Origin of the sequence: Trichococcus pasteurii (genome assembly GCF_900112935.1) — a bacterium.
Taxonomy (GTDB): domain Bacteria; phylum Bacillota; class Bacilli; order Lactobacillales; family Aerococcaceae; genus Trichococcus; species Trichococcus pasteurii.
Genome location: NZ_FONM01000011.1, coordinates 1 through 90,813, shown reverse-complemented (window position 1 = coordinate 90,813; position 90,813 = coordinate 1). Strand labels below are relative to the sequence as shown.

77 protein-coding genes, 1 tRNA gene, 1 rRNA gene, 1 pseudogene, 1 riboswitch and 1 other annotated feature are annotated in these 90,813 nt (G+C 48.3%); of the genes and pseudogenes, 52 read left to right on the top strand and 28 right to left on the bottom strand.

The genetic code is table 11. From position 1 onward, the window contains the following. The 6 genes from carB to argF all read right to left on the bottom strand — a co-directional run. On the bottom strand, nucleotides 1-2,297 hold a 2,297-nt coding region (carB, locus tag BM184_RS10235; RefSeq protein ID WP_093365089.1), incomplete at its 3' end, for a carbamoyl-phosphate synthase large subunit. 17 nt (nucleotides 2,298-2,314) lie between these two features. Then, nucleotides 2,315-3,508 (bottom strand): acetylornithine transaminase, encoded by a 1,194-nt coding sequence (locus BM184_RS10230; RefSeq protein WP_086942832.1) that lies wholly within the window; start codon nucleotides 3,506-3,508, stop codon nucleotides 2,315-2,317. Continuing rightward, nucleotides 3,508-4,410 carry an acetylglutamate kinase gene (gene argB, locus BM184_RS10225; RefSeq protein ID WP_218151020.1) on the bottom strand — a complete coding sequence of 301 codons (903 nt, stop codon included), beginning with the start codon at nucleotides 4,408-4,410 and terminating at the stop codon, nucleotides 3,508-3,510. The genes BM184_RS10230 and argB overlap by 1 nt, the downstream gene beginning before the upstream one ends. A 7-nt stretch (nucleotides 4,411-4,417) precedes the next feature. After that, nucleotides 4,418-5,644: a bifunctional glutamate N-acetyltransferase/amino-acid acetyltransferase ArgJ gene (argJ, locus tag BM184_RS10220; protein ID WP_086942833.1), complete on the bottom strand. Its 1,227-nt coding sequence runs from the start codon at nucleotides 5,642-5,644 to the stop codon at nucleotides 4,418-4,420. Nucleotides 5,645-5,675: 31 nt separating this feature from the next. After that, nucleotides 5,676-6,716, bottom strand: coding sequence for an N-acetyl-gamma-glutamyl-phosphate reductase (gene argC / locus BM184_RS10215; protein ID WP_086942834.1), 1,041 nt, complete (start codon nucleotides 6,714-6,716; stop codon nucleotides 5,676-5,678). A 112-nt stretch (nucleotides 6,717-6,828) separates the two neighbouring features. Further along, nucleotides 6,829-7,055 (bottom strand) — a binding site (T-box leader). A gap of 60 nt (nucleotides 7,056-7,115) precedes the next feature. Further along, complete coding sequence (gene argF, locus BM184_RS10210) at nucleotides 7,116-8,132, bottom strand: ornithine carbamoyltransferase (RefSeq protein ID WP_177208624.1); 1,017 nt, start codon at nucleotides 8,130-8,132, stop codon at nucleotides 7,116-7,118. A 271-nt stretch (nucleotides 8,133-8,403) separates the two neighbouring features. Beyond that, nucleotides 8,404-8,519: riboswitch (FMN riboswitch) on the top strand. A 198-nt stretch (nucleotides 8,520-8,717) separates the two neighbouring features. Between argF and ribD the strand changes: the two genes are divergently transcribed. Genes ribD through BM184_RS10185 form a run of 5 tightly spaced genes read left to right on the top strand, consistent with a single transcriptional unit; the run spans nucleotide 8,718 to nucleotide 12,879 of the window. Beyond that, the gene (gene ribD, locus BM184_RS10205; protein WP_086942836.1) at nucleotides 8,718-9,821 is read left to right on the top strand and encodes a bifunctional diaminohydroxyphosphoribosylaminopyrimidine deaminase/5-amino-6-(5-phosphoribosylamino)uracil reductase RibD; all 1,104 of its coding nucleotides are present in this window, start codon (nucleotides 8,718-8,720) and stop codon (nucleotides 9,819-9,821) included. 23 nt (nucleotides 9,822-9,844) lie between these two features. Continuing rightward, on the top strand, nucleotides 9,845-10,498 hold the full coding sequence (locus BM184_RS10200; protein WP_086942837.1) for a riboflavin synthase: 654 nt from the start codon (nucleotides 9,845-9,847) through the stop codon (nucleotides 10,496-10,498). A 22-nt stretch (nucleotides 10,499-10,520) separates the two neighbouring features. Continuing rightward, nucleotides 10,521-11,717, top strand: a complete 1,197-nt coding sequence (locus tag BM184_RS10195; RefSeq protein WP_086942838.1) for a bifunctional 3,4-dihydroxy-2-butanone-4-phosphate synthase/GTP cyclohydrolase II — start codon at nucleotides 10,521-10,523, stop codon at nucleotides 11,715-11,717. 28 nt (nucleotides 11,718-11,745) lie between these two features. Then, the gene (gene ribH, locus BM184_RS10190) at nucleotides 11,746-12,207 is read left to right on the top strand and encodes a 6,7-dimethyl-8-ribityllumazine synthase (RefSeq protein ID WP_086942839.1); all 462 of its coding nucleotides are present in this window, start codon (nucleotides 11,746-11,748) and stop codon (nucleotides 12,205-12,207) included. A gap of 6 nt (nucleotides 12,208-12,213) precedes the next feature. After that, nucleotides 12,214-12,879 (top strand): HAD family hydrolase, encoded by a 666-nt coding sequence (locus BM184_RS10185; protein WP_086942840.1) that lies wholly within the window; start codon nucleotides 12,214-12,216, stop codon nucleotides 12,877-12,879. A gap of 240 nt (nucleotides 12,880-13,119) precedes the next feature. Here the strand turns inward: BM184_RS10185 and BM184_RS10180 are convergent, their stop codons facing one another. Then, a complete protein-coding gene (locus tag BM184_RS10180) occupies nucleotides 13,120-13,809 on the bottom strand; it encodes a type 1 glutamine amidotransferase (protein ID WP_086942841.1) in 690 nt (229 codons plus the stop codon). Nucleotides 13,810-13,967: 158 nt separating this feature from the next. Between BM184_RS10180 and BM184_RS10175 the strand changes: the two genes are divergently transcribed. After that, entirely contained in the window at nucleotides 13,968-14,276 is a 309-nt protein-coding gene (locus BM184_RS10175; protein WP_086942842.1) for a hypothetical protein, read from the top strand. 6 nt (nucleotides 14,277-14,282) lie between these two features. Here the strand turns inward: BM184_RS10175 and BM184_RS10170 are convergent, their stop codons facing one another. Then, a complete protein-coding gene (locus tag BM184_RS10170; RefSeq protein WP_086942843.1) occupies nucleotides 14,283-14,462 on the bottom strand; it encodes a hypothetical protein in 180 nt (59 codons plus the stop codon). A gap of 166 nt (nucleotides 14,463-14,628) precedes the next feature. Between BM184_RS10170 and BM184_RS10165 the strand changes: the two genes are divergently transcribed. Next, on the top strand, nucleotides 14,629-15,030 hold the full coding sequence (locus tag BM184_RS10165) for a nuclear transport factor 2-like protein (protein WP_086942844.1): 402 nt from the start codon (nucleotides 14,629-14,631) through the stop codon (nucleotides 15,028-15,030). 132 nt (nucleotides 15,031-15,162) lie between these two features. Here the strand turns inward: BM184_RS10165 and BM184_RS15185 are convergent. Beyond that, a pseudogene (locus BM184_RS15185) lies at nucleotides 15,163-15,315 on the bottom strand (6-phospho-beta-glucosidase); the annotation flags it as partial. A gap of 140 nt (nucleotides 15,316-15,455) precedes the next feature. Between BM184_RS15185 and tnpB the strand changes: the two are divergent. Then, nucleotides 15,456-16,556, top strand: coding sequence for an IS200/IS605 family element RNA-guided endonuclease TnpB (gene tnpB / locus BM184_RS10160; RefSeq protein ID WP_086942845.1), 1,101 nt, complete (start codon nucleotides 15,456-15,458; stop codon nucleotides 16,554-16,556). A gap of 35 nt (nucleotides 16,557-16,591) precedes the next feature. Here the strand turns inward: tnpB and BM184_RS10155 are convergent, their stop codons facing one another. Then, complete coding sequence (locus BM184_RS10155) at nucleotides 16,592-16,840, bottom strand: PTS sugar transporter subunit IIB (protein WP_086942846.1); 249 nt, start codon at nucleotides 16,838-16,840, stop codon at nucleotides 16,592-16,594. A gap of 124 nt (nucleotides 16,841-16,964) precedes the next feature. Continuing rightward, nucleotides 16,965-19,727, bottom strand: coding sequence for a sigma-54-dependent transcriptional regulator (locus BM184_RS10150; RefSeq protein ID WP_086942847.1), 2,763 nt, complete (start codon nucleotides 19,725-19,727; stop codon nucleotides 16,965-16,967). A 242-nt stretch (nucleotides 19,728-19,969) separates the two neighbouring features. Between BM184_RS10150 and BM184_RS10145 the strand changes: the two genes are divergently transcribed. Then, nucleotides 19,970-20,893 carry an AEC family transporter gene (locus tag BM184_RS10145; protein ID WP_086942848.1) on the top strand — a complete coding sequence of 308 codons (924 nt, stop codon included), beginning with the start codon at nucleotides 19,970-19,972 and terminating at the stop codon, nucleotides 20,891-20,893. Between the two features lie 69 nt (nucleotides 20,894-20,962). Here BM184_RS10145 and BM184_RS10140 read toward each other — a convergent pair. The 14 genes from BM184_RS10140 to dnaA form a co-directional block, all read right to left on the bottom strand. Further along, nucleotides 20,963-21,035 (bottom strand) — tRNA-Lys (locus tag BM184_RS10140). A 134-nt stretch (nucleotides 21,036-21,169) separates the two neighbouring features. Further along, nucleotides 21,170-22,465 (bottom strand): adenylosuccinate synthase, encoded by a 1,296-nt coding sequence (locus tag BM184_RS10135; protein ID WP_086942849.1) that lies wholly within the window; start codon nucleotides 22,463-22,465, stop codon nucleotides 21,170-21,172. 119 nt (nucleotides 22,466-22,584) lie between these two features. Then, entirely contained in the window at nucleotides 22,585-23,952 is a 1,368-nt protein-coding gene (dnaB, locus tag BM184_RS10130) for a replicative DNA helicase (protein ID WP_086942850.1), read from the bottom strand. Nucleotides 23,953-24,234: 282 nt separating this feature from the next. Next, nucleotides 24,235-24,684: a 50S ribosomal protein L9 gene (gene rplI / locus BM184_RS10125; protein ID WP_086942851.1), complete on the bottom strand. Its 450-nt coding sequence runs from the start codon at nucleotides 24,682-24,684 to the stop codon at nucleotides 24,235-24,237. A gap of 3 nt (nucleotides 24,685-24,687) precedes the next feature. Further along, nucleotides 24,688-26,706, bottom strand: coding sequence for a DHH family phosphoesterase (locus tag BM184_RS10120; protein WP_086942852.1), 2,019 nt, complete (start codon nucleotides 26,704-26,706; stop codon nucleotides 24,688-24,690). Nucleotides 26,707-29,554: 2,848 nt separating this feature from the next. After that, complete coding sequence (rpsR, locus tag BM184_RS10115; protein WP_086942853.1) at nucleotides 29,555-29,797, bottom strand: 30S ribosomal protein S18; 243 nt, start codon at nucleotides 29,795-29,797, stop codon at nucleotides 29,555-29,557. Between the two features lie 43 nt (nucleotides 29,798-29,840). Next, nucleotides 29,841-30,392 (bottom strand): single-stranded DNA-binding protein, encoded by a 552-nt coding sequence (ssb, locus tag BM184_RS10110; RefSeq protein WP_086942854.1) that lies wholly within the window; start codon nucleotides 30,390-30,392, stop codon nucleotides 29,841-29,843. 38 nt (nucleotides 30,393-30,430) lie between these two features. After that, complete coding sequence (rpsF, locus tag BM184_RS10105; RefSeq protein ID WP_086942855.1) at nucleotides 30,431-30,724, bottom strand: 30S ribosomal protein S6; 294 nt, start codon at nucleotides 30,722-30,724, stop codon at nucleotides 30,431-30,433. A gap of 464 nt (nucleotides 30,725-31,188) precedes the next feature. Continuing rightward, complete coding sequence (gene gyrA / locus BM184_RS10095) at nucleotides 31,189-33,816, bottom strand: DNA gyrase subunit A (protein WP_086942857.1); 2,628 nt, start codon at nucleotides 33,814-33,816, stop codon at nucleotides 31,189-31,191. A gap of 18 nt (nucleotides 33,817-33,834) precedes the next feature. Beyond that, a complete protein-coding gene (gene gyrB, locus BM184_RS10090) occupies nucleotides 33,835-35,772 on the bottom strand; it encodes a DNA topoisomerase (ATP-hydrolyzing) subunit B (RefSeq protein ID WP_086942858.1) in 1,938 nt (645 codons plus the stop codon). A 4-nt stretch (nucleotides 35,773-35,776) separates the two neighbouring features. Then, nucleotides 35,777-36,898: a DNA replication/repair protein RecF gene (gene recF, locus BM184_RS10085; RefSeq protein WP_086942859.1), complete on the bottom strand. Its 1,122-nt coding sequence runs from the start codon at nucleotides 36,896-36,898 to the stop codon at nucleotides 35,777-35,779. Beyond that, on the bottom strand, nucleotides 36,895-37,161 hold the full coding sequence (gene yaaA, locus BM184_RS10080) for a S4 domain-containing protein YaaA (RefSeq protein WP_068562139.1): 267 nt from the start codon (nucleotides 37,159-37,161) through the stop codon (nucleotides 36,895-36,897). Before yaaA ends, recF begins: the two co-directional genes overlap by 4 nt. 363 nt (nucleotides 37,162-37,524) lie before the next feature. Further along, a complete protein-coding gene (gene dnaN, locus BM184_RS10075; RefSeq protein ID WP_086942860.1) occupies nucleotides 37,525-38,676 on the bottom strand; it encodes a DNA polymerase III subunit beta in 1,152 nt (383 codons plus the stop codon). A gap of 177 nt (nucleotides 38,677-38,853) precedes the next feature. Next, a complete protein-coding gene (gene dnaA / locus BM184_RS10070) occupies nucleotides 38,854-40,185 on the bottom strand; it encodes a chromosomal replication initiator protein DnaA (protein WP_086942861.1) in 1,332 nt (443 codons plus the stop codon). A 570-nt stretch (nucleotides 40,186-40,755) separates the two neighbouring features. Between dnaA and rpmH the strand changes: the two genes are divergently transcribed. The 7 genes from rpmH to treC all read left to right on the top strand — a co-directional run bounded on the left by rpmH (nucleotide 40,756) and on the right by treC (nucleotide 47,755). After that, complete coding sequence (gene rpmH / locus BM184_RS10065; RefSeq protein ID WP_072763781.1) at nucleotides 40,756-40,890, top strand: 50S ribosomal protein L34; 135 nt, start codon at nucleotides 40,756-40,758, stop codon at nucleotides 40,888-40,890. A 226-nt stretch (nucleotides 40,891-41,116) separates the two neighbouring features. Further along, entirely contained in the window at nucleotides 41,117-41,461 is a 345-nt protein-coding gene (gene rnpA / locus BM184_RS10060) for a ribonuclease P protein component (protein ID WP_086942862.1), read from the top strand. 31 nt (nucleotides 41,462-41,492) lie between these two features. Further along, nucleotides 41,493-42,323 carry a membrane protein insertase YidC gene (yidC, locus tag BM184_RS10055; RefSeq protein WP_218151019.1) on the top strand — a complete coding sequence of 277 codons (831 nt, stop codon included), beginning with the start codon at nucleotides 41,493-41,495 and terminating at the stop codon, nucleotides 42,321-42,323. Nucleotides 42,324-42,358: 35 nt separating this feature from the next. Next, nucleotides 42,359-43,180 carry an RNA-binding cell elongation regulator Jag/EloR gene (gene jag / locus BM184_RS10050; RefSeq protein ID WP_086942863.1) on the top strand — a complete coding sequence of 274 codons (822 nt, stop codon included), beginning with the start codon at nucleotides 42,359-42,361 and terminating at the stop codon, nucleotides 43,178-43,180. Nucleotides 43,181-43,335: 155 nt separating this feature from the next. Then, nucleotides 43,336-44,343, top strand: a complete 1,008-nt coding sequence (locus BM184_RS10045; RefSeq protein ID WP_086942864.1) for an oxidoreductase — start codon at nucleotides 43,336-43,338, stop codon at nucleotides 44,341-44,343. Between the two features lie 231 nt (nucleotides 44,344-44,574). Beyond that, on the top strand, nucleotides 44,575-46,020 hold the full coding sequence (gene treP / locus BM184_RS10040; protein WP_086942865.1) for a PTS system trehalose-specific EIIBC component: 1,446 nt from the start codon (nucleotides 44,575-44,577) through the stop codon (nucleotides 46,018-46,020). A gap of 79 nt (nucleotides 46,021-46,099) precedes the next feature. Continuing rightward, entirely contained in the window at nucleotides 46,100-47,755 is a 1,656-nt protein-coding gene (gene treC / locus BM184_RS10035) for an alpha,alpha-phosphotrehalase (protein WP_086942866.1), read from the top strand. Nucleotides 47,756-47,851: 96 nt separating this feature from the next. Here treC and BM184_RS10030 read toward each other — a convergent pair whose 3' ends face one another. Next, on the bottom strand, nucleotides 47,852-49,369 hold the full coding sequence (locus BM184_RS10030; protein WP_086942867.1) for a DUF438 domain-containing protein: 1,518 nt from the start codon (nucleotides 49,367-49,369) through the stop codon (nucleotides 47,852-47,854). A gap of 182 nt (nucleotides 49,370-49,551) precedes the next feature. On the opposite strand from BM184_RS10030, the gene BM184_RS10025 reads away from it, so the two are divergent. After that, nucleotides 49,552-50,682, top strand: a complete 1,131-nt coding sequence (locus tag BM184_RS10025; protein ID WP_086942868.1) for a GerMN domain-containing protein — start codon at nucleotides 49,552-49,554, stop codon at nucleotides 50,680-50,682. Between the two features lie 55 nt (nucleotides 50,683-50,737). Here BM184_RS10025 and treR read toward each other — a convergent pair whose 3' ends face one another. Continuing rightward, complete coding sequence (gene treR, locus BM184_RS10020) at nucleotides 50,738-51,454, bottom strand: trehalose operon repressor (protein ID WP_086942869.1); 717 nt, start codon at nucleotides 51,452-51,454, stop codon at nucleotides 50,738-50,740. 379 nt (nucleotides 51,455-51,833) lie between these two features. Between treR and purE the strand changes: the two genes are divergently transcribed. The 21 genes from purE to thiD all read left to right on the top strand — a co-directional run bounded on the left by purE (nucleotide 51,834) and on the right by thiD (nucleotide 75,938). Continuing rightward, nucleotides 51,834-52,322 (top strand): 5-(carboxyamino)imidazole ribonucleotide mutase, encoded by a 489-nt coding sequence (purE, locus tag BM184_RS10015; RefSeq protein WP_086942870.1) that lies wholly within the window; start codon nucleotides 51,834-51,836, stop codon nucleotides 52,320-52,322. Continuing rightward, nucleotides 52,306-53,448, top strand: a complete 1,143-nt coding sequence (purK, locus tag BM184_RS10010) for a 5-(carboxyamino)imidazole ribonucleotide synthase (RefSeq protein ID WP_375152984.1) — start codon at nucleotides 52,306-52,308, stop codon at nucleotides 53,446-53,448. The genes purE and purK overlap by 17 nt, the downstream gene beginning before the upstream one ends. Nucleotide 53,449: 1 nt before the next feature. Next, nucleotides 53,450-54,748: an adenylosuccinate lyase gene (purB, locus tag BM184_RS10005; RefSeq protein WP_086942872.1), complete on the top strand. Its 1,299-nt coding sequence runs from the start codon at nucleotides 53,450-53,452 to the stop codon at nucleotides 54,746-54,748. 192 nt (nucleotides 54,749-54,940) lie between these two features. Beyond that, nucleotides 54,941-55,651, top strand: a complete 711-nt coding sequence (purC, locus tag BM184_RS10000; RefSeq protein ID WP_086942873.1) for a phosphoribosylaminoimidazolesuccinocarboxamide synthase — start codon at nucleotides 54,941-54,943, stop codon at nucleotides 55,649-55,651. Nucleotides 55,652-55,726: 75 nt separating this feature from the next. Beyond that, a complete protein-coding gene (purS, locus tag BM184_RS09995) occupies nucleotides 55,727-55,978 on the top strand; it encodes a phosphoribosylformylglycinamidine synthase subunit PurS (RefSeq protein WP_068562113.1) in 252 nt (83 codons plus the stop codon). After that, nucleotides 55,978-56,658, top strand: coding sequence for a phosphoribosylformylglycinamidine synthase subunit PurQ (gene purQ / locus BM184_RS09990; RefSeq protein ID WP_086628702.1), 681 nt, complete (start codon nucleotides 55,978-55,980; stop codon nucleotides 56,656-56,658). The genes purS and purQ overlap by 1 nt, the downstream gene beginning before the upstream one ends. After that, the gene (gene purL, locus BM184_RS09985) at nucleotides 56,658-58,886 is read left to right on the top strand and encodes a phosphoribosylformylglycinamidine synthase subunit PurL (RefSeq protein WP_086942874.1); all 2,229 of its coding nucleotides are present in this window, start codon (nucleotides 56,658-56,660) and stop codon (nucleotides 58,884-58,886) included. The genes purQ and purL overlap by 1 nt, the downstream gene beginning before the upstream one ends. Next, complete coding sequence (gene purF / locus BM184_RS09980; protein WP_086942875.1) at nucleotides 58,862-60,322, top strand: amidophosphoribosyltransferase; 1,461 nt, start codon at nucleotides 58,862-58,864, stop codon at nucleotides 60,320-60,322. Before purL ends, purF begins: the two co-directional genes overlap by 25 nt. Then, a complete protein-coding gene (purM, locus tag BM184_RS09975) occupies nucleotides 60,322-61,371 on the top strand; it encodes a phosphoribosylformylglycinamidine cyclo-ligase (RefSeq protein WP_086942876.1) in 1,050 nt (349 codons plus the stop codon). The genes purF and purM overlap by 1 nt, the downstream gene beginning before the upstream one ends. Beyond that, a complete protein-coding gene (purN, locus tag BM184_RS09970; protein WP_086628698.1) occupies nucleotides 61,368-61,940 on the top strand; it encodes a phosphoribosylglycinamide formyltransferase in 573 nt (190 codons plus the stop codon). The genes purM and purN overlap by 4 nt, the downstream gene beginning before the upstream one ends. Before the next feature lie 88 nt (nucleotides 61,941-62,028). Further along, a complete protein-coding gene (gene purH / locus BM184_RS09965) occupies nucleotides 62,029-63,570 on the top strand; it encodes a bifunctional phosphoribosylaminoimidazolecarboxamide formyltransferase/IMP cyclohydrolase (RefSeq protein WP_086942877.1) in 1,542 nt (513 codons plus the stop codon). 231 nt (nucleotides 63,571-63,801) lie between these two features. After that, the gene (gene purD, locus BM184_RS09960; protein WP_086942878.1) at nucleotides 63,802-65,076 is read left to right on the top strand and encodes a phosphoribosylamine--glycine ligase; all 1,275 of its coding nucleotides are present in this window, start codon (nucleotides 63,802-63,804) and stop codon (nucleotides 65,074-65,076) included. A gap of 97 nt (nucleotides 65,077-65,173) precedes the next feature. Next, a complete protein-coding gene (locus BM184_RS09955) occupies nucleotides 65,174-66,163 on the top strand; it encodes a zinc-binding dehydrogenase (RefSeq protein WP_245830690.1) in 990 nt (329 codons plus the stop codon). Nucleotides 66,164-66,408: 245 nt separating this feature from the next. Next, nucleotides 66,409-67,800: a tRNA uridine-5-carboxymethylaminomethyl(34) synthesis GTPase MnmE gene (gene mnmE / locus BM184_RS09950; protein ID WP_086942879.1), complete on the top strand. Its 1,392-nt coding sequence runs from the start codon at nucleotides 66,409-66,411 to the stop codon at nucleotides 67,798-67,800. A 321-nt stretch (nucleotides 67,801-68,121) separates the two neighbouring features. Beyond that, complete coding sequence (gene mnmG, locus BM184_RS09945; RefSeq protein ID WP_086942880.1) at nucleotides 68,122-70,017, top strand: tRNA uridine-5-carboxymethylaminomethyl(34) synthesis enzyme MnmG; 1,896 nt, start codon at nucleotides 68,122-68,124, stop codon at nucleotides 70,015-70,017. A gap of 212 nt (nucleotides 70,018-70,229) precedes the next feature. After that, nucleotides 70,230-71,078 (top strand): helix-turn-helix domain-containing protein, encoded by an 849-nt coding sequence (locus tag BM184_RS09940; RefSeq protein WP_177208622.1) that lies wholly within the window; start codon nucleotides 70,230-70,232, stop codon nucleotides 71,076-71,078. A 180-nt stretch (nucleotides 71,079-71,258) separates the two neighbouring features. Continuing rightward, the gene (locus BM184_RS09935; protein WP_086942882.1) at nucleotides 71,259-72,806 is read left to right on the top strand and encodes a prolyl oligopeptidase family serine peptidase; all 1,548 of its coding nucleotides are present in this window, start codon (nucleotides 71,259-71,261) and stop codon (nucleotides 72,804-72,806) included. Between the two features lie 250 nt (nucleotides 72,807-73,056). Further along, nucleotides 73,057-73,881 carry a hydroxyethylthiazole kinase gene (gene thiM / locus BM184_RS09930; protein ID WP_086942883.1) on the top strand — a complete coding sequence of 275 codons (825 nt, stop codon included), beginning with the start codon at nucleotides 73,057-73,059 and terminating at the stop codon, nucleotides 73,879-73,881. Then, the gene (gene thiE, locus BM184_RS09925) at nucleotides 73,868-74,509 is read left to right on the top strand and encodes a thiamine phosphate synthase (protein WP_086942884.1); all 642 of its coding nucleotides are present in this window, start codon (nucleotides 73,868-73,870) and stop codon (nucleotides 74,507-74,509) included. Before thiM ends, thiE begins: the two co-directional genes overlap by 14 nt. Continuing rightward, complete coding sequence (locus tag BM184_RS09920) at nucleotides 74,506-75,147, top strand: HAD family hydrolase (RefSeq protein ID WP_086942885.1); 642 nt, start codon at nucleotides 74,506-74,508, stop codon at nucleotides 75,145-75,147. Before thiE ends, BM184_RS09920 begins: the two co-directional genes overlap by 4 nt. A gap of 8 nt (nucleotides 75,148-75,155) precedes the next feature. Continuing rightward, a complete protein-coding gene (gene thiD / locus BM184_RS09915; protein WP_086942886.1) occupies nucleotides 75,156-75,938 on the top strand; it encodes a bifunctional hydroxymethylpyrimidine kinase/phosphomethylpyrimidine kinase in 783 nt (260 codons plus the stop codon). Between the two features lie 36 nt (nucleotides 75,939-75,974). Here the strand turns inward: thiD and BM184_RS09910 are convergent, their stop codons facing one another. Beyond that, a complete protein-coding gene (locus tag BM184_RS09910; RefSeq protein WP_086942887.1) occupies nucleotides 75,975-76,331 on the bottom strand; it encodes a GIY-YIG nuclease family protein in 357 nt (118 codons plus the stop codon). Nucleotides 76,332-76,681: 350 nt separating this feature from the next. On the opposite strand from BM184_RS09910, the gene BM184_RS09905 reads away from it, so the two are divergent. The 14 genes from BM184_RS09905 to BM184_RS09840 form a co-directional block, all read left to right on the top strand. Beyond that, a complete protein-coding gene (locus BM184_RS09905) occupies nucleotides 76,682-77,344 on the top strand; it encodes an HAD family hydrolase (protein ID WP_086942888.1) in 663 nt (220 codons plus the stop codon). A gap of 134 nt (nucleotides 77,345-77,478) precedes the next feature. Beyond that, complete coding sequence (rsmG, locus tag BM184_RS09900; protein WP_086942910.1) at nucleotides 77,479-78,195, top strand: 16S rRNA (guanine(527)-N(7))-methyltransferase RsmG; 717 nt, start codon at nucleotides 77,479-77,481, stop codon at nucleotides 78,193-78,195. A 315-nt stretch (nucleotides 78,196-78,510) separates the two neighbouring features. After that, nucleotides 78,511-79,275: a ParA family protein gene (locus BM184_RS09895; RefSeq protein ID WP_086942889.1), complete on the top strand. Its 765-nt coding sequence runs from the start codon at nucleotides 78,511-78,513 to the stop codon at nucleotides 79,273-79,275. Next, entirely contained in the window at nucleotides 79,265-80,158 is an 894-nt protein-coding gene (locus tag BM184_RS09890) for a ParB/RepB/Spo0J family partition protein (RefSeq protein WP_086942890.1), read from the top strand. The genes BM184_RS09895 and BM184_RS09890 overlap by 11 nt, the downstream gene beginning before the upstream one ends. Before the next feature lie 37 nt (nucleotides 80,159-80,195). Continuing rightward, nucleotides 80,196-80,402: a DUF951 domain-containing protein gene (locus tag BM184_RS09885; RefSeq protein ID WP_086628836.1), complete on the top strand. Its 207-nt coding sequence runs from the start codon at nucleotides 80,196-80,198 to the stop codon at nucleotides 80,400-80,402. Nucleotides 80,403-80,452: 50 nt separating this feature from the next. Then, nucleotides 80,453-81,553 carry a redox-regulated ATPase YchF gene (gene ychF / locus BM184_RS09880; protein ID WP_086942891.1) on the top strand — a complete coding sequence of 367 codons (1,101 nt, stop codon included), beginning with the start codon at nucleotides 80,453-80,455 and terminating at the stop codon, nucleotides 81,551-81,553. A gap of 276 nt (nucleotides 81,554-81,829) precedes the next feature. Further along, complete coding sequence (locus BM184_RS09875) at nucleotides 81,830-82,516, top strand: DUF1129 domain-containing protein (protein WP_086942892.1); 687 nt, start codon at nucleotides 81,830-81,832, stop codon at nucleotides 82,514-82,516. Nucleotides 82,517-82,788: 272 nt separating this feature from the next. After that, on the top strand, nucleotides 82,789-84,273 hold the full coding sequence (gene guaB / locus BM184_RS09870; protein ID WP_086942893.1) for an IMP dehydrogenase: 1,485 nt from the start codon (nucleotides 82,789-82,791) through the stop codon (nucleotides 84,271-84,273). A 179-nt stretch (nucleotides 84,274-84,452) separates the two neighbouring features. Continuing rightward, nucleotides 84,453-85,145 (top strand): response regulator transcription factor, encoded by a 693-nt coding sequence (locus BM184_RS09865; RefSeq protein ID WP_086942894.1) that lies wholly within the window; start codon nucleotides 84,453-84,455, stop codon nucleotides 85,143-85,145. 83 nt (nucleotides 85,146-85,228) lie between these two features. Further along, the gene (locus BM184_RS09860; RefSeq protein WP_086942911.1) at nucleotides 85,229-86,341 is read left to right on the top strand and encodes a sensor histidine kinase; all 1,113 of its coding nucleotides are present in this window, start codon (nucleotides 85,229-85,231) and stop codon (nucleotides 86,339-86,341) included. A gap of 116 nt (nucleotides 86,342-86,457) precedes the next feature. Continuing rightward, nucleotides 86,458-87,801 carry a serine hydrolase gene (locus BM184_RS09855; protein WP_086942895.1) on the top strand — a complete coding sequence of 448 codons (1,344 nt, stop codon included), beginning with the start codon at nucleotides 86,458-86,460 and terminating at the stop codon, nucleotides 87,799-87,801. Nucleotides 87,802-88,187: 386 nt separating this feature from the next. After that, nucleotides 88,188-89,489: a serine--tRNA ligase gene (gene serS, locus BM184_RS09850; protein ID WP_086942896.1), complete on the top strand. Its 1,302-nt coding sequence runs from the start codon at nucleotides 88,188-88,190 to the stop codon at nucleotides 89,487-89,489. Nucleotides 89,490-89,572: 83 nt separating this feature from the next. Next, nucleotides 89,573-90,106 carry a peptide-methionine (S)-S-oxide reductase MsrA gene (gene msrA, locus BM184_RS09845; protein ID WP_086942897.1) on the top strand — a complete coding sequence of 178 codons (534 nt, stop codon included), beginning with the start codon at nucleotides 89,573-89,575 and terminating at the stop codon, nucleotides 90,104-90,106. A 516-nt stretch (nucleotides 90,107-90,622) separates the two neighbouring features. After that, nucleotides 90,623-90,813, top strand: a 16S ribosomal RNA gene (locus BM184_RS09840); the annotation flags it as partial.

Genomic DNA, 90,813 nt, shown 5'->3' with positions numbered 1-90,813 from the left:
GTTTCACCATCGCAGATCGCATCGACTTCCAGCTCTTGTCCGATCAGGTAATGATCGACCAGGACCGGACGTTCAGGACTGGCCACGACCGCTTCACGCATATATTTCTCCAGATCGGCTTGATTGTAGACGATCTGCATCGCCCGGCCGCCCAATACGTAGGACGGACGCACCAAGACCGGATAACCGATTTCGTCGGCAACTGCGACCGCTTCTTCAACGGTCACGGCTGTTTTGCCGGGTGCTTGCGGGATATCCAAGTCGCGCAACAACTGTTCGAACAATTTGCGGTCTTCAGCGCGGTCCAGATCTTCCAAGCTTGTGCCCAGGATCTTCACGCCGTGTTTGACCAATTTGTCGGCTAGGTTGATGGCCGTTTGGCCACCGAACTGCACCACGACGCCCAGCGGTTGTTCCAGATCGATGATCGCCATCACGTCCTCTTCGGTCAGAGGTTCGAAATACAGCTTGTCGGAGATCGAGAAGTCCGTCGAAACGGTTTCCGGGTTGTTGTTGACGACGATCGCTTCATAGCCGGCTTCCTGGATTGCCCAGACCGCATGCACCGTCGCGTAGTCGAACTCGACCCCTTGGCCGATGCGGATCGGGCCGGAGCCCAGGACGATGACTTTTTCGCGGTAGCTCGGGAACGATTCCTGTTCCATCTCATACGTGCTGTAGAAGTACGGTGTGAAGGATTCGAATTCACCCGCACACGTATCCACCATCTTGAAGACAGGAACGATGCCGTTGGCTTTGCGCAACGCGTAGATGTCTTCCGAAGCCATGCCCCACAATTCCGCGATGATTTCATCGCTGAAGCCGTATTTTTTCGCTTCGCGCAGGATCTCAAGGTCTTTCGGTTCGGCTGCCGCCACTTCCTTCTCCAAATCGATGATGTGCTTGAATTTGTACAGGAAGAAGTAGTCGATTTCGCTCCATTCGTGGATCGTTTCCGGTGTCACGCCGCGGCGCAGCGCTTCGCCCAGATAGAAAAGACGTTCGTCGCAAGCAACGCGGATATTCTGTTCGATTTCTGCCATCGTCACGGTCTGGCCTTGGTCTTTCGGCAATGCCAGATGGTTGACGCCGTATTCCAAAGAACGGACGGCTTTCAGCATCGATTCCTCGAACGTATGGCCCATGGCCATAACTTCGCCTGTCGCTTTCATCTGTGTGCCGAGGGTACGGTCGCCCTTTTCGAATTTATCGAACGGGAAACGCGGGATTTTGGATACGATGTAGTCCAAAGCCGGCTCGAAAGCCGCATAAGAAGTGCCGGTAACCGGGTTCTTCATTTCATCCAAGGTCAGGCCGACCGCGATCTTCGCCGCCATCTTCGCGATCGGGTAACCGGTCGCTTTACTCGCCAAAGCCGAAGAACGGCTGACGCGCGGATTCACTTCAATGATGTAGTAGTCGAACGAGTACGGATCCAATGCCAACTGGACATTGCAGCCGCCTTCGATTTTCAGGGCGCGGATAATCTGCAGCGAGACATCGCGCAACATTTGGTATTCTTTGTCGGACAACGTCTGGGAAGGCGCCACGACGACGGAATCGCCTGTATGGACGCCGACCGGGTCGATGTTTTCCATGTTGCAGACAACGATGGCGTTGTCGTTGCTGTCGCGCATCACTTCGTATTCGATTTCCTTGAAGCCGGCGATCGATTTTTCCAGCAGACATTGCGTCACCGGTGAGTAGCGCAAGCCGTTGGCTACGATTTCGCGCAGGTCGGCTTCATTATGGCAGATGCCGCCGCCGGTGCCGCCCATCGTGAAGGCCGGACGGACGATCAACGGATAACCGACTTCCGCCGCGAAGCTCAATGCTTCCCCAACGGTGTGGATGATGTCGCTCTCAGGGACCGGCTGATTCAATTCCGCCATCAATTGGCGGAACAGGTCGCGGTCTTCGGCTTGTTGGATGGAAGTCAGTTTCGTGCCAAGCAACTCGACCTTGTACTCCTCCAGAATGCCGGCTTCATCCAGTTCCACCGCCATGTTCAAACCGGTCTGGCCGCCCAATGTCGGCAATAAGGCGTCCGGACGCTCTTTGCGGATGATGTTCGCGATGAACTCCAATGTCAGTGGTTCCATATAGACTTTATCGGCGATTTCAACGTCCGTCATGATCGTAGCAGGATTGGAGTTGACCAGGATGACCTTGTACCCTTCTTCCCTTAAGGCTAAACATGCTTGCGTTCCAGCATAGTCAAATTCCGCGGCTTGGCCGATGATGATAGGTCCCGAGCCGATCACTAGGATCGACTTGATGTCTGTTCGTTTAGGCATGCTTTGCCATCCTTTCTTTAAGCTTCAATTGTTTGAAAAACCTCGTCCATCACTGCAACAGCCTTGTCGATTTCCGCGCTGGTCACGTTCAGCGGCGGAAGGAAACGCAATACCGTATCATGCGTGCAGTTGATGATGACGCCCTTTTCCAGGCACTTCGCGACGATGTCGGCTCCCTTCATCGCCAGTTCCATCCCGAGCAGCAAGCCTTTGCCGCGCACATCGAGGATGAAGTCGTATTTTTCCTTGAATGCCACTAATTTCCCTTCGAAATAGTTGCCCATCTCATTTACATTCGTCAAAATATTCTCGTCTTCAATCGCTTGAATTGTTGCGAAAGCTGCCGCACAGACCAGCGGGTTGCCGCCGAAAGTCGAACCATGGTCACCCGGTTTGAAATGGGAAGCGACAGCATCTTTTGCCAACAGCGCGCCGATCGGAACGCCATTGCCCAAAGCTTTCGCCAAAGTCATCACATCCGGTTCCACACCGTAGCCTTCATAGGCAAACAGCTTGCCGGTGCGGCCCATGCCAGTTTGGACTTCATCAAAGATCAACAGGATATCCTTCTCGTCGCAGAGTGCGCGCACTTGCTGCAGGTAAGCTTGATCGCCCACATAGACGCCGCCTTCGCCTTGGATTGGCTCCAAAAGGATTGCGCATGTCTTTTCTGTAACTTTGGCGGCCAAAGCCTCAAAGTCATTGAACGGAACGTAATGGAAACCTTCCAGGAATGGATCGTAGTCTTTATGGAATTGTTTTTGGCCGGTCGCCGTCAACGTCGCCAACGTGCGTCCGTGGAAGGAATTATCTGCAGTAATGATCTCGTAGCAGCCTTCGCCGTGGACCTCACGTCCGTATTTGCGCGCCAATTTGATGGCTCCTTCATTGGCTTCCGCGCCACTGTTGCCGAAAAAGACCTTATCCAGAACAGAATTCGTGATCAGTTTTTCCGCCAACTGCACTTGCGGCTCGATCCAATAAAAGTTAGAGCAGTGGACCAGTTTGGCCGCCTGTTCCGCTATCGCAGCCGTCACTTTCGGGTGATTGTGTCCTAACGCGTTCACGGCGATGCCTGCCAAGAAGTCCAAATATTGCTTGCCGTCCGCATCCTTCAGGTAGCTGCCTTGTCCTTCGACCATGCAGATGGCTCCGCGGTTGAATGTATTCATCAAGTAGGCTTGCCCTTTTGTTTTTATATCTTCATTCATTATTCGAGTACCCCTTCCTTATCGCGATCGATCATCGTGCCGATCCCTTCGTCGAAAAAAACTTCCAATAAAATCGAGTGGCGCAGACGGCCGTCAATGATGTGCGCTCCGGCAACGCCGCCCTTCAAGGCGTCGATGCAGCAGTCCACTTTCGGAACCATTCCGCCTGAGATGATGCCGTCCGCTTCCAATGCTTCGATTTCCTCGAGCGTGATCCTCGAAATGAGCGAATCCTTATCATGATAGTCGCGGAAAATCCCTTCCACATCTGTCAACAGGATGAATTTGTTTGCCTGAACGGCTTTCGCCACAGCACCGGCTACATAATCAGCGTTGATGTTGTAGCTCATCCCGTCCTTGCCCATCCCGATGGAGGAAATGACCGGGATGTAGCCGCTGTAGATGAGCGACTCCAGCATTTCCTTGTTGACTGCTTCCACTTCGCCGACATAGCCGATGTCGATTTTTTCGCCGTTCTTTTCCAGATATTTTTTGCGCGCTTGAATCAGATTGCCGTCTTTCCCTGACAAGCCGATGCCTTTGCCGCCGATCTGATTCAGAGTGCCGACGATATCCTTGTTGACTTTGCCCGCCAACACCATTTCGACGATTTCCATCGTCTCTTTGTCTGTCACACGCAGCCCCTGTTCAAAGTGGCTCTCAACCTTCAGTTTTTTCAGCATGTCGTTGATGGCCGGCCCGCCGCCATGGACAAGGATCGGGTGCATCCCCACCGATTTCATCAATAACAAATCCTGCATGACGGCCTTTTTCAGATCTTCATTGATCATGGCATTGCCGCCGTATTTTATGACGATGATCTTGTCGCGGAAACGGTTGACGTAAGGCAGTACTTCGACAAGCATTTCGGCTTTTTCACAATTGCTCTTGTTCATCTTCATCCCGCTCTCAGCTCCTGTAATCCGCATTGATTTTCACGTAGTCGTAAGAGAAGTCGCATGTCCACGTGCTGGCGGCTTCCGTGCCCAGATGCAGGTCGATCAGAATGTTGATCTCATCTGCTTCCAGTATTTTTTTCGCAAGTTCTTCATCGAAGACGACACCCATCCCCGCTTCGCAAAGCTGGATTTCGCCGTTCTTGCTCGAGAAGGCGATGTCGATCACGTCGGCATCGAAGTATTCCGTTTCCGCATAACCGGCAGCTGTGATGACCCGGCCCCAGTTGGCATCCTCGCCGAACATCGCCGTTTTAACCAAGCTCGAAGTCGCGACCGATTTGCCGACCGAAACCGCATCAGCCATTGTCTTCGCGCCGGAAACCAGCACCTCGACAAATTTTGTCGCGCCTTCGCCGTCTTTGACCAAAAGCTGCGCCAATTGGGAGCAGATCGACAGGACAGCCGCTTCAACCTCGGCATAGCCGGCGTCATCAGAGGAAACAATCAGCGGATTGTCCAGTTTGCCGGTAGCGGCCACAAAGACGGAATCGTTCGTGCTCGTGTCCCCATCGATGGTCGCGTGGTTGAAGGTCGCATCCGCGGCTTTCAGTAACATCGCATGTAAAGCTGCTTGGCTGATTGCGACATCGGTTGTGATGTAGCCCAGCATCGTGCCAAGGTTCGGATGGATCATCCCGGATCCTTTGACCATTCCGCCGATGGTAGCTGTTTTGCCGGCGACTTCAAAGGTGAAACTGACTTCTTTCGGAACCGTATCCGTCGTCATGATCGCCTTGCTGGCTGCAGCGCCGCCAAATTCGGAAACTTCCGGCGCGATCGCCTTGACCCCTTTTTTCATTGTCTCCATGTTCATGAACATTCCGATGACGCCTGTCGAAGACACCAACACCTCTTCCGGTTGGATATTCAGTTCTGTCGAAAGGAGCTTCACGGTCTCTTCCACATCGGCTTTGCCTTGTTTGCCTGTACACGCGTTCGCGTTGCCGCTGTTGATCAGGATAGCCTTGAAGCGGTCATGCTGCTGCAGGGCCTGCTGATCGTACTGGACCGGAGCCGCTTTGACTTTGTTTTTGGTGAAGACGCCCGCAACTGTTGCCCCATCAGGGAAATACAGCAGCGCCATATCCTTTTTGCGTTTCTTGAACCCGGCGTGGATACCCGCGGCTTGCACACCTGCAGCTGCAGTCACACCGCTTTTATGTAATTTCTTTGTCATTTCGTCCGTTTCCTCCTTCAGTCTTCCGTTATTACGGGAAAAGCCCAATCATCTGTAATCCTGTCGTTTCGGCAAGTCCGAACATCAGGTTCATGTTTTGCACGGCTTGGCCGGCAGCGCCCTTCATCAAGTTGTCGATGACCGACACGATGATGACCCGGCCTGTACGCTCGTCGTAGGTGACACCCAATTGGCAGTTATTTGTGCCTTTCACCGATTTCGTCATCGGCCACATGCCCGCAGGCAGAACCTGCACAAACGGTTCATCGGCGTAAGCTTCCTCAAAAAGAGACTGGATTTCCGCTGCCGTCGTTTTTTCCTTGACCGTCGCATAGATGGTGCTGAGGATGCCTCGGCTCATCGGCACCAGATGCGGCGTAAATTGGATCATCGTGTCCGTACCGGCCATCTGCGTCAACAGCTGCTCGATTTCCGGTGTGTGGCGATGGTGCGCTACACCGTAGGCTTTGAAGCTACTTTCCACCTCAGTGAAGAGGTTCGCTACGTTGCCGGCGCGGCCCGCTCCGGATGTGCCGGATTTGGAATCGCAGACGATGCTGTTCGGCACTACCCAGCCTTTTTTCATCAACGGCATCAGTCCCAAGAGGATACTGGTCACAAAGCAACCCGGATTGGCGATGACTGTTGCATCTTTGATCGCGTCGCGGTCCCATTCGGGCAGACCGTAGACGGCTTCCTCCAATAGTTCCGGCTCGGTGTGCGCAACTTTGTACCATTCTTCATAGACGGCTGCATCCTTCAAGCGGAAATCGGCCCCCAAATCGATGACTTTTTTGCCTTTTTCTTTGGCTTTTTTGGCTATCGGCAACGCGTGTCCATGCGGCAAGGCCACAAAGATCACATCGCTGTCGGTCGTCACCTGTTCCAGATCCAATTCTTCGCAGGTGTGATCGATGTGGCCCAACAGGTGCGGAAAAAGATGCTGGATCTTTTGACCCGCATACGTGCGGGAGGTCAGATGATCCAAGACCACATCCTCGCGCAATCCCAATAATCGGACTAATTCCACCCCCGTGTAACCTGTTGCTCCAATGATACTGACATGAATCATACTTCCCATCCCCCTCATTAATGTTTGTAGTAAATGCAGGCCAAGCCTGTTTACAAATTGTTGTGACTATACAAAAAAACTTCCGTGCCTATACCAAATCAAATAGATTCAGTATAGGGACGAAAGTTCGTGGTGCCACCCTTATTTTCCAGCATGCACGCATGCCGGACTCAAGTATTGCTACTTTTGCGATAACGGGGCAACCGGATTAAACTTTATGGTTCACATTCAGCTTATCAACTCAAAGTTCCTGTTCATCCATCGCGGTTGACCTTGCTTTCACCCTCCAAGGTTCGCTTCACTGTGCAAATGGATTACTCTTCTTGTCAAAGTTTTTGTTTGTGTTAGATGTTGTTTGACATTTGCATTAAATTTATCATCTGTTTTTCACTTTGTCAATCAAACTTTTGGAATAAATAAATTTCCTAAGGTCGCAGCCATGATTGCCTTGATGGAATGCATGCGATTTTCGGCTTGTTCAAACTGAAGACCGTGCTTGCTGCGGAAGGCGGCATCGGTCACTTCCATCTCGCGCATGCCGAATGTTTCCGCGATTTCCTGCCCGTATTGCGTTTTAGTATCATGGAAAGCCGGCAAGCAATGCAACATGATCACATCATCATTTCCGGTCTTCTCAATCATTTCCATGTTGATCTGATATGGCGTCAATAATTCGATGCGCTCCTCAAATTTATCCTCTTCACCCATCGATACCCATACATCGGTATAAAGGACATCAGCCGCTTTTACGCCTTTGGCCACATCGGCCGTGATTTCGATTTTGCTGCCGCTCTTTTCAGCGAATTTCTGTGCCATCTCAACCAATCCATCGGTCGGGAACAACGATTCCGGCGCGCAGATCGTGATGTTAACGCCAAGGATAGCGCCGGTAACCAACAAGCTGTTGGCGACATTGTTGCGTCCATCCCCTACATAGACCAACTTAAGTCCGGCCAACTTGCCGAAATGCTCTTTGACCGTCAGGAAATCGGCGATCATTTGAGTCGGATGCCAGTCGTCAGTCAAGCCATTCCATACCGGTACACCGGCATATTTCGCCAGGTCTTCGACGGTCTTTTGGCTGAAACCGCGGAATTCGATACCGTCGAACATGCTGCCGAGCACTTTAGCGGTGTCCTCAACGGATTCCTTTTTGCCCAATTGGATATCATTTTTCCCGAGGTATTCAGGATGTGCCCCAAGATCGATGGCAGCCACTGTAAAAGCGGCTCTGGTACGCGTGGAGGCTTTTTCGAACAAAAGGGCAATGTTTTTGCCTTCAAGATAACGGTGCGGAATATTCCGTTTTTTCAGATCCTTCAGATGCGCTGAAAAATCAATCAGATACTCCAATTCTTCCCGAGTGAAATCTTTTTCCGCCAATAAGCTTCTTCCTTGAAATACTTGTTCCAAAATTCTGCCATCCCCTTTTAATTTTATTCTCACTGATGCTCTTGCGAACGATCATTTCCGAGTCATGATGCAACTATTATTGGACTCATTTTATACCCAATTCTAATTAATTACAAACTTTATTTTAATCATATATATAGTATAAGGCCTGATTCATCAAGCAAAAGACTGACTTTTGCCGCTTCGGAAACCCGTCAGCCGTTGAACATTTGTTTGCAAAAACTTTTATTTGACAATAGTACGGATTGGGATTATCCTAGAGACAACTTAATTGAATAGTCTTCAGGGACGGGTGAAAATCCCTACCGGTGGTAAAGCCCACGAGCCGTAAAGGCAGATTCGGTTAGATTCCGAAGCCGACAGTCAGAGTCTGGATGAAAGAAGACAATAACCATTTATCGAGTGGCACGCTGCGTATATTTTTCATAAAAACGCTTTCGTGCCATCCGTTCATGACCGGAATGTCAATCCCTGGGTGTAGTCTATACCCAGGGATTTTTTGGCTTTGTTTAGCTGGCCTTCCTTTGTCGAGCCCTGAAGCAGAAACTGTTCAGGGCTCTTTATTTTGGAAAAGGGAGGCACGTAAAGATGCACGATAAAGATACACACTTTATGCAAATGGCTCTGGAACTTGCAGAGAAAGGCCGCGGGGCCGTCGCACCAAATCCGATGGTCGGCGCCATCATCGTCAAGGACGGACGCATCATCGGATTAGGCTACCACGAAAAAATCGGGGAAGGCCATGCTGAAGTGAACGCGTTCCGCTCGGCAACAGAAGATGTGGCCGGCGCAACCATCTACGTGACTTTGGAACCCTGCTCCCATTTCGGCAAAACACCGCCCTGCTCCGACAAGATCATCGAAAAGAAGATCGGGCGGGTCGTCATCGCGGCTTTGGATCCGAATCCATTGGTTTCCGGTCGCGGAGTCAAGAAACTGCAGGATGCCGGCATCGAAGTGGTGACAGGTGTCCTGGCCGAAGAAAGCAGCCGTTTGAATGAAATATTCATGAAATACATCGTCAAAAAAGAGCCCTTCGTCGTTATGAAAGCAGCGATGTCCCTGGACGGAAAGATTGCGACCCGGACCGGAGAATCGCAATGGATTACGGGACCTGCCGCAAGGGAACGCGTGCATCAACTGCGCAGCGCCCTCAGCGGCATCATGGTCGGTGTCCAGACCGTCATCACGGACGCTCCGCAGCTGACTTCCCGCATTCCGGGAGGAAAAAATCCGCTGCGGATCATCGTCGACAGCACCTTGCGCATCCCTATGGAAGCAAAAGTGCTCCAGGATCAGGACGTGGCCAAAACTCTTATCGCAACGACAGAACGGGCGGATCGCAATAAAGCCGCCCTGCTCGAAGCAGCCGGCATCGAAATCGTGACTGTACCTGCCAAGGACGGACAGACCGACCTGAAGGCATTGATGAAAGTCCTCGGGGAGCGCGGCATCGACAGCATCCTCCTGGAAGGCGGCGCAACCTTGAACTTTTCCGCCCTGAAGGCAGGCATCGTCGACAAGGTGCAGATCTATATCGCCCCGAAACTGATCGGGGGGGAAACGGCAAAAACACCTGTCGGAGGAGATGGCATCGAGAAGCTGAGCCAGGCTTTCAGCGTAATCGAGCTGAAAGCCAGCACCGTCGGGGAAGACATCCTCTTGGAAGGCTACATCTCCAAGAAAGAATAACAACGGAAAGTGGGAGGAAATTCATGTTTACTGGAATCATCGAAGAAGTCGGCACCTTAAAAGGCATCCGCCATGGCCAAAAATCTTCCATCGTCACGGTCGGCGGAAAAAAAGTGCTGGTCGGGACAAAAATCGGCGACAGCATATCCACCAACGGTGTCTGCCTGACGGTAACGAAGCTGCATAAGGATGCCTTCGATGCCGACGTCATGCCGGAAACGCTGCAGCGCTCCAATCTAGGCTCCCTGCAGATGGGCGGCCGTGTCAATCTGGAACGGGCGCTTCAGCTCGACACCCGATTGGGCGGCCACATCGTCAGCGGCCACATCGACGGGACCGGCTCGATCAAGGAATACCGCAAGGACGATAATGCCGTCTGGATCACCGTCTCAGCCGGACCGGAGCTGCTCCGCTACATCATTGAAAAAGGCTCGATCGCCATCGACGGCGTCAGCCTGACGGTTGCGACAGTCGATAGCCAATCGTTCCAGGTATCCATCATTCCCCATACTGGAGCAGAGACGATTTTGCTTGAGAAGAAATTGGGCGACACGGTCAATCTGGAGTGCGACATCATCGGAAAATACGTGGAAAAACTGCTGGGCCTGAGCCCGCAGATACAATCAAAACAAAGCAACCTATCTGAAGCTTTCTTGAAAGAGAACGGCTTCTTCTGAAAGAAAGAGGAGGGAAACATATATGTTCAATACATCTGAAGAAATCATCGCGGACATCAAAGCCGGCAAAATTATTGTGCTGGTCGATGATGAGGATCGCGAAAATGAAGGCGATCTGATCTGTGCGGCGGAATTCGCGACGCCGGAAAACATCAATTTCATGGCCATCTATGCGAAAGGCTTGATCTGCATGCCGATGGATCGGATACTCACCGAAAAACTGGTGCTGACTCCGATGGTGGACCGCAACACCGATAATCACGGGACAGCCTTCACCGTCGCCATCGACCATGTCGAGACGACCACCGGCATCTCGGCCTTCGAACGCTCTTTGACCGTCATGAAGGCAGTCGAGGATGACGCGCAGCCCGAGGATTTCCGCAGACCGGGCCATATCTTCCCGCTGAAGGCAGTGGACAACGGCGTGCTCGCGCGTAACGGCCACACTGAAGCCACCGTCGATTTGGCGCGTTTGGCCGGATTGAAGCCGGCGGGTCTCTGCTGCGAAATCATGGCCGATGACGGCACGATGATGCGCACGGCCGAACTGATCACTTTCGCCAAAGAGCATGACTTGAAGATCGGTACGATTGCTGACCTGATCGCCTACCGCAAGGAGAACGAACAGCTCTACAAGCGCGAAGGCCAAGCCAAACTCCCTACCAAATACGGTGAATTCGACATCTACACTTACGTGAGCAAGATCGATGCGGACGAGCACCATGTCGCCTTGGTCATGGGCGATGTCACGACGGAAGAACCCGTTCTGGTGCGCGTCCATTCCGAATGCTTGACCGGCGATGTCTTCGGATCGAAACGCTGCGACTGCGGCCAGCAATTGGACGCGGCCATGAAGCAAATCGCCGAGGCTGGCCGAGGGGTCTTGGTCTACTTGCGTCAGGAAGGCCGCGGCATCGGCCTCGTCAACAAAATCCACGCTTATGCGCTGCAGGACCAAGGCTACGATACGGTTGACGCCAACCTGATGCTGGGATTCCCCAGCGATCTGCGCGAATACTACATGGCCGACGAGATGCTGCAGGATTTGGGCGTGAAAGAAATCCGGCTTTTGACCAACAACCCGCTTAAGATTGAAGGATTGAAAAAGCACGGCCTGAAGATCACCGAACGGATTCCGATCCAACTCGAGATCTTCGACGAAACGCAGCGTTATATGGAAACAAAGAAACAAAAGATGGGTCACTACTTGGATTTATAAAAAAACAACCAAACAGGAGGAAAACAAAATGAACATCATCGAAGGACAATTAATTGCACAGGATTTAAAAATCGCGATCGTGGTGGCAAGATTCAACGAATTCATCGGCTCAAAATTGGTGGGCGGCGCCTTGGACGGTTTGAAACGCCATGGCGTGGCTGAAGATGCCATCGACTTGGCATGGGTGCCAGGTGCATACGAAATCCCATTGGTCGCACAAAAAATGGCGGCTTCCGGAAAATATGATGCCGTCATCACTTTGGGCGCCGTCATCAAGGGCGCAACGGCGCATTTCGATTACGTCTGCTCGGAAGTTTCAAAAGGCGTAGCGACAGCCTCCATGAGTACAGGCGTTCCGGTCATCTTCGGCGTCCTGACGACCGACACGATCGAACAAGCCATCGAGCGCGCCGGTACGAAAGCGGGCAACAAAGGCTATGATTGTGCTGTATCTGCCATCGAAATGGCCAACCTGCTCAAAAATCTATAAAAGTCTATGGAAAAACTAATGTTCAAAGAGGTCCACACCATCATCCTTGACTATGACGGCACCCTCCATGACAGCACCAAGAATTACATCCACGCTTTCAAACAAGCCTATGCTTACCTCGTTGAAGCCGGCCACGCCGCACCCAGAGATTGGGAGGATGCGGAAATCACGAAGTGGCTGGGCTACAGCAGCAAAGCCATGTGGGAAAATTTCATGCCCGACCTGGACGAATCTGTCCAATCGAAGGCCTCAAAAATGATCGGACAGATTCTGCTGGAAAAAGCCCAAACCGGGCAGGCTGTCCTTTACGAGGGCGCGCTGGAAACACTGCAGGCATTGAAGCTGAAAGGCTACCGCTTGGTCTTCTTGAGCAACTGCAGCCGCGCCTATATGGAAGCCCACCGGGAAAGCTTCGGCTTGGACCGCTACTTCGACGGCATGTACTGCACTGAAGACTTCAGCTTCATCCCAAAATACGAAATCTTCGAATCGATCCGAGCTGTTTTTCCTGACGATTACCTGATTGTGGGCGACCGTTTCCAGGACATCGAAGTCGCCGAACATCATCCCGTCCGCACAGTGGGTTGCCGCTACGGCTTCGGTTTTCCCGGTGAATTGGAATCGGCGGATGCACTGATAGACGATATCCGCGAATTGAATGACTTGCTGTAAACATCGAAAGAGGCTGGGATTTTGTCCCAGCCTCTTTCTGCGCTTTGCGGATATGAGGTGCCTAAACGTGTAACAGCCGACACAAAGTAGATTCCTTGATTGTTCGCAAAGTAGCGCCTGCACATCAGCAAACACAACGAGGATTCCTCGACTGTTCGCAAGGAGGCACATGACGAACAACCGACGAAGCACACTTTCACCGGAAATTCCGATTCACCCATCCTATCGATTGCGCCTGCTTTATGCTGTCCAATCCGGAACGCTAGCTTTCAACCGGTCCAACAATCGATAAAGCAGCTCCCGGTTGCTCGCGGGAATCGGATAATTCCGGATTTCTGCTGCCGTCTGCGTATAGGCGGTGCCATCCAAGAATGCCGCATCGTTCTGGAGAATGCTCTCGATGCTCTCCTTTGTGGACTCGAAATGGAACTGCAAGCCGATCACGTTACCTTTATAGACAAAACCTTGATTCGGACAGATGTCGCTTGCGAACAGGTGCTCCGCTCCTTCCGGCAAGCCGAATTGCTCCCCGTGCCAATGGAACACGACCAGTTCCTCAGGCAGAGCGCCGACAGTTGTCGAGCTTATCGTTCGGATCGGCAGCCAGCCCGCTTCCCGGTATTCCCCCTGAAAAATAGCAGCACCCAAAGCTTTGGCGATCTGCTGTCCGCCCAGACAAACACCGAAGACCGACTTGCCATGGCTGATGAGTGCGCGGATAAGCTGGCGCTCCTCTTCCAGCCACGGCAGTTCATCCAAAACGCTCATGGGACCGCCCAATATCACCAGGAAATCCGTTTCCTCCGCTTTCGGCAAAGCCTCCCCCAGAAATAGACGGTAGATTTTGTAGTCGGTCCCGGTCTGCCGGCACCAATTCTCGATTTCCCCTGGCCCTTCAAAATCTACGTGCTGCAAAATTGCGATTTGCATGCTGATCCCTCCTCAAAATTGTTTATTCCCATCATAATCCATTATCCCGTAATCGTCACCCAACTCTGCGTTATTGAGTGCAGATGCAGGTCGGGAATGTTATGATAGACCTATAGAAAACACTTGATCCAAAGCCGTTTCCGAAGGGAGCAAGCACCATGAGAAACCTGGACAAAGAAATTGCGATCATCAAAAAATTCAAAGCCGAGCACCCGAACAAAGCCTACAAACTCTACATCGAGACAAGCGATGACTTCGACTTCCACGACGAAACCGAAAGTGAAGACTACATCGCCGTCCTCATCGCCGAATTGGAAACCGAAACGCCCGTAGAAAATCCGTTTTTGGAAGGCACATCAGCCTATACCTGGGACGCCGAATACGTCATCTACATCGACAAACCCACTACGGCCGATCGGGAATTGATCACAAAACTTTATTATGACGAACTGCTCCAATATGTCTGAAGGGAATCACCCTTCAGGCATTTTTTCGTCCTTTTCGTCTTTGGCTTCTTCTTCCGAAACACGCTCTTGGGGTTTATTCCCTACCAATTTTTCGTCATCGGTCCCACTCTCGCTTGGCTCCGGTTTTTTGGACGACCGCAGCATCTTCTCCACAAGCAGTTTGACCAACCGATCCAGTTCCACCATCACGATTCCTCCTCTGCATTTTTTACTATCATACAACAAACGTCCCGATATTTTTATTCTTTTTGGCCCGCATCGCAAAGTTTACGCTCAGTTTATCTCCTCCAGTTATAGTTATACCAAGGTTTACAGAACATAAAAAGTAAGCCAAACCAAAGGAGGAAAAATAATGAGTCAGAATTTTGAGAATGCGATCAGAGAGCGGTTTGAGCAAGGATTCAAAAATTGGAACAATGGGTACGATGCTTGGTTGGACTGGTGCGAAACGCTTTATGAACCGGATGCGCACTACAATGTCTACAGCGACCGTCTGACCTTGCAACAGTACACGGACATGATGGGGCAACTTTTCCAAGCCTATGACATCGAACTGGGCGAATTCCATAATATGATTGTGGAAGGTGAATGGGGTGCCATCCGCTATGTCGTATATATCATCGACAAACGCACTGGCGAACGGATCGAACAGAAGACGATGGAGTTCGTCAAATTCAAAGAAAATCCCGAACCGATCGGGGTACGAGTCATTGAAGGCTGGGCCTTGTCCGACAAACCATTATCCGCTCACTGATACCCACGCTCTTAAAGCATCAAAACGACATAAAACAGCCTCCGAAAATCCGCATCACACGGAATTCCGGAGGCTGTTCATTTTATCCTAGTTGCGGCAAATCGATCAGTCGTTCAAGGACTGTTCGGACATTCAGTCCAGATCGGCCCCGTTTGAAACGATGACCTTTTTGTACCCTTGGAACGAATCTTCTTTGCTGCGTTTCAGGCTGCCTTTGCCTTCGTCATCCTGATCGACGTAGATAAAGCCGTAACGTTTGGACATTTCGCTTGTGCTGGCACTGATATATTTGTTATTTTGGATTGCACCCTGACCACATTGTAAACTTATCTGTACATTTGAAGAAGTGCGTTAGAACGTTTTTTTCTTTACATTTTGCGAACACACGTTCGAAGATGTATAATGAAGCCAAGGAGGTGAGTTTCATGCTGAAAGCCTATCAGTTCCGTTTACATCCCAATCAAATACAGAAAGAATTTTTCACCAATTGCTTCGGCTCCGCAAGATTTGTCTACAATCAGATGCTGGCTGACCGAAAAGAAATTTACGAAACCTACAAAGACGACAAAGAACTGCTGAAATCCATCAAGCCGAGGACCTACACTTCCTTCAAAGAGGAATTCCCGTTCCTGAAAGAAGTGGACAACCTGGCCTTGGCGAATGCCAGCCAAAACCTGAACAAGGCCTACAAAAACTTCTTCCGCGACAAATCCGTCGGTCATCCGAAATTCAAAACCAAGCACAAGTCAAAAGCGTCCTACACCACCAACAACCAAGGCGGAAACATCCGCATCGAAAACGGAAACATCAAACTGCCGAAAATCGGCTTCGTCACAATCAAGCAACACCGGGGGTTTGACGGACTGATCAAGTCCTGTACGATTTCCATGAACAAGGCAGGCAATTATTTCATTTCCATTTTAGTGGAACAGGAAACGCCCGAATGGCTGCCGGTGGAACACAAAATCGGCATCGATCTCGGCATTTCTGATTTCGCCGTCACCACAAATGATGCCGACGAATCCGTGAAACATGCGAACCCGAAATGCCTATACCAGTCCGAACAGAAAGTCAAGAAAGCCCAACGCGCCTTGTCCCGCAAGCAAAAAGGCAGCAAAAACCGAGAAAAGGCACGCTTGGTACTGGCCAAAAAACACGAAAAGATTGCGAACCAACGCAAGGACTTCCTGCACAAACTCTCCAATAAAATCACGGACGAAAACCAAGTCATCGTGATCGAAACTCTGCGGAGTTCGAATATGATGAAGAACCACAAACTTGCGAAAGCGATTGGGGATGTCAGTTGGTCCGAATTTTGCAGGCAGTTGGCCTACAAAGCTGAATGGAAAGTCCGAACGCTCATCAAGTCTGACAGGTTTTACCCATCCACCCAAATCTGTTCCGCATGTGGACACAGAGACGGCAAGAAAGCCCTGCATATCCGCGACTGGACCTGCCCGGCTTGCGGTACAACCCACGACCGGGACATCAATGCCAGCAAGAACCTCTTGGCTTTGGCCAAGTAAAAGAAAACACACGAGGCAGGTACTGCCTTTTGAGCCTACTCAATATCCATTCCCGCTGCCTGCAAAGACATACGCAGGTAAGGAAGGAGTTCGTAGGAAGCTCGCGGCTTGGGTCGTGAGTAGTTCACGCTCTCTTCCATGTAACCAACTTGCAGGCCCAGCAGGAGAATATCGATATTCTGGATTAGCTTATCCACTTTTTCTTTTGCCGTATTCTTCACCCATTCAACCAGTATGCTGGTCGAGAAACCTCCTGTACAGGCCAACATAATTGATACTGTCATGCAATCCCCACCTGTATAGATATGCAAAAACCGTGCCAACACACACTAAGCGCACCGCATCACGCAACAAAAAAATCTGTGTCGCCGAAACGACACAGATTTTTTTGAATTGTGCACTTGTGTGTCAGCCATTCGCTGTATAGGACACACTTCGGGCCAAATAAGCGTACGCGACATGGTTCAGCATGTCTTCGTTGATCATCTCCAGATGCTCCCGGAAATAATCCAGGAAGAGATTCTTGATTTTCGGAACGATATATTTGTCCTGCGGAAATGAAACCATCCCTTTTTCAAAATGCGGAATCTGTTCCTTGCGCTTGATTTTCCGCAGCATGCCGATGATATGGAAAGAAAGGCCGATCTTATCGCTCACGAATAGGGATGGGCTCATCATTTCGTTCACTTCATCGTTGAAGCGATAAATGCTGGACAGCAGCTCCTCTATTTCGGGCATGTCGTAATACTTCAGGATCGTTTCCTTTATCGAACGATACGTATAGATTTCGTCGATGCAGTCCTGAATCCTTTGCAGTCCCGCCCGGTTCATGACCGTATACAGTTCAAAGGTCGGATACTCCGTTTTGATCGCAAAGGTACTGATGACACAGATGATTTCGTATTCCTTCGTCGATTCCTGAAGGCGCGCATAAATACTCTCCTTGCCCACGAGATTGATCGGCACGATCGTGATTTCCTTCTCATCAAAGGAAATCTCCTTGCGGATGATGTCACGGATCGTTACGGCCGTCCCTTCGCCGGTCAGGCAGATCGAAATGATCGCCAACGGTCGGAAATGGAACGAATCGGTGGCTTGCGGCCGCACTTTCGGCTTCTGCACCTGTTCCAACGCCTTCCTGTCCTGATAAATGGCCATATAATCGTTCACCTTCAGCGTTTCGACATAGACTTCACGCAAACTGCAGCCGATCATCGCTTTTCTGCTTGCCTCGAGGACATGCATCGTGCTCACGAGTGGGATGGACTCGGCCTTCAAGGGAAACAGTTTCTCCAGTTCCCCCGCAAAAGTCGTCAGACTGCCCATATCCACCAGCAGCAGGATATCATCCGTAATCTGATGGTTTTTGATGTAGCGGACCAGCCTTTCGAACACTTGCTGGGGCTCCTCATCCAAGCGCGCATTGATCCCGATGGCCCCCTCATGGTTCAGCAGTTGGTTTGCCGTGTCGCAAAGTGCCGACGCAATCCCTGATCCGTGCGCAATCACGATGACCTGTACTTTCGCCAATCTTTCGATCGCATCCATCTCATCGTGCGTCAGGAACATGATGAAGTAGCTCGCTTCCTCTTCCGGAATGCGCACACCCAGATCCGCTTCCAAAATGGCCATGCATTCTTTCGCAACGCCGTACATCTCCGGATACTTGTCGATGATCGCTTCATGCATATCGTTCTTCAGCACATGATCCTGTTGGCTTCGCTTCACAAGGTTGTAGATATGGATTGCCATCATCTGGAACACCTTATCGCTCACCACCTTGCCGGTCTTGATTGTGACATGGCGGAGGATTTTTTCGAGTTCCTTGATGATGTTGTCCGGCACGAGCGCAATCAGGTTTTCTTTGTTGCAGAAACGCTGTTCTTTTTCTCCTGTCAATTTGAAATACGTCTTCAGATCGTGCTCCATTGCTTTTTGGATCTCTTCCGCACTGGCTTTGTTCTTCTCCAATTCCCGATAGCGTGTGTTCATTTCCCGGTAGATGGTGCTTTCGCTCGGTGCACTGACTTCCGGAACGGTAGCGTTGGAGGGCAGATACTGGATTGCCTGTCGGTTCGTCCCCTCGTATTTCGACCACATCTGGCGGTGATCCGCATTGCTGAGCAGCCCCGCCCGGATATAATCCGGCAGATCTTTGCTGCTGACTTTCAGATAATCCTCTTTGACGGCCAAAAACCGGGCATAGCTTTTCGCGAAAGCGATCCGGATATCCGCTTTGAATTGCCCGATATTCAATTCGCATTTGTAATGCAGAAAGGCTTTCAGCGCATTCTTGCTGAAATACATTGGCACTCCCAACTGATCGACTTCCTGCTGGACGAAGGCATCGAACAGCTGATGGCGTTCCTCGATCGACCTTTCCCTCAAACTCGGCAGATCGATGATGATCGGCAGCCTGCGGATGAATGTCTTCAGAAGCGTGTCCTTTTTTTCGGTAGTCGCTCCGATGATCAGGACACTGGCATGGTGATCTTTTTCGGATTCACCGAGCGGCCGGAAAACACCGCGGTCGATGTAGGTGAACAGCATCTCCTGCCCTTCGATCGGCAACCGGTGGATTTCATCCAAAAAAAGGATGCCTCCGTTCGCCTTCTCGAGAAGCCCTGTCTTATTTGTTTCCGCACCCGTGTAAGCCCCTTTTGCATGGCCAAACAGTTGGCTCATCAACAGCTGCGGATTATGGGCATAATCAGCGCAATTGAACTGGATGAAGGGGGAAGATCCCTCCAGTTTCCCCGATTGGATGCCGTATTTGTGCAACAAATCGGCAAACAACGACTTGCCGACACCGGTTTCGCCCAGCAACAGCATATGCATGCCATCTCCTGGATACAGGATCGCCGCCTTTCCTTGCTCAATCTGATGGAAAAGGCTGGGATTCTTCTTCAGGAAGTTATCCATGTCCACGATTCTGGGTGTTTCCTTCGGTGCCGCAACCTGTTGGAGCACCTTGCGTGTGCACGGGAAAAAACGAACCGGCCTTGTTTTTTCTTTGTAGCAGCGTTTTTCTTTATGCAGCTGATTCAGATCACGCGAAATATTGCTTCTGTCGCTTTTCAATCTATAGGCGATTTCCTCGGCTGTTATGCCCTGCTTCTTCTCCTCGTAAAGCATGCCCAATGCCTCGAGCACTTTTTCAATCCTCTGCAAAAATCATCACCCCTCGGCAAACGTTTACATTCTAATTATAATCGTACCATACTTTAATCATGTAAGAATATAAAAATATCAGATTACGGTCATTATTTGCAGTGCCTGCTGAAAAATTTAAAAACAAAGAATACGGTTATTGCTTTGCATGAATTCCAAGTAAACTAGTAGACAGCGAGAAGATGATATATAATAGGCTTTATGCAAAATAAGGACCGGTTGATACATTAGGGAGGCTGTAAATGATCAGTTTGTTATTGGTGCGTAAAATTGTCCAACTTTTTCTCATCATGATTTTGGGCTATGTAATTGTTAAACTGAAAGTTGTAAAAACAGAGGAAAGTGTAGTCTTGTCAAAAATATCCCTCTATCTGATTATGCCTGCAGTCATACTCAGCGCCTTTCAGGTCGACTTCAAGCAGGAAATCAGAGAAGGATTGATGCTGGCCTTTGTTGCGGCTGTCGCCATCCATATACTGCTGCTAATAATTGGGCATGTCTCAGGCAGATTGTTCAATTTTGAGGAAATAGATATTGCATCGATCATCTATTCTAATGCGGGCAATTTGATCATTCCCATCGTAACCTCCGTTTTGGGGCCTGAATGGGTCATCTATTCCACCGCGTTTGTGTCCGTACAATTGATTTTTCTGTGGACGCATTGCAAATTGATGTTCTCAAAAGAAAAGAAACCCAATGTCCGAAAAATCATTTTGAATGTAAACATGATCGCCATTTTTTTAGGAGTCGTATCCATGCTGTCAGGGATCAGACTCCCGGCTATGCTCAATGAAACATTGGGTTCAATCGGCACTATGATCGGACCGATGGGTATGCTGATCACAGGCATGATTGTTGCCGGAATGGATATGAAGCAAATCTTCACAAGCAAAAAAGTTTATGTGATCACCTTCTTCAGAATGATCCTTTGTCCGGCCGTCATTCTGCCGTTGCTGAAACTCAGCAATGCTGACCGTTTAGTTGATAACGGCATGGAAATATTGCTGATCACCTTTTTGGCGACTGTAACCCCCGCGGCATCCACCGTTACGCAATTCGCACAAGTGCATAACAAAGATGCGGAGTATGCTGGCTCGATCAATATCATGACCACGCTGGTATGTATCGTGACCATGCCCATCTTCGTCATTCTGTATTATTTATAAAACAAAAAAATCCTTGGAAACAGTGAAGAAAATTACTTCACTGTTCCAAGGATTTTTTATTAAGAAGTATGGGTAATGAGGGGCTTGAACCCCCGACCCGCTGATTAAGAGTCAGCTGCTCTGCCAACTGAGCTAATTACCCATATCACGTGCCGATCACGTAACAAATGTTATTTTACTCTCCTTTTCAATAAAATGCAATAACTTCACGAAAAAAAGGGTCCACTTCCGGATAGTATCTCCGGATGCGGACTCTTTTTTGTATTCATTACTGTCTTAGATACTTGCCCAAACATTTTCCAATACGTTCGTCTGGTTGCGGTCAGGTCCCACTGAGAAAGTGGAGATGCGAACGCCAACTGTTTCTTGAACGCGGCGGACATAGTTGCGTGCATTTTCTGGAAGTTCTTCCAAAGTACGGCAAGCAGTGATGTCTTCGCTCCAGCCCGGAAGCTCTTCGTAGACAGGCGTGCATTGAGCCAATTCCTTCAAGCTTGCTGGATAATGGTAGATCAATTCGCCTTCAGCATTTTTATAGGCAGTACAGATTTTGACTGTTTCCAATCCGCTCAAAACATCGATGGAGTTCAAGCATAGGTTTGTGATGCCTGAAACGCGTTTTGAATGACGCATAACAACTGCATCGAACCAGCCGATACGGCGCGGTCTGCCTGTCGTTGTTCCGTATTCACGGCCAACTTCGCGGATTTGGCTTCCTACTTCATCGAACAATTCAGTAGGGAACGGGCCATCTCCGACACGGGAAGTGTAAGCCTTGCAGACACCGACAACTTTGTCGATCTTGGTAGGGCCCACACCACTACCGATAGTTACACCACCGGCAACAGGATTGGAAGAAGTAACGAATGGATAAGTACCTTGGTCGATATCCAGCATAACCCCTTGAGCGCCCTCGAATAGGACGCGTTTGCCTGCATCCAATACATCGTTCAGGATAACGGATGTATCGCACACATATTTTTTGATTTCTTGTCCGTACTGATAGTATTCTTCAAAGATATCTTCGAATTTGATTTCTACAGAATCGAACATTTTTGTGAATTGACGGTTCTTTTCTTCCAAGTTGATCTTCAGGCGCTCTGCAAAGATTTCTTTGTCCAACAAATCAGCTACTCGGATACCGACACGCGCTGCTTTATCCATGTAAGCTGGCCCGATACCTTTGATGGTCGTACCGATTTTGTTTTCGCCTTTTGAATCCTCCTGAAGCTGATCCAATTGAATATGATAAGGCAAAATGACGTGAGCACGGTCGGAAATACGCAGGTTATCCGTGTTGATGCCGTGATCTTTCAAATATGCCAATTCTTTGATCAATGATTTTGGATTCACTACTACACCGTTTCCGATTACACTGATTTTTTCTGGATAAAAAATGCCGGATGGAATTAAGTGCAATTTGTATGTAACGCCATCAAACTGGATTGTGTGGCCAGCATTGTCTCCGCCTTGATATCTAGCGATTACTTCTGCATTCTCACTAAGGAAATCTGTAATCTTCCCTTTACCTTCGTCTCCCCATTGAGTCCCAACAACTACTACTGAAGTCATTATTTACTCCACCTCATCTTATTTATTCATAACACTATGCTAGTTTACCAATATTACCTATGTCTTTCAATAAAGAATCAAATAAAAGCGCTCATTTCTGAACAATTTGTCCAAAATGGTCAGCTAATTTCCGGCATATAGCTCATCGAAGAAAATTTATTGAATTCCTTTTTGAACAGGAGCTTTACGGTTCCCCGCGCCCCGCTCCGGTTTTTTTCGATGATGACCTCAACGACATTGTTCTCTTGCTCATCCCGTTCCGACTCTTCGCCGCCTTCACGTTCGTAATAATCGTCGCGGTACAGGAAAGCAACGATATCGGCATCCTGCTCGATCGATCCCGATTCACGGATATCGCTCAAAACCGGACGTTTGTCTTGCCTTTGTTCCACGCCACGGGACAATTGGGAAAGGGCGATGACCGGTACTTTCAGTTCCTTCGCTAGCTTTTTCAATTGACGCGAAATGTCGGAAACTTCCTGTTGGCGGCTTTCGCGGTTATTCCCTTCGATCAGCTGCAGATAGTCGATCACGATGAGGCCCAGTTTTCCCTGTTCCTGCAGCAAACGACGGCTTTTTGCCCTGATTTCCGCAATCCGGATACCCGGCGTATCATCTATGAAGATTTTTGACTGGCCCAAAGTCCCCATTGCCATGATCAGGTTGGACCACTCATCTTCAGAGAGTTGCCCTGTCCTCAAATGGCCGGCATCAATGTTCCCTTCCGCACACAGCATCCGGTTGACCAATGACTCCGCCCCCATCTCCAAACTGAAGATCGCGACTACCTGATCCGCTTTGGTTGCGACATTCTGTGCGATGTTCAGCGCGAAGGCGGTCTTACCTACGGCTGGACGTGCTGCCAGGATGATCAGCTCTTCTTTCTGGAGGCCCGCCGTCATTTTGTCCAAGGCGATGTAACCTGTTGGCACCCCTGTGACGTCATCGCTTTGTTGAGCCAACGATTCGATGTTCTGCAGCGATGCCGAAACGACATCCGATATGCGGATGAAGCCGGATCGGTTTCTCCGTTCGGATACCTGAAGGATGTTCTGTTCGGCACTGTCCAGCATGACTGCGAGTTCATCACCCTCTTCATAGCCTTTGCGGACGATTTCTGTAGCCGATCGGATCAGATTGCGCAAGATCGATTTCTCTTCCACTATCTTGGCGTAATATTCCACGTTGGCTGAAGTGGGCACGGCAACGGCCAATTCGGCCAAGTACTCCATGCCGCCAGCATTTTCAAGCTGATTCTTCGTATCCAACTCATTCGCGATGGTGACGACGTCTATCGCTTCATTCCGATTGTTCAATTGCAAAATCGCATCAAAAATAATCTGATGATTTTTTCGGTAAAAATCAGATGTTTCAAGGTATTCTAAAACATTCACAACCGTTTCAGGATCCAAAAAAATGGAGCCCAGAACGGATTGCTCTGCTTCTATACTATGAGGGGGTACGCGATCTTGAAGTATTTCTTCCATTTTATATTTTCACCCTTTAGGTTTTATTCATTTCGATAAGGAAACAGCTGCTGGCTTCCCCATCTTTTGCTTCCTTATTGTACTCTAAATCAGCCACATTTACAATTCACAAACAAGAACATTTGTTCCCTTTTTATCAAAAGTTCTGTTGGGGTCGTCCGGCTGAATGAGGCGGTCCGATTTATTTTCTTCTATATTATAGGGGCTGCCTCAGTGATACTCATAAACAAACGAAAAGACAGAGATCGGTATCCCTGTCTTTCGTTTGTATTTGGAAAATCATTACCCTTCCGTAACCTGCACTGTCAATATTGCTGTCACTTCCGGATGAATTTTTACGGGCATTTTCGTGAAACCCAATGCGCGGATAGGACTTTCTAATTCAATTTTTCGCTTATCCAATTTAACATTATGTTGCTTTTGCAGTGCTTCAGCAACCTGTTTCGTCGTTATGGAACCAAACAAACGACCATCTTCGCCAATTTTTGCGGACAATTTGATGATTGATTCATCTTTCTCCAGAAGTGCCTTTAATTCTTGGGCAGCTGCCAACTCCTCAGCCTGCTTCTTCTCTTCAGCCTTCTTTTGGCCTTTCAATGCGGAAATAGTGGCGGCGTTCGCTTCTTCAGCTTTACGGTTTTTGATCAGGAAATTAGCGTAGCCATCCGCAACATCTTTGACTTCCCCTTTTTTGCCTTTACCTTTAACGTCCTCTAAAAACACAACTTTCATTTATTATTCCCCTTCCTTGATTTTTTCTGGATTTATGACTGCCTTCAGTCTCTCAACGACTTCATGGACTGTCGTATTCTCTAGCTGCGTAGCTGCATTGGATAAATGTCCGCCGCCGCCTAATTTTTCCATGATGGTCTGCACATTGTATTGTCCCAGACTTCTGGCGCTGATACCGACTCTGCCGTCCTGGCGTTTTGTGACGACAAATGAAGCATCTACCGCTTCCATCGACAACATCGTATCGGCTGTTTGAGCGGCGACGACCGTGTCATAGATTTTTTCATCTTCCCCATGGACGATCGCCAGGTTACCGTTCACAAATTCCATGGTCTGCAACAAATGACTGCGCAACAGATAGGTATCCAAGTCCTCTTTCAGTGATTTCTGAATCAGAACGGTGTCCGCTCCATTCGACTGCAGATAACTGGCAGCATCAAAAGTTCTGGATCCGGTTCTCAAACTGAAATTGCGGGTATCGACAATAATCCCCGCCAACATGGCTGTCGCTTCAATCTTATTGATGGCGTCCATCTCATTGGATTGATATTCGAACAGTTCCGCGATCAATTCCGACGTGGAAGAAGCGTAGGGTTCCATATAGACCAAAACAGAATCTTTCGGGAACTCTTGTCCGCGTCTGTGATGATCCAGGACGACTATTTTTTTGGACAGATTCAGAAGCCCAGGTGCCGGTGTCATGGATGGACGATGGACATCTACCATCACGATAAGCGTTTGTGAAGTAACCAACGCCATTGCTTGCTCGGGTGAAATGATCCGCTTCGCAATCAAGGGGTCTTTGTCTATCTCCTGCATAATCCGATTCACATCATTGGAGAACTGTTGCGGATCCAATACTATCCAAGCTTCCCGATTGTTCATCTGAGAAATGCGGCGGATTCCTAAACAGGAACCGATGACGTCCATATCCGGATAACTATGACCCATAATGATCACTTTATCGGCATGAACAATGAGCTCTTCCAAAGCCTGGCTGATCATTCTCGCACGGATACGCGTCCTTTTTTCCATTGGATTTGTTTTGCCGCCATAAAAACGAGCATCTTCATTTTCGGCCCTCACAACAACTTGATCGCCACCTCTTGCCAAGGCCAAATCAATATTCGACTGCGCCATTTTGGCGACTTCTTTAAAATTGGTCTGCTCAAACGTTTTCTCATATGAGAAACCCATGCTCAATGTCAACGGAAAATTTTGCTTGTAGGTTCTTTCCCTTATTTGATTTATGATATCAAAATTGTTTTCTTCTATTTTCTTTAATGCACGCATATTGGTCAATGCGATAAAGCGGTCATCATCCACTCGTTTCAAAAAGACATTGTTCATGTTTGCCCAATTTGTGAGTTGATTCGTCAGATAGTTGTTTACATTCGATCGCTTACGATCGTTCATGGATTGAACAGCCTCATCATAATTGTCGACAATGATATTCCCAAAAACAAATTTTTCGTCTTTGTATTTTTCTTCAATTTTGGCATACTCCGTTATATCCATCAAATAAATGACGCCAATATCCTCTTGAATGATCATATCAAAATAATGATCTCCCCATTTCACCCGGCGTATCACATAATCCTGCGATTCCTTAAAAAGCTGATATAATTCTTCATCCACTACATTCAGCTTACGTCCCAATGTATCTTTCTTGCCAAAATACTTTATTAAATATGGGTTCATCCATTGGATTTCTTCTTGCTTATTATATAGAAGTATCCCAATAGGCATTTTAATTAAAGCCTCTTGTTCACCTTTTTTGATTCGATAAGATAAGTCAGATATGTATTGATTTGTCTCATCAATCAAATACTCCGAAGAATAACTGATGAATCCAACAATTCCAACGCATAAGAGCGTAATTCCAATTCCTATTTTCCAATCTGCAATGAAAGTCAAAACAACGATCAGCAGCAATAAGAACACGATAATCAGGAAAGGAACCTTAATCTTGTCAGCCTTTATGAAGTGAGGAAGATTTTTTAACTTTTCCTTTATTTTCATGATAGCTCCTTTACTGAACCTACAATTTGCACTTGTACATTTTAACATATTCAAATAATAATAGCTATAATGCCCTTTCCAACGGGATTAGTTGACATCTCAACGTCAAATTGAATGTTTCACGTGAAACATTTCCTCTGGGTAATGTTCTCATTTCGGAAAGCAGCTTTTCTGAACGAGAAGGGTCATCGCTATGTTTTCGTCATTGAAAAGTAGGTTTTCTTGAAAAATCATATGTGCTCTGGCACGGATAGTCCAAATGTCCCCCCGTCCGGACCTCACTTCACCATCGGCCCCAAATCGGATTATAGTGCTGCATTTTTACTGGTCATTTTTTCAAAACATAACTGCAGTTTGGACGAGTAGTTGCCCACAAACTGATTTGGATGACGTGAAATTTATTTCTCAAAATAGTAACCATTTTCGAATCAAAGGTAATTATTATTATAGTCACTGGTCAACTGCAGTTTCCGCTACTATCCCTCAAAAGTTCCACGTGGAACATTTATTGCTCCATCTTCAAAATCTCCTTCAACCCTGTATCATTTTCCTCCCTCAACTGATGTTCCACGTGGAACTTTTTCGACAATGTCTTTTTTTCGGTTTGATTCCTTCAGTTAATCTTTCCCCAGCATCTATTTGCTTTTCTATCTACCTGCTATTCTGACAACTTTTTTACGAAAAACGATTTTTCTGCTGCTTTATTATTATTTCACTACTAATTTGAATAATCTAGCTATACGATGTTCTCCTATTTTTTCATGCAATCTTTCAGAATCAATTCTCTTGCTTGAAAATTAATTTTCATACTTTCCACCTTTTTCAGGTTTGCGTTCCTAAAGCTGCTCCTGGTCCTGTGGATAAACAAAACCATCCCCAACCTTTTTAGTTATGCACATTAATTGCTCATAGCTTGTGGACATCTAGATTGAATAATTCGTTTTATCCTTGCTGTCATCGTATTTCTGCCGTAAATTTGTTTTGTTGATAACTTATGATCCTGATACTATTTGTTCCACCTTTGGCGCCTTCGAGCGCCTGTGGATAACGTGTGCATAAATCGATCTGGTTGCACAGTTTCTTCCTTATCTGCGTGAACATTTGTTTGACTAACGCATGTATGAAACAATTCCCCTTATTTTGGACGAATTTACTGTTATTTTAATGAAAATAGCCTTAATTTTGAAAAAGTACCCCTATACCCACCATTTAATCATCTCTGCTCGTTTACGGTAGTATAACAAAATCCAGTTCTTCTTGATGGACCACTTCTGTGGATAACGTTCAGGAACTAGTTTTCCACATCCTGTTTTTAACATGTAAAATAACCCAAAATCATAATCATGACTTTGTGTGGATAACTTCAGCAACAATAACAAAATACACTGCGTTTACGACACTGTCTCATTGATATAGTATGCAAAAGAGACCCACTTGCTCTTCCCGCACGAGCTGTAATTTTGATTTATCGCAATTAAACCCGATCATCATATGGGCTACAGAAGGGTGAAGAGGCTGCCTCTCAGCTGTTGAATAGTACTATTAACCTGATTGTTAGGAAACCTTTCCTCGTTCCGAGCAGGTTCGATTATTTTCAGTGAATCAAAGCTTTCATATTTCCTGAGGAATTGTAGGACCTTCCATCTTTTGAGATCAGCTGCAACTTAGGAATTTCAAAGCGGAATAAAAAAATGAATGGCTGCTTTCGACTGTGAAGCTGAATTATTTCGAGTGCTGCCGATCCATTTTTTTTCTTCAGGATATGCTCGCGTGTGCACCTTTTTATCAGGCAGATGCGTCATTTTCCTCTACCAATAGTCTCTATAGTTTTGAATTCAAAATCGGCTACTTTTTTACGCATAGACGGGTTGATAGCTTCTGATGCTGATCGCTCAGGTTCTCTGCAAAAATTTTATTGAAAAATTCTGATTTTGTGGCGTACTGCTCACTATCTGCTTAGCCTTGGTTTAGATGAAGAGGGGAAGTGTGTTCCGTCGCTGCTTGCAAGTATAGTGTGCTTACTCCTTGCCACTTGTTTGCTGTTCAGGATTAACTATGGGGAGCAGTAGGGCACCAACAGAAGAGCAATTCTTACTATTTTCTTATTTTGGCACTGTTGGTATTCTCCCGATAAAGTCATTCTTCCTGCTCCCAGAATTTTTTTTGATGAAAGTATACGCCGAGCAATTGCGCAGATCCGGAGGTGATGTTTTTTTGAGATCCCACTTTCAATTGAAAAGGGCGGCACTCGATTAGAAAGCCATCCTAAAAACCGAAAGCGATACAATGTTCCACGTGGAACATTGTATCGCTTTCGGTTTTTCTTTATTCAGTTTGGCAGTATTTGAGCTCCTGACAGCATTTTCCATCGTTATCTTAAGTTATTTACCTTCGGCCAAGTATACTTCGGTTTCTGCTGCGAATTTAGAGCCAATCAGAGCATTATAGAGCCTTCTCTTATAAGTTGATGGGGAACAGCCCGTCACTGTACTTTTAATTATCCGAAAAACATTTCTGAATCCCTCTGATGGGATAATGGCTAGGGTTAGGGGATCGATCAGCTCTGGCTGATGGACAAAAATTGTTAAGCATCAACCGCTGCGATGATGCCAAAAGGAAACAGGAGAGAAGAGACTCAGAACGATGCAGGATTTGAAAAAGTGCAGCCAGCAGTTTGCCTCAACTGACAAGCCGATCGGTCAACAGAATCGGATAGGGCGCGGAAAAAAGTAAAGTTGTTCCTGGACGGGCGAAGAGGGGGTTATTGGCTATATCAGCTGCAACCTGTGTCCAGTTACAGTTCTTGGGTACAAAAAAAGGAGCGCTCCTGGAAGCGACTCCCTTAATATTATTCTGCTAATGTAAATGGCATAAGAGCCATGATACGAGCACGTTTGATAGATACAGTCAAAGTTCTTTGATGTTTAGCGCATGTACCTGTTACACGACGAGGTAAAATTTTACCTTTTTCAGATATATAACGTTTCAATAAATCAGTCTCTTTGTAATCTACATGATCAATGTGGTTAGCACAGAAGTAACAAACTTTCTTACGTTTGCGTCCGCCTCTGCTGTTACGTTGAAATGCCATGTCAATTCCTCCTTTTCCTAAACTAACCATTCTGTCCTAAAGACTAGAATGGCAAATCATCGTCTGAAATGTCAATTGATTCACCGTTTGATGAAAACGGATCAGCAGTTGAGTTAAAATCAGAAAAACCGTTTTGTTTCGGAGAAGAGTATTGATTATTATACTGTCCTTGGTTTTGGCTAGATTCAAAAGATTTGCTTGATCCGAAGTTTGCACTCGGAGCTGATTGATTTGAAGAACCTGCGCCAGTCTCTCTTGGTCTTTGTTCAGTAGTTGTTCTCGACTCCAACAATGTGAAATTATCTGCAACGACTTCAGTCACGTATACGCGCTGTCCTTGTTGATTATCATAATTTCTTGTTTGGATTCTGCCAGTGATACCGACTAAAGAGCCTTTACGAGTGAAATTCGCGAAATTCTCTGCAGATTTTCTCCAAATGACACAATTGATGAAGTCAGCTTCCCTTTCTCCTGCTTGGTTAGTAAACTGTCTGTTTACTGCAAGAGCGAAAGTTCCGACTGCTGTGCCGCTGGATGTATAGCGTAAATCAACATCTTTTGTAAGTCTGCCGACTAAGACAACATTATTAATCATTCATCTTACTCCTTTCAAAATGTTTCACGTGGAACACTTTACTTAGTTTCTTCTTTAACAACGATGTGGCGAATGATATCGCTATTGATCTTTGCTAGACGGTCGAATTCGTCGATTGCTTTAGCATCTGAAGCAGAAATTTTCACGATATGGTAGATACCTTCACGAAAATCTTTGATTTCATAAGCTAAACGGCGTTTCGCCCAGTCTTTTGATTCAATAACTTCAGCGCCATTATCTGTTAAAATAGAATCGAAACGTGCGATTAATTCTGCTTTAGCTTCTTCTTCGATGTTAGGACGGATAATGTAGTTGATTTCGTAATTGCTCATTTGACTGTCACCTCCTTGTGGACTTTGGCCCTTACTTTTGTAAGAGCAAGGAGAGTACCTTTTCAGGATTACTCACATCTAAAGATTGTACCATATTCCATTTTTTATGGCAAGCTTTTTTTTGCAATGACTTTGGAACTGGGGGTAACTCAGACAGATGAACCCAGCCTCCGCTGGGCAGTCCGCAATCAGGTCTGTGAATTTTTCCTCCTTCTCCGGCGAACGAAGGCTTCGCCGAAGTTGGGCAAACATTTTATTGCTTTCCTCCGATGAAATCAGCTTAATCGGAGGTTTGACCAACAATGGTCTCTGTCCTCCGATGAACAGCCGCCACACCGGAGCAGCGTCTTGATCCTGCAACTCCGGCGTGACGGCAGGATCGAGACGAAACCCAAAGTATACTAAAAACGGGGCTATCTCACATTGAGACGGCCCCGTTCTTTATCGGTTTCTCTTTTGATGCTTTATTCTTCCGAATCTTCCTCATCCAACAGTTCATCTGCGAAATCGCTCAATTTATCGGCCATTTCTGATGGTTCAGTTGTGTCTGGTGTATTTGCCTGTTCAATTGCATCAGATGCTTCTGAGCCGCTGTTTTCGCCCTCTGAACCCACTTCTTCATTCAGAGGTGCCACAACTTCTTCATCCTCTTCGCGTTCGACTTTTGCCATCGTCGATACAATAGAGTCATCATCCAGCTTGATCAAGCGCACACCCAAAGTGGCACGGCCTGTTTGGGAAATGGCGTCGGCATGGAAACGGATCATGACGCCTTTATCTGTGATGATCATGATGTCTTCTTCGCCGGAGACAGTCGTCAAGCCTACCAATTTACCGTTTTTCTCAGTGATGTTGGCTGTTTTGACCCCTTTGCCGCCGCGTCCTTTGATGGCATATTCATCGGCTGCCGTACGTTTGCCGTAACCATTTTCCGTGATGATCAGAACTTCCGACTCGTGTTTCAGCACATCCATGCCGACAACATAGTCATTTTCTCTCAGTTTCACACCGCGGACACCGGTGGCGGTCCTGCCCATATCGCGGACATCCTTTTCATCAAAGCTTACGGAATAGCCGAAGTGCGTTCCGATTATGATGTTCTGGTTGCCGTCAGTCAAGGATACTTTAATCAGCTCATCCTCATCCTTCAGGTTGATTGCGCGCAGACCGCTTTGGCGGATATTCTGGAATTCCGTAGCGGATGTCCGTTTGACGGTACCCATCCGCGTCGTGAAGAACAAGTAATCCCCGTCTTGCGGGCCGCCTTTGACGTTGATGATGGCTTGGATTTTTTCGTTGGCATCCAAGTTCAGCAAGTTGATGATCGGCAAACCTTTTGCCTGGCGGCCGTATTCAGGCACTTCATAGCCTTTTGTTTTGTATACTTTCCCTTGGTTCGAGAAGTACAGCAACACATCATGCGTCGATGCCGAAATCAGCGTTTCGATGAAATCATCGTCATGGATGCCCATGCCTTGGACACCGCGTCCGCCGCGTTTTTGGGCTCTGAATTCGCTGTTCGGCAAACGTTTGATGTAGCCGTTATGGGTCAAAGTCAGGACGATGTCTTCCTCTTCGATCAAGTCTTCATCCTCAAGCGATAATACTTCTCCGACCAACAGTTCCGTGCGGCGTTTGTCGCCGAATTTTTCTTGGATTTCAAGTAATTCTGCATAGATGATGTCGAAAACACGTTGCTCATTCGCTAAAATATCAGCCAAATCAGCGATCAAGGCCATCAGCGCATCATATTCCGCTTCAACTTTTTCTCTTTCCAAACCGGTCAGACGCACCAAACGCATATCCAAAATGGCTTGCGCTTGTTTGTCGGAAAGACCGTATTTTTCAATGAAGATTTGTTTGGCCACATCGCCATTGGTTGAACCGCGCAGAATCGCTACGATCTCATCGATGTGATCCAAAGCGATCCGCAATCCGGCCAAGATATGCGCCCGGGCTTCCGCTTTTCGTTTGTCGAATGCAGCTCTTCTGCGGATGACTTCTTCTTGGTGTTCCAGGTAATGAACCAAAATCTGCTTGAGTCCCAGTACTTTAGGGATGCCTTTTACGATCGCCAACATATTGAAGCCGAAAGATGATTGGAGCGGCGTCAATTTGTACAGATTATTCAGAATGACGCTGGCGCTGACATCTTTGCGGACATCGATGACGACACGCATACCATCGCGGTCGGACTCATCAGCCAAGTCGGTTATGCCTTCAATCCGTTTATCGCGGGCCAGTTCAGCAATCCGTTCGACCAATTTCGCTTTGTTGACCATGTAAGGCAATTCAGAAATGATGATGCGTTCTTTGCCGTTTTTCAGGATTTCGACCTCTACACGTCCGCGGACAATGATGGATCCTTTGCCCGTTTCATAAGCTTTTCTGATGCCTGATTTGCCCATGACGATACCGCCAGTAGGGAAATCAGGGCCAGGAACAGCCTCCATCAATTCGGCAGTCGTAGCATCCGGATCATTCATCAGGATATGCAGGGCGGAAATGATTTCCGTCAGATTATGCGGCGGGATATTTGTAGCCATCCCAACAGCGATACCGGAGGCCCCATTCACCAGCAGGTTAGGGAAGCGGGCCGGCAACACATCGGGCTCACTTTCGGAACCGTCATAGTTATCGTGGTAATCGACTGTATCCTTGTTGAGGTCACGCAGCATTTCCAAAGCGATTTTTGACATCCGCGCTTCGGTATAACGCATCGCTGCGGCACTGTCTCCATCGATGGAACCGAAGTTTCCGTGCCCATCGACCAACGGATAACGGTAACTGAAATCCTGGGACATACGCACCATGGATTCATAGATGGCACTGTCACCGTGGGGATGGTACTTACCCATTACATCCCCGACGATACGTGCGGATTTTTTGTGCGCTTTATCGGGCGTAACGCCCAATTCGCTCATGCCGTAAAGGATACGGCGATGAACCGGCTTGAGCCCGTCGCGGACGTCAGGCAAAGCCCTGGCTACGATAACGCTCATGGCATATTCCAGGAATGAAGTTTCCATTTCATGGCTCAGTTCCCTTTGTTCCATGGCTTGATCATTTATTTTTTCAATTTCATCAGACATTTAATTTCCAACCCCCTTTTAGATATCCAAGTTCTTCACGTAGACCGCATTTTCTTCGATGAAGTTCCTTCTTGGTTCTACATGATCCCCCATCAGCATGTTCAATGTTTCGTCGGCTTTGACGGCATCATCGACGGTCACCTGCAGGAAGTGACGGTTTTCAGGGTTCATGGTCGTATCCCATAATTGTTCCGCATCCATTTCTCCTAGCCCTTTATAGCGCTGGATGCTTGGTTTTGGCGATTCAGGGATGGATGCCAAATACTCTTCCAGCTCTTGATCGGAATCGAGATACTTCTCTTTTTTGCCTTGCTTCACTTGATACAAAGGCGGTTGTGCGATATACACATATCCGGCTTCGACTAAAGGACGCATGTAGCGATAGAAAAGAGTCAACAGCAACGTACGGATATGCGCGCCATCGACATCGGCATCGGTCATGATGACCAATTTGTGATAACGGGCTTTGGCAACATCGAAGTCTCCGCCGAATCCGGTACCCATCGCCGTAAACAGCGAACGGATCTCTTCGTTGGCAAGGATCTTGTCGATTGAAGCTTTTTCTACGTTCAGAATCTTACCGCGGATCGGCAGGATTGCCTGGAAGAAACGGGAGCGGCCTTGTTTTGCCGAACCTCCGGCTGAATCCCCTTCGACGATGAACAGTTCTGACTCCACTGGATTTTTGCTGGAGCAATCGGCCAATTTGCCGGGCAGATTGCTGATTTCCAATCCGCTCTTCTTGCGGGTCACTTCACGGGCTCTTTTGGCGGCCAAACGCGCACGCGCAGCCAGCATCCCTTTTTCGACAATCTGACGGGCTACTTGCGGGTTTTCCATCAGGAATTTGTCGAAGTAAGTCGAAAAGAGTCGGTCGGTGATGGTACGCGCTTCTGAATTACCCAATTTTGTCTTGGTTTGTCCTTCGAACTGCGGATCAGGATGTTTGATGGAGAGGACAAGGGTAAGGCCTTCACGCACATCTTCCCCGGTCAGGTTCTCTTCATTTTCCTTGATGATCTTATTGCGTTTTGCATAGTCATTGATGACACGGGTCAAAGCGGTCTTTGCACCGGATTCGTGGGTTCCGCCTTCATAGGTATGGATATTATTGGCGAAACTCAGAAAGTTTGTATGATAGCCATCCGTATATTGCATCGCAACTTCTACTTGGATGTCATCCTGTTCGCCTTCGATATAGATCGGGTCTTCGAAAAGGACTTTTTTGTTGCGGTTCAGGAATTCGACATAGCTCTTGATGCCGCCTTCGTAATGATATTCTTGTTTTAAAGGTTCTTCCGGACGATTGTCGACTATGGAGATGTTCAGACCTTTATTCAAAAAGGCCAATTCCCTCACACGCACAGCCAATTTTTCAAAATCAAAAACGGTTGTTTCCCTGAAGATTTCCGGATCCGGAAGGAAATTCACGGTCGTTCCATGCTTGTCCGTATCACCGGTCACCGTCAATTCAGAAGTGATGTCCCCACGCTCGAATGTCTGCGTATAAATTTTGTTGTCTTTATGCACACTGACGGAGAGCTTAGAAGATAGGGCGTTTACGACGGAAGCTCCCACACCGTGCAGACCGCCGGATACTTTATAGCCTCCGCCGCCAAATTTACCGCCTGCGTGAAGAACAGTGAAGACCGTTTCTACAGCGGGACGACCGGTATTGGCTTGGATATCGACCGGAATGCCGCGTCCGTTATCGGTTACAGTGATACTGTTGTTCTCTTCGATCGCAATCTCTATCTTTGTCGCAAAACCGGCCAGCGCTTCATCGATGGAATTATCCACGATTTCCCAGACCAAATGGTGCAGACCCGCGCCACTGGTAGAGCCAATGTACATCCCGGGACGTTTGCGGACTGCTTCCAGTCCTTCCAGAACCTGGATCTGACTGGCATCATATTCCTTTGCTCGTTCAGCTTTGTTCTTTTCGTTTTCTACCATTCTGTTACACACCTTCCATTTCTACTTCACCGTTTTTTATATGGTAGATAGTCGGTTCGTCTATCTTATTCTTTTTTATGCCATCCAAACTGGTTGTCGTCAAAAAGGTCTGGACCTTCTTCTCGATCGCTTTCAGCAGATGGGTCTGGCGTTCATCATCCAATTCTGACAGGACATCATCCAGCAATAGGATCGGATACTCTCCCAGGACCTCATTCATGCATTCGATCTCCGCCAATTTAAGACTGAGGACAGTCGTTCTTTGCTGCCCTTGAGAGCCGTAGTTTTGGACATTGCGTCCGTTCACCTGAAAAATCAGATCATCGCGGTGCGGACCGAAAAGGGTGACCGCCTGATCTCTTTCCCGGCTTTTCCCTTGGCGGAAAGCTTCCATCAGTTTCAAAAAAAGTGCGTCCTTATCCATCTCATCAGACAACTCGATGTTGGACTTGTAGGCGATCGTCAGTTCTTCCCGCTCCAAAGAAATCTCTCTGTGCAGCGGTTTGGCCCAGGCTTCCAATTTTTTGATGAACTGCAGACGGTAAACCAACAGATCAGCGCCCAAAATAGCCAATTGTTCAGTCAACACATCCAAATAGACTTCATCCTTGGCTTTACCGGTCACCAACTGCTTCAGATAGAGATTCCGTTGCTTCAGTATCCGCTGATATTGCACAAGATCATGCAGATAGACCGGATTCATCTGGCCCAACTCCATATCCAGGAATTTTCTCCGGTTGGCGGGTGCGCCTTTCACTAAATTCAGGTCTTCCGGAGCGAACAGCACGACATTCAGTTGGCCGATGTATTGGCTGAGCTTTTTTTGTTCCAGGTGATTGACCTTCGCAATCTTCCCTTTTTTTGAAAAAATGATTTCCAAAGGGAAAGCAGAAACCCTTTTTTGGACTTTGCCGGTTATCTTGGCGGAATCTTCTTGCCAACGAATCATTTCTTTTTCGTTTGACGTGCGCGGACTCCTTGCCAAAGCCAATGCATAGATTGCTTCCATGAGATTGGTTTTGCCTTGCGCATTCTCACCCAAAAATACATTGATGCCATCAGAAAAGGACACGGAAAGAGACGGATAATTCCGAAAATTCTGCAGCGTCACTTCCTTCAGGATCATGCTTCGGACTCACTGTTGTCTTGCTCAGCCTCTTCTTTATCCGATTTTGTTGACTGGATGAAGAAAGTTCCTTCACCAGGGATGTCGATCATCGTACCGGGAAATAATTTGCGGCCTCTGCGGTCTTCTTTTTCGTTATCTACGTACACCACATATTCGGAAAGGAACCATTTGGCCATCCCTCCGCTGGAAATCAGATTGACATGTTTCAGGAGTTGACCAAGAGTAATGAACTCTGCATCAATATTCACAATATTTTTCAAGAAATTCACCTATTTTCCAATAAAATAAGCGTGGAAAACAAAATCCACGCAACAACGCTCATTAATATGTTTATTATACTATTTTTTTTGATCAATTTCAAATTTTCGCGAAAAAAAAGGCCCTTATTTCAATTTTTTTCGAAAACAATACAAATTGGCTATATCCCAACGAAAGCGTCTATAGGCTTATAAATTAAAAATTCGCGTTTTTCGCTCATTTTATCTTTGGACGAAAAAATGGAGTGGATGCAGACTTTCTTCCTATAGGAAAAACGGCAGGCCCAAAAGTTTTCATTTTCAGATAAGCAAAAAGCAAGGAAACGAGCGGATCGTTTCCTTGCTTTTTGGATTTTATCTCTCGGATCAATAAGTCCTTACAGGCGTAATCAATTGGATGAACGAATTATCGTTATCGTCTTCACGATCTGCCGGCACGACTGTGAATGGCCGTACAGCCGAAGTGAAATTGACTTGGACATCCTGTTGGCCGAATGTGCGCAGCGCATCCTTCATGTAATCAGGATTGAAGGATATGACCAGCGGATCGCCACTGGCGGACTGATAGGCTAAGGATTCTTCCACATTGCCGACTTCAGGTGAGTTTCCTGATAACTCAACTTTGTTTGAGTCGATGGACAATTTGACGACGTTATTTTTTCCTTCATGCGAAAGCAGGGAGGCACGGTCGGTAGCCTGCAGCAAGTCGTAGGCATTCAGGACGATCTGTGTGCTGGAGCTAGCCGGAATCAACCGGTTTGTATCCGGATAGTAGCCTTCCAGCAAGCGCGAGTAGAAATAAACATTTTCGGCTTTGAAAAGGACTTGGTTCTCCGTGATCATCATTTCGATGGTTGGTTGGTTCTCAACGATCCGCGAGAGTTCCACCAAGCTTTTTCCGGGAATGATGACATTGTAGGTTTTTTCCAGCTGTGATTCCGGAGCGGCAATCGAGATGATGCGCTGGCTTAAACGATGGCTGTCCGTAGCGACAGCCGTCAATTTCCCATCTTTGATGGTCATGTTCACCCCAGTCAAGATCGGACGGCTTTCCTGTGTCGACGTTGCGATAACGGTATGCTGGATCACTTGTTTGAATAAAGCGGTCGGCAAGGTGATGACTTCATTCGAATCGATGACCGGGAAATTCGGATAGTTGTTTACATCAATTCCGTTGATGGTGAAAGAAGCTTTTGCAGAAGTGATGTTTGTCTGGAAGTGATCTTTGACTTCAATCGTGATTTTTTCATCAGCTAATTTTTTTACGATCTCACTGAAGAAACGAGCAGGCAGGACAATGCCGCCTTGTGTGTGGATTTCGATTTGATTATTTTCTTCCGACACAGGGATCAGCGTTTCGATGGAAATATCCGAGTCGCTTCCGCTCAATACGATTCCATTTTCATCAGCACTGATTTTTACCCCTGTCAAAATAGGGATTGTCGTTCTGCTGGAAATAGCTCTTTGTACGTCAGATAAGTGTTTGATCAAAACCTGACGATTAATGGAAAATTTCATAATAAGGGACCTCCGATGGTAATTAATATAAATTAAATAATATTAGTAATAGTAGTAGGGCCTGTTCATACTGTGGATAAGTGAAAGAAGCCGATAAAACCAATCGTTTTCCACCTGTGGATAACATGTTCGTAAATGGCGTCTTATTTATTGGCTTATCCACAATGCGCGAGAGGATCATTTTTTCAGACTGTTTTGGATCGTCTCGATTTCGCGTTGCAGAACAGGGTCTTTTTTTACGGAAAGGGCAATCTTGTCATGGGCGTGAATGACGGTTGTGTGATCTTTGCCTCCGAATTCGGAACCGATTTTCGGCAAGGAATTGTCCGTCATCACTCGGGAAAGATACATGGCGATTTGTCTTGGCACCACGATCCCTTTGGTGCGCTTCTTGCCTTTCAATTCCTCGACGGTCACATGGTAATATTTCCCTACCGCTTGCTGGATGGCATAGATGGATAATGCTTTTGGTTTTTCGGAAGGCATGATGCTCTTCAGAGCGTCCGCTGCCAGACTGGTGGTGATGTCGGTCCCTTGTATCGCTGAATAGGCTTGAACCCGCACGAGCGCGCCTTCCAGTTCCCTGATGTTGGAATCTATCTGTCCAGCGATGTAGCTGAGGGTGTCATCAGGAATTTCCAGGCGCTCGCTGTTGGCTTTTTTGCGCAGAATGGCGATGCGTGTCTCCAGATCCGGCGGCGTGATATCAACCGATAAGCCCCAAGCAAAACGGGAGACGAGCCGTTCCTGCAGTTTAGGGATTTCATTCGGCAAACGGTCGCTCGTCAGCACAATCTGCTTGCGTTCATCGTAAAGCGCATTGAAAGTATGGAAGAATTCTTCCTGTGTTCCTTCTTTGTCGGCAAAAAATTGAATATCATCGACCATCAACAAGTCGACGCTGCGGTATTCATTGCGGAATTGTTCTTGCGTCCGATTCTGGATGGAATTGATGAAATCATTGGCGAATGTTTCGCTGCTGACATATTTTACCTTGGCGGTTGGACGCAGTTGCAGCATTTGATGGCCGATGGCGTGCATCAAATGGGTTTTTCCCAATCCGACGCCTCCATAGAAGAAGAGTGGGTTGTAGATTGTACCGGGTTCCTCTGCCACGACGAGGGCAGCCGCATGAGCCATCTGGTTTCCTTTTCCTATAACAAAGGTGTCAAAGGTATACTTGCTGTTCAATTGGGCATCCTTAAAGAGACGATTGTTGTTGGTGCGTTTTATGGTCGGTTTTGCAATATCAGGCATTTCCTCATTCTTGATCATAAAAATGGGAGTCAGTTCTTTGCCGCTGAATTCGTAGATGCCTTCGACAATTCTGCTCATCAAGTTATTTTGCCAATAATCTTTATGTAAAGAAGAAGGAACTTCGATGATGATATTCGTATCAGTCAGCCGGACCGGGACTGCGCTGTCTATCCAAGTATCGTAGCTGACTTTGGACAGGGATTCTTGAAATTTTTCTTGCAGATAACGCCATAATGAATAGATGTCATCCAAATGGGACACCTCCTTTTAGTGAGTCCTTTTTATTTTAGCATTATATCAAAAAGTTTTCCACAACTCTTTTCATCTGTGAATAAAACAATTAACCGGTGCATAAATAGTTTTCCACAGGCTGAAAAATGGTGTGGAAAAGATTTGTGGATGGAGTTGTTATCCACGGGTTATTGTGGAATTGGAGATTTCAGAAACGTTGATTGTTACGGCTTTTGATACACTTTTCCACAGATTTACGGGATGGTGTTCCAGCAGAAATACACACGCTGTAAGAATGTGGACAAATCGGATCGAAGGTGTGAGCAATCAAGGGGGATGCAGGAGTTATCCCGGGGCATTGTGTATTAAAAAAAAGGTTGTGGATAATTTTATTTCGGTGAAAATCAAATTTTTTTCAAGAAAGGTGTTTTATCTTTCAATTTTTTGTGCTATTATATCTCAGTGAGTTCAATAAAAATGAACCAATTTTACTTGACAGGTCACATTCTGTCTCTTTATAATGTATTGGACTGTCTAAACAGTGAAATATAACCTATTTGAAAGATAGTTTATCAGGAGGTGTAAAGATCAATGAAAAGAACATACCAACCTAAAAAACGTCACCGTCAATCCGTTCATGGTTTCCGTAAACGTATGAGCACAAAAAACGGCCGTAGAGTATTAGCAAGAAGACGCGCTAAAGGCAGAAAAGTTATATCTGCATAGATCACTGACCGTTTCAGTGGTCTTTTTTTTTAAGTATTTCGAAAAATGCAAAAATGTCTTTCTTAAATGGAGAGTATGACAAATGTGTCCGACAGAACCGAAAGCTGCAAAGCCTCGGCAGTGGGTTCACATTTGTGATGATAACGGAGAGAGAAATTTTTCTGTTTTTCTCCATTTGGGAGAGATTTTTTTTGTATGCTATGATTGCAGATTTGAGGGAAGAAACATGAGGAAATCTTTTCGTGTTAAGAAGGAAAAAGAATTTCAGAAAGTATTTCATAATGGTGTGTCCAAAGCGAACCGCCAATTCGTGATCTATGTGCTCGATAAAAAGGGGCAACCGCATTTTCGGGTCGGTTTGTCCGTCGGCAAAAAAATCGGCAACGCCGTGGTGCGGAACGCCGTCAAAAGAAAAATCCGCCAGGCACTCACGGAATTGAAGGCAGATTTGGTTCAGGATATTGACTTCATCGTTATCGCGCGCAAACCGGTTGCTGAAATGTCGGCTGCGGAAGTCAAGAAAAGTCTGACCCATGTGCTTAAGCTTTCCAACCTTTTAAAAAACAAATAAACTATGTTATTCCTATTAAGGAGGAGTTCTCTTGTCAAAGCGTAAGCGATTACTTTTTACACTCAGCTTATTTGCTGTTATGATGGTCCTATCAGCATGTGGAACGGAACCCATCACCTCAGAAAGTACCGGTTTTTGGGATCGTTATGTTGTTTTAAATTTCTCCAACATGATTGTGTGGTTGTCCGATTTGTTTTTCAGTAATTATGGTCTAGGAATCATTGCCTTCACGATCATCATCAGGGTTATCCTGTTGCCGCTTAATCATTTCCAGACGAAGAGCACGAAAAAAATGTCGGCTGTTCAACCACAGATAAAAGCGTTGCAGGCAAAATATGCCTCTAAAGATCGGGAAACGCAGGAAATCCTGCAAAAAGAAGTTTCCAAGCTGTATGCGGATAACGACGTGAATCCTTACATGGGCTGTTTGCCTGTCTTGGTTCAAATGCCTGTACTGATGGCATTGTACCAAGCGATCAGCCGAACTGAAATTTTGGAGAGCGGCAGCTTCCTTTGGATGAACTTGGGAGAACGCGATCCATTCTTCATTTTGCCTGTAGTGGCCGCAATCCTGACGTATGCCACCAGCAAGCTGACGATGATGTCACAGACGGAAGCGAATCCCGCGACAAAATCGATGACGTACACGATGCCGATCATGATTTTGATGATGGGTATCAATTTCCCGAGTGCCTTGTCATTGTACTGGGTAGCAAGTAATGCCTTCTCAGTCGGCCAGACGCTGTTGCTGAACAACCCGTACAAGGCTATCCGCGAGCGCGAACAAGCGGAAGCACAAGCAAAAGCACGCGAAAAAGCATTGAAGAAAGCCCAAAATCCTAAAAAGAAAAAGAAAAACTAGTTAGACTTTGAAGTAGGAAAGGATGACATTCTATTATGGATAAAGTAATTGCGAAAGATACGACCGTTGATAAAGCGATCCGAAAAGGTCTGGATTTGTTGGGCGTCGATAGCCATGAAGCCAATATCGTCGTAATCTCTGAAGGTAAAAAAGGGATTTTTGGATTCGGCCAAAAAGAAGCAGTCGTGGAAATCACGCGCAAAGAAATCAGGGACTTTGACGAACCCAGCGATATCCAATTAGCCGAAATCGAGGAAACAGTCGAAGATATCGTAGAAGATCTTGAAGAGGATTATCCGGAAACTGCGGAAAAGATATTGGCTGATCAACCTGAAATCGATCGAGTGATTTATTCGGATGAGGACGCGGAACATTTCCCGGAAGATTATGATGAAGAATCCGGCCGCGATGAAGCGATTGCCGCGGTGACTGCTTATCTTACTTCTGTAGCTGAAGCTTATGGGGCTCCCGCAATCGTAACGGTTGAAGAGAAGAACAATATGCTGATTTTCCAGATGGAAAGTGAAAAGGCGGGGTTATTGATCGGCAAATACGGCAAAATCGTCAATGCTTTGCAGATTTTGGCGCAAGCGCTGGTGCAACGTTATGTGCGTCGCCGCCTGTCCGTAATCGTGAATGTCGGCGACTACCGTGAGCGCAGAGCTGCCGTTTTGGAAAGCATCGCCGACCGTACTGCGGAACGCGTCATCAAAACGAAACAGCCCGTATTCCTTGAACCGCTGCCTGCTTTTGAAAGAAAACAAATCCATGCGCGTTTGAGCCAGAACAAACGCATCAAAACCCATTCCGAGGGCAAAGAGCCGCATCGTTATTTGGTCGTTGAGATAGCGGATTAAGCGTACATCGAAAAACCTTCACCAGGGATCAGCTTGATTCCCGGTGAAGGTTTTTTTATTTGGCTATTTTCTTGCTGCGTGGCACTCGGAAGAGGTCGCAAATTCTGCAAAGATGGACTAAACTGAAGATAATACAAGCGGAAACGAGGGATAGTATGGAAGAGTTTAAGGCTTTATGGGCGGAAAATGCAGGTGCGAAAGTGGAGACGATGGTCAGAACGTTCAAGAAAGAGGACTTGCCGGATGGAGAGGTTCTGATCGAAGTGCACTATTCGAGCGTCAACTACAAAGACGGGCTGGCCGGAACCAATCCGAAAAGCGGGGTCATCCGCAATTACCCGATGATTTTGGGGATTGATCTGAGCGGCGTGGTTGTGGAATCGCTCGATCCGGATTTCCGGGCAGGGGATAAGGTGGTCGTGACTGGCTATGGTCTAGGGGTGAGTCATTTCGGCGGATTCAGCCAATATGCCCGTGTCCCTGCAGCCTGGGTCGTGCCCTTGCCGGAATGGTTAAGCCTGAAGGAAGCGATGATCATCGGAACGGCCGGTTACACAGCGGCGGAATCAGTGGATGCTTTGGAGCAACAAGGCATCCGGCCGCAAACGGGTGCTGTTTTGGTGACTGGCGCTTCCGGCGGTGTCGGAGGCATGGCAATCGCTATGCTGAAGCGCCTAGGGTATACGGTCGAAGCTGTGTCCCGGAAAAAAGCGGACTGCACGGATTATCTGAAGCAACTGGGTGCTGAAGCGGTTCTCCATCCTGATGAAGTGGCACTGGAGAAGAAGCGGCCATTGGCTCAGCAGCGTTGGGCCGCAATCGTTGATCCGGTCGGCGGTCCGATGCTGCCGGAATTGTTGGCGCAGCTGCATTACGGCGGCTGTCTGGCTTTGAGCGGTAATGCCGGCGGAATCGCATTCGAAGCGACCGTTTTGCCATTCATCCTGAGAGGCGTCAAACTTGTGGGAATCGATTCGGTGAGCCATCCATACGCTGAACGCATCAAACTTTGGGAGCGCATGGCAAGCGATCTGAAGCCTGAAAATCTGGAGTTGCTGGTCGAACAAGAAATTACGCTGGAGGATTTGCCGGCGGCTTTCGGTAAGATCATGGACGGAAAGATGCATGGGCGTACGTTGGTGAAAGTGAAAAACGGGATATGATCGGCTTGGCATAATCAAGAAAAACGGCAAGGAATCAGGCTCATCCGATTCTGTTTGCCGTTTTTTTTAGTGGTGTTGTCCAGCTTGATAACGCTTCATAAAATAGCGAAAACGCGTAACTTGTCTATACAAGCGAAGGTTTCGCAGAAGGAAAACGTTTGCAATGCAAAGTTATTCGCGGTAAAATAATGACGTAAGTAACATGTCTATACAAGTTGAGGAGGAGAAAGAATGGTAGATTTCAACAAAGATGCAAAAGACTTACTGGAATATATCGGAGGATCCGATAATATTTCTGCAGTCAGTCACTGTGCCACCCGGATGCGTTTCGTCCTGAAGGATCCAACCGCTGCCAACGTCAAGAAGATCGAAGACATACCCGCAGTGAAAGGTACCTTCACCCAAGCAGGACAATTTCAAGTCATCATCGGCAATGAAGTGCCACAATTTTATAACGAGTTCGCGAAGGTATCCGGCAAAGAGGGCGTTTCGAAAGACGAGGCAAAAGCGGCGGCCAAGCAGAACCAAAATGTAGTGCAGCGTGCCATGGCTGTGCTGGCTGAAATCTTTACGCCGCTGATTCCGGCGATCGTAGTAGGGGGTCTTATCCTCGGATTCCGGAATGTGCTTGAAGGGATCAATTTCGCCAACGGCACGATCGTTTCCAATTCGCAGTTCTGGACAGGCGTCAATGATTTTCTTTGGCTGATCGGTGAGGCGATTTTCCACTTCTTGCCAGTCGGCATTACTTGGAGCATCACGAAAAAGATGGGCACTACGCAGATTCTGGGTATCGTTCTCGGGATTACATTGGTATCACCGCAATTATTGAATGCTTATGGTGTCGCTGGTGCAACAGAGATTCCGTTCTGGGATTTCGGTGCTTTCACGATCAACAAGATCGGCTATCAAGCACAAGTCATTCCCGCCATGTTGGCTGGGTTTGTGCTGGCCTATCTGGAGATTTGGCTGCGTAAATGGGTTCCGCAATATATTTCGATGATTGTGGTCCCATTGTTGGCCCTGGTTCCTACTGTCATCATCGCGCATACGGTGCTGGGCCCTATCGGTTGGACGATCGGACAATGGGTTTCCGAAGTCGTCTATGCCGGATTGACTGGGGACTTCAGATGGTTGTTCGGTCTGTTCTTCGGTACGCTGTATTCTCCGCTTGTCATCACAGGGCTTCATCATATGTCCAATGCCATCGACCTGCAGCTGATTGCTGATTTCGGCGGCACGAACCTGTGGCCGATGATCGCCCTTTCGAATATCGCACAAGGCTCGGCCGTGCTGGCAATCATCTTCCTGCACAGAGGCAATGAAAAAGAGGAACAAGTTTCCATCCCTGCTGCCATTTCCTGCTACTTGGGCGTAACCGAGCCGGCCATGTTCGGGATCAACATCAAATACATCTATCCGTTCGTTGCAGCCATGATTGGATCCGGAATCGCCGGATTGGTGGCTACGACCTTCAACGTCATGGCGAACAGTATCGGAGTCGGCGGGATTCCCGGGTTCCTGAGCATCCAGACCGATTCGATGGCTATGTTCTTCGTATGTATGGCCATCGCCATCGTCGTGCCGTTCCTGTTGACGATTGTGTTCGAAAAGAAACAACTTTTCGTTCCCAAAGGCGAAGTCGAGGACGCACCGGTTATCCAAACGCAAAAATAAAAAGTGAATTACTGAAGGCAAAAAGCTGTGACTGAAGCTTTTTGCCTTCAGTCATAGTAAGAAGACAGGGGGCTTTACAATGAAAGACTTTCAAAAAAAAGTGATCTATCAGCTTTATCCAAAATCATTCAAGGATTCCGATGGCAACGGTATCGGTGATCTCCAAGGGATCATCAGCAAAGTGCCCTATTTGGCGGAGTTAGGCATCGATATGATTTGGATGAATCCGATCTTCGTATCCCCGCAAATGGACAATGGATACGACATCACTGATTATTATGCCATCGATCCTGTTTTCGGCACGATGGCGGATTTTGAAGAACTGATCGGCAAGCTGAAGCAGCATGGCATCGAAATTATGTTCGACATGGTGTTCAATCATACATCGACCACACATGAGTGGTTCCGGAAAGCGTTGGCCGGGGACAAAGAGTACCAGGATTATTACATCATCCGCGATCCGAAAGCAGACGGCAGCCTGCCGACGAATTGGAGTTCAAAATTCGGCGGAGAGGCATGGGCACCTTTCGGGGATACCGGAAAGTACTATCTGCATCTGTTTGATGTCACGCAGGCGGATCTGAATTGGCGCAATCCGAAAGTGCGCCAGGAACTGCAGAAAGTCGTCAATTTCTGGTTGGAAAAGGGCATCAAGGGCTTCCGCTTCGACGTGTTGAACCTGATCGGCAAGGATGTCGCGCTGGTCGACAGTCAAGGAAGCAACGAGAAGAGCCTTTACACGGATCGTCCGATTGTCCATGATTATATCCACGAGCTGAATCAGGCATCGTTCGGCACGCTGGAGGACATCATCACAGTCGGCGAGATGTCTTCGACCACTGTCGAAAACGGAATCCTTTACTCGAATCCGGAAAGGAACGAATTGTCGATGATCTTCAGTTTCCACCATCTGAAAGTCGATTACAAAGACGGAGAAAAATGGACGGATCATCCGTTCGATTTCCTGGAACTGAAGCGGATTTTGAATGAGTGGCAGGCAGGCATGTCGGATGGGAACGGCTGGAACGCACTGTTCTGGAACAATCACGATCAGCCGCGCGCCAACAGCCGCTTCGGCGATCCGATCCATTATCCTTTCGAAACAGCCTCCATGCTGGCGCAAACGATCCATCTGCTGCGGGGCACGCCCTACATCTATCAGGGCGAGGAAATCGGCATGACGAATCCGGATTATGACGATATCAGCGTTTATCGGGATATCGAGTCGCACAATGCCTACCGTGATCTGAAACTTGCCGGCTTGCCGCACCTGGAGGCTATGCGCATCATCAAACAGAAATCCCGGGACAACAGCCGGACGCCGATGCAATGGGACAGCAGTCCGCACGCAGGCTTTACGACCGGCGAGCCTTGGCTGCAGGTGGCGGCCAATTATCCGGAAGTGAACGTCGAAAAGGAACTTGCTGAGGGGAAAATTTTCCGTTATTATCAGGAGTTGATCCGTATCCGGAAAGAACTTCCGGTCATTGCGGACGGTTCCTACGAGGGCATCCTCTTGGATGATCCCGAAGTGTTTGCCTACATCCGGGAGAACGATGAGGAAAAAGTGCTGGTCCTGAACCATTTCTATGCCGGGGAGTACACGATCAGCGTACCGGAGGAATGGGCAAGCAAGGCCAGCAGTTTCCTGGCGGGCAACTACGGGGAGAGACAGCTCACGCCGTCCTTCACGCTGAAGCCGTACGAAACCATCGCTTTCAGGATAATCAAATAGACAGTTAGTCACGTGATGACGAAACAAATGCACGCTGCCCCAAAGAAGGGTCAGCGTGCATTTGTTTGATTTCGGTAGCCAGTTCCGGAAAAGTCTTTAGGACAGTGTCCGCTTTTCGCCGTCAAGATCGATGATCGGTTGGATGTCCTGCACATATTCAAGTGTTCCCATATAGCTGCCGTCGTCATCCCTGACGGCGCGGTAAGTGACCAGGATGAATTTGCCCATCGCGCGGAACCACATTGATTCGCTTTCTTTCGCGCCTGATTTCAGGTCGGCGAGCAGTTTCGTGACGATCGGTAAGCTTTTCGGTGGATGGCAGTTCAGCACATCGCGGCCGATTGCGCTGCTCGTGCGCTTGAAGAACTTTTCTTCGCCATTGTCATTGTAGTAACGCACGATGTTGTCGGCATCCACAAAAGTCAATTCCAAAGGGATGTTGTTCAGCATCTTTTCCAACTGGTGCGGCGTCAGATGCCCGGTTTGGAAATTTATGTATGGATTTGCTTCAATCGTTTGTGTTTCATGTGAAACATTTTCTGGAAGGGACCGTTCCGGCACCCATTTTGCTTCCGGTTTGACGATGCAGTAGCCGATTTCCTCAGACTCTTCGGCGATCTGCAACCAGTGGTCCTCGTTGAAGATGTCGATGATCATCGGCAAGAGGATGTCTTCTTCCTTCGTGATCATTTCCGTCATTTCGTATTTCAGGTCGGAGAAGGCTTTCGGGATCGCGGCGAAGTCCTCTTTTTGCAGCAGGGTTTTGAAGCCTTTATACATGGCGCGGATATTGTCATCGACACCCCACATGACTTTCGGTGGGGCTGTGATGCCTTTGTTCTCCATGATCGGGAAGATGGCGTATTCCTTTCGGGCATAATGCTTATCGAATTCGCCGAGCAGCGCCAATTGTTTCTGGATGCCTTCCTTCAGGGTAGGTTCCTTCGTTTCGAGGTAAACAGCCAGTAATTTGCTGACCTTTTCCAGCGTATTTTCGATGGCCAAATTTTCGAGTTTCATAATTTGGATTGGATGGCCGGCATGCTGCTGTTCTGCTGAAGTGGTGTAGACCGCTTCGATGGATCCGCCGAAGAGCGAGGCGTGCACGTTGCAGAGGCGCTGGATGTCTTCGGCGTCAATCCCTTTGCCCATCAGGCCTTGCTCCATGACGGAAATTTCGTAGGCGCTGACGCCCGTGAAATGTTTCTTGAAGTCGGCTTGCACCGCATCCCAGTCCTCCCCTCTATGCAAGCGCAGGATGAGGCTCTGCAGAATGTCCTGGCGCTCCTGGAATTCCGTGGAACCCATGCGGGCAATTCCGCCGGTTGGAGCGGCCGGTTCTGCCGGTTCTGCCGGTTCGCTTGGAGCAACCGTTACTGCTGATGATGCCATTTCCTTCACGCTGAACCCGTTTTTGGCCAGCGTTTCGATGAATATGTCCTCCGGCACGTCATTGCGCTTGAGGGCTTTCCCGATGGTCATGATCCGGCCGGCGGTATTCAGCATCTTGTCGCTGCGCAACGGTTCGAAGCCCAGACTGATGATGACTTCCCTGATTTCAGGGTACTGCTTCACCAGATTGTAGACTGTATCGTTCAAACTGATTTCCTTCATAATTTTTCCACCTCTATTTGAAATTGTGAAATGTTTCTTTTAATTTTCGCGCTGGCTTCATTATACGTGAAAGGAGCTACTCAGTGCCAGAGCATTCGTACGTTGCAGCGATAGTTAGGGCAATGCCTTAGAAAGCGGTTGTGATATAATGAAGACAACTAAGACAGAAGGTGGGAAAAAAGATGAGAAAGAAAGTTTCGAACCTGATGGTAGCGTTGTTGGTACCCCTATTAGCTTCTTGCAGTCTCTTCGGAGGATCCGATTCCTCATCCGATTCTTCGGCTGCCAGCAGTGTGTCTTCATCCGTATCCACATCAACAGACAGCGGCTCGGCTTCCTCGTCCTCTTCTGAACCCGCAGATGCAGCGACAATCGAGGCTTATTATCCGTTCAGCGCATCCGTCTTCACAAAATATTTGGGTGAAGGGAATGAATACGCTTCCTTCACGGTCTATCCGCAATATATCGAAGGCAACCGTATGCAGATCACTTCCAACAACGGCGGCACTCAAATCGTGACGGTATTGGAACTAGCTGACGGGGAACTCAGAGAAGTATTCACGCGTCCGGAAACCTACTTCAGGGAAAATATGCTTGAAAAAACAGCAAGCGGCGATGCGGCAAACCAATTGGATATTCTGTTGAAGGAGCCTTTGGAAGTCGGGAACAGTTGGATGAATGCGAGCGGAGTCCCTTCCGAAATCACGAATCTGACGGCACAGATCGAAACACCGATGGGTAATTTCGAAGCGCTTGAAGTGACGACGACTTATGAAACCTCGACTACCAAGGACTATTACGTAAAGGATATGGGCTTGGTGAAACGGGTGACGGATCTTGGCGATGACATGGTCGTCTCCTCCAGTCTGGAAGCCCGCAACGAGAATGTTCCGGAAACGCAACAATTGCGCGTCTTTTATCCGGACAGCGAGCTGATGGGATTGGATGCATCAAGTATTGCCTTGTCCTATGCGACCAATGACGTTACCCGAACCATTCTGGCGGAGGCGCTGAAGAACGTTCCGGATGCTCCGGGGGGAAGTCTGATCGGACCGAACGTCTCCATCAACAGCTTGTCCTTGAGTGACGATGGACGCGTCTATGTGGACTTCTCGCAGGAATTCGTTTCTGAGATGAATGCCGGAACATCGGCGGAATCACTGATTTTGCAGGGTGTCGTCAATACGATCGGGGAATATTACGGTGTCCAGGAAGTCTACCTTACTGTGGCCGGAAACCCTTATGAATCAGGGCATATCCTGATGGCAGAAGGTGCCTATTTCACAGTTGATTATACGAACGTCAACGAATGAGCAACCCTTGCGTAAGCAAAAAAAAGATGAAGCCGGCTTGGCTTCATCTTTTTTCTTATAGGCTGTGTTTTCTGCGGGCGAACTCGACGAAGCGGAAGCGGTCCAAACGATGGCGCGACTCTGTGTACTGGAAAAGACGTGTGTCCTCCAGATAGACTTCGCTCTTTACGACGACGACGTGCGTGTCATCCTTCAGGTTCATCAGTTTGTGATCTTCCCGTGTCGCCGGCTCCACGACGAATTCCTTTTTGGCGTAAGCGATATTCAGGCCCAATTCATTCTCCAAGTAAGCATAAATGGAATTTTCGGCAGCTTCGGAAGGGATTTGATCGATGATGTCATGGAAGAGGTAATCCTTGTCCATGATGACGACTTCCCCGGCAATCTTGCGCAAGCGGATGAGTGAAATCACTTCGCGGCCGGGATCCACCTTCAGATTTTCGGCTAGGAAGTCCGGAAGGGTTTCTAGCTTATTTTTGATGACGATTGTTTCATTTGGGATTTGTTGGGAATCTTGAAGTTCTTTGAAACTGGTCAGCCCGGAAACGGGGAAATTGAAGCGTCTGATGTCAAGCACGATGGAACCTTTGCCTTGCTTCTTCTGGATATAGCCACCTTCCAGCAACAGAGCCAAAGCCTTTCTGATCGTTTCACGCGAAACATGATAGTGGTCCGAAAGCGTCTTTTCACTGGGCAACAGAGATCCTGTCTCGAATTCTGCATGTTCGATTTTTTTTCTCAAGTCCATATAGATATCAAAGAATTTATTCATGATCATCACTCCTTCTGTAAGTGGATGGGGTTGTTGGAAATAAAATAAATAAGTTGAAAAAATCGTGTTTAATAATATTATTCCAGTTTATTCTATAGGATAAATACGGAAATAAAAAGAGAATCAGTATTTTTTTAGTTTGGAAGGGCTTGCACATCATTATTTTATCATATTATTGCCATTTATGGTGAAAAAGGGTTGGTTTTTGAATAAAAAAAGCGTCACTTTTTTAATGTGAAATTAGACCATTGCTTCTTCACTTTCGAACAAAAACAGATTATTTCCGAACAAACAGGCTGATTTTCTCTAAAATTGTTTGGAATAATCGGAGATGATGTGCTATATTAAAAATGAAAAATTGATAATGGGGGAAAAATGCATGAATACGGTTGTTTCTGTCGTAATGGGTAGTACTTCTGACTGGGAAACTATGAAAGAAGCTTGCTTGATACTCGATGAATTCGGCATAGCTTATGAAAAGAAAGTCGTTTCGGCTCACCGGACACCGGATCTGATGTTCACTTTTGCTGAACAAGCACGGGCTGCGGGAACGAAAGTCATCATTGCCGGTGCAGGCGGCGCAGCGCACCTTCCGGGTATGATCGCTGCGAAAACGACCCTTCCGGTCATCGGTGTTCCTGTCCAATCACGCGCTTTGAGCGGAATGGATTCTTTGTTGTCCATCGTCCAGATGCCCGGCGGTGTTCCGGTTGCGACGGTAGCCATCGGCAAAGCAGGGGCAATCAATGCCGGTCTGCTGGCTGTACAGATCCTGTCGATCGAAAATCAGGATTTGGCCGATCGATTGGAAAAGAGACGGGAAGATTTAAAACAAAAAGTATTGGAAAGCAGTGAAGACCTTGTATAAAATACTGAAACCAAATGACGTGATCGGCATCATCGGCGGGGGACAATTAGGACGTATGCTGGCACAGTCCGCGAAGAGGATGGGTTTCACCGTCGGAATTTTGGATCCGGGCGAAAATTGCCCGGCAGCCCAAGTAGCGGATTGGCACATCCAGGCGGCATACGCTGATGCGGTGGCTTTGCGTGAATTGGCCGAAAAATCCGATGTCGTGACATTCGAATTTGAGAACATCGATGCGGCCGCGTTGCAGGAAGTGGAAACACTGTCCAGCATTCCGCAAGGCAGCGAAATTTTGACGATTACGCAGGACCGCATCAAGGAGAAGGAATTCCTTCAAACAGCTGGGGTATCGATTGCGCAATTCGCGGTAGTTGAAAATGCGGAGCAACTTGATGCTGCCATCGGCAAAATCGGCTATCCGAGTGTTTTAAAAACGACCCGTTTCGGGTATGATGGTAAGGGACAGGTTGTCCTGAGAACAGAAGCGGACAAAGAGGAAGCGATGAAGTTGGCGGCGGACAGCATCTGCGTTTTGGAGGCCTGGGTTCCCTTCACCAAAGAGCTTTCGGTCATGATCGTACGCAACCAAAAAGGTGAAGCTACGGTATTTCCGGTTTCCGAAAATATCCACATCAATAATATTCTGCACGAATCGATCGTGCCGGCCCGCGTAACGCCTGCGGTAGCCGAGAAAGCAAACAAGGCTGCCCACCAAATCGCTGATGCGCTGCAGTTGGTGGGTACGCTGGGCATCGAAATGTTCCTGGCTGCGGATGACACGATCTTCATCAATGAGTTGGCGCCGCGTCCGCATAATTCGGGCCATTACACAATCGAAGCAATGAACGTTTCCCAATTTGATGCCCATATCCAAGCAGTCGCCGGATTGCCGATGCCGACAGCGCGGCAATTGTCGCCCGCCATCATGGTAAATATCCTTGGGCAGCATATGGAAGGCACGATCGCGCTGCGGGAAGAAAAAGCGGATTGGTCTTTCCATTACTATGGCAAAGCTGAATCACGCACAGACAGAAAAATGGGACATATCACCATTTTGACGGATAATCAAGAAGCAACCTTAACAGAAATAGACAACACCCGAATCTGGAACGGAGGAACAATTTAAAATGATTACACGTTATACACGCCCTGAGATGGCTGAGGTTTGGTCCGAATACAATCGTTACAAATGCTGGTTGGAGGTCGAAATCCTGGCTGACGAAGCTTGGGCTGCCTTAGGCGAAATCCCTGCAGAAGACGTGGCTAAAATCCGCGCGAATGCAACTTTTGACATCGACCGTATCCTTGAAATCGAAAAAGAGACCAGACACGATGTAGTGGCGTTCACACGCGCTGTTTCCGAATCTTTGGGAGAAGAAAGAAAATGGGTCCACTATGGCCTGACGAGTACCGATGTGGTCGATACCGCCTATGGTTATCAATTGAAGCAAGCCAATGATATCCTGCGCAAGGATCTGCAGAACATGTTGGAAATCATCGGCAACAAGGCGAAAGAACACAAAAAGACTGTCTGCATGGGCCGTACGCATGGTGTACATGCTGAACCTACGACATTCGGATTGAAACTGGCTACCATGTATTCGGAAATGAAACGCAACATCGAGCGTTTTGAACATGCAGCTAAAGGCGTTGAAGCCGGTAAAATCAGCGGTGCTGTTGGAACTTTCGCAAACATCCCGCCATTCGTGGAAGAGTACGTCTGCGAAAAATTGGGCACAAGACCGCAAGAAATTTCGACGCAAGTTCTGCCGCGCGATCTGCATGCCGAATACATGGCAACGATCGCTTTGATTGCGACAAGCATCGAGCGCTTCGCGACAGAAATCCGTGGGCTTCAGAAATCGGAAACCCGTGAAGTGGAAGAATTCTTCGCGAAAGGGCAAAAAGGTTCTTCCGCTATGCCGCACAAACGCAACCCGATCGGTTCTGAAAATATGGTAGGTCTTGCGCGTGTCATCCGTGGCTACATGGTCACTGCTTACGAGAATGTAGGCTTATGGCATGAACGCGATATTTCCCACTCTTCAGCGGAACGCATCATCCTTCCGGACGCAACGACATTATTGAACTATCAATTGAACCGTTTTGCGAACATCATCAAGAACTTGACCGTGTTCCCTGAGAATATGCTCCGCAACATGAATGCGACATTCGGATTGATCTATAGCCAACGCGTTCTGTTGAAACTGATCGATAAAGGCATGAGCCGTGAAGAAGCTTATGACTTGGTACAGCCGAAGACTGCCCTTTCATGGGATAATCAAACCGATTTCCGTCCATTGGTGGAAGCGGACGAAGCAATCATGGCAAAATTAACGAAAGAAGACATCGATGATGCCTTCAACTATAACTATCACTTGAGTCATGTCGACGAAGTATTCGAAAGACTTGGTTTAGGCGACTGATGGAAAGGCTGGGACTACGGTTCCGGCCTTTTTGCGTCCACCGGATGCCTTGGAAACAGTGAAGAAAAACCGGAATTTATTTCAATTTTCATGAAAATCCCATTGACAAGCGGGTGGCAGATGATACAATATAAACGAATGAATTAGGTGTTTATACAAATTAATGTTCGGATTTAGAAAGGGACGGGAACGATGGAAAGAAAAGAATTGCTTTATACTGGGAAAGCTAAAAAGATGTACGCTACAGATCAGGAGAATGTCCTTTGGGCAGAATACCTAAATCAGGCTACCGCATTAAACGGCGTAAAGAAGGACACTATCGAGGGCAAAGGCAGACTCAACAACCAGATCACCGGCCGCATCTTCGAATATCTGGCTGAAAAGGGTATCGCGAGCCATTACATCCAAGAACTGTCAGAAACCGAACAATCAGTAAAAAGAGTCAATATGTTCCCATTGGAAGTGGTTGTCCGTAATGTATCCGCTGGAAGCTTCGCGAAACGTTTCGGAATGGAGGAAGGCATCGACTTGCCGTTCCCTGTTTTGGAATTCTATTACAAAGACGATGCGCTCAATGATCCTTTCATCAATGATGCCCATGTACAAGTTCTGGGAGCAGCAACAGATGAAGAAGTTGCGGAAATCAAGAAGCAAGCGCTGAAGATCAATGCAGCCTTGATCGAGATGTTCAAGGCAATCGGCATCCGCCTGATCGATTTCAAAATCGAATTCGGCAAGACTGCTGAGGGTGAAATCATCCTGGCTGATGAAATTTCACCGGATACTTGCCGTCTTTGGGATATCGAAACGAACGAACACTTGGACAAAGACATCTATCGCCGTGACTTGGGAGATCTGATCCCGGTCTACGTGGAAGTGCTGGACCGCCTGAACAAAATGTAAACCATCCGAAATGCAACCAATGAACGAAAAAAAAACGAAACAAAAAATAAAAAAACAAAAGCGAGGAATTTGGACATGTATAAAGTAACCGTGTATGTAACGTATAAAGACTCAGTATTGGATCCGCAAGGGGAAGCCGTGAAGGGTGCCGTCCACCGTATGGGCTACCCGACGATCGAAGATATCCGCATCGGAAAATATTTCGAAATCCAAGTTTCCAAAGATGAAGAGAACGTTGAACAAGTCATCGAAGAGATCTGCGACAAACTGCTGGCAAACGTGGTTATGGAAACTTACCGTTACGAAATCCAGGAGGTTGAAGCTTAATGAAATTCGCTGTCATCGTTTTTCCTGGATCTAACTGTGATTTAGATATGTATGCAGCCATTAAAGATATTCTTGGAGAAGATGCAGAGTATGTGCAACATTATGAAACAAGCCTTGAAGGTTTCGATGCTGTCCTATTGCCCGGCGGATTCACATATGGCGATTACTTGCGTACAGGTGCGATTGCCCGCTTTGCGAACATCATGAGCGAAGTGGTCCGTTTCGCTGAAGAAGGCAAGCCTGTATTCGGCACTTGCAACGGATTCCAGATTTTGGCTGAAGCCGGCTTATTGCCTGGTGCTTTGCGCCGCAATGATACCTTGAAGTTCGTCTGCAAACCGCAGGATCTTAAAGTCGTGAATGCCGATACGCAATTCACTTCCCTCTATAAAGAAGGCGAAATCATCTCTGTTCCGATCGCGCATGGTGAAGGAAACTACTTCTGCGATGCAGAGACTTTGGCGGACCTGAAAGCCAACAACCAAATCGTATTCACTTATGCCAACGGCAACCCGAACGGAAGCATCGAGGACATCGCCGGCATCATCAACAAAAAAGGCAACGTCCTAGGCATGATGCCTCACCCGGAGCGTGCTGTCGAAGCTTTGCTGGGATCAGCGGATGGCTTGCGCCTGTTCCAATCCATGGTTGAAAATTATAAGAAGGAGCTGAACAAATAATGGCATTTTTAGAACCAACGCCAGAACAAGTAAAAGAATCCAAAATTTATCGTGAATGGGGTCTGACAGACGAAGAGTACGGCACAATCTGCGATAAAATTTTGCATCGTTTGCCGAATTATACTGAAACTGGCCTGTTTGCCGTTATGTGGAGCGAACACTGTTCTTATAAAAACTCAAAACCAGTCCTGAGAAAATTCCCTACTACCGGCCCGCAAGTATTGCAAGGACCTGGTGAAGGTGCTGGTATCGTGGATATCGGCGACGGCCAGGCCGTCGTTTTCAAAGCGGAAAGCCACAACCATCCATCAGCTGTCGAGCCTTATGAAGGCGCAGCTACCGGCGTCGGCGGAATCATCCGTGACATCTTCAGCATGGGCGCACGCCCGATTGCGATCCTGGACTCTTTGCGTTTCGGCGAATTGGACAATGAGCGCACGAAACACATCTTCGAAGAAGTCGTTGCCGGCATCAGCGGTTACGGCAACTGTATCGGCATCCCGACTGTCGGCGGCGAAACGGTCTTTGACCCTTGCTACAGAGGCAATCCGTTAGTCAACGCAATGTGCGTCGGCTTGATCGATCAAAAAGATATGCAAAAAGGCCAAGCTGCCGGAGTCGGCAACTCGATCATGTACGTGGGTGCAAAAACAGGCCGCGATGGTATCCATGGCGCCACTTTCGCTTCCGAAGAATTCAAGGAAGAGGAAGAAGCGCAACGTTCTGCTGTCCAAGTAGGCGATCCGTTCATGGAAAAACTATTGATGGAAGCTTGTTTGGAATGCATTTATGACTACTCCGACGCTTTGATCGGTATCCAGGACATGGGGGCTGCCGGCTTGGTCTCTTCCAGCTCGGAAATGGCTTCAAAAGCAGGCAGCGGCCTGCTGTTGAATCTTGATGATGTTCCGCAGCGCGAAACAGAAATGACACCTTACGAAATGATGCTTTCCGAATCGCAGGAGCGTATGCTGTTGTGCATCAAGAAGGGCGAAGAGCAACGCATCGTCGACCTGTTCAAAAAATATGAATTGGATGCAGTCGTGATCGGTGAAGTTACCGATGATGGCATGTACCGTCTATCCCATGCAGGTAAAGTGGTGGCTGAACTTCCGGTTGATGCTTTGGCTGAAGATGCACCGGTCTACTACAAACCGACTGCAGTGCCTGCCCGCATCGCTGCATTCGCAGCTATGGAAAACTACAAACCTGTCTTCACATCAGCGCAGGATACATTAGTGGCTTTATTGCAACAAGCGACGTTGGCTTCCAAGAAGAGCGTCTATGACACATATGATTCCATGGTCCGCACCAGCACGGTCGTAGGACCAGGAAGCGATGCTGCAGTTGTCCGCGTTCGCGGCACCAAAAAAGCGATCGCAATGACAACCGACTGCAACGGCCGCTACCTGTATTTGAATCCAGAAATCGGCGGACAGATCGCTGTCGCTGAAGCTGCCCGCAATATCGTTGCCAGCGGCGGAAAACCATTGGCGATCACAGACTGCTTGAACTACGGAAATCCTGATAAACCAGAAATTTTCTGGGAATTGAGCACTTCCGCGGACGGCATCTCTGAAGCTTGCCGCCAATTGGATACGCCTGTCATCTCTGGTAACGTGTCCCTTTACAATGAAACCGACGGCGAAGCCGTTTATCCGACACCGATGATCGGTATGGTCGGTCTGATCGAGGATCTTGCGCACATCACTACGCAAGCTTTCAAAGCTGCAGGCGATCGCATTGTCCTGATCGGCGAAACCAAAGCTGATTTCAACGGTTCCGAACTGCAAAAAATGGAATTGGGCAAAATCGAAGGCAAACTGATGGACTTCGATTTGGCTGTCGAAAAAGAAAACCAAGCGAATGTACTGAAAGCAATCAAAGCTGGTCTGATTGAAAGCGCGCATGACCTATCCGAAGGCGGCTTGGCTGTCGGCCTGATGGAGAGCGTCTTTGACACTGGCTTAGGCTTCGACGTGACGGTTGCCATGGATAAAACATTGCTGTTCAGCGAAACGCAATCACGCTTCATCCTGACCGTGAAACCTGAAAATATTGCCGCAGTGGAAGCAATCTTCGGATCAGCTGCTGCACAAATCGGAACCGTGACAGCTGACGCTGTCGCAAAAATCGCTGCCGAGAACGAAACAATCACTTTGGATGTAAAAGAAGTACAAACGAAATGGGAGGAGGCTATTCCATGCTTGCTGAAACAAAAAGCTTAAACGAAGAATGTGGCGTATTCGGCATTTGGGGAGACGACAATGCCAGCCAGTTGACTTACTTCGGTTTGCACAGCTTGCAGCACCGCGGACAAGAGGGTGCAGGGATAGTTTCATGTGATGAAGGGAAATTGTTGGTGCACCGCAATCTTGGTCTGATCAGCGAAGTCTTCAAGGACGGAAATGATCTGCAGCGGTTGACCGGTAACCGTGCCATCGGACATGTGCGTTACTCCACTTCCGGCCAGAACAGCATAGAGAATGTGCAGCCGTTTTTGTACCATTTCTATGATATGGACATCGCCATTTGCCACAACGGCAACTTGGTGAATGCCAAAACATTGCGCCGCAACCTTGAGGAAAATGGCGCCATCTTCCACTCGACTTCGGATACGGAAGTTCTGATGCATCTGATCAGACGCAGCCAGAAAGACAGCTTGATCGAAAAGATCAAAGAGAGCTTGAACCAGGTCAAAGGCGGCTTCACTTATATCCTTTTGACTGAAGAGAAAATGTTCGGTGCCGTCGATCCGAATTCATTCCGTCCGCTTGTCATCGGCCAATTGCCGAATGGTGCGTATGTGATGGCCAGCGAAACGTGTGCCATCGATACGATCGGTGCTGATTTTGTCCGCAACGTCAATGCCGGCGAACTGGCGATCATTGACGACAACGGCTTGACGATCGAAAAATATACCGACGATACAACCATTTCCATCGCTGCGATGGAGTATATCTACTTCGCGCGTCCGGATTCCAATATTGCCGGCGTGAACGTACATACAGCGCGCAAACGGATGGGAACGCGTTTGGCCATCGAAGCACCTGCAGTGACTGCCGATATCGTCATCGGTGTGCCAAACTCTTCCTTGTCCGCGGCGAGCGGATTCGCGGAAGAGAGCGGAACACCTTACGAAATGGGACTGATCAAGAACCAATATGTCGGACGTACATTCATCCAACCGACGCAGGAACTGCGCGAATTGGGCGTAAAAATGAAGTTGTCCGCCGTAAAAGGGGTTGTCCAAGGCAAGAGCGTCGTCATGGTGGATGATTCCATCGTGCGCGGGACGACCAGCAAACGCATCGTGACTTTATTGAAAGAAGCGGGAGCCAAAGAAGTGCATGTCCGCATCTCTTCCCCGCCTTTGATCTACCCAAGTTTTTACGGCATCGACATCAGCAAGTCAGCTGAACTGATCGCCGCTAAAATGACCGTCGATGAAATCTGTGAATATATCGGTGCAGACAGCTTGGCTTTCCTTAGCCAAGAGGGTCTGATCGATTCAATCGGATTGAAATTTGATATGCCGTATTCAGGCTTATGCATGGACAGCTTCAACGGGGACTACCCGACTGGGCTGTATGACTATGAAGCGGATTACGTGAACAATATGACAGCTATCCAAAAAGAGAATCTAAAGGGAGGACAAGTTTGATGGAAAACGCATATGCAAAAGCGGGTGTGGATGTCACAGCCGGTTATGAAACAGTAAGCCGCATCAAGAAACACATCGACCGCACAAAACGTCCAGGCGTTTTTGGCGAAGTCGGCGGATTCGGCGGAAACTTTGACCTTTCTGAATTGAACTACAAAAAACCTGTGCTTGTATCGGGTACGGACGGAGTCGGCACGAAGCTGATGCTGGCCATCGAAGCCGGAAAATTCGATACGATCGGGATCGATTGTGTCGCAATGTGCGTCAACGATGTCGTAGCGCAAGGCGCAGAACCTCTTTACTTCTTGGATTATGTAGCTGTCGGAAAAAACCGTCCGGAAAAACTGGAGCAGATCGTTGCTGGCGTAGCTGAAGGCTGCGTCCAAGCCGGTGCTGCCCTGATCGGCGGAGAAACAGCTGAAATGCCTGATATGTACGATCCGGAAGATTTCGATCTGGCTGGATTTACGGTAGGGATTGCGGAAAAAGATGCTTTGCTGACACCTGCCTTGATCAAAGAAGGGGATGTGCTGGTTGGATTGCCTTCATCAGGCATCCATTCGAACGGCTACTCCTTGGTGCGCAAAATCTTCTTCAAGGACAATGACTACAAATTGGCCGACAAAGTGGAAGGCATCGAAGACCAAGAATTGGGCGATGTTTTATTGACGCCTACAAGAATCTACGTGAATGCCTTATTGCCGCTGATCAAAAAACAGCTGTTGCATGGCGTTGCCCACATCACAGGCGGCGGCTTCGTCGAAAACGTGCCGCGCATGCTTCCTGAGAACGTCCAAGCGGAAATCAAATTAGGCAGCTGGCCTGTCTTGCCGATTTTCCAAGTGATGGAAAAAATCGGCAACATTCCGGCTCTTGAAATGTACGAAATCTTCAACATGGGCATCGGCATGGTGCTCGCGGTCGCTCCCGAAAACTTGACGGAAGTGCTGGGCATTCTGACTGAGAACGATGAAAAAGCCTATGTGATCGGATCCGTGGCTGCAAAAACATCAGAAAAAGAGGTTATCCTGAAAGAGGCTCAAGCATGAGGATAGCTGTCTTTGCTTCAGGAAACGGTTCGAATTTTCAAGCCATCGCCGAAGCCATCGCGTCCGGCGAAGTGGATGCGACGATCGCTTTCCTGTTCTGCGACAAGCCGAAAGCCTATGCGATCGAGCGCGCCAAACAATACAATATCCCGGTGATCTCCTTTACGCCGAAAGGCTTCGAGGATCGGGTCGCCTACGAAAATGAAATTTTGAAGCATTTGGCTGAGGAGAAGGTCGACTTGGTTGTCTTGGCCGGCTATATGCGGATCGTTGGACCGACTTTGCTATCGGCCTACGCCGACCGCATCGTCAACATCCACCCGTCCTTGCTGCCGGATTTCCCGGGTCGGCATGGCATCCAGGACGCCTTCGAAGCAGGCGTTCCGGAAACCGGCGTCACCGTCCATTTCGTCGATGAAGGGGTCGACACCGGTCCGATCATCGCGCAAGAAAAAGTGGCGATCCTTCCGGAGGATACGCTGGAGACTTTGGAGACCCGGATCCATCAAGTGGAGCACCGGATCTTCCCGCAAGTGATCCAGCAATTGGCTCAAAAGAATAAAGGCTAACAAAATGGATGAGGACTCCGCGATTGCGGAAGTCCTTCCTTTTGTTAGAACCGCATGAATCCATCATAAATTTAAGGAGTGACACACAGTGACAAGAGCATTGATCAGTGTTTCAGATAAAACAGGCGTAGTAGCATTTGCGCAGGCATTAGCAGCAAAAGGAATCGAAATCATCTCAACTGGCGGAACGAAGAAGGCTTTGGAAGATGCAGGCGTACCGACTATTTCCGTAGAGGATGTAACCGGCTTTCCTGAAATGATGGATGGCCGCGTAAAAACTTTGCACCCACTGATCCATGGCGGACTTTTGGGCAGACGTGATCTTGCGGACCATATGGAAGCTATGAAAGAGCACAATATTGCACCGATTGATTTCGTTGTCGTCAACCTGTACCCATTCAAAGAAACCATCAGCAAAAATGATGTGACTTTGGCTGATGCCATCGAAAACATCGACATCGGCGGACCGAGCATGCTCCGCAGCGCGGCTAAGAACTACGCAAGCGTGACGGTTTTGACCGATCCGATCGACTATGAAAAAGTCCTTGCCGAATTGGAAGCTGCCGGTGAAACGACTTTCGAAACGCGCCAAGCTTTGGCTGCAAAAGTATTCCGTCACACAGCCAGCTATGATGCTTTGATCGCACAATATTTGACTAATGTGGTCGGCGAAACCGAGCCTGAAAAATTGACTTTGACTTATGATCTGAAACAGAGCCTGCGCTACGGAGAAAACGGCCACCAAACAGCGACTTTCTACCAAGAACCTTTGGCGGTGCCGTTCTCTATCGCGAGCGCGGTCCAATTGCACGGAAAAGAATTATCCTACAACAACATCAAAGATGCTGATGCTGCCATCCGCATCGCCCGCGAATTCGACGAACCGGCTGTGGTTGCTGTCAAGCACATGAATCCATGTGGCGTCGGTATCGCAGACGACATCGATGCAGCCTTCGATCGTTGCTATGCAGCTGATCCTGTCTCCATCTTCGGCGGCATTGTGGTTGCGAACCGTCCTTTGGATGTGGCGACTGCCGAAAAACTGAACAGCATGTTCCTGGAAATCGTTCTGGCGCCAAGCTATACGGAAGAGGCTTTAGCTATCCTGACGAAGAAAAAGAACATCCGCATCATGACCTTGGACTTCGCTGCCGCAAAAGCAGGCGGAAAAGAATTTGTCTCCGTATTGGGCGGCATGCTGGAACAGACTCAGGACATCAACACTGATGATGTGCCAGCCAATTGGGAAGTCATGACCGAGCGTCAACCGACTGAAGACGAAATGAAAGCAATGGATTTCGCCTGGAAAGTCGTTAAACACGTGAAGAGCAACGCCATCGTATTGGCAAACAGCAAACAGACAGTCGGCATCGGCGCAGGCCAGATGAACCGTGTCGGATCCGTCAAAATCGCCATCGAGCAAGCTGAAGCGGCCAACGCCATCGAAGGCGCTGTATTGGCGAGTGATGCTTTCTTCCCGATGAACGACAGCGTGGAATATGCTGCCAAACACGGCATCAAAGCGATTGTTCAACCAGGCGGCAGCATCAAGGACCAAGATTCGATCGAAATGGCAAACAAATACGGCATCACGATGCTGAAAACAAGCGTAAGACACTTCAGACACTAAAAACAAGATGTGATGAAATCCGTTTAGACCCTGAGCACTAAGAGGACAAACGCAAAGCGGACGCTTTTTGTCCGTGTGCGTTTGTCAACTTAGGCGGAGGGGTCTGGATTTCAGAACTCGATTAAGAGCCATGACAAATCCTACGCTCAAACTCTAGGATTCAGAACTCGTTTAAAAAAGCACCAGTTCAGCAATATCAAGCTTCATATAAAAGGTTGGAGGATCTCAAAGATGAAACTTCTTGTAATCGGCAGTGGCGGACGCGAACATGCCATCGCTAAAAAATTAACTCAAAGCCCGTTGGTGGAGACTGTTTACTGCGCCAAAGGCAACCCAGGGATGGCCCAGGACGGCATCACGTTAGTCGACATTGCGGAAAACGACCATCAAGGATTGGTTCAATTCGTCAAAGACAACAACATCGCTTGGACTTTCGTCGGACCGGAAATCCCTTTGTTTGAAGGGGTAACGGATGTATTTGAAGCGGCTGGCCTGAAAGTCTTCGGACCCAGCAAAAAAGCGGCTGACCTGGAATGCTCCAAGCAGTTCGCAAAAGACCTGATGAAAAAATACGGCATCCCGACTGCAGCCTACGAGACATTCGAGGACTATGAAGCAGCGGTTGCTTACGTGGAAGCCAATGGTGTTCCGATTGTCATCAAGGCGGACGGTCTGGCAGCCGGAAAAGGCGTCGTTGTCGCAATGACGATGACCGAGGCTCTGGATGCGCTGAACGACATGCTCCTGCAAGGCAAATATGCAGCCGGCAAGCCGAAAGTCGTCATTGAAGAGTACCTTGAAGGGGAAGAATTCTCGTTGTTCGCGCTGGCGAATGGTGCGAAGTATTACTATTCAGGCGTCGCACAAGACCACAAACGCGCCTATGATGGCGACAAAGGACCTAATACGGGCGGCATGGGTGCATATTCCCCAGTACCGCAAGTATCCGAAGCTATGATTCAAGAAGTGCTGGATACGGTCGTAAAACCGACTGTAGAGGCGATGGTGGCTGAGGGCATCCCATTCAAGGGAGTTGTGTATGCCGGCTTGATGATCACCGCCAAAGGGTTGCGCGTCATCGAATTCAATGCCCGTTTCGGCGATCCGGAAACACAGGTCATCATGAACCAGATGGCTTCCGACTTGGCGCAAGTCATCGATGACATCCTGAACGGAAAAGATCCGGTCATCGAAATGTATACCGATCGTTACACTTTAGGTGTTGTTGTTGCCGCTGAAGGCTATCCGGAAGCGCCAATGAAAGACATCCCGTTGCCTGATCTGGATACGGAAAATGCGGATTGCATCGTCTATGCAGCAGGTGTGAAGTCTGGCGAACAAGGACTATTGTCAAACGGCGGTCGCATCCTGCTGGTCGCTGGCCAAGGCGAAACGCTCCAAGCTGCGCAAGACAAAGCTTACCGTTACTTGAGTGCAAATCCGATCGCGCATACGTTCTATCGTTCCGACATCGGAGCAAAAGCGATCCGTTTTACAGAAAAATAGCAAGGTGAGGGGGAGGCTTCGGTTCTCCCTCTTTGTATTTCTGCCCTGAAAAGTTATACTGAATCTGACAGAACTATCCATTTGAGGAGTGATCGATATGGTGAAAACATTGATTCACAGCGGAAAAGTCGGTTTGGAAGGTTTGAAATGGGAAGAGCGTGCGGAACAACCGGTAGGATCTTCCGAGATAAAAATAAAGGTCAAGGCGGCCGGACTTAACCATCGAGACCTTTTTGCCTTGAGCCAAGCACATGAGAAGCACCCTGTTGTCATCGGCTCGGATGCTGCCGGTATCGTTGCGGCTGTCGGAGCAGAAGTGACGCGTTTCAAAATCGGTGATGAAGTGATGATTTATCCCGGCAGCGGTTGGCGCAAGAACAGCGACACTGCCCCTGAAACCTTCACGATCCTCGGGAGTTCGGAGCAGGGGGCGATGGCGGAGGAAATCGTTGTTTCCGAAGAGAATGCTGTCCATAAACCGGCCCATCTGTCTTGGGAAGAAGCAGGCGTTTTGTCCCTGTCCGCGTTGACGGCTTTTCGCGCCTTATTCACAAAAGGTGGAGCATCGGAAGGTATGAAAGTCCTGATTCCAGGCATCGGCGGTGGAGTAGCCACTTATCTGCTGCAATTCGCCAAGGCCGCTGGAGCGACGGTATACGTCACTTCCCGTTCCCAAGAAAAATTGGCAAAGGCGCTGCAGCATGGAGCCGATAAAGGGTTGCTGCACGATGAGGATTGGATCGAAGGAATCGGCGGAAAAGTGGACGTCGTGATCGAGTCGGTCGGAGCAGCCACTTTCGACAAATCGCTGGATGCGGTGCGCAGAGGCGGCACAATCGTGACTTTCGGTTCATCGACGGGCGATCTGGTCACCTTCGATCTGCGGAAATTCTTTTACGGCCAGTACACGCTGAAAGGTTCGACGATGGGCAGTTTTGAAGAATATGAAGCGATGATCCGTTTTGTCGAGGAACATGATCTCCATCCTGTGGTGGACGCCGTTTATCCGGCAGAGGATTTCAAGGAGGCATTCCAGCGGCTGGAAAGTGCCGAACAGACAGGGAAAATCGCCCTGCAGATCGGCTGATCCGCAACAGCATCACGCTATCGGTGAACTCAGCTTTGTATTTGAGGATGAAATGAAAAAACGTCCGCCAAAAGCTTGCATTGCGCCCGCATTGCTTGTATAATCGGCTAGAAATCTATTTAAAGTAAGCTGAACAAAATATCCAAAGTGAACTGCAGTCAAAGTGCTTTTCCTCCCGCTTGAACGAAGGGGAGGAGTGGGCGCTTTTTTTGTACGCTGAAACAACCAAGAAAGGACGACAATGAATGATTATAAATGAATTTGATACCATCGCTGCCATTTCGACGCCGCCTGGAGAAGGGGCCATCGGAATTGTACGTTTGAGCGGAGATCAAGCGATCCAGATAGCCGATGCCTTATACCGATCAGGGACGAAGCACTTGGCTGATGTCGCCACACATACCATCAATTACGGCCACCTTTATGATCCGCGCACAGGCGACATGATCGATGAAGTCATGGTGTCCGTCATGCACGGACCGAAGACTTTCACCCGCGAAGATGTCGTGGAAATAAACTGCCACGGCGGTGTTGTGAGCGTCAACCGGATTCTGCAGACGATTCTCCAGAACGGCGCCCGCATGGCGGAACCCGGGGAATTTACGAAACGCGCCTTCCTGAACGGCCGGATCGATTTGTCGCAGGCCGAAGCGGTCATGGACTTGATCCGTGCCAAAACCGATCGTGCGATGAATGTGGCTCTGAATCAGTTGGACGGCAAATTGTCCGGTATGATCCGGGATATCCGTCAGATCATCCTGAACACCTTGGCTGAGGTCGAAGTGAACATCGACTACCCGGAATACGATGACGTCGAGGAAGTGACGACAAAGCTCTTGAAAGAACGCACCATTGAAGTGCGCGGACACATCCAGCATCTGTTGGATACCGCCAAGCAAGGGAAAATCCTGCGCGAAGGTCTTCAGACAGCCATCATCGGCCGCCCGAACGTAGGCAAATCCAGTCTGCTTAACCGGTTGTTGCGTGAAGAGAAAGCCATCGTGACGGACATCGCCGGCACAACCCGCGATACGATCGAGGAATACGTAAACGTCAGAGGCGTTCCATTGAAGCTGATTGACACAGCGGGCATCCGCGAAACGGATGACGTCGTGGAAAAGATCGGAGTCGAACGCAGCCGGAAAGCCTTGGCCGAAGCGGATCTGATTCTTCTGTTGATCAACCAGAACGAAGGGCTGACGGAAGAGGACAAGCAGCTTCTGGAAGAGACGAAGGACATGAACCGCATCATCCTTATGAACAAAATGGATCTGGAAGCCAAGATGACGACCGGTGAGTTGGAACCTTGGAGCGATTCTGAAAGAATCATCGAAACATCGATGCTGAGTGAAACCGGACTGGACCAATTGGAAAACCAGATTACGAAAATGTTCTTCTCAGGGGAAACCGGCGAGAAGGATGCAACCTATGTATCCAACGTCCGCCATATCGCGCTCTTGAACGATGCGATGGATTCGCTGGATGAAGTGCTGAGCGGCATCGAATCAGGCATGCCGATCGACCTCGTCCAGATCGACTTCACCCGTTGCTGGGACCTCCTCGGAGAAATCACCGGCGACAGCGTCCAGGACGAACTCCTCACCCAACTATTTACACAGTTCTGCCTGGGGAAATAAAGGATACGGATGCACTGTGACCGTACCGGTCAAGTGTACCATGTCTCTAAGCGATTAAAATCGCAAGAGCCATGACAAATCCTGAGCTCAGAGTTTGAGCACTAACGAGGTTCAGGACCAAGCAGCCCGGTTTTGGCTGAGTGGGCCTGAACAGCGTTAGGCACTCAAACGTCACAGTGCGACGTTTGAGGTCTTTAGCCTTTTTAGTACCAAGACTACTGATGCACCATCTGTTAAGGATTCAGAACCGTTCTAAAAGGATTCATAGTTCAACTAAAATGATAACAACAAATAGATAGCACAAACGAAAGGAATGGAAAAATGAACAGATTTGAAGCTGGAAGTTTTGATGTGATTGTTGTAGGAGCCGGACATGCCGGATCCGAAGCGGCGCTTGCCGCAGCGCGTATGGGATGCAGCACGATGCTGGTTACGATTGATTTGAACATGGTTGCCTTTATGCCCTGCAATCCATCCATCGGCGGACCTGCGAAAGGTGTAGTCGTAAGGGAAATCGATGCATTGGGCGGTGAAATGGGACGCAATATTGACAAAACGTATATCCAAATGCGCATGCTGAACACAGGGAAAGGCCCTGCAGTCCAAGCTTTGCGCGCACAAGCTGATAAAGATGATTATGCCCACCACATGAAGCACACCATCGAAAAACAAGAAAACTTGTTGCTGAAGCAAGCCATCGTTGAAGAATTGATCGTAGAAGACGGTGAAGTCAAGGGCGTAGTGACGCATACGGGCGCTGTTTACCGCGCCGGGGCCGTCGTCATCACAGCCGGAACCTCTTCCCGAGGGAAAATCATCATCGGGGACTTGGTTTACTCTTCCGGACCGAACAACTCGCAGCCGTCCATCAAGTTATCCGAAAATCTGCTTGATCTGGGATTTGAATTGGCGCGCTTCAAGACCGGAACGCCGCCGCGTGTGATGGCTTCGACCATCGATTATTCCAAAACTGAGGAACAGCCCGGTGACGCTGAGCCGAATCATTTCAGCTTCCTTTCCAAAGATGAAGACTATCTGAAGGATCAATTATCCTGCTGGCTGACTTATACGAGTCCGGAAAGCCATGAGATCATCCGCGACAATCTCCACCGCGCACCGATGTTCACGGGTATCGTGGAAGGCGTTGGGGCGCGTTATTGCCCATCGATCGAAGATAAAATCGTCCGCTTCAGCGACAAGCCGCGCCATCAGCTTTTCCTTGAGCCTGAAGGCCGCGAAAACGAAGAAGTCTATGTGCAAGGGTTGTCCACCTCATTGCCGGAAGATGTTCAGCTTGATCTGATCCGTTCCGTGCCGGGGATGGAAAATGCCCAAATGATGCGGACAGGTTACGCCATCGAGTACGATGTCGTGAAACCGCATCAGCTGCGCCTTTCCTTGGAGACAAAATTGGTTAAGAATCTGTTTACAGCTGGTCAAACAAACGGAACATCCGGTTATGAAGAAGCTGCCGGACAAGGCATCATCGCCGGTATCAATGCAGCGTTGGCTGTGCAAGGAAAAGAACCTTTCATCCTGAAACGCAGCGATGGCTATATCGGTGTCATGATCGATGATTTGGTCACAAAAGGGACGATGGAGCCATATCGCTTGCTGACTTCCCGCGCCGAGTACCGTCTGTTGCTTCGCCATGACAATGCCGACTTCCGCTTGACCGAAATGAGCCGCGAAATCGGTTTGGTGACGGAAGAACGCTATGAGTCATTCCTGGAGAAAAAACAGGCTGTCGAAAAGGAAATCGCCCGCCTCGAAAGTACGCGCCTGAAACCGACTGAAGAGCTGCAGGCTTTCCTTGCGGAACAAAACTCAGCTCCGCTGAAGGACGGCATTTTGTTTGCGGATATTTTGAAGCGTCCGGAACTGAAATATGAAGGTCTGATTGCTTTTGCACCGCTTGAGGTAGCCTTGCCGAAAGAGGTCATCAAGCAAGTGGAAGTGCAGATCAAATACGCCGGCTACATCAAAAAAGCCGCCGAAAAAGTGGATAAGCTGAAGAAGATGGAAGAAAAGCGCATCCCTGCGAACATCGATTACGATGCGATCAACGGAATAGCGAACGAAGCCAAACAGAATCTGAAGAAGATCCAACCGGAAACGATCGCCCAAGCAAGCCGGATCAGCGGCGTCAATCCAGCCGACATTTCCGTATTGATGGTATACGTAACCCAAGGAAAGATCGCAAAAACAGCAGAATAGGAAGCCGGGGCTGTCTCCTCTCGAGATAGCCTCGTTTTTTGTCGTTATCCGTTAATTTTTTTCGCGACTGCTCTTCATGGTCGAGAGACCCGCTTTTCTCCTCCGGCTAGCGGATTCTTCGCCGGAGCTATGCACCCATTCCGTCGTTTTTGAAGATTGAATTGTAGTATAATGGAATGCAAATGGAAAAAGGAAGGATAGGAGGGCAGCAGATGCGTTATCATCATGAAATCATCGAATCGGATCCGGAACTCCCAGTGTTCTATATTTTTCACAACGAAAGAACGGATTCCGGCGTCCTTGCCCATTGGCACAAATCATTGGAAATCAGCTATACAATGTCCGGAAAAATCAGCGAATTCACGATTGCTGGGACCGTCCATGAAACGAATGCCGGCGATATCCTCGTCATCAATTCGAATGAAGTCCATTCGATCTGGGATGATCATAACAAAACGAAGGCGATTTCGCTCATTTTCCCGTATGCCTTCATCAAATCCGAGATACCGGATTACGACAACAAGAGCTTCCGTTTGACTAATTGGCTTGCCTATACGGAACTGCAGAGAGAGAAACTAGATGAATTGCGTGGCTTGCTGGACCGGTACTTCGCTGTTATGGAAAGCGACGGCGCCGTAAAAGCCAGACTTTTGCTGAAAGGGATGCTGTACCAGATCCTTTTCCTTCTGGACGCATACTTTTCTGTTCCGAAGGCAGAGAGGAACATAGGCAGCGCCTCGTTGCCGCTGATTTCCGCCGTAACGCAACACATCGACGAAAATCTGGACAAAGAGTTGGCGCTCGATAAATTGGCGGAGACTTTTCACCTCTCCTATACGCATTTGTGCAGATTGTTCAAAAAGGAAACCGGCAGCACCATCCACAGCTATATTGTCGAGCAACGCCTCAATAAAGCCGTGAAACAGCTGATGTTCACCGACAAAAACATCCGTTATATCGTGGATGCTTGCGGTTTTCCCAATCAAAAATCCTTTTCAGCAGCCTTCAAAAACAAATACGGGATGACGCCGAAACGTTATCGGGATCAGAACAAGGCATAAACTGCCCATAATGAAGGCACAAATCGCCCCCCTTTTTTGCCGGAAATTCCCTAAAATAGAAAATAAGGAAAGCGCTATTCGTTTCAGCTGTGATTGGTTTTCGATGGAATGAAACCGTTTTAAGTTCGGCCGGGATACTGCTTGTCTGGATGGATAAAAGGGATATGGAGGGATTAGGGAATGAGACGTAAGACATTCAGCACTATTTTTACATTAGGGATAACGGCAGGCTTGCTTGTCGGTTGCGGTTCCGGAGAATCGGCGGATCAAGAGGATTCAGCCCAGCAAGAAAGTGTGCAAGCGGCCGAGGCCTACGATGGCGTCGTGAAGACCAGCATTTATGTGAAGGGGTATGAAGGAGGCCCCGGCGTACCGAAGCTCATCATCGAATTGGAGGATGCGGTCGGCAGTGTCGATCCGAGCGGCTGGCAGGTCATGACGGCCGGGTCGGAACGCACGGTGACGGACGTCTACACTTCCGATGAAAACGGGGATCCGCAGGAAAACTCAAACTTCATCGCGATCGATATGGAGACCAGTTTCAATGATGCGACGTTCAGCGTGGTCGGATCTCCGTTCACCTACAATACGACGACATCGATGAATGAATGGTCTCCAACTTATGAGGTCGCAATCGCTGCGCCGGCCGTCACGATCGAGGACGAAACCTACTCTTTGAGCATCACGGAGGATGCCGTGAACAACCGCATCTCACCGGATACGGATTTGTTCACCGCCAGAGGGACTTTCAGCGGCACCTATGTGAATCCGATGACGGAGCAAGAAGAGGAGTTGACGCTTTCGACTGCTGCCTATGAACCGGAAGAACTTGCCGAAGGGGAAGCGAATCCGTTGGTCATCTGGCTGCACGGTCAAGGTGAAGGCGGAACAGATCCCGACATCGCCATCCTAGGAAATGAAGTATCGGCGTTGGCAAAAGAGGAGATCCAGTCCTATTTCCAAACCGATGACGTGACCGGGGCTTATGTTCTGGCTGTCCAAACGCCTACCTATTGGATGGATGAAGGGGACGGAACGAACGGCAACGGCAGCGGCATTTCCAGATACACGGAAATATTGATGGACACGATCAATGATTATGTGGCTGCGCATCCGGATGTCGATACCGACCGCATCTATCTGGGCGGCTGCTCGAACGGCGGCTACATGACCATGAATATGGTCATCGAATATCCTGATCATTTTGCTGCAGCTTATCCTGTCTGCGAAGCGTACGCTTATTATGAATACGAGCGCAACAGCGACGGCACGTACGTGAAAACGGATGATGAAGCTACCGGAACATCGAGTTTTGTGAAGACCAAGCAAGTTTGGTTCACCGAGGAAAAAATCCGGGCGATCAAAGACCTGCCGATCTGGTTGGTCCAATCCGCGGATGATCCGGTTGTCGTGCCTATGAATTACATGCTGCCTACTTACCAGGCACTCGTCCAGGCAGGTGCCGAAAACACTTGGGTTTCCTACTACGAAACGGTTGAAGGAACGGACAGCCCGGGCACTACTTATCTAGGTCATTTCTCCTGGATCTACTTGTTCAATAACCAGGTGACAGGCGTTCAGGACAAAGAGGCGATCGCTGCTTCGACTGACGCTGAAATATTCGGCTTCGAAGCAAGCAACGCTACTGGAGGCGGCGCAGCTGCAGCGACAGTCGGCGAAACCACTTATACAAATATTTTCGAGTGGCTGAATGCGCAATCAAGATAAAAAGAGTCAGCAAAAATGATTCTTGAGTAAGGCTGCCGCTTATGTTAAGATAGTTACACAATTACATACGAAAAAAGGGAGCTTGTGTCAGCAGGCTGAGAGGAAGTAATCAACTTCGACCGATTACCTGATTTGGATAATGCCAACGTAGGGAAATAACATTGAATGATTCTATTCAGCGGGAAATGCCTATTCGGACATTTCCCGCTTTTTTTGTCGTCGTATCAAACAAACTATTTGGAGGTACCCCATGTTCAAAACGCTATTCGAAAATGTACAGCAACAGACGCCGTTGGTCCACTGCATCACCAATTATGTCACCGTGAATGATGTCGCCAATGTCCTCTTGGCAGCCGGAGGGTCCCCGATCATGGCGGATGCCCCCGAGGAAGTCGCGGACATCACAAGCATCTGCACCGCCCTGAATCTGAATATCGGTACCCTGAACAGCCGAGCTGTGGAGTCCATGCTGCTGGCGGGGCGCCAAGCCAATGCGCTCTCCCATCCCGTTGTTTTGGATCCGGTCGGTGCGGGGGCCTCCCCTTTCAGGACCGAAGCGACATTCAGATTGCTGGAGGAAATTGCCTTCACCGTGATCAAAGGGAACATTTCGGAAATGAAGACGATCCATTCCGGCAGCGGCACAACGAAAGGCGTCGATGCCGACATCAGCGATGCCGTGACCGAGGAGACGCTCGAGGCAACGGTCATGTTCGCCAAACGATTGGCCGACCGGAATGATGCGGTCGTCGCGATCACCGGAGCGATCGATATCGTCGCGGACCGGGACAAAGCCTACATCATCCGCAACGGACACCCGCAGATGGCGAAGGTGTCCGGAACTGGATGCATGCTGTCGGCAGTGATTGCAGCCTATTGCGGAGCGAACCCGGAGCAGTTGCTGGATGCCACGGCGGCAGCGATATGCCTGATGGGAGTCAGCGGCGAGCTGGCTTACGAAAGGATGATAAGCAATGCCGCAGGGACGTCATCCTACCGCAGCTACATCATCGATGAAATCAGCAAGATGTCGGCCGAAACATTGGAAGGGGGCGCTAAAATTGAGAGTAGATAAGAATGATTTGCTGCTTTACGCAGTGACCGATCGGCAATGGCTGGGGAACGCATCCTTGGCGGAACAGCTCGAAGAAGCCATCCAAGCAGGCGTTACTGTTGTGCAACTGCGCGAAAAAGAACTGGATTTTGATGCCTTTGTCTCCTTGGGAAAGGAACTGCAGGCCGTGGCCAAACGCCACCGCGTTCCTTTCATCATCAATGATGCGGTCGATGTGGCCTTGGCGCTGGATGCGGATGGCGTCCACGTGGGGCAGAGCGATATGCAGGCGGGAGATGTCCGCAGTCGGATCGGCGAGGGGAAAATCCTTGGTGTTTCTGCCCATTCCGTCAAAGAAGCGCTGGCGGCGGAACGGAACGGGGCCGATTATCTGGGCGTTGGTGCCATCTACGGTACAGCGACGAAGCCGGATGTCAACACGCTATCGATCGAGACGCTGCAACAGATTTGCCAGGCGGTAAGCATACCCGTTGTGGGGATCGGAGGCATCTCTGAAGGGAATATCCCCAATCTGAAGGGCAGCGGCATCGATGGGGTTGCCGTCGTATCCGCCATCTTTGCGCAGCCTGACATAACCGCGGCAGTGAAGAAACTGCGCCCGTTAGCCGAAGCGATGGTGCAGCCATGAAACTGGAAGCAGCCATCTTCGATCTGGACGGGACGCTGTTGGATTCCATGCCGATTTGGCAAGGATTGGGAGAAAATTATTTGCTTCAGAAAAAGGTTCAGCCAGCTCCTGGATTGCAGGATGCCTTGAAGACGATGAGCCTCACGCAGGCCGCACAACATTTTCGTGCAGCATACGGATTGCATGAAACCGAAGCGACGATCCTTACGGAAATCGAGACGCTGATTTCGGGTCTTTACCGCTACGAAGTCCCGCTTAAAGCCGGTGCAGCGGAATATCTGCAGACATTGCAGGAGCAGAATGTGAAGATGTGCATCGCCACGGCGACCGAAAGGCATTTGGCCGAGAGTGCCTTGGAGCGCTTAGATATCCGGAGATATTTCAGTACCGTCCTGACCAGCAGCGAAGTACGGGCTGGCAAAGATAATCCGCTCATTTACCAGCGGGCGCTCGAGCATCTTGGGGCTCCCCTCACGAAGACTGTCGTCTTTGAGGATGCCCTGCATGCCATCGAAACGGCAACGGCAGCCGGCTTCCGGGTGGTCGGCGTCTACGACGAAACGGCGGCACAGGATAGGGAGCGCATCGAAGCACTGACGGAACAGTATATCTATTCATTTTCGGATTGGAAAGGATGAGCAAAAACATGAAAACAGTATTGACGATCGCCGGTTCGGACAGCAGCGGCGGAGCGGGGATCCAAGCGGACCTGAAGACGATGATGGCGCATAAAGTCTATGGGATGAGCGTGATCACGGCGCTGACGGCACAGAACACGACAGGCGTGGTCGGGATCATGGAAGTGACGCCTGAATTTGTGGCGCAACAACTGGATTGCGTCTTCAAGGATATCCGGCCGGATGCGGTGAAGATCGGCATGGTGTCGAATGCCGCAATCATCAAAGTCATCGCGGAGAAACTGATCGAACACAAAGCGGAGAATATCGTCGTGGACCCGGTCATGGTGGCCACAAGCGGCAGCAGCCTGATGCAGGACGATGCCAGCCAGGCTTTGCGGATGCTCTTGTTGCCGTTGGCTGATGTGATCACTCCGAATGTGCCGGAAGGAGAGGTGCTGAGCGGAGTCAAGATCGGGACGAAGGCAGATATGCTGGCTGCAGCGGACCGTATCGCTTCAGCAGCGGGAACCAGCGTGCTTCTGAAGGGCGGCCATCTGAAGGACAGCGCCGACGATCTGCTCTTTATGGATGGAAAAGCGAGTTGGTTCGAATCGGAGCGGATCGAAAATCCGAATACGCACGGCACCGGCTGCACACTTTCCTCTGCCATAGCCGCCAACTTGGCTTTAGGTCACGGAATGGAAGAGAGCATCCGCCAAGCCAAAGCCTACATCACCGGAGCACTCCGTGACGGAATGGATTTGGGCAAAGGCAGCGGACCGCTTAATCATGCTTACCGCATCAACTAAAAAAGAAAACAGGCGCAATTGCGCTTGTTTTCTTTTTTAGGCTTTGGTTCTGCGGTTGTAGCCGCGTTCTCCGAAAGGTTGCTTGTCGCTCAGCCATTTTTCCTCCAGTTGTTCCAAGGCCTTCTTCTCATTGAAAGAAGGGTCGTCGTTCTTTGCCAGTACTTCCAAAATCGTAAAGGTGAAGGCTTCCTGCCCAAAGTGGTTCCAATCAGCTTGGAGCTCCTTATTGTTGTTCGCCCCCATATTCAAAATATGTTTCATACCATTCAAAGTCTTCAGGTTCGGGGTTTTTCCGATGAAAATCTTTTGATTTTCCGTATTCTGTACTTCGTAGATGCCGGCTTCAATAGGCATCTCTTCAAATTGGCGCCGCAGTTCTTTTTTCTGTGCCATTTCGCTTCCAACTCTCTTTCTGGGTTTACTCAAAAGCATACGCAAATTTTGATATTCCGTCAATTGCCCCTGTCCAAAGATGGAGACCACAACGTGTAAAAGTTGGATGGGTAAAATCAGTACGTTAATAAATAGTCTATCTCCTAACGTTCGGTAATGAGTGGTTTAGGGGTGGTGAAAACTAGGGAATTCTTTCCAAATTCTAAATAAAACCTCATTATTCTGTCGTTTTTGTTTGCTATAATTTTGATTATAGTGAACATTCGGAATTTTGAGTCCTTGCGTAATAGTAGGTTACACCTCTGTTGTCCGCATCCGGTTCATATTTGCGATCGAAGGGAAGATGGAAGATGGGATTACTATTATTCGATTTTGACGGTACCTTGGCTGAAACATGCAAAATTAGCGAAATGGCTACAATGGATACATTTGAACATTTCGGCTATCCCGTTCCAACCCCTGAGCAACTGCGTGAGGATAGAGGGAAGCCCCATTTTGTGAAGTTTATCGGCTATCTGAAGCAGTACGCACTCTCTCCGGTCGAACTGGACAAGCTGATGGAAGTTTTTTGGAACAAATACGAAAAATATGAAAATATGCTGTTGGAACCATACGATTTATCGCGGGAGTCCTTAATGGAACTGAAAGGGAACGGACACCGTCTGGGCGTGATTTCCAACAAGGCAACCAAAGCTTTGTTGCGCAGCCTTGCTGCAGTGGATCTGCTGGATCTGATGGAAGTGGTCATCGGATTGGATAACATGAACCAGCATAAACCGAATCCTGAAGGCATCTTCACCGCCTGGGAGAAAATCCCGATGGCGAAAGAAGAAACCGTCATGATCGGTGACACCATCTATGATATGCAGATGGGCAAAATGGCTGGCATAAAGACAGTCGGCATCACCTGGGGAGGAAGTTCCGCCCAAACCTTGCGCGCGGAAAATCCCGATCGTATCGCCAACTCCTTCGTTGAACTGGAAATCATTATCGCAAGTTTGTTGGATGATTAAATAGATTGAAAAAGCCGCTGTCCTTTATTCGGGATGGCGGCTTTAAAGTTGATTTAGCCCTTGTACAGACCGCTCTTTCAGGATAAAGTAGAGATGTAGAAAAACAGACGAAGCCAACGATGAAAGGAAACATTATGAATCCAGAACAATTTGCCGAGGCCCTTGCCGAAAAAGGGATCCTTTTGAATGAAACGCAACTCGAACAATACGCCACATATTTGCGCCTATTGCGCGAATGGAACGAAAAAATCAACCTGACGGCCATCACGGAGCCGGATGAAGTCTATCTGAAGCATTTCTATGACTCCATTTCGCTGGGCTTCCACATGGATTTCACTGAAGAAGAAGTCACGCTTTGCGATGTCGGCGCCGGCGCCGGTTTCCCGAGCATCCCCCTCAAGATTGCGTTCCCGAAATTGAAGGTGACGATCGTGGACTCACTGAACAAACGGATCACCTTCCTGCAGACTCTGGTTGCCGAATTAGGTTTGACGGGGGTTTCCTGTTTCCATGATCGTGCGGAAACCTTTGGGCAGAACAAGAAATTCCGCGCCCAATTCGATGTGGTGACGGCGCGTGCGGTCGCGCGCTTGAGCGTCCTGAGCGAACTGTGTCTGCCTTTGGCCAAAAAGGGCGGTACTTTCGTCGCGATGAAAGCGGCCAGCACGGAAGAGGAGCTCCGCGATGCAGAGCGCGCCATCGCAACTCTGGGCGGCAAACTCGAAGAAGATATCTTTTTTGAACTGCCGAATGATGCAGGCGAACGCCATATCGTGAAGATCAAGAAAACGAAAGAAACACCGAAGGCCTACCCGAGAAAAGCCGGGACACCGAACAAAAATCCATTGTAAATCGGAAAAGGAACGGCCCGACCGTCTGCTTCTTTGCAGGCAGGCCGGGCTTTTTGGGTTTAAGGTGCAATCATAAAGCGATTTTACGGCATCGGTTTTATCTATCCTATATTTTTCCAAATTTTTTTGTTACAATAGTCTGGTAAAGTTATAGCCTTTTTTATAAATAGACATACTGAGCGATAAATGATGATTCATTTTGAAGAAATGCGTAGGAGAAAAGGCGCAGGTATCGTTTTTTCTCTTTTTTTAGGCAAAAAAGTGGAACAGCGCTACAACAGCTTCAAGTGAACGACAGAAAGTGGAGGAGAATAGATGGCACGGATTATTGCAGTCGCAAATCAGAAAGGCGGCGTCGGAAAAACGACGACCACCGTCAATTTAGCAGCTTCTTTGGCCTACTTAGGCAAAAAAGTTTTATTGATAGATAGTGATGCCCAAGGGAACGCCACCAGCGGACTCGGCATTTCAAAAGCAGATGTTGAAAAAGATATATATGATGTATTAGTGAACCAAGAACCCATCGAGAATGTCATCAGAGAATCCTCGCGGGAAAATTTATGGGTCGTGCCTGCAACCATCCAATTGGCAGGGGCCGAGATCGAATTGACGAATCAGCCGCATCGGGAAGCGCGCCTTTATGAGGCAGTGCAGTCTTTGCGTGAGGAATACGACTTCATTTTCATCGACTGCCCGCCATCTTTGGGCCATTTGACGATCAATGCCTTCACTGCCAGTGATTCGGTTTTGATTCCGGTCCAGTGCGAATACTATGCCTTGGAAGGGTTGAGTCAACTGTTGAACACCTTCCGCTTGGTTCAGAAGCATTTCAATAAGGACCTGAAATTGGAAGGGGTATTATTGACGATGCTGGATGCCCGGACCAACCTCGGCTTCGAAGTCGTTGATGAGGTCAAAAAGTATTTCAAAGAAAAAGTATACAAGACAATCATTCCGCGAAATGTCCGTTTATCCGAAGCGCCAAGCTATGGACAATCAATCGTTGACTATGATATCCGTTCAAAAGGAGCGGAAGTTTATCTTGAGTTGGCAAAGGAAGTGTTAGCAGATGGCGAATAAAAACAGCAAAGGGCTTGGACGCGGCATCGACGCGCTCTTCAGCAACTTTGAAGATATCGAGAAGATCGATGAAAAAACAGAAAAGGTACAGGAGATCCCTTTAGACGAAATCCGCCCCAACCCTTATCAGCCGCGGAAAACCTTCGACGACTCGACTTTGCGGGAATTGGCGGACTCGATCCTGCTGAACGGCGTCATCCAGCCGGTCATTCTGCGCCAATCCAGCGTGAAAGGCTATGAAATCATTGCAGGCGAACGCCGCGTCCGCGCGTCCCGTTTGGCCGGCAAAACAACAATCCCGGCAATCGTCCGTGAATTTGACGAAACGGCAATGATAGAAGTCGCCATTTTGGAAAATTTGCAGCGTGAAGACCTGACTCCGCTGGAAGAGGCGGAAGGCTATCAAACCTTGATGAACAAGCTGAATCTTACGCAAGTGGATGTAGCCCAAAGATTAGGCAAGAGCCGTCCGTACATCGCCAACCACCTGCGCTTGCTGAATCTGCCGCAGGACGTCAAACGGATGCTGCAAGAGGGATTGATCTCCATGGGGCAAGCCCGTACGCTTTTGGGGTTGAACGATGAATCGTTGATCAGCGAATTGGCGAAACGTGCTGCCGAAGAGGGCATCACGGTCCGACATCTGGAATTACTGGTCCAACAACTGAACAATCCAGGTGATGTCGCCAAAAAGAAAAACAAGAAGAAAAAAGAAACGAAACCGGTATACATCAAAGAGAGCGAAGAACGTTTGATGGACAAATTCGGGACATCCGTACAGATATCCAGCAAGGGCGAAAAAGGCAAAATCGAAATCGAATACCTTTCTCCAGCCGACCTGACCCGGATTTTGGATATCCTGCAAATTTCCCTGGACGATTAAGAAGAGACGAAGACATCAGAAAGAGGTGCAGCTAGCCTTGGTACAACAAGATTATGGATTGCATGATGTGGTGGAAATGAAAAAACCGCATCCCTGCAAAAACAACTCATGGGAAATCATCCGAATGGGTATGGACATCCGTATCAAATGCCTGAAATGCGGGCAGATGGTCATGATGCCGCGCCGCGAATTCGAGAAGAAAATGAAAAAAGTACTGACTAAGGCAGAAGAAACTGTCGAATAGGTCTTTTAATGAACAAATATAAGTAATATAAGTGGAAAGAGTGTGAAGAAATGTCATTAACAGCAGGAATCGTAGGATTACCGAACGTCGGTAAATCCACTTTATTCAACGCCATCACCAAAGCGGGAGTGGAAGCCGCAAACTATCCATTCGCGACGATCGACCCAAATGTCGGAGTAGTCGAAGTTCCCGATGAACGTTTGAATAAATTAACAGAATTGGTGAAACCCAAAAAAACAGTCCCGACAACTTTTGAATTCACGGATATCGCCGGAATCGTAAAAGGCGCCAGCAAAGGGGAGGGGCTAGGGAACAAATTCTTGGCCAACATCCGCCAAGTGGATGCCATCTGTCATGTTGTGCGTTGTTTCGAAGACGATAACATCACACACGTCAGCGGTAAAGTGGATCCGTTGGATGATGTCGAAACCATCAACTTGGAACTGATTTTTGCGGACTTGGAGTCCATCGAGAAACGCTACACACGCATCAGCAAAATTGCCCGCACAAAGGACAAAGATGCTGTCCGCGAACTGGAGATCCTGGATAAGATCAAGAAGACACTTGAAGAAGGCAAATCCGCACGCACAATCGAGTTCACACCCGAGGAAGAACCGCTTGTGAAAAGCCTGTTCCTTTTGACGACAAAGCCTGTTCTGTATGTCGCAAACATCTCCGAAGAGGACGTAATAGCCGGCGGAGACAATGAAATGGTTCAAGCTGTCCGTGATTTTGCGGCGACAGAAGGCGCAGAGGTCGTTACTGTGTGCGCCCGTATCGAAGAAGAAGTGGCGGAATTGGATGATGAAGAAAAAGCTGAGTTCCTGGCGGAGCTCGGTATCAAAGAATCCGGACTGGATCAACTGATCCGTAAAGCCTACACTTTGCTCGGCTTGGGAACATACTTCACGGCAGGCGAAAAAGAAGTCCGTGCCTGGACATTCAAGCTGGGAATGAAAGCACCACAGACAGCCGGCATTATCCATTCCGACTTCGAACGCGGCTTCATCCGTGCCGAAACAGTTTCCTACGCTGACCTGTTGGCTTACGGCAGCATGCAAGCCGCCAAAGAAGCAGGAAGAGTCAGACTTGAAGGAAAAGACTACGTAGTCCAAGACGGCGACGTAATGGAATTCCGATTCAACGTATAACAGGATGTGATGATTCGCGTTTAGATACCCGGACGTTGGAGCACCCAGCGAAGTGAACCTCTTTTGTTCACTACGCTGGGTGTGAAACGGGAGCGGTATCTGCGAATCAGAACTCAACTAAAGGATACGATGAAATGCGGGAGGGGATGAGCACTAAGAGGACATTACGAGAACGGCCGCAGTTTGGCCGTGACGTAATGTCAGCTTAGGCGGAATCCCCTGCATTTCAGAATTCAACTACAAGTATGCCGCATGTAATCAAGGGAGGATTTATCATTGGAAGAAACGAAAAGCGTTGAACAAATGAAGGTCGAAAACAAAGCGTTGTGGCAGAGTTTGACCAAAAGAAATGAACAATACATGCTTGGGCTGGACAGAACCTTGAGAGCTGCAAACTTGGAAGAGGAGCGCAGAGAGGAAATTTACGGCAAAATGATGCGGGAATTGCTGGAAGCCCAAAAAACCGGAAAAACTGCCCGCCAATTATACGGCACAGTGTCTGAGTGCGCATCAAACATTCTGGTCAATCCGACAGATAACGAAGTGAAAGTGCGCTCGGCAGATTGGTTGATCGCTTTGGATGGCGGCTTATTGCTGGGGTCTCTTTTCGCGATGATTTCAGGCATTTCCTTGCTGACCAACAGTGGAGAAGACGTAATCGGAATGGGTCTGATCAGCTTGATCCTGAACTTTATCGTGGGCGGCATCGCCATGCTCGTCATCTCCAAATACACACCGAATCCGGATGCGCCAAAAGGCGAAAAAGGCTTCGGAAAATACATCTTTGCGACGACTGGCGCGATGCTGCTTTGGATGCTCATCATGACTGTTTCGATGATGCTTATTCCAGCCAGCATCAATATCGCTTTGCCTGCTTGGTTGTACCTTGGAATCGCGGGTGTAGGTTTTGCTGCAAAAGTATATCTGAAGAAAAAATATCATATAGTGGGCGGCATTTTGTAGGCCGTCAAGTGGTGGAGGCCGAGATGCAAAGAAAAACTTGTATCTCGGCTATTTTCGTATATTGACAGAAAAAAACTGCAAATGAATCCCTGGATACAAACATATGCGCCAATTCCGAACGTTGCAACAGATGCGAATCAACAGTATTCGAGAAAAAAAGCTTCTATATGAGAATTGTATGATAAACGAAGGTTTGCGCTTGACGTAGGTTGTTGGTGGTGGTATTTTAGATGATAAAAATCAGCACAAATAAAAAGGAGTGTTCATCGAAAATGTCAAATTGGGAAACAAAATTCGCTAAAGAAGGTTTTACTTTTGATGATGTATTATTAGTCCCGGCTGAAAGCCATGTATTACCTAACGATGTGGATTTATCGATTGATTTAGCTAAAAATTTACACTTGAATATTCCTATCATAAGCGCAAGTATGGACACAGTAACCGATGCAGCAATGGCAATCGCAATGGCTCGCCAAGGCGGCTTGGGCGTCATCCACAAAAACATGACCATCGAAGCGCAGGCTGAAGAAGTGCACAAAGTAAAACGTTCCGAAAGTGGCGTCATCATCGACCCATTCTTCCTGACCCCTGATCACTTGGTTTCCGAAGCAGAGAATCTGATGAGCAAATACCGCATCAGCGGTGTGCCTATCGTCAACGATATGGAAGACCGCAAGTTGGTAGGTATTTTGACGAACCGCGATTTGCGCTTCATTGCAGATTACCAAGTTCCGATCGGCGATGTCATGACCAAAGAACATTTGGTTACCGCTCCTGTAGGGACCTCTTTGAAGGACGCAGAATCCATCCTGCAAAAATACAAAATCGAAAAACTGCCTTTAGTCGATGAAAGCGGCCGTTTGGCTGGCTTGATCACGATCAAGGATATCGAAAAAGTAATCGAGTTTCCCAACTCCGCAAAAGATGCACACGGCCGTTTGATCGTTGCGGCTGCAGTAGGTGTGACAAGTGACACGTTTGAACGCGCCCAAGCATTATTGGATGCCGGTGCGGATGCAATCGTCATCGACACAGCGCATGGCCACAGCGCCGGCGTTATCCGTAAAATTAAAGAAATCCGCGACCAGTTCCCTGAAGCAACCCTGATTGCCGGAAACGTAGCGACTGCAGAAGGAACCCGCGCACTGTTTGACGTCGGGGTCGACGTAGTCAAAGTCGGAATCGGACCAGGCTCCATCTGTACGACACGTGTCGTAGCCGGTGTCGGTGTTCCGCAGATAACAGCCATCTATGATGCTGCAAGCGTGGCGAGAGAATACGGCAAAGCGATCATCGCTGACGGCGGGATCAAGTATTCGGGAGACATCGTCAAAGCGATGGCTGCCGGTGGACATGCAGTCATGTTGGGCAGCATGTTGGCAGGTACGGATGAGTCTCCAGGCGAATTCGAAATCTTCCAAGGCCGTCGTTTCAAGACTTACCGTGGTATGGGCAGTCTGGCAGCAATGGAAAAAGGCTCAAGCGACCGCTACTTCCAAGGCGGCGTGAATGAAGCGAAGAAAATGGTTCCTGAAGGCATCGAGGGTCGTGTGGCCTATAAAGGCGCAGCCAGCGACATCATCTTCCAACTGCTCGGCGGTGTCCGTTCCGGTATGGGCTATGTAGGAGCCGGTAATTTGCAAGAGCTTCGTGAGAATGCCCAATTCATCAAGATGTCCGGAGCTGGGTTGATCGAATCCCATCCGCATGACATCCAAATCACAAAAGAAGCACCAAACTACTCCATCCATAGATAATCGCATGAAATCAAAATGTCCGGGACACTGTTCCCGGACATTTTTTTCTTATGTTCACGGTTTGCTGGAGCTTTCTGATATAATTAAAACGGAATTTCTTTATGCTTCCTTAAGCAAAAATTTAAAACAATTTGGTACGATGAGAGAAAATATATATTTTGGGGAAAGGGTTGTCCTATATGAATAAAGTTTTGATCGTCGATGACGACAGGGAAATCGTGGATTTATTGAGCATCTACTGCAAAAATGAAGGGTACGATCCGATAAAGGCCTATGACGGTGTAGATGCCTTCCGCAAGCTTGAGGAGAATGCGGATATCCAACTGATTATTTTGGATGTGATGATGCCTAAGAAGGACGGCATCTCGGTAGTGAAGGAGCTGCGGGAACAGAACAATCCGATCCCGATCCTGATGTTGAGCGCAAAATCCACGGATATGGATAAAATTCAAGGGCTGACGACGGGTGCGGACGACTATGTTTCCAAGCCGTTCAACCCACTGGAAGTAATGGCCCGCATCAAATCGCTATTGCGCCGGACCACTATGCAGGCAGATGCTTCAGAGGTGGACTCGATCGAAATAGGCCCGCTGGTCATCAAAAAAGATTCCCATGAAGTAAAGACGCTGAACGGGAAAAGCATCCAATTGACCGCGCTGGAATTCGGCATCCTGCATTTATTGGCGAGCCACCCGAATCGCGTCTTCAGCGCCGATGAAATTTTTGAACGCGTCTGGCAACAGGAAAGCATCGTATCGGCCAAAACCGTAATGGTGCATGTGAGCCATCTTCGCGATAAAATTGAAGAGGCTACAGGCGGCGAGAAGGTCATCCAGACAGTGTGGGGTGTAGGCTATAAAATCGGCGAATAGGCATGCCTGCATATGGGCCGGCCTGAAAAAATCCGCTGAGTCGGGAGGGTGCGGGTTTGTTTAATAAGTTGAAGAAGAAAGAAATGAGTGAACTCGTTTTTGAAGGGGCATTGACGCTTGGCATCGTCTATCTGCTCTACATCGGGATGGAGCTGATGTTCAACCGACTGGTCGCGAACCCGCCTTCGATTTTGAGGGAAATCCCCTCCTTAAGGCGATTCGTGATGGTAGTTGACGCATTTTTGACCATTTACGATGATGTTTTCCAATGGATAGCGGCGATTTTTGCAGCCATCTTCACCGGTTGGCGTTTGGTCAGGAGATACAAGCAGATGCAGTTGACGCATATCCTGGATGAGCTGCATTATATCGCAGCGGGGCACTTCGATCATCGGATCGACGCGAACAATGCCGGCAGCTATGTCGATGTTGTCGACAGCATCAACACGCTAGTGGAAAGTACGGTCCAAGCGATGGAAGAGGAACGGAAAATTGAACAATCGAAGGATGAACTGATCACGAATGTCAGTCATGATATCCGCACCCCTTTGACTTCCATCATCGGCTACTTGGGATTGATAGAGGACAAGCAATTCAACAGTGAAGAGGATGCTTTGCGTTATATCCATATCGCTTACACAAAGGCACTGCAGATGAAGGTGCTTGTCGATGATCTTTTCGAATACACGAAAGTGCGCCAACCGACGACCCCGCTGCTGTTGAAGACGATCAACATAGGCAACTTTTTGGAGCAGATTGTCGCCGATTATGAATTGGAATCGCGCAAACGCCATATGGAGATTGAGGTGATCATGAAGACGAGCCCGTTGATGATCGAAATGGATGTCGATAAAATGGCACGAGTCTTCAACAATCTCATTTCCAATGCCCTGAAGTATGCGCATGGCGGCACGTGGGTTCACATCGAAGCCGAAAAGGTAGGTTCTGAGGTGATTGTTGCCGTGAAAAATAACGGGGAGCGCATCCCTGAAGAATCGCTGCAGGAATTGTTCGGGCGCTTCTATCGGGTGGAAAATTCCCGTTCGAAAGAGACAGGCGGGACCGGGCTGGGGTTGGCGATCGCCCAAAGCATCGTAACGCTCCATGGCGGATATATCTATGCGGAATCGGATGAGGCGGAAACCAAATTCGTGCTGCACCTTCCTTTGAAACAGACTCCGGCTGTCAAGGAATAAGGAACGTACGCTTTCTGTGTACGTTCCTTTTTTTGGTTGTCTTTTTACAGTATTTCCGCTAACATAGAAGGGTATATCAACTGAATGAAATGACTGATTGGAGATAACTAAAAACAATGATGACTATAAAAAACAGAAAAATGATTATGGGAACAATTTCGGCTGCCTCTGTATTGGTGAACAGCTTGTTTGCTGCACCGGTTGCCTTGGCCGCTGAACAGCCTTCTGTCGATGCGAAGGCCGCATTCGTGATAGAAGACGAAACCGATAAAGTGCTTGTGAACCAAAACGGGGAAGAAGCGCTGGGTATCGCCTCAATGACAAAAATGTTGAGCATCTACTTGATACTGGAAGCCATCGAAGCAGGCAAATTGACTTGGGACAAGCAGATCACCGTCAGTGATTACGTCTATGAAGTCAGCCAGAACTATAACTTTTCCAATGTGCCTTTGCGCCAGGACATCACGTATTCTGTGGAAGAACTGTATCAATCCGCATTGATCTATTCCGCAAATGGCTCAACGATCGCTTTGGCGGAAGCTTTGGCTGGTTCGGAAGCAAAATTCGTCGATCTGATGAAGGCCCAGTTGGATGAGTGGGGCGTAGAAAACTACGAGCTCTATAATGCCACAGGTTTGTCGAACAGCGATATGCCGGAAGAACATCTTTATCCAGGTGCTTCGGCTGATGGCTACAATAAAATGACCGCGCGTGGCGTCGCGATGGTTGCGGATCATCTGATTGATGATTACCCTGAAGTTTTGGAAACGACTGCCGTTCCGGAAATGACTTTTCAAGCCGGAACGTCCGACGAAATCATGATGCACAGCTACAACTTGATGTTGCCTGGCATGTTCTATTACCGTGAAGGTGTTGACGGTCTGAAGACCGGAACAACACTGGAATCCGGTGCATCCTTTACTGGGACTGCCATCCAGGACGATATGCGGATCATCACCGTGGTCATCGGTGCTGACGAGAGCACCAAACGTTTCACGGAAACCGACCGTTTGATGGACTATGCCTTTTCGACCTTCGAGAAGACGACGGTAGCGGCGAAAGGCGATGCCGTTTCCACACAAGAACCGATTGCCGTAGCCAAAGGGAAACAGACAGAGGTCGGACTTGTCTACAACGAAGACCTTGTGACCGTTACGGAAAAAGGTGCAGAAGAATTGGCGTTGACAACTGTTTTCACACCGGCTGAAGAAAGCCTGAATGAAGATGGCGAGATCGAAGCGCCTATCGAAAAAGGAACTGAAGTCGGATCCGTCGCTGTGACGGTCGAGGGCGATGAGTTGGGCTACTTGGATGGAGCGACTTCCGAGGATGTCAAAGTCGCAGTGGCAAGCAGCGTTGAGAAGGCCAATATCTTTGTGCGCGGCGGCCGCGTTGTCGGAGACCTGTTCGGAAAAGCTTGGCAAACGGTATCCGATTTTGTCGGAGGGTTTTTTGACTGATCCGGAACAGCTGAAGGCTTATCGGAAACCGGCGCTTTATTGACAGCGTAGGGTTTGTTCAGTAAAATGAGGATATCGAAGCTTAGCCTAATTGAATAGAGAAAGCCATGCATGTGACCAGTAAATGATGTGAAGCGCCCCAGAGAGTCAGTGGTTCGGTGAGAACTGACCCTTCACTTGTTGAATCCCCACATGAAGCGAACAATGAAAACAAGAAATTGACTAAATTGTTCCGGATCCGTCCGTTAACGCAATGAAGCGCAGGCAGCCCCAGTATAGGGGGTTGGCTGAAGTTGGGTGGTACCGCGAACGTTAAAGCCATTTCGTCCCAGATTGTTCTAGGGATGGAGTGGCTATTTTTGTACAAATAACGAGGAGGAATCAATATGTTGGATGTAAAATTATTGAGGGATGGATTTGAAGCCACTGCGGAGAAGTTGGCTGCACGCGGAGTGAAAACGGAAGATTTGGCGACGTTCAAGGAATTGGATGCGCAACGCCGGGAAAAACTCGTTGAGACGGAAAACTTGAAGCAATACCGCAATGGCGTTTCCCAGGAAATTGCGCAATTGAAACGGAACAAGGAGAATGCGGATGACAAGATTGCCGAAATGAAAGAAGTCGGCGATAAAATCAAAGCATTGGATGAAGAACTGAATGAAATCGAAGAGAAGACGACTTTCATCGCCACAAGATTGCCTAACCTGCCGCATGACTCTGTTCCTGTCGGTGCGGACGAAGAGGAGAACGTGGAAGTAAGAAGATGGGGGACGCCTCGTGCGTTCGATTTCGAACCGAAAGCCCACTATGACATCGCCGAGGCATTGGACATCCTGGATTTTGAACGTGGTGCTAAAGTTACCGGAAGCCGTTTTGTCTTCTATAAAGGCCTGGGAGCCCGCCTGGAACGCGCTTGCTACAATTATATGCTGGACCTGCATACGGAAGAGCATGGCTATACGGAAATGATTCCGCCATACATGGCGAATGAAGCATCCATGTTCGGTACGGGACAATTCCCTAAATTCAAAGAGGATGTCTTTCAGTTGACGGATGAGCGCAACTTCACGCTGATCCCGACAGCTGAAGTTCCTTTGACGAACTATTACCGTGATGAAATCATGAATGAAGCGGATCTGCCAGTCTATTTCACAGCGATGAGTCCGTCTTTCCGTTCTGAAGCCGGAAGCGCAGGACGCGACACAAGAGGGTTGATCAGGATGCACCAGTTCCATAAAGTGGAGATGGTGAAATTCAGCAAACCGGAAACTTCCTATGAAGAGTTGGAAAAAATGACGGATGATGCTGAAGCCGTACTGAGAGGCTTGAATCTGCCGCACCGTACGATCACGTTATGCACGGGAGACATGGGCTTCTCTGCAGCCAAAACTTACGATATCGAAGTCTGGATACCTGCCCAGGATACCTATCGGGAAATCAGCTCTTGTTCAAACACCGAGGCATTCCAAGCCCGCCGCGCGAAAATCCGCTACCGCAATGAAGAAACCGGAAAACTGGAATTCGTGCACACGTTGAATGGCTCAGGGTTGGCTGTCGGGCGCACTGTGACTGCCATTCTGGAGAATTACCAAAACGAAGACGGTTCCGTCACGATCCCTGAAGCACTTGTGCCATACATGGGCGGCATCACGAAAATAACCAAAGAGAACGCAAGCAACAAACGCTGATCGTAAGCAAGATATGCGAGCAAGCTTTTGTGCGTGTGATACAATCATTTCAGACGAAAATGCAGACGAAAGGAATGATGATAGTGACCGAATCAAAATTGGAAAAAGCTACTTTTGCCGGAGGGTGTTTCTGGTGCATGGTCAAGCCGTTCGATAGTCTTCCTGGCATCGAATCAGTCGTTTCCGGCTACACGGGCGGACACAAAGATAATCCTACTTATGAAGAAGTATGCTCAGGAACAACCGGTCATACGGAAGCTGTTCAAATCACATTTGATCCAGCTGTGTTCCCGTACAAAGATTTAGTGGAGGTATACTGGCAGCAGACGGATCCCACTGATGCCATGGGTCAATTCGTAGATCGCGGTACTTCTTACCGTCCGGTTATTTTTTATCACACACCGGAACAAAAAGAGATAGCGGAAGCATCGAAACAAGCACTGCAGGACAGCGGGAAATTCACTAAACCAATCGTGACTTCCATTGAACCGGCACAACCGTTTTATGCCGCAGAAGAATATCATCAGGATTTCTACAAAAAAAGCAGTGCGCATTATCATGGATATCGTTCTCATTCAGGCAGAGATTCGTATATCGAATCGCATTGGAAAAAGTAGAAAACTTTCCGAAACTACAATTTAAGAAGGTTCATTCCGAAGAAATGACTTTGGAATGGATCTTCTTTTTTGCTGGGAATGAATGTTTTATCCTATTCCAGGGGGCTTTTGCCGTCATTATGCAATAAAAAAATACATTCAATCAAAAAAGGCTTGCCAAAAAGCTATAAAACAAGTAAGATTATTATTCGTTGACATGCCAAACGGAAAACCGTAAAAAGTAGCCCGGGCCGTTGATGACTGTATGGACTTTCCGGCCAATTCATTAATAACATTTTTTAAAAAGTTGTTGACAAACTGGTTCCGCAAGTGCTATTATATAGAAGTTGTCACGTGAGAGCGTGTGAAACATTAGACCTTTGAAAACTGAACAAAGAATGAACGAACCAAATGTGCAGGGAGCTTCGATTTCGGTCGAGGCAAACGAAGGCGATACTTAGTATCGCAAACATAAAGTCAGCAAGAAATTAAGAGCTATCAGCTTAACATGTAGGATTTCTGTACAAGAGTCCACATTTACATGAGAGTTTGATCCTGGCTCAGGACGAACGCTGGCGGCGTGCCTAATACATGCAAGTCGAACGGTCTTTTCTATGGAAGCTTGCTTCCACTGAGAAGATAGTGGCGAACGGGTGAGTAACACGTGGGTAACCTGCCCATAAGAGGGGGATAACATCCGGAAACGGGTGCTAATACCGCATAGTTTT

Coding starts and splice junctions, on each gene's coding strand:
- rpsF (WP_086942855.1), bottom strand. CDS start 30,724: ATGAGCAATTACGAAATCAACTACATTATCCGTCCTAACATCGAAGAA.
- BM184_RS10230 (WP_086942832.1), bottom strand. CDS start 3,508: ATGAATGAAGATATAAAAACAAAAGGGCAAGCCTACTTGATGAATACA.
- BM184_RS09855 (WP_086942895.1), top strand. CDS start 86,458: ATGATGACTATAAAAAACAGAAAAATGATTATGGGAACAATTTCGGCT.
- ribD (WP_086942836.1), top strand. CDS start 8,718: ATGCACGATAAAGATACACACTTTATGCAAATGGCTCTGGAACTTGCA.
- guaB (WP_086942893.1), top strand. CDS start 82,789: ATGTCAAATTGGGAAACAAAATTCGCTAAAGAAGGTTTTACTTTTGAT.
- purF (WP_086942875.1), top strand. CDS start 58,862: ATGCTTGCTGAAACAAAAAGCTTAAACGAAGAATGTGGCGTATTCGGC.
- BM184_RS10025 (WP_086942868.1), top strand. CDS start 49,552: ATGAGAAAGAAAGTTTCGAACCTGATGGTAGCGTTGTTGGTACCCCTA.
- BM184_RS09935 (WP_086942882.1), top strand. CDS start 71,259: ATGAGACGTAAGACATTCAGCACTATTTTTACATTAGGGATAACGGCA.
- treC (WP_086942866.1), top strand. CDS start 46,100: ATGAAAGACTTTCAAAAAAAAGTGATCTATCAGCTTTATCCAAAATCA.
- ribH (WP_086942839.1), top strand. CDS start 11,746: ATGAACATCATCGAAGGACAATTAATTGCACAGGATTTAAAAATCGCG.
- gyrA (WP_086942857.1), bottom strand. CDS start 33,816: ATGTCTGATGAAATTGAAAAAATAAATGATCAAGCCATGGAACAAAGG.
- BM184_RS10200 (WP_086942837.1), top strand. CDS start 9,845: ATGTTTACTGGAATCATCGAAGAAGTCGGCACCTTAAAAGGCATCCGC.
- mnmG (WP_086942880.1), top strand. CDS start 68,122: ATGAACAGATTTGAAGCTGGAAGTTTTGATGTGATTGTTGTAGGAGCC.
- argC (WP_086942834.1), bottom strand. CDS start 6,716: ATGATTCATGTCAGTATCATTGGAGCAACAGGTTACACGGGGGTGGAA.
- recF (WP_086942859.1), bottom strand. CDS start 36,898: ATGATCCTGAAGGAAGTGACGCTGCAGAATTTTCGGAATTATCCGTCT.
- purS (WP_068562113.1), top strand. CDS start 55,727: ATGTATAAAGTAACCGTGTATGTAACGTATAAAGACTCAGTATTGGAT.
- BM184_RS10175 (WP_086942842.1), top strand. CDS start 13,968: ATGAGAAACCTGGACAAAGAAATTGCGATCATCAAAAAATTCAAAGCC.
- dnaN (WP_086942860.1), bottom strand. CDS start 38,676: ATGAAATTTTCCATTAATCGTCAGGTTTTGATCAAACACTTATCTGAC.
- BM184_RS10165 (WP_086942844.1), top strand. CDS start 14,629: ATGAGTCAGAATTTTGAGAATGCGATCAGAGAGCGGTTTGAGCAAGGA.
- BM184_RS09955 (WP_245830690.1), top strand. CDS start 65,174: ATGGTGAAAACATTGATTCACAGCGGAAAAGTCGGTTTGGAAGGTTTG.
- BM184_RS09895 (WP_086942889.1), top strand. CDS start 78,511: ATGGCACGGATTATTGCAGTCGCAAATCAGAAAGGCGGCGTCGGAAAA.
- BM184_RS09910 (WP_086942887.1), bottom strand. CDS start 76,331: ATGGCACAGAAAAAAGAACTGCGGCGCCAATTTGAAGAGATGCCTATT.
- rplI (WP_086942851.1), bottom strand. CDS start 24,684: ATGAAAGTTGTGTTTTTAGAGGACGTTAAAGGTAAAGGCAAAAAAGGG.
- BM184_RS09865 (WP_086942894.1), top strand. CDS start 84,453: ATGAATAAAGTTTTGATCGTCGATGACGACAGGGAAATCGTGGATTTA.
- rnpA (WP_086942862.1), top strand. CDS start 41,117: ATGAGGAAATCTTTTCGTGTTAAGAAGGAAAAAGAATTTCAGAAAGTA.
- purD (WP_086942878.1), top strand. CDS start 63,802: ATGAAACTTCTTGTAATCGGCAGTGGCGGACGCGAACATGCCATCGCT.
- treP (WP_086942865.1), top strand. CDS start 44,575: ATGGTAGATTTCAACAAAGATGCAAAAGACTTACTGGAATATATCGGA.
- BM184_RS10030 (WP_086942867.1), bottom strand. CDS start 49,369: ATGAAGGAAATCAGTTTGAACGATACAGTCTACAATCTGGTGAAGCAG.
- rpmH (WP_072763781.1), top strand. CDS start 40,756: ATGAAAAGAACATACCAACCTAAAAAACGTCACCGTCAATCCGTTCAT.
- treR (WP_086942869.1), bottom strand. CDS start 51,454: ATGAATAAATTCTTTGATATCTATATGGACTTGAGAAAAAAAATCGAA.
- ychF (WP_086942891.1), top strand. CDS start 80,453: ATGTCATTAACAGCAGGAATCGTAGGATTACCGAACGTCGGTAAATCC.
- BM184_RS10135 (WP_086942849.1), bottom strand. CDS start 22,465: ATGACTTCAGTAGTAGTTGTTGGGACTCAATGGGGAGACGAAGGTAAA.
- purM (WP_086942876.1), top strand. CDS start 60,322: ATGGAAAACGCATATGCAAAAGCGGGTGTGGATGTCACAGCCGGTTAT.
- BM184_RS10170 (WP_086942843.1), bottom strand. CDS start 14,462: ATGGTGGAACTGGATCGGTTGGTCAAACTGCTTGTGGAGAAGATGCTG.
- purN (WP_086628698.1), top strand. CDS start 61,368: ATGAGGATAGCTGTCTTTGCTTCAGGAAACGGTTCGAATTTTCAAGCC.
- BM184_RS10155 (WP_086942846.1), bottom strand. CDS start 16,840: ATGACAGTATCAATTATGTTGGCCTGTACAGGAGGTTTCTCGACCAGC.
- purB (WP_086942872.1), top strand. CDS start 53,450: ATGATTACACGTTATACACGCCCTGAGATGGCTGAGGTTTGGTCCGAA.
- BM184_RS09860 (WP_086942911.1), top strand. CDS start 85,229: ATGAGTGAACTCGTTTTTGAAGGGGCATTGACGCTTGGCATCGTCTAT.
- tnpB (WP_086942845.1), top strand. CDS start 15,456: ATGCTGAAAGCCTATCAGTTCCGTTTACATCCCAATCAAATACAGAAA.
- BM184_RS10195 (WP_086942838.1), top strand. CDS start 10,521: ATGTTCAATACATCTGAAGAAATCATCGCGGACATCAAAGCCGGCAAA.
- thiM (WP_086942883.1), top strand. CDS start 73,057: ATGTTCAAAACGCTATTCGAAAATGTACAGCAACAGACGCCGTTGGTC.
- argJ (WP_086942833.1), bottom strand. CDS start 5,644: ATGACAAAGAAATTACATAAAAGCGGTGTGACTGCAGCTGCAGGTGTG.
- purC (WP_086942873.1), top strand. CDS start 54,941: ATGGAAAGAAAAGAATTGCTTTATACTGGGAAAGCTAAAAAGATGTAC.
- BM184_RS09940 (WP_177208622.1), top strand. CDS start 70,230: ATGCGTTATCATCATGAAATCATCGAATCGGATCCGGAACTCCCAGTG.
- serS (WP_086942896.1), top strand. CDS start 88,188: ATGTTGGATGTAAAATTATTGAGGGATGGATTTGAAGCCACTGCGGAG.
- ssb (WP_086942854.1), bottom strand. CDS start 30,392: ATGATTAATAATGTTGTCTTAGTCGGCAGACTTACAAAAGATGTTGAT.
- rpsR (WP_086942853.1), bottom strand. CDS start 29,797: ATGGCATTTCAACGTAACAGCAGAGGCGGACGCAAACGTAAGAAAGTT.
- BM184_RS10120 (WP_086942852.1), bottom strand. CDS start 26,706: ATGAAAATAAAGGAAAAGTTAAAAAATCTTCCTCACTTCATAAAGGCT.
- BM184_RS09905 (WP_086942888.1), top strand. CDS start 76,682: ATGGGATTACTATTATTCGATTTTGACGGTACCTTGGCTGAAACATGC.
- BM184_RS10045 (WP_086942864.1), top strand. CDS start 43,336: ATGGAAGAGTTTAAGGCTTTATGGGCGGAAAATGCAGGTGCGAAAGTG.
- rsmG (WP_086942910.1), top strand. CDS start 77,479: ATGAATCCAGAACAATTTGCCGAGGCCCTTGCCGAAAAAGGGATCCTT.
- purL (WP_086942874.1), top strand. CDS start 56,658: ATGGCATTTTTAGAACCAACGCCAGAACAAGTAAAAGAATCCAAAATT.
- jag (WP_086942863.1), top strand. CDS start 42,359: ATGGATAAAGTAATTGCGAAAGATACGACCGTTGATAAAGCGATCCGA.
- purQ (WP_086628702.1), top strand. CDS start 55,978: ATGAAATTCGCTGTCATCGTTTTTCCTGGATCTAACTGTGATTTAGAT.
- BM184_RS10180 (WP_086942841.1), bottom strand. CDS start 13,809: ATGCAAATCGCAATTTTGCAGCACGTAGATTTTGAAGGGCCAGGGGAA.
- mnmE (WP_086942879.1), top strand. CDS start 66,409: ATGATTATAAATGAATTTGATACCATCGCTGCCATTTCGACGCCGCCT.
- BM184_RS09890 (WP_086942890.1), top strand. CDS start 79,265: ATGGCGAATAAAAACAGCAAAGGGCTTGGACGCGGCATCGACGCGCTC.
- BM184_RS09920 (WP_086942885.1), top strand. CDS start 74,506: ATGAAACTGGAAGCAGCCATCTTCGATCTGGACGGGACGCTGTTGGAT.
- thiD (WP_086942886.1), top strand. CDS start 75,156: ATGAAAACAGTATTGACGATCGCCGGTTCGGACAGCAGCGGCGGAGCG.
- argB (WP_218151020.1), bottom strand. CDS start 4,410: ATGAAGATGAACAAGAGCAATTGTGAAAAAGCCGAAATGCTTGTCGAA.
- BM184_RS10145 (WP_086942848.1), top strand. CDS start 19,970: ATGATCAGTTTGTTATTGGTGCGTAAAATTGTCCAACTTTTTCTCATC.
- BM184_RS10185 (WP_086942840.1), top strand. CDS start 12,214: ATGGAAAAACTAATGTTCAAAGAGGTCCACACCATCATCCTTGACTAT.
- purE (WP_086942870.1), top strand. CDS start 51,834: ATGAATACGGTTGTTTCTGTCGTAATGGGTAGTACTTCTGACTGGGAA.
- gyrB (WP_086942858.1), bottom strand. CDS start 35,772: ATGGTAGAAAACGAAAAGAACAAAGCTGAACGAGCAAAGGAATATGAT.
- dnaB (WP_086942850.1), bottom strand. CDS start 23,952: ATGGAAGAAATACTTCAAGATCGCGTACCCCCTCATAGTATAGAAGCA.